General features: G+C 70.0%; 86 protein-coding genes and 3 pseudogenes. 55 read left to right on the forward strand and 34 right to left on the reverse strand.

Going from position 1 to position 107,025, the window contains the following annotated elements; all coding sequences use genetic code 11:
- Nucleotides 1-223: 223 nt before the first annotated feature.
- Nucleotides 224-580, reverse strand: coding sequence for an iron-sulfur cluster insertion protein ErpA (gene erpA, locus AB0N06_RS11885; RefSeq protein ID WP_189540679.1), 357 nt, complete (start codon nt 578-580; stop codon nt 224-226).
- Between the two features lie 304 nt (nt 581-884).
- Between erpA and nadA the strand changes: the two genes are divergently transcribed.
- Nucleotides 885-2,081: a quinolinate synthase NadA gene (gene nadA / locus AB0N06_RS11890; protein ID WP_366134530.1), complete on the forward strand. Its 1,197-nt coding sequence runs from the start codon at nt 885-887 to the stop codon at nt 2,079-2,081.
- A gap of 133 nt (nt 2,082-2,214) precedes the next feature.
- Here nadA and AB0N06_RS11895 read toward each other — a convergent pair whose 3' ends face one another.
- The 5 genes from AB0N06_RS11895 to AB0N06_RS11915 form a co-directional block, all read right to left on the reverse strand.
- Nucleotides 2,215-5,370 (reverse strand): efflux RND transporter permease subunit, encoded by a 3,156-nt coding sequence (locus AB0N06_RS11895; RefSeq protein ID WP_366134531.1) that lies wholly within the window; start codon nt 5,368-5,370, stop codon nt 2,215-2,217.
- Nucleotides 5,371-5,533: 163 nt separating this feature from the next.
- Entirely contained in the window at nt 5,534-6,232 is a 699-nt protein-coding gene (locus AB0N06_RS11900) for a response regulator transcription factor (protein ID WP_366134532.1), read from the reverse strand.
- Nucleotides 6,229-7,491 carry a histidine kinase gene (locus AB0N06_RS11905; RefSeq protein ID WP_366134534.1) on the reverse strand — a complete coding sequence of 421 codons (1,263 nt, stop codon included), beginning with the start codon at nt 7,489-7,491 and terminating at the stop codon, nt 6,229-6,231. Before AB0N06_RS11905 ends, AB0N06_RS11900 begins: the two co-directional genes overlap by 4 nt.
- Nucleotides 7,492-7,640: 149 nt before the next feature.
- Nucleotides 7,641-7,919, reverse strand: coding sequence for a hypothetical protein (locus AB0N06_RS11910; protein WP_366134535.1), 279 nt, complete (start codon nt 7,917-7,919; stop codon nt 7,641-7,643).
- A 10-nt stretch (nt 7,920-7,929) separates the two neighbouring features.
- On the reverse strand, nt 7,930-8,712 hold the full coding sequence (locus AB0N06_RS11915; protein WP_366134536.1) for a PspA/IM30 family protein: 783 nt from the start codon (nt 8,710-8,712) through the stop codon (nt 7,930-7,932).
- 294 nt (nt 8,713-9,006) lie between these two features.
- On the opposite strand from AB0N06_RS11915, the gene AB0N06_RS11920 reads away from it, so the two are divergent.
- The 3 genes from AB0N06_RS11920 (at nt 9,007) to AB0N06_RS11930 (ending at nt 11,769) form a co-directional block, all read left to right on the forward strand.
- Nucleotides 9,007-9,606 (forward strand): DUF3043 domain-containing protein, encoded by a 600-nt coding sequence (locus AB0N06_RS11920; protein ID WP_366134537.1) that lies wholly within the window; start codon nt 9,007-9,009, stop codon nt 9,604-9,606.
- A gap of 116 nt (nt 9,607-9,722) precedes the next feature.
- Nucleotides 9,723-10,457: a methyltransferase domain-containing protein gene (locus AB0N06_RS11925; RefSeq protein ID WP_366134606.1), complete on the forward strand. Its 735-nt coding sequence runs from the start codon at nt 9,723-9,725 to the stop codon at nt 10,455-10,457.
- Nucleotides 10,458-10,695: 238 nt separating this feature from the next.
- The gene (locus AB0N06_RS11930) at nt 10,696-11,769 is read left to right on the forward strand and encodes a trypsin-like peptidase domain-containing protein (RefSeq protein ID WP_366134538.1); all 1,074 of its coding nucleotides are present in this window, start codon (nt 10,696-10,698) and stop codon (nt 11,767-11,769) included.
- 68 nt (nt 11,770-11,837) lie between these two features.
- On the opposite strand, the gene AB0N06_RS11935 is transcribed toward AB0N06_RS11930, so the two are convergent.
- Nucleotides 11,838-12,047: a hypothetical protein gene (locus AB0N06_RS11935; protein ID WP_358858432.1), complete on the reverse strand. Its 210-nt coding sequence runs from the start codon at nt 12,045-12,047 to the stop codon at nt 11,838-11,840.
- Between the two features lie 111 nt (nt 12,048-12,158).
- On the opposite strand from AB0N06_RS11935, the gene AB0N06_RS11940 reads away from it, so the two are divergent.
- The 5 genes from AB0N06_RS11940 (at nt 12,159) to AB0N06_RS11960 (ending at nt 18,216) form a co-directional block, all read left to right on the forward strand.
- Entirely contained in the window at nt 12,159-13,361 is a 1,203-nt protein-coding gene (locus tag AB0N06_RS11940) for a bifunctional adenosylcobinamide kinase/adenosylcobinamide-phosphate guanylyltransferase (protein WP_366134539.1), read from the forward strand.
- A 40-nt stretch (nt 13,362-13,401) separates the two neighbouring features.
- Nucleotides 13,402-14,229 carry a class I SAM-dependent methyltransferase gene (locus AB0N06_RS11945; RefSeq protein ID WP_366134540.1) on the forward strand — a complete coding sequence of 276 codons (828 nt, stop codon included), beginning with the start codon at nt 13,402-13,404 and terminating at the stop codon, nt 14,227-14,229.
- A 281-nt stretch (nt 14,230-14,510) separates the two neighbouring features.
- Nucleotides 14,511-15,593, forward strand: coding sequence for a nicotinate-nucleotide--dimethylbenzimidazole phosphoribosyltransferase (gene cobT / locus AB0N06_RS11950; protein WP_366134541.1), 1,083 nt, complete (start codon nt 14,511-14,513; stop codon nt 15,591-15,593).
- An 89-nt stretch (nt 15,594-15,682) separates the two neighbouring features.
- Nucleotides 15,683-17,482 carry a phosphatidylglycerol lysyltransferase domain-containing protein gene (locus tag AB0N06_RS11955; protein ID WP_366134542.1) on the forward strand — a complete coding sequence of 600 codons (1,800 nt, stop codon included), beginning with the start codon at nt 15,683-15,685 and terminating at the stop codon, nt 17,480-17,482.
- Nucleotides 17,479-18,216 (forward strand): hypothetical protein, encoded by a 738-nt coding sequence (locus AB0N06_RS11960; RefSeq protein ID WP_366134543.1) that lies wholly within the window; start codon nt 17,479-17,481, stop codon nt 18,214-18,216. The genes AB0N06_RS11955 and AB0N06_RS11960 overlap by 4 nt, the downstream gene beginning before the upstream one ends.
- On the opposite strand, the gene AB0N06_RS11965 is transcribed toward AB0N06_RS11960, so the two are convergent.
- Complete coding sequence (locus AB0N06_RS11965; RefSeq protein ID WP_366134544.1) at nt 18,159-18,920, reverse strand: hypothetical protein; 762 nt, start codon at nt 18,918-18,920, stop codon at nt 18,159-18,161. The genes AB0N06_RS11960 and AB0N06_RS11965 overlap by 58 nt on opposite strands.
- An 87-nt stretch (nt 18,921-19,007) precedes the next feature.
- On the opposite strand from AB0N06_RS11965, the gene AB0N06_RS11970 reads away from it, so the two are divergent.
- A complete protein-coding gene (locus AB0N06_RS11970) occupies nt 19,008-19,787 on the forward strand; it encodes an adenosylcobinamide-GDP ribazoletransferase (RefSeq protein WP_366134545.1) in 780 nt (259 codons plus the stop codon).
- Nucleotides 19,788-20,046: 259 nt separating this feature from the next.
- Here AB0N06_RS11970 and AB0N06_RS11975 read toward each other — a convergent pair whose 3' ends face one another.
- Nucleotides 20,047-20,883, reverse strand: a complete 837-nt coding sequence (locus tag AB0N06_RS11975) for an endo alpha-1,4 polygalactosaminidase (protein WP_366134546.1) — start codon at nt 20,881-20,883, stop codon at nt 20,047-20,049.
- A 260-nt stretch (nt 20,884-21,143) separates the two neighbouring features.
- Here AB0N06_RS11975 and AB0N06_RS11980 point away from each other — a divergent pair, with 260 nt between their 5' ends.
- The 7 genes from AB0N06_RS11980 (at nt 21,144) to AB0N06_RS12010 (ending at nt 31,863) form a co-directional block, all read left to right on the forward strand.
- Nucleotides 21,144-22,688 (forward strand): leucyl aminopeptidase, encoded by a 1,545-nt coding sequence (locus AB0N06_RS11980; protein WP_366134547.1) that lies wholly within the window; start codon nt 21,144-21,146, stop codon nt 22,686-22,688.
- A 385-nt stretch (nt 22,689-23,073) separates the two neighbouring features.
- Nucleotides 23,074-24,462 (forward strand): dihydrolipoyl dehydrogenase, encoded by a 1,389-nt coding sequence (gene lpdA / locus AB0N06_RS11985; RefSeq protein ID WP_358858442.1) that lies wholly within the window; start codon nt 23,074-23,076, stop codon nt 24,460-24,462.
- Nucleotides 24,463-24,522: 60 nt separating this feature from the next.
- On the forward strand, nt 24,523-26,289 hold the full coding sequence (gene sucB, locus AB0N06_RS11990) for a 2-oxoglutarate dehydrogenase, E2 component, dihydrolipoamide succinyltransferase (RefSeq protein WP_366134548.1): 1,767 nt from the start codon (nt 24,523-24,525) through the stop codon (nt 26,287-26,289).
- A 311-nt stretch (nt 26,290-26,600) separates the two neighbouring features.
- Entirely contained in the window at nt 26,601-27,224 is a 624-nt protein-coding gene (locus AB0N06_RS11995) for a GntR family transcriptional regulator (protein WP_358858444.1), read from the forward strand.
- 252 nt (nt 27,225-27,476) lie between these two features.
- On the forward strand, nt 27,477-30,146 hold the full coding sequence (gene aceE, locus AB0N06_RS12000) for a pyruvate dehydrogenase (acetyl-transferring), homodimeric type (protein ID WP_366134549.1): 2,670 nt from the start codon (nt 27,477-27,479) through the stop codon (nt 30,144-30,146).
- 162 nt (nt 30,147-30,308) lie between these two features.
- On the forward strand, nt 30,309-31,280 hold the full coding sequence (locus AB0N06_RS12005; RefSeq protein ID WP_366134550.1) for a WYL domain-containing protein: 972 nt from the start codon (nt 30,309-30,311) through the stop codon (nt 31,278-31,280).
- 61 nt (nt 31,281-31,341) lie between these two features.
- A complete protein-coding gene (locus tag AB0N06_RS12010) occupies nt 31,342-31,863 on the forward strand; it encodes a DUF4240 domain-containing protein (protein WP_358858534.1) in 522 nt (173 codons plus the stop codon).
- 31 nt (nt 31,864-31,894) lie between these two features.
- Here the strand turns inward: AB0N06_RS12010 and AB0N06_RS12015 are convergent, their stop codons facing one another.
- On the reverse strand, nt 31,895-32,665 hold the full coding sequence (locus AB0N06_RS12015) for an SDR family oxidoreductase (protein WP_366134551.1): 771 nt from the start codon (nt 32,663-32,665) through the stop codon (nt 31,895-31,897).
- 142 nt (nt 32,666-32,807) lie between these two features.
- Here AB0N06_RS12015 and AB0N06_RS12020 point away from each other — a divergent pair, with 142 nt between their 5' ends.
- Nucleotides 32,808-33,437 (forward strand): TetR family transcriptional regulator, encoded by a 630-nt coding sequence (locus AB0N06_RS12020; RefSeq protein WP_366134552.1) that lies wholly within the window; start codon nt 32,808-32,810, stop codon nt 33,435-33,437.
- Between the two features lie 200 nt (nt 33,438-33,637).
- Here the strand turns inward: AB0N06_RS12020 and AB0N06_RS12025 are convergent, their stop codons facing one another.
- On the reverse strand, nt 33,638-34,156 hold the full coding sequence (locus AB0N06_RS12025) for a GNAT family N-acetyltransferase (RefSeq protein WP_366134553.1): 519 nt from the start codon (nt 34,154-34,156) through the stop codon (nt 33,638-33,640).
- 224 nt (nt 34,157-34,380) lie between these two features.
- Here AB0N06_RS12025 and AB0N06_RS12030 point away from each other — a divergent pair, with 224 nt between their 5' ends.
- The 4 genes from AB0N06_RS12030 to AB0N06_RS12045 all read left to right on the forward strand — a co-directional run bounded on the left by AB0N06_RS12030 (nt 34,381) and on the right by AB0N06_RS12045 (nt 39,825).
- Nucleotides 34,381-35,280: a TIGR01777 family oxidoreductase gene (locus AB0N06_RS12030; RefSeq protein WP_366134554.1), complete on the forward strand. Its 900-nt coding sequence runs from the start codon at nt 34,381-34,383 to the stop codon at nt 35,278-35,280.
- 170 nt (nt 35,281-35,450) lie between these two features.
- The gene (locus AB0N06_RS12035; protein WP_366134555.1) at nt 35,451-36,764 is read left to right on the forward strand and encodes an NAD(P)/FAD-dependent oxidoreductase; all 1,314 of its coding nucleotides are present in this window, start codon (nt 35,451-35,453) and stop codon (nt 36,762-36,764) included.
- A 411-nt stretch (nt 36,765-37,175) separates the two neighbouring features.
- Entirely contained in the window at nt 37,176-37,352 is a 177-nt protein-coding gene (locus tag AB0N06_RS12040; RefSeq protein ID WP_366134556.1) for a hypothetical protein, read from the forward strand.
- A gap of 220 nt (nt 37,353-37,572) precedes the next feature.
- A complete protein-coding gene (locus AB0N06_RS12045) occupies nt 37,573-39,825 on the forward strand; it encodes an alpha-L-fucosidase (RefSeq protein ID WP_366134557.1) in 2,253 nt (750 codons plus the stop codon).
- 117 nt (nt 39,826-39,942) lie between these two features.
- On the opposite strand, the gene AB0N06_RS12050 is transcribed toward AB0N06_RS12045, so the two are convergent.
- The gene (locus AB0N06_RS12050) at nt 39,943-41,598 is read right to left on the reverse strand and encodes a regulator (protein ID WP_366134558.1); all 1,656 of its coding nucleotides are present in this window, start codon (nt 41,596-41,598) and stop codon (nt 39,943-39,945) included.
- A gap of 264 nt (nt 41,599-41,862) precedes the next feature.
- On the opposite strand from AB0N06_RS12050, the gene lipB reads away from it, so the two are divergent.
- From lipB to AB0N06_RS12070, 4 genes are all read left to right on the forward strand, one after another.
- Nucleotides 41,863-42,660: a lipoyl(octanoyl) transferase LipB gene (gene lipB / locus AB0N06_RS12055; protein WP_366134559.1), complete on the forward strand. Its 798-nt coding sequence runs from the start codon at nt 41,863-41,865 to the stop codon at nt 42,658-42,660.
- A 126-nt stretch (nt 42,661-42,786) separates the two neighbouring features.
- Complete coding sequence (gene lipA, locus AB0N06_RS12060) at nt 42,787-43,752, forward strand: lipoyl synthase (protein ID WP_358858457.1); 966 nt, start codon at nt 42,787-42,789, stop codon at nt 43,750-43,752.
- A 304-nt stretch (nt 43,753-44,056) separates the two neighbouring features.
- Nucleotides 44,057-44,257 (forward strand): hypothetical protein, encoded by a 201-nt coding sequence (locus tag AB0N06_RS12065; RefSeq protein ID WP_366134560.1) that lies wholly within the window; start codon nt 44,057-44,059, stop codon nt 44,255-44,257.
- 19 nt (nt 44,258-44,276) lie between these two features.
- Nucleotides 44,277-44,984 carry a DUF4191 domain-containing protein gene (locus tag AB0N06_RS12070; protein ID WP_366134561.1) on the forward strand — a complete coding sequence of 236 codons (708 nt, stop codon included), beginning with the start codon at nt 44,277-44,279 and terminating at the stop codon, nt 44,982-44,984.
- An 89-nt stretch (nt 44,985-45,073) separates the two neighbouring features.
- On the opposite strand, the gene AB0N06_RS12075 is transcribed toward AB0N06_RS12070, so the two are convergent.
- Nucleotides 45,074-45,541, reverse strand: coding sequence for an RDD family protein (locus AB0N06_RS12075; protein ID WP_366134562.1), 468 nt, complete (start codon nt 45,539-45,541; stop codon nt 45,074-45,076).
- 253 nt (nt 45,542-45,794) lie between these two features.
- Between AB0N06_RS12075 and glnA (AB0N06_RS12080) the strand changes: the two genes are divergently transcribed.
- Nucleotides 45,795-47,204: a type I glutamate--ammonia ligase gene (gene glnA, locus AB0N06_RS12080; RefSeq protein WP_366134563.1), complete on the forward strand. Its 1,410-nt coding sequence runs from the start codon at nt 45,795-45,797 to the stop codon at nt 47,202-47,204.
- A gap of 278 nt (nt 47,205-47,482) precedes the next feature.
- Here glnA (AB0N06_RS12080) and AB0N06_RS12085 read toward each other — a convergent pair whose 3' ends face one another.
- The gene (locus tag AB0N06_RS12085; RefSeq protein ID WP_366134564.1) at nt 47,483-48,199 is read right to left on the reverse strand and encodes a hypothetical protein; all 717 of its coding nucleotides are present in this window, start codon (nt 48,197-48,199) and stop codon (nt 47,483-47,485) included.
- A gap of 202 nt (nt 48,200-48,401) precedes the next feature.
- On the opposite strand from AB0N06_RS12085, the gene AB0N06_RS12090 reads away from it, so the two are divergent.
- The gene (locus tag AB0N06_RS12090; RefSeq protein WP_366134565.1) at nt 48,402-49,304 is read left to right on the forward strand and encodes a helix-turn-helix transcriptional regulator; all 903 of its coding nucleotides are present in this window, start codon (nt 48,402-48,404) and stop codon (nt 49,302-49,304) included.
- A 78-nt stretch (nt 49,305-49,382) separates the two neighbouring features.
- On the opposite strand, the gene AB0N06_RS12095 is transcribed toward AB0N06_RS12090, so the two are convergent.
- Both AB0N06_RS12095 and AB0N06_RS12100 read right to left on the reverse strand, forming a co-directional pair.
- Nucleotides 49,383-49,865 carry a hypothetical protein gene (locus AB0N06_RS12095; RefSeq protein WP_366134566.1) on the reverse strand — a complete coding sequence of 161 codons (483 nt, stop codon included), beginning with the start codon at nt 49,863-49,865 and terminating at the stop codon, nt 49,383-49,385.
- 143 nt (nt 49,866-50,008) lie between these two features.
- Nucleotides 50,009-50,278 carry a hypothetical protein gene (locus AB0N06_RS12100; protein ID WP_358858468.1) on the reverse strand — a complete coding sequence of 90 codons (270 nt, stop codon included), beginning with the start codon at nt 50,276-50,278 and terminating at the stop codon, nt 50,009-50,011.
- Nucleotides 50,279-50,398: 120 nt separating this feature from the next.
- Between AB0N06_RS12100 and AB0N06_RS12105 the strand changes: the two genes are divergently transcribed.
- Nucleotides 50,399-50,758 (forward strand): arsenate reductase family protein, encoded by a 360-nt coding sequence (locus tag AB0N06_RS12105; protein WP_030926242.1) that lies wholly within the window; start codon nt 50,399-50,401, stop codon nt 50,756-50,758.
- 12 nt (nt 50,759-50,770) lie between these two features.
- On the opposite strand, the gene AB0N06_RS12110 is transcribed toward AB0N06_RS12105, so the two are convergent.
- Nucleotides 50,771-51,655: an alpha/beta hydrolase gene (locus tag AB0N06_RS12110; RefSeq protein WP_366134567.1), complete on the reverse strand. Its 885-nt coding sequence runs from the start codon at nt 51,653-51,655 to the stop codon at nt 50,771-50,773.
- 72 nt (nt 51,656-51,727) lie between these two features.
- Between AB0N06_RS12110 and AB0N06_RS12115 the strand changes: the two genes are divergently transcribed.
- Nucleotides 51,728-52,177 carry a MarR family transcriptional regulator gene (locus AB0N06_RS12115; RefSeq protein ID WP_366134607.1) on the forward strand — a complete coding sequence of 150 codons (450 nt, stop codon included), beginning with the start codon at nt 51,728-51,730 and terminating at the stop codon, nt 52,175-52,177.
- A gap of 162 nt (nt 52,178-52,339) precedes the next feature.
- Here the strand turns inward: AB0N06_RS12115 and AB0N06_RS12120 are convergent, their stop codons facing one another.
- Nucleotides 52,340-53,266 carry a Gfo/Idh/MocA family oxidoreductase gene (locus AB0N06_RS12120; RefSeq protein WP_366134568.1) on the reverse strand — a complete coding sequence of 309 codons (927 nt, stop codon included), beginning with the start codon at nt 53,264-53,266 and terminating at the stop codon, nt 52,340-52,342.
- Between the two features lie 178 nt (nt 53,267-53,444).
- Between AB0N06_RS12120 and glnII the strand changes: the two genes are divergently transcribed.
- Nucleotides 53,445-54,479 carry a glutamine synthetase gene (gene glnII, locus AB0N06_RS12125; RefSeq protein ID WP_366134569.1) on the forward strand — a complete coding sequence of 345 codons (1,035 nt, stop codon included), beginning with the start codon at nt 53,445-53,447 and terminating at the stop codon, nt 54,477-54,479.
- A 72-nt stretch (nt 54,480-54,551) separates the two neighbouring features.
- A pseudogene (locus tag AB0N06_RS12130) lies at nt 54,552-55,019 on the forward strand (winged helix-turn-helix domain-containing protein); the annotation flags it as partial.
- Between the two features lie 72 nt (nt 55,020-55,091).
- On the opposite strand, the gene AB0N06_RS12135 reads toward AB0N06_RS12130, so the two are convergent.
- A complete protein-coding gene (locus tag AB0N06_RS12135) occupies nt 55,092-57,239 on the reverse strand; it encodes an MMPL family transporter (RefSeq protein ID WP_366134608.1) in 2,148 nt (715 codons plus the stop codon).
- A 241-nt stretch (nt 57,240-57,480) separates the two neighbouring features.
- Here AB0N06_RS12135 and AB0N06_RS12140 point away from each other — a divergent pair, with 241 nt between their 5' ends.
- On the forward strand, nt 57,481-58,749 hold the full coding sequence (locus tag AB0N06_RS12140; protein ID WP_366134570.1) for a sensor domain-containing protein: 1,269 nt from the start codon (nt 57,481-57,483) through the stop codon (nt 58,747-58,749).
- The gene (locus AB0N06_RS12145; RefSeq protein WP_366134571.1) at nt 58,734-59,381 is read left to right on the forward strand and encodes a response regulator transcription factor; all 648 of its coding nucleotides are present in this window, start codon (nt 58,734-58,736) and stop codon (nt 59,379-59,381) included. Before AB0N06_RS12140 ends, AB0N06_RS12145 begins: the two co-directional genes overlap by 16 nt.
- Before the next feature lie 106 nt (nt 59,382-59,487).
- Here AB0N06_RS12145 and AB0N06_RS12150 read toward each other — a convergent pair whose 3' ends face one another.
- Entirely contained in the window at nt 59,488-59,991 is a 504-nt protein-coding gene (locus tag AB0N06_RS12150; protein WP_366134572.1) for a MarR family transcriptional regulator, read from the reverse strand.
- 70 nt (nt 59,992-60,061) lie between these two features.
- On the opposite strand from AB0N06_RS12150, the gene AB0N06_RS12155 reads away from it, so the two are divergent.
- From AB0N06_RS12155 to AB0N06_RS12180, 6 genes and pseudogenes are all read left to right on the forward strand, one after another.
- Nucleotides 60,062-60,625 carry a carboxymuconolactone decarboxylase family protein gene (locus AB0N06_RS12155; RefSeq protein ID WP_366134573.1) on the forward strand — a complete coding sequence of 188 codons (564 nt, stop codon included), beginning with the start codon at nt 60,062-60,064 and terminating at the stop codon, nt 60,623-60,625.
- 259 nt (nt 60,626-60,884) lie between these two features.
- Nucleotides 60,885-62,840, forward strand: coding sequence for a hypothetical protein (locus AB0N06_RS12160; RefSeq protein ID WP_366134574.1), 1,956 nt, complete (start codon nt 60,885-60,887; stop codon nt 62,838-62,840).
- A 381-nt stretch (nt 62,841-63,221) separates the two neighbouring features.
- Nucleotides 63,222-63,674: a hypothetical protein gene (locus AB0N06_RS12165; protein WP_366134575.1), complete on the forward strand. Its 453-nt coding sequence runs from the start codon at nt 63,222-63,224 to the stop codon at nt 63,672-63,674.
- Nucleotides 63,675-63,793: 119 nt separating this feature from the next.
- Nucleotides 63,794-64,183: pseudogene (locus AB0N06_RS12170) on the forward strand (metal-dependent hydrolase); the annotation flags it as partial.
- Between the two features lie 10 nt (nt 64,184-64,193).
- Nucleotides 64,194-64,589, forward strand: a pseudogene (locus AB0N06_RS12175) (2Fe-2S iron-sulfur cluster-binding protein); the annotation flags it as partial.
- A 32-nt stretch (nt 64,590-64,621) separates the two neighbouring features.
- Complete coding sequence (locus AB0N06_RS12180) at nt 64,622-65,344, forward strand: TetR/AcrR family transcriptional regulator (RefSeq protein ID WP_366134576.1); 723 nt, start codon at nt 64,622-64,624, stop codon at nt 65,342-65,344.
- A 472-nt stretch (nt 65,345-65,816) separates the two neighbouring features.
- On the opposite strand, the gene pulA is transcribed toward AB0N06_RS12180, so the two are convergent.
- The 6 genes from pulA to AB0N06_RS12210 form a co-directional block, all read right to left on the reverse strand.
- Entirely contained in the window at nt 65,817-71,129 is a 5,313-nt protein-coding gene (gene pulA, locus AB0N06_RS12185) for a pullulanase-type alpha-1,6-glucosidase (protein WP_366134577.1), read from the reverse strand.
- Between the two features lie 793 nt (nt 71,130-71,922).
- Entirely contained in the window at nt 71,923-72,969 is a 1,047-nt protein-coding gene (locus tag AB0N06_RS12190) for a LacI family DNA-binding transcriptional regulator (protein ID WP_366134609.1), read from the reverse strand.
- A gap of 59 nt (nt 72,970-73,028) precedes the next feature.
- A complete protein-coding gene (locus AB0N06_RS12195; RefSeq protein ID WP_366134578.1) occupies nt 73,029-74,756 on the reverse strand; it encodes a glycoside hydrolase family 13 protein in 1,728 nt (575 codons plus the stop codon).
- Between the two features lie 106 nt (nt 74,757-74,862).
- Nucleotides 74,863-75,747 (reverse strand): carbohydrate ABC transporter permease, encoded by an 885-nt coding sequence (locus tag AB0N06_RS12200; protein WP_366134579.1) that lies wholly within the window; start codon nt 75,745-75,747, stop codon nt 74,863-74,865.
- The gene (locus tag AB0N06_RS12205; RefSeq protein ID WP_366134580.1) at nt 75,744-76,760 is read right to left on the reverse strand and encodes a sugar ABC transporter permease; all 1,017 of its coding nucleotides are present in this window, start codon (nt 76,758-76,760) and stop codon (nt 75,744-75,746) included. Before AB0N06_RS12205 ends, AB0N06_RS12200 begins: the two co-directional genes overlap by 4 nt.
- A gap of 21 nt (nt 76,761-76,781) precedes the next feature.
- Nucleotides 76,782-78,056 (reverse strand): extracellular solute-binding protein, encoded by a 1,275-nt coding sequence (locus AB0N06_RS12210; protein ID WP_366134581.1) that lies wholly within the window; start codon nt 78,054-78,056, stop codon nt 76,782-76,784.
- A 407-nt stretch (nt 78,057-78,463) separates the two neighbouring features.
- Here AB0N06_RS12210 and AB0N06_RS12215 point away from each other — a divergent pair, with 407 nt between their 5' ends.
- The gene (locus tag AB0N06_RS12215) at nt 78,464-79,531 is read left to right on the forward strand and encodes a LacI family DNA-binding transcriptional regulator (RefSeq protein ID WP_366134583.1); all 1,068 of its coding nucleotides are present in this window, start codon (nt 78,464-78,466) and stop codon (nt 79,529-79,531) included.
- A gap of 74 nt (nt 79,532-79,605) precedes the next feature.
- A complete protein-coding gene (locus AB0N06_RS12220; protein WP_366134584.1) occupies nt 79,606-80,541 on the forward strand; it encodes a phosphatase PAP2 family protein in 936 nt (311 codons plus the stop codon).
- Nucleotides 80,542-80,624: 83 nt separating this feature from the next.
- On the opposite strand, the gene AB0N06_RS12225 is transcribed toward AB0N06_RS12220, so the two are convergent.
- Entirely contained in the window at nt 80,625-83,615 is a 2,991-nt protein-coding gene (locus tag AB0N06_RS12225; RefSeq protein ID WP_366134585.1) for a bifunctional [glutamine synthetase] adenylyltransferase/[glutamine synthetase]-adenylyl-L-tyrosine phosphorylase, read from the reverse strand.
- A gap of 302 nt (nt 83,616-83,917) precedes the next feature.
- Between AB0N06_RS12225 and AB0N06_RS12230 the strand changes: the two genes are divergently transcribed.
- Together AB0N06_RS12230 and AB0N06_RS12235 are read left to right on the forward strand one after the other, a co-directional pair.
- Entirely contained in the window at nt 83,918-84,433 is a 516-nt protein-coding gene (locus tag AB0N06_RS12230; protein WP_366134586.1) for a pyridoxamine 5'-phosphate oxidase family protein, read from the forward strand.
- 78 nt (nt 84,434-84,511) lie between these two features.
- Nucleotides 84,512-84,883: a DUF6191 domain-containing protein gene (locus AB0N06_RS12235; protein ID WP_366134587.1), complete on the forward strand. Its 372-nt coding sequence runs from the start codon at nt 84,512-84,514 to the stop codon at nt 84,881-84,883.
- A 30-nt stretch (nt 84,884-84,913) separates the two neighbouring features.
- Here AB0N06_RS12235 and AB0N06_RS12240 read toward each other — a convergent pair whose 3' ends face one another.
- Nucleotides 84,914-85,726 carry a putative protein N(5)-glutamine methyltransferase gene (locus tag AB0N06_RS12240; RefSeq protein ID WP_366134588.1) on the reverse strand — a complete coding sequence of 271 codons (813 nt, stop codon included), beginning with the start codon at nt 85,724-85,726 and terminating at the stop codon, nt 84,914-84,916.
- A gap of 441 nt (nt 85,727-86,167) precedes the next feature.
- On the opposite strand from AB0N06_RS12240, the gene AB0N06_RS12245 reads away from it, so the two are divergent.
- Nucleotides 86,168-86,689 carry a hypothetical protein gene (locus AB0N06_RS12245; RefSeq protein WP_366134589.1) on the forward strand — a complete coding sequence of 174 codons (522 nt, stop codon included), beginning with the start codon at nt 86,168-86,170 and terminating at the stop codon, nt 86,687-86,689.
- Between the two features lie 93 nt (nt 86,690-86,782).
- Here AB0N06_RS12245 and glnA (AB0N06_RS12250) read toward each other — a convergent pair whose 3' ends face one another.
- Entirely contained in the window at nt 86,783-88,144 is a 1,362-nt protein-coding gene (gene glnA, locus AB0N06_RS12250) for a type I glutamate--ammonia ligase (protein ID WP_358858499.1), read from the reverse strand.
- A 272-nt stretch (nt 88,145-88,416) separates the two neighbouring features.
- On the opposite strand from glnA (AB0N06_RS12250), the gene AB0N06_RS12255 reads away from it, so the two are divergent.
- The 6 genes from AB0N06_RS12255 to AB0N06_RS12280 all read left to right on the forward strand — a co-directional run bounded on the left by AB0N06_RS12255 (nt 88,417) and on the right by AB0N06_RS12280 (nt 94,445).
- A complete protein-coding gene (locus tag AB0N06_RS12255) occupies nt 88,417-89,094 on the forward strand; it encodes a DUF3105 domain-containing protein (protein ID WP_366134590.1) in 678 nt (225 codons plus the stop codon).
- A gap of 59 nt (nt 89,095-89,153) precedes the next feature.
- Nucleotides 89,154-89,825 carry a DUF305 domain-containing protein gene (locus tag AB0N06_RS12260; protein ID WP_366134610.1) on the forward strand — a complete coding sequence of 224 codons (672 nt, stop codon included), beginning with the start codon at nt 89,154-89,156 and terminating at the stop codon, nt 89,823-89,825.
- A gap of 135 nt (nt 89,826-89,960) precedes the next feature.
- On the forward strand, nt 89,961-90,386 hold the full coding sequence (locus AB0N06_RS12265; RefSeq protein ID WP_366134591.1) for a CBS domain-containing protein: 426 nt from the start codon (nt 89,961-89,963) through the stop codon (nt 90,384-90,386).
- Between the two features lie 100 nt (nt 90,387-90,486).
- Nucleotides 90,487-90,912 (forward strand): hypothetical protein, encoded by a 426-nt coding sequence (locus tag AB0N06_RS12270; RefSeq protein WP_366134592.1) that lies wholly within the window; start codon nt 90,487-90,489, stop codon nt 90,910-90,912.
- Between the two features lie 62 nt (nt 90,913-90,974).
- Entirely contained in the window at nt 90,975-92,603 is a 1,629-nt protein-coding gene (locus AB0N06_RS12275; protein WP_366134593.1) for a multicopper oxidase family protein, read from the forward strand.
- Between the two features lie 87 nt (nt 92,604-92,690).
- Nucleotides 92,691-94,445 (forward strand): NAD+ synthase, encoded by a 1,755-nt coding sequence (locus tag AB0N06_RS12280; RefSeq protein WP_366134594.1) that lies wholly within the window; start codon nt 92,691-92,693, stop codon nt 94,443-94,445.
- 21 nt (nt 94,446-94,466) lie between these two features.
- On the opposite strand, the gene AB0N06_RS12285 is transcribed toward AB0N06_RS12280, so the two are convergent.
- The 4 genes from AB0N06_RS12285 to AB0N06_RS12300 form a co-directional block, all read right to left on the reverse strand.
- The gene (locus tag AB0N06_RS12285; RefSeq protein ID WP_366134595.1) at nt 94,467-95,663 is read right to left on the reverse strand and encodes a globin domain-containing protein; all 1,197 of its coding nucleotides are present in this window, start codon (nt 95,661-95,663) and stop codon (nt 94,467-94,469) included.
- Nucleotides 95,664-95,740: 77 nt separating this feature from the next.
- Nucleotides 95,741-96,763, reverse strand: a complete 1,023-nt coding sequence (locus AB0N06_RS12290; RefSeq protein ID WP_366134596.1) for an endonuclease/exonuclease/phosphatase family protein — start codon at nt 96,761-96,763, stop codon at nt 95,741-95,743.
- Nucleotides 96,764-96,953: 190 nt separating this feature from the next.
- Nucleotides 96,954-97,646, reverse strand: coding sequence for a TetR/AcrR family transcriptional regulator (locus AB0N06_RS12295; RefSeq protein ID WP_366134597.1), 693 nt, complete (start codon nt 97,644-97,646; stop codon nt 96,954-96,956).
- A gap of 161 nt (nt 97,647-97,807) precedes the next feature.
- Nucleotides 97,808-99,418, reverse strand: coding sequence for an MFS transporter (locus AB0N06_RS12300; protein WP_366134598.1), 1,611 nt, complete (start codon nt 99,416-99,418; stop codon nt 97,808-97,810).
- 156 nt (nt 99,419-99,574) lie between these two features.
- On the opposite strand from AB0N06_RS12300, the gene panB reads away from it, so the two are divergent.
- From panB to AB0N06_RS12315, 3 genes are all read left to right on the forward strand, one after another.
- Nucleotides 99,575-100,459, forward strand: coding sequence for a 3-methyl-2-oxobutanoate hydroxymethyltransferase (gene panB, locus AB0N06_RS12305; protein ID WP_366134599.1), 885 nt, complete (start codon nt 99,575-99,577; stop codon nt 100,457-100,459).
- 188 nt (nt 100,460-100,647) lie between these two features.
- Nucleotides 100,648-101,673, forward strand: coding sequence for an ATP-binding cassette domain-containing protein (locus tag AB0N06_RS12310; protein WP_366134600.1), 1,026 nt, complete (start codon nt 100,648-100,650; stop codon nt 101,671-101,673).
- Nucleotides 101,670-102,521 (forward strand): ABC transporter permease, encoded by an 852-nt coding sequence (locus tag AB0N06_RS12315; RefSeq protein ID WP_366134601.1) that lies wholly within the window; start codon nt 101,670-101,672, stop codon nt 102,519-102,521. Before AB0N06_RS12310 ends, AB0N06_RS12315 begins: the two co-directional genes overlap by 4 nt.
- Before the next feature lie 14 nt (nt 102,522-102,535).
- On the opposite strand, the gene AB0N06_RS12320 is transcribed toward AB0N06_RS12315, so the two are convergent.
- A complete protein-coding gene (locus AB0N06_RS12320) occupies nt 102,536-105,913 on the reverse strand; it encodes a BTAD domain-containing putative transcriptional regulator (RefSeq protein WP_366134602.1) in 3,378 nt (1,125 codons plus the stop codon).
- Between the two features lie 209 nt (nt 105,914-106,122).
- Between AB0N06_RS12320 and AB0N06_RS12325 the strand changes: the two genes are divergently transcribed.
- Complete coding sequence (locus AB0N06_RS12325; RefSeq protein WP_366134603.1) at nt 106,123-106,923, forward strand: site-2 protease family protein; 801 nt, start codon at nt 106,123-106,125, stop codon at nt 106,921-106,923.
- The last annotated feature ends 102 nt before the right edge of the window (nt 106,924-107,025 follow it).

The raw sequence follows: 107,025 nt of genomic DNA on the forward strand, positions 1-107,025 counted from the left end.
CCGCACACCCGCACCCCGCCACAACGTCGGAAAGACCGTCAAACGCGACCTCGCCATGACCGAACACCAAGATCGCAGAGGTTAAAGAACAAGCTAGGTGTACTTGGTCATGACGTCGGTGACAGTCGGCTGATCGATCCTGGCACGACTGAAGGCGGTGGCCCCCGGAATCCGGGGGCCACCGCCTTCGTCAGGCACTGCTGCCCGATACCGCCTTCGCGACTTAGCTGAAGGAGTCGCCGCAGGCGCAGGAGCCCGTGGCGTTCGGGTTGTCGATCGTGAAGCCTTGCTTCTCGATGGTGTCGACGAAGTCGATCGAGGCACCACCCAGGTACGGAGCGCTCATCCGATCGGTGACGACCTTGACGCCGTCGAAGTCCTTCACGACATCGCCGTCGAGCGAACGCTCGTCGAAGAAGAGCTGGTAGCGCAGGCCCGAGCAGCCGCCGGGCTGGACGGCGACGCGCAGCGCCAGGTCGTCACGGCCTTCCTGCTCCAGCAGGCTCTTGACCTTGGCTGCGGCGGCGTCGGACAGGAGGATGCCGTCGCTCACGGTGGTGGTCTCGTCCGATACGGACATCTGCTTCTCTCCCGGGTTGGGCGGACTGCTTGCCGACGTTGCAACCGTCGGGACCGCGGATTCATTCCGGGCCGAGCGCTTGCCTGTTCCTTTCATGCTCGCACACCACTCCGGGAAGAGGTGCCGGGCGGGGCGAAGGGATGCCGGGCGGAGCAAGGGGACCTCTCGCGACCCCGGGACGGCCTCCGACCACCTCCAGGGCGAATTCGTCACATGGACGCTATCGACATCGTCAAAGTGACGTAAACCCGATATGATAGATAGCGTCAATTAGACGAAAAGGCTTATCTGCAAAGAAGAAAGGGTGCGTGACGTGACCACGGCCCACCCCGTCCAGGACCTCGATGTCCAGCCGACGCCCCTCGCCCTGTTGCTGCTCGGCCGCGAGGCCGACCCGAAGAGTGAGCGCGGGGTCGAGTGCCCCGGCGATCTGCCCTCCCCGTCCGACCCGGACCTGGTGGAGCGCGCCCGCGCGGCCAAGGCGAAGCTCGGGGACAAGGTCTTCGTTCTCGGCCACCACTACCAGCGCGACGAGGTCATCCAGTTCGCGGACGTCACCGGCGACTCGTTCAAGCTCGCCCGTGACGCGGCCGCCCGGCCGGAAGCCGAGTACATCGTCTTCTGCGGTGTGCATTTCATGGCGGAGTCCGCGGACATCCTGACCTCCGACGACCAGAAGGTCGTGCTGCCAGACCTGGCCGCGGGCTGCTCGATGGCCGACATGGCCACCGCCGAGCAGGTCGCCGAATGCTGGGACGTACTGACCGAGGCCGGGGTCGCCGAGCAGGTCGTACCCGTCTCGTACATGAACTCCTCCGCCGACATCAAGGCCTTCACCGGCAGGCACGGCGGCACGATCTGCACCTCGTCCAATGCGAAGCGCGCCCTGGAGTGGGCCTTCGAGCAGGGCGAGAAGGTCCTCTTCCTCCCCGACCAGCACCTGGGCCGGAACACCGCGGTCCGCGACTTGGGGATGACGCTGGAGGACTGCGTCCTCTACAACCCGCACAAGCCGAACGGCGGCCTCACCGCCGAGGAGTTGCGGAACGCGAAGATGATCCTGTGGCGCGGGCACTGCTCGGTGCACGGGCGCTTCTCGGTGGACTCTGTCAACGATGTGCGCGAGCGCATCCCGGGCGTCAATGTGCTGGTGCACCCCGAGTGCAAGCACGAGGTCGTGGCCGCGGCGGACTACGTCGGCTCGACGGAATACATCATCAAGGCCCTGGAGGCGGCCCCGGCCGGCTCGAAGTGGGCGATCGGCACCGAGCTGAACCTGGTGCGTCGCCTGGCCAACCGGTTCGCCGCGGAGGACAAGGAGGTCGTCTTCCTCGACAAGACGGTCTGCTTCTGTTCGACGATGAACCGGATCGACCTGCCGCACCTGGTGTGGGCGCTGGAGTCGCTGGCCGAGGGGAACCTGGTCAACCGGATCGAGGTCGACCCCGAGACGGAGAAGTACGCGAAGCTGGCGCTGGAGCGGATGCTGGCGATCCGGTAGGGGCAGCAGGGTCTCCCCGGGCCTCCGCCCCCGTCTGAGGGCCGGGGTGGCCCGTACGGACCCGGCCCCCAGGCGGGCGCACGAAGACCCCGGCACCGTTCACCGGTGCCGGGGTCTTCGTGTGTGCCGGACGTCAGGCCTTCGCAGGCTCCGGCTCCTCGGAGGTGGTCTCCTCCAACGGGGCCGGACCCGGAACGCCCGCCTTCTTCGCGCGCTTGATGGCCTTCTTCGTCGCGCGCCGCTCCTTGCGGAGCTCCACCATCGCGTAGAGCGTCGGCACCAGCAGCAGCGTCAGCAGCGTCGACGTGACCAGGCCGCCGATCACCACGACCGCGAGGGGCTGCGAGATGAAGCCGCCCTCGCCGGTGACGCCGAGCGCCATCGGGAGCAGGGCGAAGATCGTCGCGAGTGCCGTCATCAGGATCGGGCGGAGGCGGTGGCGGCCGCCCTCGATGACTGCTTCGACGACGCCCATGCCCTGCGCCCGGTACTGGTTGATCAGGTCGATCAGCACGATCGCGTTGGTCACCACGATGCCGATCAGCATCAGCATGCCGATCATCGCCGCGACGCCCATCGGGGTGCCGGTGACGACGAGGAGGCCGATGGCGCCGGTCGCCGCGAACGGAATGGAGACCAGCAGGATCAGCGGCTGGACCAGGGACCGGAAGGTCGCGACCAGCAGCATGAAGACAATCGCAATGGCCGCGAGCATGGCCAGGCCGAGCTTCATGAACGCGTCGTTCTGGTCCTGGGAGACCCCGCCGATGGTTGCGGTGGCGCCGTCCGGCAGGTCCAGGGCGTTGATCTTCGACTGGAGCGAGGCGCTCACCGCGCCAGTGTTGTCACCGGTGGGCCTGGCAGTGATCGTGGCGGCGCGCTGGCCGTCGATCCTCGTCATGGAGACCGGTCCGGGGACCAGTTTCACATCGGCGATCCGGCCAAGCTCGACCGGGCCGAGGGAAAGCTTCTTCAGTTCCTCCATCGTGGTGGCCGGGTGGGCGGACTTGATGACGACATCGCGCTCGGTGTCGTCCATGATCGCCTTGCCGGCCGGGGTGCCGCGCACCGCTCCGGCGACGGCCGCGCCGAGGGTGGCCTGGTTGAATCCGGCGGCAGCGGCCTTGGAGTTGGCCGTGACCGAGATGCGCGGAATGCTCTGCGCCAGGTCGCTCTGGACGTCGGTGACGTCCTTGAGCTCGGCGACCTTCGCCCGTACCTCCTCGGAGGCCTTCTTCAGGGTCGCGGCGTCCGCGGACTTGACCACGACGCTGAGGTCCTGGCTGCCGAAACCGTCGCCCGCGGCGATGGTGGTGTCACCGATGCCGTCGAGCTTGCCGAGGCCCTCGTCGATGCGCTTCTGGGTGGCGTCGAAGTCGGCCGAGTCCTTCAGGGTGACCTGGTAGGAGGCCTGGTTGGCGCCCGTACCGCCGCCGAAGGCCGCCATGAAGCCGGAGGAGCCGACGGTGACCTGGTAGTCCTTGACGCCCTTGTCCTCGTCGAGGAGCTTCTCGACCTTCTTGGCCGCCTCGTCGGCGGCCGCCAGGCTGGTGCCGGGGGCCAGCTCCTGCTTGATGGAGAGGACTTCCTGCTCGCCCTGGTCGAAGAAGTTGGTCTTGAGCAGCGGCGCCATGCCGAAGGTGCCGACGAACACGGCAACGGCGATGGCGATGCTGGTGATGCGGCGCCGGGTCGCGAAGCGCAGCACCGGGACGTACAGCCGCTGGAGCCTGCTGCGGGCTTCCTTCTCCTCGGCCTTGCGACGAGCCTCTTCCGGGTTCTCCGTGCTGCCCTTGGGGGCGCGCAGGAACCAGTAGGACAGGACGGGGACCACGGTCAGCGAGACCAGCAGGGAGGCGAGCAGGGCCGCGGTCACGGTCAGGGAGAACGAGCCGAACAGCTCGCCGACCATGCCACCGACCAGACCGATCGGGAGGAAGACCGCGACCGTGGTGAGGGTCGAGGACGTGACCGCGCCGGCCACCTCCTTGACCGCGGTGATGATCGCGGACTGGCGCTCCTCGCCGTAGCCGAGGTGACGCTTGATGTTCTCCAGGACCACGATCGAGTCGTCGACGACGCGGCCGATCGCGATGGTCAGCGCGCCGAGCGTGAGCATGTTGAGCGACAGATCGCGGGTCCAGAGCACGATCAGCGCGAGAACCACGGAGAGCGGGATGGAGACCGCCGTGACCAGCGTCGAGCGGAGCGACGCGAGGAAGACCAGGATCACGATGACCGCGAAGAGCAGGCCGAGCGCGCCCTCGGTGGTCAGACCGGAGATCGCCTTGGAGACGGCGGGGCCCTGGTCGGAGACGACGGTCAGTTCGGCGCCGGCGCCGAGGTCCTTGCGGAGGTCCGGGAGTTTGTCCTTGACGGCGTCCGAGATGGCGACGGCGCTGCCGTCCTTGTCCATCGTGGCCATCACGGCGAGGCTCGGCTTGCTGTTGGTACGGGTGATGGAGACCGCGGTGGACGGCTCCTGCTTCACCGTGGCGATGTCACCGATGCGGGCCGGCTCGCCGAGCTTGCCGGTGCCCGGGTCCTGACCGACCACCCGCAGGTCCTCGATCTGCTTCAGGGAGGTGAAGGCTCCGCCGACCTGGACGGTGCGGCTCTTGCCCTGTTCCGAGAACGATCCGGCCGGGACCGTGGCGCCGCCTGCCTGAAGGGCCTGGGCAAGGGATCCGGCGTTCAGACCGGCGGCCGCGAGCTTCTTGTCGTCGGGCGTGATGGAGACCTGGAGGTCCTGGACACCGTCGACGGTGACCTGGCCGACACCGTCGATGTCCTCCAGAGCGGGGACCACGGTGCGGTCCAGCTGGTCGGCGAGGGCCTGCTGGTCCTTGTCGGAGGTGACGGCGAGGACGACGGTCGGGATGTCGTCCGTCGAACCGGCGATGACCTGCGGGTCGACGTCGTCGGGCAGCTGGACGCGGGCGCGGTTGACCGCCTGCTGGATGTCGGCGACCAACTGCTTGGTGCCTTCGTCGCCGAAGTCGAAGGTCGCCATGATGACGGCGTTGCCCTCGCTGGCGGTCGAGGTGACGCCGGTGACGCCGTCGACGGCCTTGATGGACTTCTCGAGCGGTTCGACGACCTGCTTCTCGACCACATCGGGGGACGCACCCTGGTAGGGGGCGAGCACCGAGACCATCGGGAGTTCGATGGTGGGCAGCAACTGCTGCTTGAGCTGCGGGATCGCGATCGCTCCGAAGACGAGCGCGATGATCGAGATCAGCCCGATCAGGGCCCTTTGCGCGAGGCTGAATCTGGACAGCCAGGACATGGGTGGGTCTCTCTTCTGTGGCGTACGCGGCAGGTGGGCGGGTGACTCGGGGACAGACCCGGCCCAGCTACACCATCGCTCATCCACAGGGTCAAAATCGTCGACCCCAGGGTCACATTCTTATGTGGCGCATACCGCAGGTGGAGTACTTCCCTTCCACACGTCATTCCACCCGCGGGCGCACCAGGCCCGATTCGTAAGCGAATACCACCAATTGAGCCCGGTCACGGGCGCCCAGTTTCGCCATGGCCCGGTTCACATGGGTCTTGACGGTGAGTGGGCTGACGGTGAGGCGCTCGGCGATCTCGTCGTTGGAGTGCCCGCCCGCGACGAGGACCAGTACCTCTCGTTCGCGGCCGGTGAGTGCGTCGAGCCGCTCGGAGTACTCCGCGGCGCTCGGCCCCTCACCGCCGGAACTGCCACCCTGCGCAAGGAAGGTGGCGATCAGTCCCTTGGTGGCGGCCGGCGAGAGGAGCGCCTCGCCACCCGCGGCGACACGGATGGCATTGAGCAGTTCGTCCGGCTCGGCGCCCTTGCCGAGGAAGCCTGAGGCACCGGCCCTCAGCGACTGCACCACATATTCGTCCACCTCGAAGGTGGTGAGCATGACGACCCGTACGTCCGCCAGCTCCGGGTCGGCGCTGATCATCCGGGTCGCGGCCAGTCCGTCCGTACCGGGCATCCGAATGTCCATCAACACCACATCGGGGCGCGCCGATCGGGTCAGCGCCACGGCCTCCGCGCCGTCGGCCGCCTCGCCGACGACCTGCATGCCGGGCTCCGAGTCGACCAGCACCCGGAACGCGCTGCGCAGCAGCGCCTGGTCGTCGACGAGCAGGACCCTGATGGGTGATGGTGTCATGCGCCTTCCCCCGTCCGGCCCGCCGTGCCCGGCGTCCCCGGCGCTCCCGTGCGGGCCTTGACCGGCAGGATCGCATGAACCCTGAATCCGCCGCCGTAGCGGGGTCCGGCCGTGAGGATGCCCCCCAGGGCGGTGACACGCTCGCGCATACCGAGCAGACCATGGCCGCCGCCGTCGTCCCCGGCGCCCTCGGGGCTGCCCGTGCCGTTGTCGAGGACCGTGACCTCGGCCGTCGCCCCGACCTGCACGACACTGACCTCTGCCTTCGCCCCGGGGCCCGCGTGCTTGCGCACATTGGTCAGCGCTTCCTGGATCACCCGGTACGCGGCCAGGTCGACGGCCGCGGGCAGCGGGGGCCTGCGGTCGACGCAGGCCACCTGGACCGGGAGCCCGGCGCGCCGGACCGTCTCCACGAGTTCGTCGAGGACCGCGAGACCGGGTGCCGGTTCGGTCGGCGCCTCCGGGTCGCCGGACTGACGCAGCAGCCCGACCGTGGCGCGGAGTTCGTTGAGTGCGCAGCGGCTGGCCTCCCGGACGTGGGCGAGCGCCTCTTTCGCCTGGTCGGGGCGCTTGTCCATGACGTGGGCGGCGACCCCGGCCTGCACATTGACCAGGGCGATGTGGTGGGCGACGACATCGTGGAGATCGCGGGCGATCCGCAGCCGTTCCTCGGCGACCCGCCGCCGGGCCTCCTCCTCGCGGGTGCGTTCGGCCCGTTCGGCGCGTTCCCTGATCGCGTCGACGAACGCCCGCCGGGAGCGGACGGCGTCCCCGGCGGCGCCGGCCATGCCGGTCCAGGCGAAGACCCCGAGGTTCTGCTGGCTGTACCAGGGGGACGCTCCGAAGACCATCGCGGACGCCGTCAGCACGGCCATGGTCAGCAGGCCGACCCGCCAGGTGGTGGGCCGATCGGTGGACGCGGCGACCGTGTAGAGCGCGACGACCGCGCTCATGACCACCGGGGCGGGCGGGTCCACCAGCACGAACTCGACGATGGACAGCCCACCGGTCGCGGCCAGCACCGCCATCGGGTTGCGACGCCGCAGGGCGAGCACGGCGGCGGCGAGCACCATCAGGACCACGCTGCCCGCCCCGGGCGTGCGGGTGCCGAAGCTGGGCCCGTTCGGCGCGTTCGGGTCGGTGAACGATCCGGCGATCATCGCAGCGAGTACGGCCACGGCGAGCGCCCCGTCGAACGCGAGGGGATGGTCGCGCAGCCAGCGCCGGACGCGCAGCAACCCGGTTCCGAGGGTGGTCACGTCAAGCTACGGTACGGCGTGTCGCGCACAAATAAGACCGACCGCGGCCTGGACCGCACGCAGAACGCGAAAGTCCCGGCAGAACCGTGCCCCGCGGCCGGCGGACCGGACACGGGGCACAGTGCGTGCGGGTGCTGGAGCGACCGGCGTCAGCCGGGGATCAGGCCGCCGTCGCGGAGCATGTCGCGCACCTCTTCGAGGGTGGCGTCGGGAGACGGCAGGATCAGTTCGGACGGCTCCAGGGAGTCGTCCGGCAGAGGCGTGCCGAGCTCGCGCACCCTGGCGAGGAGCGCCTGGAGCGTGGCGCGGAAGCCGGGGCCGTCGCCGCTCTCCATCTCGGCGAGCAGCTCGTCGTCGAGCTTGTTGAGCTCAGCGAAGTGGCTGTCGGCCAGGGCTACCTGGCCCTCCCCCATGATCCGAACGATCATGACGTCCGCCTTACTGCTTGTCGAACCTGTGCGGGGACTGCGAGGACTGCTGCTGGGCGGCGTCCTGCGGGCCGCCCTCGATGGCCTGTGGCGGGGTCGAGCCGCCGGCCAGTTCGGCCTTCATGCGCTGCAGCTCCAGCTCCACATCCGTACCACCGGAGATCCGGTCCAGCTCAGCGGCGATGTCGTCCTTCGCCGTCCCGGTCGGGTCGTCCAGAGCGCCGGAGGCGAGCAGCTCGTCGATCGCACCGGCGCGTGCCTGCAGCTGCTGGGTCTTGTCCTCGGCCCGCTGGATCGCCAGGCCGACGTCGCCCATCTCCTCGGAGATCCCGGAGAACGCCTCGCCGATCCGGGTCTGCGCCTGGGCGGCGGTGTAGGTGGCCTTGATGGTCTCCTTCTTCGTACGGAAGGCGTCGACCTTGGCCTGCAGCCGCTGGGCCGCGAGAGTGAGCTTCTCCTCCTCACCCTGCAGCGTCGTGTGCTGCGTCTCCAGGTCGGTGACCTGTTGCTGGAGGGCGGCGCGCCGGGACAGCGCCTCGCGGGCCAGGTCCTCGCGCCCGAGCGCGAGCGCCTTGCGGCCCTGGTCCTCCAGCTTGGACGTCTGGCCCTGCAGCTGGTTCAGCTGCAGCTCCAGGCGCTTGCGCGAGGTCGCCACATCGGCGACACCGCGGCGCACCTTCTGAAGCAGCTCCAGCTGCTTCTGGTACGAGTAATCGAGGGTCTCGCGCGGATCCTCGGCCCGGTCAAGGGCCTTGTTTGCCTTCGCGCGGAAGATCATCCCCATACGCTTCATGACACCGCTCATGGGCTTCGCGCGCCCCCTTCTGACGGACTGGGCTCCAGCACTCCAACAGAACCCACAGTACGGGCCCTGTCTCTATTACCGCACTGTTCGAGCACGGATGTGGTCCTCCCCAAGGACGACTGCCCCCGGATACCGCTCCGGCCCAGGGAGTAGGGGCCGTCGGGGAAACCGGTGACAACGCCCGTTCTGCCCCTCTCGGGACACCTGGGGGACGCAGGCCGTTGCCGGATCGTTCCCGACCGGGCTGGGGTCGTCGCGACCGACCCCGTACCCTTGTGTGTTGTGTTCCGTAGCCGTTCGAAGGATGAGAAGGCCCCCGCCACCAAGGTGACGGCGGACCTCTCCACGCAGCCCCGCGACCCGCAGGCCCCCAAAGGTCGCCCCACCCCCAAGCGCAGCGATGCCCAGTCGCAGCGCCGTCGTGCCGCCAGTGGCGCGCCGCTCGACCGCAAGGAGGCGATGAAGCGCCAGCGCGAAGCGCGCCGGGTGGACCTGGCCAAGCAGCGCGAGGCGCTCGCCAGTGGCGACGAGCGCTACCTGCCGGCCCGTGACAAGGGTCCGGTGCGGCGCTTCGTCCGCGATTTCGTGGACTCGCGTTTCTGCATCGCGGAGTTCTTCCTGCCGCTCGCGGTGATCATCCTGATCCTCAGCGTGATCCAGGTGCGGAACATCCAGACCATCTCGCTGCTGCTCTGGCTCGCCGTGATCGTGCTGATCGTCATCGACTCGATCGGTCTCGCGTTCCGGCTGAAGAAGCAGCTGAACGCGCGCTTCCCCGATACGCCGAAGCGCGGTGCGGTCGCCTACGGCCTGATGCGTACGCTTCAGATGCGTCGGCTGCGTCTGCCGAAGCCGCAGGTCAAGCGCGGAGAGCGACCCTGAGTACGGAGCTTTCCGGCTCGGTCGGCGGTCCGTCCGCAGGCCTGCCGGACGGTGCCCCCTCCAGGGACTGCGGGTTCACCGGGGCCTCTTCGGCGTGGCTCGGAGGGCTCGGCGGGCTGCGCAACACCGTCCGCCAGGAGCTCGTCGCCCGGCAGCTCGACGAGCAGATAGCCGCGCGCTTCCCGGTCGGCCAGCGGCTGCGGGTCCTCGATGTCGGCATGGGCCAGGGCACGCAGGCGCTGCGGCTGGCCCGGGCCGGCCACACGGTGACCGGCCTGGAGTCCGACGCCGAGATGCTGAGGGCCGCCCGCGGGGCGCTCGGGAACGAGCCCGCGGGCATCCGGGAGCGGGTCCGGCTGATCGAGGGCGACGGCCTGGACACGGGCGTGCACTTCCTGCCGGGCAGCTTCGATGTGGTGCTCTGTCACGGCGTACTGATGTACGCCCGGGAACCGGACGCGCTGCTGGCGGGGCTGGCCCGGATGCTGGCGCCCGGCGGGCTGCTCTCGCTGCTCGTACGGAACGGCGACGCGCTCGCGATGCGGCCCGGCATAGCCGGGGACTGGGACACGGCACTGGCCGCGTTCGATACGGATACGTACACCAACCGGCTGGGCCTGACGGTCCGCGCCGACCGGCTGGACGCCCTCACGGCCACGCTCGCCGGAATCGCCGCGCCGTTGCAGGCCTGGTACGGGGTGCGGATCTTCACGGACCAGGTGAGCGACGACGTCGAGCTGCCGGCCGCCGCGGAACTCGACCGGCTGCTGGCCGCGGAGGACCGGGCCGGACGGACGGACCCGTACCGCCGGGTTGCCGCGCTGCTGCATCTGTGCGGGGTGCGCGGCTAGAGAGCGTCCGGACAGTTCACGACGCCCGGTCCGGTGCACCGAAAGGCGCCGGAGCGTCCAGACGGCGAACCGTTCCGGCCCACCGGCAGCGCCGCGAGGTGCTGTGCCGGGCGCCGCGACCAGGGCATGATCCACTGGAGATCCCTGGGGATGACTGAGGGACGGACGAGGAGCGGGCGTCACTCGATCGGCCGAACCCAACAGGCCGCCAATAGGGTTAAAAGCTGATGATTCAGACATGGATGCTTCCCACTCGCGCCGCCGTCTGTACCGGCTACTGCTGCCTCTGACTGCAGGTGTCTGCGCCATGGCCCTGGTGTCCGGCTGTTCCGACTCGGACTCGGCCGGCGCCACTGCCACGCAGTCGGCCTCGCCTCATGCGAATTCGGCCGCAAGTGACCTGCAGGCCGAGTACGAGACCGTCATCAGGAATGTGCTGCCCTCCGTGGTACAGATCGAAGCCGCCAACAGCCTCGGATCCGGCGTCGTCTACGACGGCAAGGGCCATATCGTCACCAATGCCCATGTGGTCGGCCCGGAGAAGAGATTCAAGGTCACCGTCGCCACCGGCGAGAAGGTGCTGGGCGCCTCGCTGGTCGCCACCTATCCGGAGCAGGACCTGGCCGTCATCAAGCTCGACAACGTACCGAGCGGGCTGAAGCCGGCGAAGTTCGGCGACTCGAACAAGGTCGAGGTCGGCCAGATAGTGCTGGCGATGGGTTCGCCGCTCGGACTGTCCAGCAGCGTCACGCAGGGCATCGTGTCGGCGGTCGGCCGGACCGTCAGCGAGAGCCGGACGGAGGGTGGCACCGGGGCGACCATAGCGAACATGGTCCAGACCTCGGCGGCGATCAACCCGGGCAACAGCGGCGGTGCGCTGGTGAACCTGAACAGCGAGGTGATCGGCATTCCGACGCTGGCGGCGACGGATCCGCAGATGAACGGCGCGGCACCGGGCATAGGGTTCGCGATCCCCGTCTCGATGGTGAAGACGGTGGCCGACCAGATCATCAAGAGCGGCAAGGTCACCGACTCGGGCCGGGCGGCGCTGAACATCACCGGCCGCACGGTCGTCGACGACACCTACCAGCCGTTCGGAATCGCGGTGGTCACCGTCACGGCGGGCGGCGGCGCGGACAAGGCCGGACTGCGGGCCGGCGACATCATCACGAAGATCGGCGACACGCGGGTCACGACGATGACGGAGCTGGCCGAGACTCTGGCCAACGACAAGCCGGGCCAGAAGGTCAAGGTGACATATCTGCGCGACGGTGTGGAAAGGACTGCGGTCGTCACGCTGGGCGAGATCTGACCGCTGTCGTGCGAGAGCCCCGGATGCCGAGGAACGGCGCCCGGGGCCCTCGTGCGCCGTATCGGCGGTCAGCCCTGGTCGGCCTGGAGACTCATCGGGCCGTAGATCTTCGTCGCGTCCTCGAAGAGGGTCACCTGGTCCGCCCCGCCGTCCAGGAGTTCCTTCCAGAACTCACCGATCCATGTCTCCGCATCGCCCTGGGTCGTGAATTCCTCCGGCTGCAGGGCCGGTTCCGTCTCCGTACCGTCGGACTTCTCGAACCGCCACGTCCACGCCATGTCCGCCTCCTGGGTCGCGTTGCTGCCCGCAGCCTAGTGCCTGGGGTCTTTCGGACCGAGATCCATGGGGTTGGTCGCGCAGTCGGTGCGGGGACGCGGGAGGATCGGAGCGTGGAACTGACACTGCTCGGCACCGGAGCCCCAGACGGGCTGCCGCGCCCCGACTGTCCGTGCGCCGCCTGCGCCACCGCCCGCGGGGTGTGGGCGCGCGCCGCGACCGCACTGCTGGTCGACGACGCGCTGCTGCTCGATCTCACCCCGGGGGCCGTGTTCGCCGCCGCACGCGCGGGTCATTCACTGACCGGCGTACGGCAGGTGCTGCTCACCCATCCGCACGACGGGCCCGCCGTGGAGCTGCCCGCCGGGCTGCCCCCGGCCGGACGGGTGCCGGACGGGCAGGTGCTGACGCTGATCAGCGGGCACCGGATCCGGGCGGTGCCGATGGACTCGCCGGGGACCGGGTACGAGGTGACGTCCCCGGAGGGCGTGCGGCTGCTGTACATGCCGCCGGGGGCGGCCCCCGCCGGTCTCACGGACCGGGTGGCGGAGCCGTACGACATGGTGGTCGGTGATGTGACCGGACGCCCGGACGCCATGGCCAGGCTGCGGGCCGTCGAAGCGATCGGGCCGGCCACCGAGGTCATCGCCGTTCATCTGGACCATGACGCGCCCACCGGCCCCGAGCTGGACCGGCGACTCGCGGCGGCCGGCGCCCGGACCGTGCCGGACGGGACGACACTGGTGGTCGGCCAGTACCACGCCATATCGGATATCCCGCGGCGGACGCTGGTGACGGGCGGTGCGCGGTCCGGTAAGTCGGTGGAGGCCGAGCGGCGGCTGGAGACCTTCCCCGAGGTGGTGTACGTGGCGACCGGCGGCGGCCGCGAAGGCGACGCGGACTGGATGGCCCGGGTCGGGCTGCACCGGGAGCGCAGGCCGGCCGCCTGGCGCACCGAGGAGACCTGTGAGCTGGTGGACCTGCTGGAGTCGGACGGGCCGCCGCTGCTGATCGACTGCCTGTCGCTGTGGCTGACGGATGCGATGGACCGGGTGAACGCCTGGGACGACGTGGCGTGGGCGGAGGGCGGTGAGCGTGCGCTGCGGGAGCGGATCACCGAACTGGTCGGCGCGGTGCGCGGAACGCGGCGCACCGTTGTCGCCGTGACCAATGAGGTCGGCTCGGGCGTGGTGCCCGCGACAGCCGCCGGCCGGCGGTTCCGGGACGAGCTGGGGCGGCTCAACGCCGCGTTCGCCGACGAGTGCGAGCACGTGCTGCTGCTCGTGGCCGGTCAGGCGCTGACGCTGCGCGGCTGACCCGCATCGCACCAGGATCAGCGGCAGGAAGGGAGCGGACATGGCGCGAGTGAGGCCGATGCTGGAAGGCGTTCCGGAGACCCTGCTCTGGATGCTCTACAACCGGGCGTACGAGGCGGGGCAGCTCTATCCCGTCATCGACGATCCGATGGCGCTGCAGCTCATGGCGGACCTCGACTACCCCTTCGAGGAGCGCTTCGGGCGGCCGAACGCCTTCCACTCGCAGGCGCAGGCGCTGCGCTCACGCTGCTTCGACCTGACGGTGCAGGGCTATCTGCGCGGACATCCGGAGGCCACCGTCGTCGCGCTCGGCGACGGTCTGGAGACCGGCTTCTGGCGGGTCGACAACGGGCGGCTCACCTGGCTGAGCGTGGAGTTGCCCCAGGTGGCAGCGTTGCGCCGCGCGCTGCTGCCCTCCTCGGACCGGCTGCGGGCGATCTCCCGGTCGGCGACCGATCTCTCCTGGCTGGACGAGATCGAGGACCCTGCGGGCCGGGGCGTGATCGTCACGACGCAGGGGCTGCTGATGTATCTGCAGCCCTGGGAGGTCCGGAAGATCCTGGCGACCTGCGCCGAACGGCTGCCGGGCGGGGTGCTCGTGCTGGACTCCATGGCGCGTCGGCCGGCGAAGGGGACGGTGGCCGGGAAGTCGAAGGTCGGCTCCATGACCGTCCCGCCGATGCACTGGGCGATGAATCCGGGCGAGCGGAAGAAGCTGCGCAGTGCGCATCCGAACATCACCGAGGTGCGCGCGCTGGGGCTGCCGCGGGGGCGGGGCGCGATGGGAGAACTGATCCGGCTCCAGCATCTGACGCCGGGGCTGCGGACGCTGACCCCCGCGATGACGCTGCTGCGCTTCGGGGCCTGAGGGGCCGGCCGCCACACTGAAGAGGCGTCAGAATCATGGCAGGTACTGTTCCGCAATGAGCCCGCCGCCGGGCTCAGAGCCTGTCGGGTGACCTTCGATCGGAGAGCGGACGCGGCACGGTGCGTGCGATTCCAAGGCGCCGGGATGGCCTTGTAGCGGAGCTACCAGGGCATTTCGGCAACGCCGGAAGCGTGCGTGCCAGGGCGTGGCCGCCCGATCAGAGATCACCCGACAGGCTCTCACCGGCCCATACCACGTAACGACCCGCGAGGCAGACTCCCGTGAATCTGGACGACTTCTCCGACCTGATCGAACGCCCCGACGGCGGCGTACGGCGCGACGCCGAGGAACGCCGGGAGCGGCAGATCGTGCCGCCGGGCGCCCTCGGCCGGCTCGACGAGCTGGGCGAGTGGCTCTCGGCCGCCCAGCAGGCCGTGCCGGTCAGACCGATCCAGCAGCCGCGCGTGGTGCTCTTCGCCGGTGATCACGGGGTGGCCGAGCTCGGCGTCTCCGGCCGCGCGGCCGGGACCGCCCACGAGCTGGTCCGGGCCACACTGGAGGGCGCGACACCACTGGCCGTGCTGGCCCGCCAGTTCTCCGTACCGGTGCGGATCGTCGACGCCGGCCTGGACTGCGAGCCGGAGCTGCTGCCCGAGTCGGTCGTGCGTCACCGGGTGCGGCGCGGCAGCGGCCGGATCGACATCGAGGACGCGCTGACGGCCGAGGAGGCCGAGCAGGCAGTACGTCTGGGCATCGCGATCGCCGACGAGGAGGCCGACTCGGGCACCGATCTGGTGGTGCTCGGCGATCTGAGCGTCGGTGGCACCACGGCGGCCGCCACCCTGATCGCGGCCCTGTGCGGCACGGACGCCTCGGTGGTCACCGGGCGCGGCGGCGCAGGAATCGACGATCTCGCCTGGATGCGCAAGTGCGCGGCGATCCGGGACTCGTTGCGGCGGGCCCGGCCGGTCCTCGGCGACCAGCTGGAGCTGCTGGCCACGGTCGGCGGCGCGGACCTGGCGGCGATGACAGGGTTCCTGCTGCAGTGCGCGGTGCGCAAGTTGCCGGTGATCCTGGACGGCGTGGTCTCGTCGGCGTGCGCGCTGGTCGCTCAGCGGGCCGCCTTCCGGGCGCCGGACTGGTGGCTGGCCGGTCAGGTGAGCGGCGAGCCGGCACAGACGAAGGCGCTGGACCGGATGGCGCTCAATCCGCTGCTGGACCATGGCGTCATCGTGGGTGAGGGGAGCGGGGCGCTGCTGGCGCTTCCGCTCGTGCAGGCTGCCGCGGCGCTGGCGGCGGAGCTGCCCGAGCGTGCGCCGGCCGACGAGGACGACGCCTCGAAGACCGACGCGGACGACGACTGAGGACCCTGCTGCGCTGCGGCCGCCGACCACCGGACACCGGCCGCAGCAGGCCTCCCCATGGAGCGAATTCCCTCATATGATCGCTTTTTATGGGAGATGTCCGATTTGCTGGCCAGGGTACCCGGCGGAGCACCGTCGGCTCACGACGCAGTGCGGCATTCACCATCTGGTATCTGCGCATCGTGTCGTTCATCAATTTCCTGAGCGCCGTCTGGGTCACGCTCGGTCAGGACCTGCGTCGGCACAACACCGAGAACTACTTCACGCCCTATCTGCTCACCGCAGGCTTCTCCTCCGGAGTGGTCGCCCTCTTCCTCGCGATCACCATGCGACGGCGCAAGCGCGCCGCCTGGATCGTCAACATGGTGCTGAGCGGCCTCCTGCTCCTGCTCTTCGCCTTCGTGATCGGCTTTCCCGAGATCCGGCAGTACCCGCAGAACTGGATCTCCCTGGCGCTGACAGCCGCGTTCGTCGTGGCGCTGATCCTGGGCCGGCGGGAGTTCTACGCGAAGGGCGACCGGTCCAACGCGAAGCTGGCGGCCGCGGTCGCCCTCGGCGGGCTGCTGGTCACCTCGCTGATCGCCACCCTGCTGGTCACCGTCACGAACACGGCGCACGACGAGTACCGGTCGGCCTTCCTCGACCGCTGGCGCTACGGCGCGCTGCGGCTGGTCTCGGTCGCGACCGACGAAGCCCGCTTCCCCGGCATCACCGTGCCCGGCTGGGTCAATGTCGTCATCAACATCCTCTCCACCCTGCTGCTGATCGCTGTCGTGTACGTGGCGTTCCGCTCACGCCGGGCCGTCGACCCGATCACCCCGCAGGACGAGGACCGGCTCCGCGCCCTCCTCGAAAAGCACGGCGAACGCGACTCGCTCGGCTATTTCGCACTGCGCCGGGAGAAGAGCGTCATCTGGTCGCCGACCGGGAAGGCGGCCGTCACCTACCGGGTGGTCGGCGGGGTCTCGCTCGCCTCCGGTGATCCGATCGGCGACTTGGAGGCCTGGCCCGGCGCGATCGAACCATGGCTGGCCGAGGCCCGCGAACACGGCTGGATCCCAGCGGTGATGGGGGTGAGCGAGGAGGGCGGCACGGTCTACGCCCGGCACGGGCTCGACGCGCTGGAGCTCGGCGACGAGGCAATCGTGGAGACCGCCGAGTTCACCCTCGAAGGGCGGGCGATGCGGACCGTCCGCCAGGCGTACAACCGGATCAGGCGCGCCGGGTACGAGGTGACCATCCGGCGCCACTGCGACATCCCCGACGAGGAGATGGCCGAACTGGTGCGGCGCGCCGACGACTGGCGCGACGGCGAGACCGAGCGTGGCTTCTCGATGGCGCTGGGGCGGCTCGGCGATCCGGGGGACGGCCAGTGCGTGATGCTCGAATGCCGTGACGCGGCGGAGAAGGAGCAAGGCGAAGGAGCGGGCGGCCCCGGCGAATTGCGCGCCGTACTGAGCTTCGTGCCCTGGGGCCCGAACGGTCTCTCGCTGGACCTGATGCGCCGCGACCGGAACGCCGAGAACGGTCTGATGGAGTTCATGGTCATCGAACTCCTCCAGCGCGCCAAGGAGATCGGGATCACGCAGGTGTCGCTCAACTTCGCGATGTTCCGGTCGGTCTTCGAGAGGGGATCGCGGCTGGGCGCGGGACCGGTGCTGAGGCTGTGGCGCTCGTTGCTCAGCTTCTTCTCGCGCTGGTGGCAGATCGAGTCGCTCTACCGCGCCAACGCCAAGTACCGACCGATCTGGGAGCCGCGTTTCATGCTCTTCGAGAAGAGCTCCGACCTGCTGCGCATCGGCATCGCCGCGGGCCGCGCCGAAGGGTTCCTGGAGGCGCCCGGGCTGCCCAAGTGGCTGCACCGCTCGCACCTGGAGACCCGTAGATGAGACCGATGGCGGCGCTGCCCGAGGCCGCCCGCCGCGAATGGGGGCCGCTGTTCTCGACCGTACACGGGGGGCTCACCCGTTCCCGGCTGCGCGCGGTCCCGATGACGCTGGCCTCGATCGGCCTGACGGCGCTGCTCCATGTGGTGCAGAACCAGCCGTGGGGATTACGTCCGGTGCGGGTCCTCGGCTCGGTGCGGGCCGAGGACCCGCTGTGGACCGCCCTGCTGCGTACCCCGCTGTCGCTGTTCGTGCCCGCGCTCGACCTGCCGGTGTGGGGTGCGCTGGCGCAGGTGCTCGTGGTATTCGGGGCCTCCGAGATCTGTCTCGGACGACGGCGGACCCTGCTCATCGCGTACGTCGCCACGCTGGCCGGGACGCTGTACGCACGGACCGGCGTCGCGGTCGGCCCCGACGGGCTGTTCGGACTGCCCGCATCCGACGCGCAGGTCGTCGACACCGGACCGTCGGCGGCGGTGGTCGGGGTCGCGGTCTATGTGTGCCACGCCTACCGGGCGTGGCGCACCGGGGCGGTGGTGATCGCGGTGATGGTCATCGAAGTGATCTTCAAGAACAACCTGGCGGGCAAGGAACACCTGGCGGCGATCGCCGCGGTGCTGATCCTGTGCGGTCTCACCGCCTGGCACGACAGGCGTCGGCGTCTGCCCGCCCGCAGCGATCAGGACTTGGGCGCGGGAAGCCGGTCCCGGTCCGGCGCTCCGCCGATGAGGTCCTGAAACCTGCGGCTCGGCCCCACCCAGCGCCGGTCGTGGTGGTACGCGCGCAGCACCGCCCTGGCACGGGCACGGTGCCGGTTGCGGTAGAGCCTCTTCGCCCACATCGACGTCGGCCGGGCCAGCCGGATCGCCCCGAACAGGGCGACGAACGGCACCAGGGTGCCGATCACCGCCATCCGCGCCTTGCCCTTGAACAGGGCGATCAGCACGAAGCAGAAGTTGATCAGCAGGGTCAGGATGATACCGAGCCGGCCCTGCTGCTGATCGCTGGTCAGTTCCTTCACCCCGAGCGGTGAGAAGCCGCCGAGGAGGAGCAGGACGAGCGCCGTGGTGAGGACGACGACCTCGACGCTCTGGCGGCCCTGTTCGGACCAGTACACGTCGTCGAGATGGAGGATCAGGGCGAACTCGTCCAGCACCAGTCCGGCGCCCATCCCGAAGATCACCGCGCAGATGCCCGCCCCGACGCCGTACCGTCCGCTGGAGACCGCGCCGAAGCCGCCGACCACCGTCAGCAGCACACCGGGCACCACATGGTGGACGTGCAACCCGCCGGGCGTGATGTTGCGGAACGGCCCCTTCCCGGCCCTGATCATCCGGGTGATGAGACGAGTGATGGCGAAGGTCAGCACAAAGGCGGCCAGGGAGAGGAGCAGGGGCAGCTTCCCCGGCTCGACGAAGTTCTGATCGAACCAGTGACCCATGCCACCACTCCCGTTGGTCCGCCTTTGCGGCGCTTTGCGGTGTTTCGGCCAATCTAGCGGCCCGGCCGAGGGATTAGCCTGCGCGCCGTGACCTCCCTGAACAGCCACGGCATACGGTTCGCCTTCGGCACCCTGACCGTGCTCCCCGTCCGCGTCACCCGCTGGGACCGCAGGGCCGCCCGTGCCGGGATGCTGAGCGCCCCGCTCGCCGGTCTGGTGGTGGGGCTGCTCGCGGCGGTCCCCGGCACACTGTTGCTGCTGCTCGGGTCCGGGCCGCTGCTCGCGGCGGTCGCCTCCGCCGCGGTGCCCGCGGTCCTCACTCGGGGGCTGCACCTCGACGGGCTCGCCGACACGGCGGACGGGCTCGGCAGCGGCAAGCCCGCGGCGGACGCGTTGCGCATCATGAAGCAGTCGGACATTGGGCCATTCGGTGTCATCACCCTGCTGTTCGTCCTCCTGGCCCAGGTCGCGGTCCTCCATCAGCTGTACGGGGAGGGCTGGGCGCACGGCGCGGTGGCCGCGGTCGTCGCGGGGGTCACCGCCCGCCTCGCGCTCACACTGGCGTCCCGTCAGGGCGTGCCTCCGGCCCGGCCGGAGGGGCTGGGGGCGGCGGTGGCGGGAACGGTACCGGCGGGGGCGGCGGCGGCCGTGACGGTCGCGGTGGTGGCCGCGGGGTCGGCGGCGGGGGCGGTGTTCGGCGGGTACGGCGCGCTGCACCACGGCCTTGCCGTAGTGGCCGGGCTGATGGCCGCCCAGCTGCTGCTGCGGCACTGTGTGCGGCGGTTCGGGGGCGTGACCGGGGATGTCTTCGGGGCGGTCGCGGAGACGGCGGCGACGGCTGCGCTGGTGGCGTTGGCCCTGGGCTAAGGGCTGTCCCGTCATCCCTCGCGGGCGCACGAGGACAGCTGCGGCACCTCGCTGCGTTGCCGGAACGCCCGAATACACCCAGTAGGAGAACGCCCCTCCGTCTTGCGATGCACCACATCTGACGCCGCGCGCTGATCCACCAGGGATGACGGGACAGCCCTGAGGGCGTGTTTCGCCAGGCGTTCCGGGCCCACGAAGATCGGCGGGACAGGACCTGGGCGGACAGGGGGTACGCGGCGGCCCGGTCTCCGTCTTCTCCTCAATCCGCGGACGGGCTCGCCCCGCAGCTCCGGCGCCAGGTGCCCAGGTCGTACTTCTTGCGGAGCGAGCTCAGGCGCAGCCTCGTCGACTCCGGGCAGAACCGTGCCACCGGCACCTCGTACTCCACATGGAACACCGCCTTGTCCGCCTCGATGAACGGGGTGAGGTCGGCGCACTCGTCGTACTGGGCGCACTGTTCGTTGACCGCGAAGTCGAAGTCCGGTTCCAGCCGCGGGATCTGGTCCAGGTCGTTCTTGAGTCCGACCGCGAGTCCGTGGCGGTGGGCGATGCGGGCGACGAGGCGGTTGTAGCGCAGCTGATCGGCGCCGGTCAGGGGGAAGCCCGTGCGGTTGCGGTAGCCGTCCATGTTGTCGGGCTCGACCGCGTCGAAGCCCTTCTTCGCGCACATCTCGATCCGGGACTCCATCAGCGGCGCGAGCAGATCCGTGCGGCGGATGTCGAGCCAGCGCTCCCCCGGCCAGCCGTTGCCCTTCCCGAGGACCGAGGCGGGGAACTTCCCGGCGTCCGGGCGGAAGTCCTCCCAGGCGCCCGTGGACACGTAACAGATGACCTTGCGGCCGCGGCGGTGCAGATCGGCGACCGCCTGCGCATCGTGCTCGAAGCCGTCGATGTCGTACACCGGAACGTCCACGGTGGGGTCGAGGCGGCCGGAGAGCTGCCACTGCCAGTCGGTACCCGGCTTCGGCTGCCAGCGCACCGCGGAGGTGGTCCGAGGTGCCGAAGTACAGCCGGCCAGCACCGCCGACAGGATCAGTACGATGATCGGCGCCGCCGACTTCGGTCTCGTCCCGCGTACAGCCCGCTGGGCGCGCATCGCTCTCCCCCGCTCGCTCCGGCACCTCCGAACAACCCTACTTCCGGGGCCGGTTGCTCCGTCGCGGCCCCCGGCCGGGCCGGCCGGGGCCGGAGCCCTGCCGCCGGAACGGGCCGCAGACGGCCCGCCGCCGTGTTTCCGCAGCAAAGGCGCGCGTAGGCTCATTCCCGGCACATTGCGGCGGCGTCTACGATGCGCCGGGCACGGTCGGCCCACCCCTCGACCGACAACGAACTCAACGGAAGCGAGATTTCACCACCGTGACTGCTCTCACTCTCAGCACTGCCGGTGCGGCGACGCTGCGCGCCGACGCACTTGTCGTCGGCATCGCCAAGGGAGCCAAGGGCCCGGTCGTCGCACCGGGCGCCGAGGCCGTGGACAAGGCGTTCGGCGGAAAGCTCGCCACCGTCCTGGAGACCCTGGGCGCCTCCGGTGCCGAGGGCGAAGTGACCAAGCTCCCCGCACCGGACGGCCTCAAGGTCCCGGTCGTCATCGCGGTCGGACTCGGTCCGGTCCCGGAGAAGGACACGGCGTTCGACGGCGAGGCACTGCGCCGGGCCGCCGGTTCCGCCGCGCGTGCGCTGACCGGTTCCAAGAAGGCCGGCTTCGCGCTGCCGATCATGTCCGTCGAGGACGCCGAGGCCGTCGCCGAGGGCGCACTGCTCGGCGCGTACGCCTTCACCGCGTACCAGGGCGGCGAGAACAAGCTCGCGCCGAAGGACAAGAAGAACGGCAACGGCGCCAAGCTGCCGCTCGCCGAGGTCGCCCTGCTCGGCACCAAGCCGCGCGACAAGGCGTTCAAGGCGGCCGCAGAGCGTGCCACCGCGGTCGTCGAGGAGATCAACCGCGCCCGCGACCTGATCAACACCCCGCCGAACGACCTGTACCCCGAGTCCTTCGCCGCCGTGGCCACGGCCGCCGGCAAGGAGCACGGCATCAAGGTGCAGGTCTTCGACGAGAAGGCGCTCGTCAAGGGCGGCTTCGGCGGTCTGCTGGGCGTCGGCCAGGGCTCGACCTACGGCCCCCGCCTGGTGAAGCTCGCCTACACGCACCCGAAGGCGGAGAAGACCCTGGCCCTGGTCGGCAAGGGCATCACCTACGACTCGGGCGGCATCTCGCTGAAGCCGGCGGGTCACAACGAGACGATGAAGTGTGACATGAGCGGCGCCGCCGCCGTGTTCGCGGCCGTCGTCGCGGCCGCCCGTCTCGGCCTCCAGGTCAACGTCACCGGCTGGCTGGCGCTCGCCGAGAACATGCCGTCCGGCAACGCCACACGCCCGGGTGACGTGCTGCGCATGTACAGCGGCAAGACCGTCGAGGTGCTGAACACGGACGCCGAGGGCCGGCTCGTCCTCGCCGACGCGCTGACCCGCGCCTCCGAGGAGAACCCGGACGCGATCGTCGACGTGGCGACCCTGACCGGAGCAATGGTCCTGGCCCTGGGCCACCGCACCTTCGGCATCATGGCGAACGACGACGCCTTCCGTACGTCCATCCACGAGATCGCCGAGGAGGTCGGCGAGGCCTCCTGGCCGATGCCGCTCCCCGCCGACCTGCGCAAGGGCATGGACTCCCCGACCGCCGACATCGCCAACATGGGTGAGCGGATGGGCGGCGGCCTGGTGGCCGGTCTGTTCCTGCAGGAGTTCGTGGGCGAGGGCATCACCTGGGCGCACCTGGACATCGCGGGTCCGGCCTTCCACGAGGGCGCGCCGTACGGCTACACGCCGAAGGGCGGCACCGGTTCCGCGGTCCGCACGCTGGTGAAGCTGGCGGAGCGCACCGCCGCCGGGGACCTCGGCTAGAGGATGCTCCGTGCGTACGGCCCCGGGCATACGTCCGGGGCCGTACGCGTTCACCTGTCGGCATCGACAGCACGGTACGCACCGGTTTCGCTCTCAACGAAATCCGCACTCCCACCCGTCTCCCACCCTCACCCTTCCACCGTGGTGCTTCGCGCCGCTCCTACCAATCTCTACACAGCAGTAACCATCCGGAACGGGTGATCATCCGTCCCGGACCCGGGCCCCGCGTCCCGCCCACCGTCAACAAGTGCGAAGATGGGTTCTCGGCAGGACAGGGCCCCCACCACAGGGCCGAATAACAAAAGCGGCCGAACACCAGCCGACCGGCCGGTCATCCCCCAGCGACGGGGCCCGGCGTACGGCGCACATGCATGGAGGACGTGACGTGGCGAACGACGCCAGCACCGTTTTCGACCTAGTGATCCTCGGCGGTGGTAGCGGCGGTTACGCCGCGGCCCTGCGCGGAGCGCAGCTGGGCCTGGACGTCGCTCTGATCGAGAAGGGCAAGGTCGGCGGCACCTGCCTGCACAACGGCTGCATCCCCACGAAGGCGCTGCTGCACGCCGGCGAGGTCGCCGACCAGGCACGCGAGGCCGACCAGTTCGGCGTCAAGGCCACCTTCGAGGGCATCGACATCGAGGCCGTCCACAAGTACAAGGACGACGTGATCTCGGGCCTGTACAAGGGTCTGCAGGGTCTCATCGCCTCGCGCAAGGTCACCTACATCGAGGGTGAGGGTCGGCTCTCCTCCCCCACCTCGGTGGACGTGAACGGCCAGCGCATCCAGGGCCGCCACGTGCTCCTGGCGACCGGCTCCGTGCCGAAGTCGCTGCCGGGCCTGGAGATCGACGGCAACCGGATCATCTCCTCGGACCACGCGCTGAAGCTGGACCGCGTCCCGAAGTCCGCGATCGTCCTGGGCGGCGGCGTCATCGGCGTCGAGTTCGCCTCGGCGTGGACGTCCTTCGGTACCGACGTCACGATCATCGAGGGCCTGAAGCACCTCGTTCCGGTCGAGGACGAGAACAGCTCGAAGCTCCTTGAGCGCGCTTTCCGCAAGCGCGGCATCAAGTTCAACCTCGGTACGTTCTTCCAGAGCGCCGAGTACACGCAGGACGGTGTCCGCGTGACCCTCGCCGACGGCAAGACGTTCGAGGCGGAGGTGCTGCTGGTCGCGATCGGCCGCGGCCCGGTCTCGCAGGGTCTGGGCTACGAGGAGGCCGGCGTCGCGATGGACCGCGGCTACGTCCTCGTCGACGAGTACATGCAGACCAACGTTCCGACCATCTCGGCCGTGGGCGACCTGGCCCCGACGCTGCAGCTCGCTCACGTCGGCTTCGCCGAGGGCATCCTGGTGGCGGAGCGGCTGGCCGGTCTGAAGACCGTCCCGATCGACTACGACGGTGTCCCCCGGGTGACGTACTGCCACCCCGAGGTCGCTTCCGTGGGCATCACCGAGGCCAAGGCCAAGGAGCTCTACGGCGCGGACAAGGTCGTCGCTCTGAAGTACAACCTTGCCGGCAACGGCAAGAGCAAGATCCTCAAGACCGCGGGCGAGATCAAGCTCGTCCAGGTCAAGGACGGTGCCGTGGTCGGCGTCCACATGGTCGGTGACCGTATGGGCGAGCAGGTCGGCGAAGCCCAGCTGATCTACAACTGGGAGGCGCTGCCGGCCGAGGTCGCGCAGCTCATCCACGCCCACCCGACGCAGAGTGAAGCGCTCGGCGAGGCCCACCTGGCCCTGGCCGGCAAGCCCCTCCACTCCCACGACTGATCCAGTCCCGGGCGCGACGACCGACCTACTTCCGCACTTTCGTAAGGAGCAACTGAAACCATGTCGGTTTCCGTAACCCTTCCGGCGCTCGGTGAGAGCGTCACCGAGGGCACTGTCACCCGCTGGCTGAAGGCCGAGGGCGAGCGCGTCGAGGCCGACGAGCCGCTGCTCGAGGTCTCGACCGACAAGGTCGACACCGAGATCCCGGCGCCCGCCGCCGGCATCCTCGCGTCCATCAAGGTCGCCGAGGACGAGACCGTCGAGGTCGGCGCCGAGCTGGCCGTCATCGACGACGGCACGGGTGCGGCCGTCCCGGCCGCGGCTCCGGCCGCCGAGCCCGTGGCTGCTCCGGTGGCCGCTCCGGCGCCGGTCGCGGCGGCCCCCGCCGCCCCGGCCCCCGTGGCCGCGGCTCCGGCCGCTGCCCCGGCTGGTGCCGCGACCGGTACGGACGTCACCCTCCCGGCGCTCGGCGAGAGCGTCACCGAGGGCACCGTCACCCGCTGGCTGAAGGAGGTCGGCGAGGAGGTCACGGAGGACGAGCCCCTGCTCGAGGTCTCCACGGACAAGGTCGACACCGAGATCCCCGCCCCGGTTTCCGGTGTGCTGCTGGAGATCGTGGTCGCCGAGGACGAGACCGCCGAGGTCGGCGCGAAGCTCGCCGTCATCGGTGCCGCGGGTGCCGCCCCGGCGGCTGCCCCGGCTCCGGCCGCTCCGGCCCCCGTGGCTGCCCCGGCTCCGGCTCCGGCTGCTCCGGCTCCGGTCGCCGCAGCCCCCGCCCCGGTGGCCGCTCCGGCCCCGGCGGCGCCCGCCGCCCCGGCGCCCGTGCCCGCCCCGGCCCCGGCTCCGGTCGCTGCTCCGGCTCCGGTCACCCCGGTGGCTCCGGCCGCGGCCGCCGACGAAGGCGCGTACGTCACGCCGCTGGTCCGCAAGCTCGCCTCCGAGAGCGGTGTCGACCTCGGTGCGGTCAAGGGCACCGGCGTCGGCGGCCGTATCCGCAAGCAGGACGTCGTCGCCGCCGCGGAGGCCGCCAAGGCCGCCGCTGCCGCTCCGGCCCCCGTCGCGGCCGCCCCGGCAGCCGCGAAGGCGCCGAAGCTGGAGGCGTCCCCGCTGCGTGGTCAGACGGTCAAGATGACCCGCATGCGCAAGGTCATCGGCGACAACATGATGAAGGCGCTGCACTCGCAGGCCCAGCTGACCTCGGTCGTCGAGGTCGACATCACGAAGCTGATGAAGCTGCGCAACCAGGCGAAGGACGCCTTTGCCGCCCGTGAGGGCGTCAAGCTGTCCCCGATGCCGTTCTTCGTGAAGGCGGCGGCCCAGGCGCTGAAGGCCCACCCGGTCATCAACGCCCGGATCAACGAGGACGAGGGCACCATCACGTACTTCGACTCGGAGAACATCGGCATCGCCGTGGACGCCGAGAAGGGGCTGATGACGCCGGTCATCAAGGGTGCGGGCGACCTGAACATCGCCGGTATCTCGAAGAAGACCGCCGAGCTGGCCGGCAAGGCCCGCGGCGGCGGCCTGACCCCGGACGACATGTCCGGTGCCACCTTCACCATCAGCAACACCGGCTCGCGCGGTGCGCTGTTCGACACCGTGATCGTGCCGCCGAACCAGGCCGCCATCCTGGGCATCGGTGCCACCGTCAAGCGTCCGGCGGTCATCGAGACCGCCGAGGGCACCGTCATCGGTGTCCGCGACATGACGTACCTCTCGCTCTCCTACGACCACCGTCTGGTGGACGGTGCGGACGCCGCCCGTTACCTGACTGCGGTCAAGGCGATCCTGGAGGCCGGCGAGTTCGAGGTCGAGCTCGGCCTCTGAGCACCACGGTTGTAACCAGCCTCACCAGCGGCGCCCCCGTCCGGAACCCTTCCGGGCGGGGGCGCCGCCGTATTGTCTAAGGGTTGTCCCGTCATCCCTGGTGGATCAGCGCACGGCGTCGGATACGGTGCATCGCAAGGCGGAGGAGAGCGCCCTCATACTGGGCGTATTCGGGTGTTCCGACAACGCGGTGAGGTGCCGTAGCTGTCGCCGTGCGCCCGCCAGGGATGACGGAACAGCCTTGAGACACCACCGGTTGCCTCACCCGCACCGGTCGGATCGGCAGCACCGGTTTCCCCGAAGGAGCCCTCATGACCCCGCCCGTCGTCCACTCGCTGCGCGAACAGATCCGCGAGCACATCGTGGACGGGATCGTCAGCGGGCGCTGGAAGCCGGGCGAGCGGATCGTGGAGCGCCGGATCGCCACTGAGCTGGAGGTCAGCCAGACGCCCGTACGCGAGGCGCTGCGGGAGCTGGAGACCCTCCGGCTGATCGAGTCGGCGCCCAACAAGGGCGTACGGGTCCGGAATCTGACCGCTGCCGACCTGGAGGAGTCCTACCCGGTACGGGCCGGTCTGGAGCAGATCGCGGCGGAGTTGGCGGCTCCGGCGCTCGGCGAGGACTGTTCGCGGCTGTCGCCGCATGTGGCGGCGCTGTACGAGGCCGACCGGCTGGCCGACGGCGAGGCGCAGGTGCGGCACACGGTGGCGTTCCACCGGGAGTTGGTGCGGGCCGCCGGGAACGCCGTACTGCTGCACACCTGGGAGGGTCTGGGCATCGAGGTGTTCACGGCGCTCTCGATCCGGTGGCTGGGGACGGTGCAGAAGTCGTACGCGGAGGAGCACGAGGCGCTCATCGACGCGTTCCTGCGCAAGGACCCGGACATCGGTGCGCTGGTGAAGGCGCATGTCCTGGGGTGCGCCCCGCGCGCCTGACGCAGCTGCGTGGTCCGGGCGCTCAGCCGTACAGATGAGCGCCCGGATTCTTCATATTTCTGGCGTCACTCCGTGCCGCGAAACAGGGCACCGGATGCCAATTTCTTCATATCGAGAAGTTTTGCCCTTCATCCTTTGATCGATCATCGATCAGCGTTCTACAGTTCACTCCGCGGGCCCACCGGCCCCATCGCCCTGTCCTGCCAGTCAGGGCCCTTTCTCCACCCCCCTCCTCTCCGGAAGGCGGCGATCATGACCGACCCCGTAGGAAAGCTTCCGAGCGAGCTCGACCAGCTCCCGGACCGTGACCCGGAGGAGACCGCCGAATGGGCGGCCTCCCTCGATGCCGTCACCAAGGCCGCCGGCCCGCACCGCGCCGCGTACCTGATGCGCCGCTCGCTGCAGCACGCCGAGGACGCCGGTCTCGCGCTGCCCAAGCTCCTGGAGACCGATTACGTCAACTCCATCCCGACCGCCGCCGAGCCCGCGTTCGACGGCGACCTGGAGATGGAGTCCAGGATCACCGCGTGGAACCGCTGGAACGCGGCCGCGATGGTCACCCGCGGCTCCCGGTTCGGCGTCGGTGGTCACATCGCCACCTTCGCCTCGGCAGCCTGGCTGTACGAGACGGGCTTCAACCACTTCTTCCGCGGCAAGGAGGGGGACGGCTCCGGCGACCAGCTCTACATCCAGGGCCACGCCTCCCCCGGCATCTACGCCCGCGCCTTCCTCGACGGCCGGCTCAGCGAGCAGCAGCTCGACAACTTCCGCCAGGAGTCGGGCGGCGACGGTCTGCCGTCCTACCCGCACCCGCGGCGGCTGCCCTGGCTGTGGGAGTTCCCCACCGTGTCGATGGGCCTCGGCCCGCTCTCGGCCATCTACCAGGCGCGCTTCAACCGCTATCTGGCCAACCGCAACATCAAGGACACGTCGAACTCGCACGTCTGGGCCTTCCTGGGCGACGGCGAGATGGACGAGCCCGAGTCGACCGCCGCCCTCGCCCTCGCGGCGCGTGAGCGGCTCGACAACCTGACCTTCGTCATCAACTGCAACCTGCAGCGACTCGACGGTCCGGTCCGCGCCAACTTCCGCGTGGTCCAGGAGCTCGAGGGCGCGTTCCGCGGAGCCGGCTGGAACGTCGTCAAGACGCTCTGGGGCAACGCCTGGGACGAGCTGTTCCAGCTGGACACCACCGGTGCGCTGGTCCGCCGGCTCCGGGAGGTCCCGGACGCCCAGTTCCAGACGTACGCCACCCGCGACGTCGCGTACATCCGCGAGCACTTCTTCGGCGCCGAGCCGGCGCTCGCCGAGCTGGCGAAGCTGCTCACCGACGCGAAGATCGCCGAGTGCTTCTACACCTCCCGCGGCGGCCACGAGGCCCGCAAGGTGTACGCGGCGTACAAGGCGGCCATCGAGCACAAGGGCGCGCCGACCGTGATCCTCGCCCAGACGGTGAAGGGCCACACGCTCGGCAAGGGCTTCGAGTCCAAGAACGCCAACCACCAGATGAAGAAGCTGTCGATCGACGAGTTCAAGGGCATGCGCGAGCTGCTCGGACTCCCGATCCCGGACAGCGCCTTCGACGACGGCCTGGTGCCCTACGGCCACCCGGGCGCCGACTCCCCCGAGGTGCGCTACCTCCAGGAGCGCCGCGCCGCCCTCGGCGGCCCCGCCCCGGCCCGCCGGGTGCACGCGGTGGCGCTGCCCGAGCCGGAGGAGCGGGCGTTCGCCGCGCTGAAGAAGGGGTCCGGCAAGCAGGAGATGGCCACCACGATGGCCTTCGTGCGCCTGGCCAAGGATCTGATGCGGGACAAGGAGACCGGCAGGCGCTGGGTACCGATCGTCCCGGACGAGGCCCGCACCTTCGGCATGGAGTCGCTGTTCCCGTCGGCCGGTATCTACTCGCCGCTGGGCCAGACGTACGAGCCGGTCGACCGCGACCAGCTGATGTACTACAAGGAGGCCAAGGACGGCCAGATCCTCAACGAGGGGATCACCGAGGCCGGGGCCATGGCCGACTTCATCGCCGCCGCCACGTCGTACGCGACGCACGGCGAGACGATGATCCCCTTCTACATCTTCTACTCGATGTTCGGCTGGCAGCGGACCGGCGACCAGATGTGGCAGCTCGCCGACCAGCTCGGCAAGGGCTTCATCGTCGGCGCCACGGCCGGCCGGACGACGCTGACCGGCGAGGGCCTCCAGCACGCGGACGGCCATTCGCACCTGATCGCGTCCACGAACCCCGCGTCGCTCAACTACGACCCGGCGTTCGCGTACGAGATCGCGGTGATCGTCAAGGACGGTCTGCGCCGGATGTACGGCCCCGAGGCCGAGAACGTCTTCTACTACCTGACGGTCTACAACGAGCCGAAGCCGCAGCCCGCGATGCCGGAAGGCGTCGAGGAGGGCATCGTCAAGGGCCTCTACCGCTTCAAGGAGGGCACGCCCGCCACCGCGGACGCGCCGCGCCTGCAGTTGCTCGCCTCCGGCACGGCGATCCACTGGGTCCTGGAGGCCCAGGAGCTGCTGGCCGCGGACTGGGGTGTCACGGCCGACGTCTGGTCCGCCACGTCCTGGGGCGAGCTGCGCCGCGAGGCGCTGGAATGCGACGAGGCACTGCTCCACGGCGAGCAGCGGGTGCCGTACGTGACCCAGGCGCTGGAAGGCGCACCGGGCCCGGTCCTCGCGGTCAGCGACTGGATGCGACAGGTGCCGGACCAGATCAGCCAGTGGGTGGAGCAGGACTGGTCCTCGCTCGGCACGGACGGCTTCGGTCTGTCCGACACGCGTGACGCGGCCCGCCGCCACTTCGGGGTCGACGCGCAGTCGATCACGGTCGCGGCGCTGGCCCAGCTGGCGCGGCGCGGCGAGGTGACCGCGTCCGCGGTCAAGGAGGCCCGGGAGAAGTACGGGCTGTGAGGTCAGGGCAGCCGGGTACGCCCGGCTGCCGTGCCGCCCTCCGTGTCGGGGCGGGCTCGGTCTTCGAGCCCGCCCGGACACGGAGGGCGTTTTGCTACGGGACAGCCCTTGGGGGAGGCCGTCGGCCCGCCCGGCGATGGAGGGCACGGCAGACTTGCCCCCATGCGTGCTGCCCGGCTCATCAAGATGGTGCTGCTCCTCCAGTCCCGGTCCGCCATGACCGCCGCCGAGCTCGCCCGGGAGCTGGAGGTGTCCGAACGGACCGTCACCCGCGACGCCCAGGCGCTCTCCGAGGCAGGGGTTCCCGTGTACGCGGACCGGGGCCGGGCCGGCGGGTACCGGCTCGTCGGCGGGTACCGGACCGGGCTCACCGGGCTGGCCCGTAGCGAGGCCGAGGCGCTCTTCCTCTCCGGGCTGCCGTCCGCGCTGCGCGAGATGGGGCTCCAGGACGCCGCGACCGCGGCCCGACTCAAGGTGTCCGCCGCGCTGCTGCCCTCGCTGCGGGACGCCTCCGACACCGCCGCCCGGCGCTTCCATCTGGACGCACCCGGCTGGTATCAGGAGCCCGTCACGCCCGAGTTGCTGCCCGCCGTCGCGGAGGCCGTCTGGGACGACCGGATGGTCAGTGCCCGCTACCGGCGCGGCGGTGCGGGTGGTGAGGTCGAGCGGGAGCTGGCGCCGTACGGACTCGTTCTCAAGGCCGGGGTCTGGTATGTGTGCGCCCGCGCCGGGACGGATTTCCGGGTGTACCGGATCGACCGCTTCACCGCCGTGGCCGTGTCGGACGAACGGTTCGTACGCGACGACGACTTCGATCTGCCGGGCTTCTGGGACGAGCAGGCTGCGCGGTTCGCCCGCTCGATCCTGCGGACCGAGGTGACGGTACGGGTGTCGGAGGCGGGGGTGGGCCGACTGCTGCGCAGCATGGACCGTTCGGCGGTCCAGGACGCACTGGACGCGGCCGGGCCGCCCGGCACCGACGGGTGGCGCACCGTCACCCTGCCCGTGGAGTCCCTGGAGGTCGCGTACGACCAGCTGCTGTCCCTGGGACCGGAGTTGGAGGTCCTCAAACCGCCCGCGTTGCGGAACCGCTTCGCCGCTGCCGCCGAACGGCTGAGCGGCCTCTATCGCTGAAGGCTTCTTTTCGGTGTCTCCGCGTGCATCGCCTGCCACCAAGGCCGATGCTTGACCCGTGATGGACGAGACGGAGTTCTGGGAGATCATCGACAGCACCCGCGAGGCCGCCGAGGGCGACCCCGAGGACCAAGCCGACCTGCTCGTCGACCGGCTGGTGCAGCTCGACCCGGAGTCCGTGCTGGACTTCGCCCGGCACTTCGAGGCCCGCTACAACCGCGCGTACCACTGGGACCTGTGGGGCGCCGCCGCCGTGCTGCTCGGCGGCGCGAGCGACGACGCCTTCGACTTCTTCCGGTGCTGGCTGATCGGCCAGGGGCGGGAGGTCTTCGAGGGGGCGGTGCACGATCCGGACAGCCTCGCCGAACTGCTCGACGATTTCGACGAGGAGATCGACGGGGACGCCGAGGATCTCGGCTATGCGGCCGACGAGGCGTACGAACAGCTCACCGGCGTCGTCACGCCCGACCTCGGTCTTCCGCCGCAGGCCGCCGAGCCGCAGGGCGCCCCCGTCCGCTTCGAGGACGACGCGGCGCTGGCCGAACGCTTTCCCCTGCTCTGGGAGCGGTTCGGCTCCGGCTGAGCCGCCCCGCTCCCGCTGTGGGCACCCGGGTTCAGAAGTGGGTGCCGCCGTCGACGCGGATCTCCGTACCCGTGATGAACGCACCGTCCTCGGAGCCCAGCATCGCGACGACGCCCGCCACCGTGTCGGGGCTGGCGAAGCCCTCACCCAGCGCCGGGGACAGCTTCGCGAAGAGCGACATGTCCGCGTCGGCCGGCAGCCCCGGGCCGTTGCCGCTGGTCATGTCGGAGGAGATCGAACCGGGGGCGACGGCGACGACGCGCAGACCCTGCTTGCTGTACTCGCTCGCCAGCGCGTGGGTCATCGACTGGATGCCGCCCTTGCTCGCCGCGTACGCCGACATATAGGGGTGCGCGAAGCTCGCCGAGGTCGACGAGAAGTTCACGATGACCGGCTTGTCGCCCGCCAGCAGCGCTGGTATCGCCTCACGGATCATCAGGAACGTGCCAGTGAGGTTGACCGCGAGGATCGTGTTGAAGAACTCCAGCGACGTCCTGTGCGTGTGCTCCGAGCGCAGGATGCCCGCCGCGTTGACCAGTACGTCGAGGCCGCCGAGCGCGGCCACGGCGTCGGCGACACCGGCCCGGACCGCGGCCTCGTCCGAGATGTCGAGGACCGCGGTGGTGAGCCTCTCCGCGGCGCCGCCCGCCACAGCGGTGTCGTACGTGGCCTTCAGCCCGGCCTCGTTGACATCGGCGGCGACGACCAGGCCGCCCTCGGCGAGTACACGGTGGACGGTGGCCTGCCCGATTCCGGAGCCGGCGCCGGTGATGAGTACGCGGCGGCCTGTGTAGCGGTTCATGTGTTCACTCCTGGTTCCGAGTCCCCCGACGACTCTCTTGATTCGCATCCACCGTACGCCTAGGTGGCACGTTTTGCCAGAATGGCATTCTGCGCACTCCGCTCTCGTACGAAGGAGTCCCGGCCCGGGTAATCTGCGGGGAATGAACCACCAGCAGCCGTCCCTCACCGAGCGCCGCAAGGCCGCGACCCAGCTGGACATCGCGCGCGCGGCCGCCGCGCTCTTCGCCGAGCGCGGGCCGGACGGCACCACGGCGGAGGACATCGCCCACCGGGCGGGCGTCGCACTGCGCACCTTCTACCGCTACTTCCGCTCCAAGCAGGACGCGGTGGGGCCACTGCTCTCCGGCGGCGCCGAACGGTGGCGCGCCCTGCTCGGCGCGGCCGGTCCGGGGGTCCCGCTGGCCGAGGCGCTGGAGGGTGCGATCACGGACGCGCTCATCCCGCGCGACGAGCACGCCGCGGAGCAGCTCGGCTGGACGCGCGGCCTGCTGCGGGCCGCACAGGACGATCCGGCGCTGCGCGCCGTCTGGTACCGGGTCAATCAGGATTCGGAGGAGCGGCTGCTGCCGGTGCTGGCACGGCTGGCCGGTGAGGACGCGGACCCGCTGGAGGTCCGACTGGCCGCTGCGGCCGCCACGGACGCGGTACGGGTGGCACTGGAGGCCTGGGCGGTCACGGACGCGCCGACAGCCGGGGCCGGCTCCCCCGCCGCCCTCGCGGTGCGCTGCCTGCATGAACTCATGGGCGGCATGCGGCTGTTCAAGGGGTAACGGCCTGCCCCACGATAGGGAGTGGAGCAGCGAGCGGCGTCGTGCGGCTTCGATGGCAAGGCGGAGGAGGGAGTCGACGCGAAGGGGGCCCCTCCCATGCCCTTGAGGCCATGGGGGAGTCGGTGACTGACGACAACGCCGCAAGCGGAGTCGCAGGGCGTCGGAAGCCCACTCCCTGTCGTGGGGCAGGCCGTAAGCCGTCACAGGGCGAGCGAGCGGCCCATCATCACGTCGTCGATGTAGCGCCCACCCAGGAAGAACTCGCCAGGCAGCACCCCCTCGACGACGAACCCCTCCGACTTGTACAGCGCCCGGGCGGGCGCGTTGTGCCCGAGCACCCGCAGCGTCATCCGGTTCGCCCCCTCCCTGCGGGCCAGCGCGAACGCGGCCCGCAGCAGCCCTCTGGCGACACCGCTGCCGCGCGCCCATTCGGCCACGGCGAGGCCCTGTATCTGGCGCACATGCGCGTTGCAGGCGAGCGGGGTCGGCGCGACGACCCGGATGTAGCCGGCGATGCGCATGTCGCCCGCCGGGTCCTCCGCCTCGGCCACGAGCAGGTGCTCGGGCCGGTGCCGGTCGTCGAAGAACGGTTCGTACGGCGGCTGCGGACGCGGCTGTACGGCATGGAGGGTCGACCAGGTGGCCCGGTCGAGCTCGCCGAGAGCGGTGTCGTCGGAGAGAACGGCGGGGCGCACGAGGGGGGTGCGGAGTTCAGGCATGGGCGCCACTGTGCCACGGCCCGCCCGGTCACGTCATCGCATATCTGACGGGCGCTCGGCGGAGCCGAACGGGAAGCGGCGGCGGAAGTCGTCGGCCGCGTCCTCCAGGGTGCGGCATGTGCGCCACTGCCGGGATGTCGCCCTGCAACTGCTGTTCGAGTGATTCGGGCGTGACGAGTGATGAGGGCGCGGCACCCTGTACGCCGCTGCGGCAGGATGGTGCCATGGTGTACTCCCGAATCGCTGTCACCGGATCCACCGGACTCATCGGAGCCGCGCTGGTGCGCTCACTGCGGGCCGACGGACACGAGGTCGTGCGCCTCGTCCGGCATCCGGCGCGCGCCGGGGACGAGGTCGAGTGGGACCCGAAGCGGGGTTACGTCGACGGGGCGGGCCTGGTCGGCTGCGACGCTGTCGTCCATCTCGCCGGGGCCGGGGTCGGCGACCATCGCTGGACGGAGGAGTACAAGCGGGAGATCCGGGACAGCCGGGTGCTGGGCACGGCGGCGATCGCCGAGACGGTGGCCTCCCTCGGCGTACCGCCGAAGGTGCTGCTCTGCGGGTCGGCCATCGGCTACTACGGCGACACCGGGGACCGCGCGGTCGACGAGAGCGCGCCGCACGGCACGGGCTTCCTGCCGTCCGTCTGCGTGGACTGGGAGGCCGCCGCGGCTCCGGCGGAGGCGGCAGGCATCCGAACGGTGTACGCGCGCACGGGCCTGGTCGTCGCCCGGGAGGGCGGGGCCTGGGGACGGCTGTTCCCGCTGTTCCGGGCGGGGCTCGGCGGGCGGCTCGGCAGCGGGCACCAGTACTGGAGCTTCATCGCGCTGCACGACCACATCGCGGCCCTGCGGTACCTCCTCGACACGGAGTCGCTGTCCGGACCGGTGAACCTGACCGGCCCCGGCCCCGTGACCAACGCCGAGGTGACAGCGGCGATGGGGCGCGTGTTGCACCGTCCGACACTGCTCTCCGTCCCGGCGCCCGCACTCCGGATCGTCCTCGGGGACTTCGCGGAGGACGTGCTGGGCAGCCAACGGGTACTGCCCGCACGGCTGCTGGACTCGGGGTTCACCTTCGCCTTCCCCGGCATCGACGGCGCCATTCGCGCGGCGCTGCACTGACCGCGCACGGTCGAATCACACGGATGTGCGACCCCGTGCAACGGTGCCCCGGGCCGCGCGCGACTGCGCCCGCACGGGACCCCTCCTAGCCTCGTGGCGAACTCGGGCATTCCGGGGGCCTGTTGGGGGCAAGAGCCTCCCACCAATTGCGCCGACTCGGGGAGGGGCACGTGCTCAGCACGGCACACCACGCGGACGTCGTCATCATCGGTGCCGGAATCGCCGGCCTGTCAGCAGCCCATCAATTGACCAGTGCAGGGGTCAGCGTCAGCGTCCTGGAGGCCGGCCCACGCGTCGGCGGCCGGATGACCACCGAGGAGGTGGACGGGTTCCGGCTCGACCACATCGGCCCGCTCCTCAGCACCTCATATCCGGAACTGCGCGCCGCGCCCGGCCTCGAAGGGATCCTGCTGCGGAACTTCGCTCCGGGGGTCCTCGTCCACAGCGAGGGCCGCCAGTACCGGACCGGCGATGCGCGCCAGGTACGGAGCGCACGGGGCGCATTCAAAGCGGCGCGCGCCCTGGCGAGCGCCCCCCGCCCGCCGATGGGCGGGCCGATCGACCAGGCCAGGCTCGGCGCGGCCCTCGCCCGGCTCGCGACCACCCCGGCCACCCGCATCCTGGCCCGGCCGGAGCGGACCGCGCTCGCCGCCCTGTCCACCCGCGGTCTGCCCTCGCGTACGGTCAACGGCTTCCTGCGCCCGCTGCTCGCCGCGCTGCTCAGTGACCCCGGGCTCACCACATCGAGCCGGTGCGCCGATCTCGCCCTGCGCAGCTACGCGCGCGGTCGGCTGTGCGTGCCGTCCGGCGGCTCGGCCACGCTGCCCGAGCTGCTGGCGGCGGCCCTGCCGCCCGGCACCGTGCGGACCGGCGTCCATGTCACCGCCGCCGACACCACCTCCGTACGCACCAAGGAACACGGTGAACTGGGCTGCCGTGCCCTGCTGCTGGCCACCGGTGCGAGCGCCGCCGCCGAGCTGCTGCCCGGTCTCCGGGTGCCGCCCTTCCATCCGGTGACGGTCCTGCACCACACCGCCCCCGCTCCCCCGCCGACGGGCGCCTCACTGCTGCTGGACGCCGACCGCTCGGGCCCGGTGGCCCACACCTGCGTGATGAGCGAGGTCGACCCCTCGCGCGCCCCGCACGGCCGGACCCTGATCACGTCGACGGTGCTCGGCACGCCGCCGCCCGATCTCGACCGCTCGGTCCGCACCCATCTCGCCGCGTTGTACGGCATCCCAACGGACGACTGGGAACTGCTGGCCGCCCACCACGACCCGGAGGCGGTCCCCGCCATGCCACCCCCGCACGATCTGCGCCGCCCGGTCAGGCTGCTCGCCGGGCTGTACGTGTGCGGCGACCACCGGGACACGAGCACGGTGCAGGGCGCCCTGTTCTCGGGCCGCCGCGCAGCGCACGCCATCCTCGGCGATCTGGGCGTCCGGCCCGGCCACCTGGAGGCGGAGCTGCGCGAAGCGGCCTGAGTCCGCCCGAACACATCCTGCCCCGGTCCAGCCGATCCCAACCCCGAACACCGTTTACAGATCGGATCTCTCGCCCCACCTCCCGTTTTCGGGAGTGGTCCACACCACTCCCGCAAACACCCTTGTCGTGCGTCACATCTACCGCTACGGTCCTGGCGAAACCGGACTTCAGGAGACCGTAGTGCGCCGAGCCATGCCCGTTCTACCGCTCCCTACAGCTCTAGTCATCGGATCTATCACTCCCGTCGCGGTGGCGAACGAGCTCCCGGACAAACCCGCATCGAGCACCAGCGACACAACGGCCGCCCCAGGGCCGCCCGTTGTTCCCAGGCCGACCCAGTGGACCGAAGCGGGCGGCCACAACAGCTGTCGGCGGGTACCCGCATCCTGGTGGACCCCCGGTCCCGCTCCATGACCGCACCCCCCTCCGGGCAGGCCGAACTCCCGGGCCCCGCACGGCAGTCCGCGCAAGACCTGGCCAAGCAGCTGCGTACGGAGGTGGCCCAGGTCAGTGGGGTCGCTCCGGCCGTCAGCAGCGAGGTCCGGCACGCGCGGGCCGATGACATCGCGCTGACGCTCACCGAGTGACCTGAGTCACTGAGCCGGGCCGCACCACCCTCTATGCGAACGGCGAGCGCGTCGGCACGGTCGGCGCGTCCATTCCGCTCCCGCTGCGCTCGATCGGCACCGAGAAGGCCGGGCTGCGCGGAGATCTCGACGAAGTGTCCACCTGGGACGAGGCGTTGAGCCCCGAACAGGTCCGGGCCGACTACGCGCACGACGACCGCTGACCCGAAGGGAACCCGCAGTGACCCGCACCCATGCCCATGCCCGTACCCGTACCAGACTCGTCGGAGCGACGGCACTGGCAGCCCTCGCCGGCCTCCTGACCACCCCGGCCTCCGCCGCGCCCGAACCCCCGTCGAAGGACTACGAGCCGACGGTGGAGTCCCTCAACAGCCACCCCACGCCGACGTGGTTCAACGACGACAAGTTCGGCATCTTCATCCACTGGGGCGCCTATTCGGTGCCCGCCTGGGGCCCGCGCGGCAGCTACGCCGAGTGGTACTGGGCCTACATGAACAGCAAGGGCAGCGCCACCAACACCCACCAGAAGGACACCTACGGCACGACCGCGAACTACGACGACTTCATCAGCCAGTGGAAGGCCGAGAAGTACGACCCGGACGCCTGGGTGAAGCTGTTCAAGGACGCCGGTGCCAAATACTTCGTGCTGACCTCCAAGCACCATGAAGGCGTCGCACTGTTCGACAGCAAGGTCAGCGGCCGCGACACCGTGGACCTCGGACCGAAGCGCGACCTGGCGGGCGACCTGTTCAAGGCGGCGCGCAAGGACACCGAGGGCGGCCAGCTGAAGGCGGGCTTCTACTACTCGCTGTACGAGTGGTACAACCCGTCGTACACCGGCAGCCCGGTCCGCAACCCGTACACCGGCGCCGAAGTCCCGTACACCGGCGCCCCGTCGGTCAAGGACTACGTCGGCGACTACATGGTCCCGCAAATGAACGAGCTGATGGATCAGTACGATCCCGACATCATCTGGTGCGACGGGCAGTGGGACAAACCCGCGTCCTACTGGAAGACCGCGCCCGTCATCGCCGACTACTACAACCGTGCGAAGAACCGGGCGCACCCGAAGGAAGTCGCGGTCGCCAACCGCTGCAAGATCGAGACCGGTGCGCTGGACAGCAAGGAACTCGACTTCCAGACACCCGAGTACACGGTCAAGCCGGACATCGACCCGAACAAGTGGGAGGCGAGCCGGGGCATCGCGCACTCCTACGGCTACAACCAGAACGAGCCCGAGGAGGACCACCTCACCTCCGACCAGCTGATCGACTCGCTCACCGACATCGTCAGCAAGAACGGCAATCTGCTGCTCGACATCGGCCCGCGCGCCGACGGCACCATCCCCGAGATCCAGCAGCAGCGGCTGCTCGACATCGGCGCCTGGCTGAAGATCAACGGCGAGGCGATCTACGGGACCACCTACTGGCACCATGCCGAGGAGCCGACCGGAGACGACAAGGTCCGCTACACGGTGAAGGACGGCACGCTGTACGCGACTGCGCTGGAGTGGCCCGGCACCGAACTCACCCTCGGCGCCGACACGCCCGTCACCGCCGACTCCCGTATCACGCTGCTCGGTTCGGACGGCGGCGCACTGCCCTGGCACAAGGACTCCGCAGGCCGCGTGATCGTCGAGACACCGAAGGGCGGGGCGTCGGCCACCAGGAGCACGAGCGCGTACGTCTTCAAGGTCACCACTCCGGGCGTGAACACCCTCGTCCGCACGAGGACCGAACTGCCGCATGAGCTCAACCCCGGACGCGCCGCCGACGGCACCCTGACCCTCACCAACACCGCCCGCACGCGCGCACCCGGGACCGGGATCGGGCTGTCCGGACCCGAGGGCTGGACCGTCACCCCGGCGGCCACCCGCGTGCACCCGCTGGCGCCCGGCGCCGATGCGAAGGTCCCGTTCACCGTGACGCCGCCCGCGTCCGCGGCCCCCGGTACGTACACACTGAACATCACCCTGCGCCACGGCCCTCTCACCACCACCACGACGGTCAAGGTCAGGGTGGCCCTGGAGAACCTCGCCCGGAACAAGCCGGCCACCCAGAAGAGCACCGCGTGGGACGCCCCTGCCTCCCGCGCCGTCGACGGGAACACCGACGGCTCCTTCGGGTCGGGCTCGGTGACCCACACCGCGGAGCCCTCGTCGCAGGCGTGGTGGCAGGTCGACCTGGGCACGTCGAAGTCACTGTCCGCAGTCGACATCTGGAACCGCACCGACTGCTGCTCCGACCGGCTGAAGGACTTCTGGGTCATGACCTCGGACACCCCGATCACGGCCGACGGACTCGATGAGGCACGGACCGCACCCGGTGTGACGGCGGTTCATGTCACCGGTCAGGCCGGACGGCCGTCCGCCGTGCAGCTCCCGGCGGGCACCTCCGGCGGGTACGTCCGCGTGCAACTGACCTCCGGCACCAACCCGCTGTCGCTGGCGGAGGTCGAGGTGCGCGGGCACTGAAAGAGCCCTGCCGAAACGGGTGGTGGCCCGGACCGATCGCTCCCGGTCCGGGCCACCACCCGTTCCGTCGCGCGCAGGAGTCACGCGGAAGAGTCATCCGTGATCCCGCGGGAGGGATCACCCGAGGGCCGCGACCCGGTCCCGGTATCCGCGTACCGCAGCCGCGTCCCGGTACGGCTCAAGGCGACGCTCGAAGTCCCGTACGTACTCCGTCGCCCGGACCGACCGCATCTCCGCCGCCTGCTGCGCCGCCTCGGCGCCGAGCAGACACGCCTGGTCGAGCTCGCCGAGCCCGAGCCGGGCGGACGCCAGCACCACCCGGCAGAACAACCTGCTCCGGGCGTACCCCGGGGCGCGCAGCTGCAGTGAACGCTCCGCGTGCTGGGCGGCTGCCCGGTACTGCTGCAGGTCGCGGTGGCAGTGCCCCAACTCGTCGGCGAGCTGCGCCTCGTCGAAGGAGCGCGCCCAGTACGGTACGTCGTCCCCTGGCCGGGCGGTCTCCAGCGCGCGTTCCGCCCGCGCCAGCGAGGCCGCGCAGGTCCTGGCCTCGCCGAGCACGCCGTGCCCGCGCGCCTCGACGGCGTGCAGCAGGGCCATCACGACGGGCGGCGCCGACGAGCCGATGCCCTGCTGGGCGACGCGCGCCAGCTGGACGGCTTCCCTGCCGTGCCCGAGATAGACCGCCTGCCGGCTCATGGTGATCAGCACATAACTGCCGTACGCCCGGTCCCCTGCCGCCTGCGCGAGCCGGAGCGCCTGGACGAAGTAGCGCTGGGCGAGACCGTGCGCCGCGATGTCGTACGAGGTCCAGCCCGCCAGCCGGGTCAGATCGGCGGCGGCCGAGAAGAGCCGCCGCCCGGTGGTCTCCCCGTACGTCCCGCGGAGCATCGGCTCGGCCTCGTGCTCCAGGTAACGGACGAGGGCCTGGCGGGCGTGGCCGCCGCCGTAGGCGTTGTCGAGGGCGCGGAAGAGCTCGCCGACGGAACGCAGGGCGGCGACATCGCCGCTGCTGACCTTCTGGCCGGATCCGCGGTCGGTCTGCCGCTGCCGGGGGACGCCGGGGGCGCCGGTTGCCGGCGGCACAAGGTGCACCACAGGCCCGGCAGAGGCGGAGGGCGACGCGGCGGCCCCGGAGAGCCGGGCGGGCGCGGGCCCCCGGGCGCCGTATCGGCCCCCGGGCCCGCTCGCCCCGTGCAGTCCATGCGCTCCGGCGTGCGAACCACGTGACCCGTTGGCCCCCACCGGCCCGCGCTGCGCACCGAGCACCGGCGCCGCCCCGGTCCCGCTGCCCCCGCCGCCGGGGGCAGCCGTCTCGCTTCCCCGCCCCACCCACTCGTCGGCCCGTCCGATCAGCCAGTCGCGGCTGGGCACCACGAGCCCGGCCGGGGTGAAGGCGATCTTGCGCAGCTCCGCTTGGCTGCCCGAGTCCTTCCGCCACAGGCCGCTGACGATGTCCACCGCCTCGGCCGGAGTGGCGGCGAACTCCAGGCCGGCGTAGACGGGCGCACACGCGTCGAGGCCCAGGTCCTGCGCGGAGAGCCGGCGCCCGAGCCGCCGGGTGAAGACCTCGGCGATCAGTGCGGGGGTGGTGCCGCGGGGCTGCTGGCCGCGCAGCCAGCGAGTCACGGAGGTCTTGTCGTAGCGCAGATCCAGGCCGTGTTCGAGGCCGAGCTGGTCCACCCGGCGGGCGAGACCGGCGTTCGAGAATCCGGCTTCGGTGATGAGCGAGGCGAGCTGGCGGTTGGGGGTGCGCTGCGGAGGTCGTTCCGACATCAGCTGTACGGTCTCCTGCTTTGGGGGCCGGGCGGGCAGCCCTTATGGAACGGCGCGAATTTAGCGGGCCCCACGGCGGCCGCACTCTCCTTCGCTTCACATTCATCCGATCGTGTGAGGATTGGGGGGGCACTGACGGGAACAACCTGTCGGGCCACCACTCCCGGGGCGGTCGTACAGTGGCCCGGGGCGCGAATCAGTGCATGGTGACGTGGTTCCGGGGCACCCCCCTGCTCCCGGTACCGCAAGTAGGGAGGCATCTCCGTGAGTGAGCTTCGGTTCGTCCGGCTGGGATTCGGTGAGGAAGCCGTCGACTACCAGGAGGCCTGGCAGAAGCAGCGCGAGGTGCACGCGGCCCGGTTCGAGGACACGGTCCCCGACACCTGTCTGCTGCTGGAACACCCGCCGGTCTACACGGCGGGACGGCGTACGACCGAGAGTGAGCGCCCCCTGGACGGCACTCCGGTCGTCGATGTGGACCGCGGCGGAAAGATCACCTGGCACGGCCCCGGGCAGCTCGTCGGCTACCCGATCCAGAAGCTGCCGCGCCCGGTGGATGTCGTGGCGCATGTCCGCAGGCTGGAGGACGCGCTGATCCGTACGGCTGCCGAGTTCGGTCTGGAGACCAGCCGGGTCGAGGGCCGCAGCGGAGTCTGGGTGCTCGGTGACCCGGTCGAGGAGCGTCCGTCGCTCGGCGGTCTCTCCCTCGACTTCGACCCGCGGCTGCACGACGAGGAGTTCGACCCGCGGCTGAACGGCCCCGAGTACGCCCCGTCCAACGCCGGCCAGCGCCGCGAGGACCGCAAGCTGGCGGCGATCGGCATCCGGGTCGCCAAGGGTGTGACCATGCACGGCTTCGCGCTGAACGTGAACCCGGACAACACCTCGTTCGACCGGATCGTGCCGTGCGGCATCCGCGATGCGGGCGTCACCTCGCTCGCGTACGAGCTGGGCCGCGACGTCACCGTCGCGGAGGTGCTCCCGGTGGTCGAGAAGCACCTGAAGGACGTCCTGGAGGACGCGGAGCTCGCCCCGCGGGAGATCGACCGGGCCTCGGCCTGACCCGGAGCCCCGGGAATGGCCCGGCCCTCCTCCTGGTTGCCCAGGGGCAAGGGCCACACCCCAACCGTACAAATAGCGGGCGTACCCTGGTGTTCGCCGAAGAATCGAAGTCGTAGGGAGCCGGACGTGTCCGCTGTCGCACCCGACGGGCGCAAGATGTTGCGCCTGGAGGTCCGGAACAGCCAGACCCCCATCGAGCGCAAGCCCGAGTGGATCAAAACCCGGGCGAAGATGGGCCCCGAGTACAACCAGCTGCAGAAGCTCGTGAAGAGCGAGGGTCTGCACACGGTGTGCCAGGAGGCCGGCTGTCCGAACATCTTCGAGTGCTGGGAGGACCGTGAGGCCACGTTCCTCATCGGTGGTGACCAGTGCACCCGGCGCTGTGACTTCTGTCAGATCGACACGGGCAAGCCGCAGGCGCTGGACCGGGACGAGCCCCGCCGCGTCGGCGAGTCGGTCGTCACGATGGACCTGAACTACGCCACGATCACCGGCGTCGCCCGCGACGACCTGGAGGACGGCGGAGCCTGGCTGTACGCGGAGACCGTGCGCCAGATCCACGCGCTGACGGCGGAGCGCGAGGCCGGTGCCACCAAGGTCGAGCTGCTGATCCCCGACTTCAACGCGGAGCCCGAGCAGCTGGCCGAGGTCTTCTCCTCGCGCCCCGAGGTACTCGCGCACAACGTCGAGACGGTGCCGCGGATCTTCAAGCGCATCCGTCCCGGTTTCCGTTACGAGCGTTCCCTGGAGGTCATCACGCGGGCCCGCGAGGCCGGGCTGGTGACCAAGTCGAACCTCATCCTCGGTATGGGCGAGACCCGCGAGGAAGTGAGCGAGGCGCTCCAGGACCTGTACGACGCCGGGTGCGAGCTCATCACGATCACGCAGTACCTGCGGCCCTCCGTGCGCCACCACCCGGTCGAGCGCTGGGTGAAGCCGCACGAGTTCGTGGAGCTGAAGGAGGAGGCCGACGAGATCGGCTACTCCGGTGTGATGTCCGGGCCGCTGGTCCGTTCCTCGTACCGGGCCGGCCGGCTCTTCCAGCAGGCGATCGAGCGGCGCGGCGCGGTCACGACCGCACCCACTGCCTGACGAGGACTGTGTGAATCTGAGCACAAGAAGCTACTGAACGGTACGGGCTAAATCGGCGCGGCCCATACGCTCCCCGCAGGTCGGGGACGCGTATGGGCCGCGTCGGCGTGCGCCGCGCTCATATCAAGGTTTCATTGGTGTTTGACCGAAAGGTCATGCGCTGGTAACACCGAGCAGTGACTCTGGATGCACGCAGCGCAGTGGTTCTCACGGCTGCCGCCGCCACTGCTCACCGTCTCCAGCCCGCGCAAGCAACTCCTGTAACCCACTCACTCCGCGCATCCGTTCCGAGGGGACTTCCACGATGCAGGCCGTGCCGGTACGCGCCACCGCCATTCCGTCCGTCACCGATGCTCTCCGCGCCGTCGAGTCGCTGCTGCTGAGCCGCGGCCAGCGCACCGCCCGCCGCAACGCCTGGACAGCCGTCCTCGAGGACCGCCGCCGGGCCAAGGACCGGGTCGAGACCGAGTACGTACTGGAGGCCGTGGCCGACCACCGTTCCTAGGCCACGTAAACTTCAGTACATGGCGAGGAAGGCAAACACTGACGGCGCGGACAGCGTCGAGAACGCGGGGCGACTCAAGCAGATCGCCCTGACCTACAAGATGACCCGGCGGACCGACCCCAAGATCGGTCTTGTCGTCGCGGGTGTGGGAATCGTCACCTTCGGTGTCCTCCTCGCCGTCGGCTTCTTGATCGACCACCCGATCTACCTGGGCATCCTGGGCTTCGTGCTGGCCCTCCTCGCGATGGCGATCGTCTTCGGGCGGCGTGCCGAGCGGGCGGCCTTCGGGCAGATGGAGGGACAGCCGGGCGCTGCGGCGGCGGTGCTGGACCGCGTGGGCCGCGGCTGGACCACGACGCCGGCGGTCGCGATGAACCGCAGCCAGGACGTCGTCCACCGGGCCGTCGGCAAGGCGGGCATCGTGCTGGTGGGCGAGGGCAACCCGAACCGGGTCAAGGTCCTGCTGGCGGCCGAGAAGAAGAAGATGGCCCGCATCCTCGTGGACGTACCCGTGCACGACATCATCGTCGGCAACGACGAGGGCCAGGTGCCGCTGAAGAAGGTCCGCACCAAGATGCTGAAGATGCCGCGGGTCCTGACCGGCCCGCAGGTGACGGCGGCCAACGACCGGCTGCGGGCGATGGGCGACCTGATGAGCAACATGCCGCTGCCGAAGGGCCCGATGCCGAAGGGTATGCGGATGCCGCGCGGCGGCAAGATGCGCTGACGCCGCACACTCGACGCACAAGAGGGCGGGCTGCGAACCTCAGTGGTTCGCAGCCCGCCCTCTTCACGTCTCTGCTCGTCGGACCGCTCTCAGATCCGCACCTGCACGGCGCGCGCGAGCCGGTCGTGCAGCCCGCGGCCGTCGCGGTCCCAGACCAGAGCCGGAATCGCCAGGCACAGCAGCACGCTCCGGATGATCACTCGCCCGAAACCGAGCCGGCCGCCGCCCTCGCCGACGACACGAATGCCCAGGATGCGCTTGCCCGGCGTACAGCCGACGGTCCCGACGGTGAGCACACTCAGCACGACAAAGATCCCGAGGGCCCAGTTCCCAGCCGCCTGCTGGTCACCGCGAGCGAACAGCCCGTAGGCGATCAGCAGGCAGAGCGCCCAGTCGACGAAAAGGGCGCCGAAGCGCCGGCCGAGCGGCGCGATCGCCCCCGGCCCTCCTTCGGGCAGACCGAGCCGCTTGCCCCGGTAGCCGAAATCGGCGCCCATGTCCTCGGCGGCCGCACGCGGCCCGGAGAGCCACGATCCGATTGCTTGCCTGTTGTCCACCCGTCCACGGTACTGCGCCCGCCTTCCCGCCTTACCGGGTGGGGCCCTCCGGACGCACGGACGCGGCCCCCGCCGCCGCCCGGGCACACCTCCGAGGTACCGCCGACACCCGCCTCGGTTAACTTCTGCGAAACAAATGGGTCATGCTTGAGAAATCCGGTCTGCCTATGGTCGGGTCCAGCGTGTGCCACCGCACTGGCCGCACAACGAGCTACAACCCCGTCCCTCCCGGGCCGGGAGTAGGAGGAGTTGGATGTTCCAGAACGCCGACGACGCGAAGAAGTTCATCGCCGACGAAGATGTCAAGTTCATCGATGTCCGGTTCTGTGACCTGCCCGGTGTGATGCAGCACTTCACCATCCCGGCAGCGGCATTCGACCCGACCGAGGAACTGGCCTTCGACGGCTCGTCGATCCGCGGCTTCCAGGCCATCCATGAGTCCGACATGGCGCTCCGCGCGGACCTGTCGACCGCCCGTGTCGACCCGTTCCGCCGCGACAAGACCGTCAACATCAACTTCTTCATCCACGACCCGATCACCGGCGAGCAGTACAGCCGTGACCCGCGCAACGTGGCCAAGAAGGCTGAGGCATACCTCACCTCCACCGGCATCGCCGACACCGCGTATTTCGGCCCCGAGGCCGAGTTCTACGTCTTCGACAACGTCCGCTTCCAGACGTCGGCGAACGAGAGCTTCTACCACATCGACTCCGAGGCCGGCGCCTGGAACACCGGCTCGGAAGAGAACAACCGGGGTTACAAGGTCCGCTACAAGGGCGGCTACTTCCCGGTCCCGCCGGTCGACCACTTCGCCGACCTGCGCGCCGAGATCTCCCTTGAGCTGGACAAGAACGGCCTCCAGGTCGAGCGCCAGCACCACGAGGTCGGCACCGCCGGCCAGGCCGAGATCAACTACAAGTTCAACACGCTGCTCGCCGCGGCCGACGACCTGATGCTCTTCAAGTACATCGTGAAGAACGTCGCCTGGCGCAACGGCAAGACCGCGACCTTCATGCCGAAGCCGATCTTCGGCGACAACGGTTCGGGCATGCACGTCCACCAGTCCCTGTGGGCCGGCGGCAACCCGCTGTTCTACGACGAGCAGGGCTATGCGGGTCTCTCGGACATCGCCCGCTACTACATCGGCGGCATCCTCAAGCACGCACCGTCGCTGCTGGCCTTCACGAACCCGACTGTGAACTCGTACCACCGCCTGGTCCCCGGCTTCGAGGCCCCGGTCAACATGGTCTACTCGCAGCGCAACCGCTCCGCCGCGATGCGTATCCCGATCACGGGCTCGAACCCGAAGGCCAAGCGCGTCGAGTTCCGCGCCCCGGACCCGTCGTCCAACCCGTACCTGGCCTTCTCGGCGCTGCTGATGGCCGGCCTCGACGGTGTGAAGAACAAGATCGAGCCGGCCGAGCCGATCGACAAGGACCTGTACGAGCTGGCTCCCGAGGAGCACGCCAACGTCCAGCAGGTCCCGACCTCGCTCCCCGCCGTCCTGGACGCCCTGGAGGCGGACCACGAGTACCTCCTCGCGGGCGGCGTCTTCACGTCCGACCTGATCGAGACGTGGATCGACTACAAGCGCACCAACGAGATCGCCCCGATCCAGCTGCGCCCGCACCCGCACGAGTTCGAACTCTACTTCGACATCTAAAGAGCGAGGTCGACCGATCCCCCTCTCTGTCCACTCGTGGACAGAGAGGGCCGCTCACTGATCTCCCAAAACAGCTACTGGCTAGGGCCGCTACCCCACACCACCGGGGTAGCGGCCCTAGCTAGTCGGCATTGACGCAGAAATTCCGGGAGAGTCGCCCGCTGCCCCGAGAACAAAGCTGAGTGGGGCCGAACGCGCAGCCCGCATGTCCCACGGGCTACGCGTCCCCGGCGGCATGGTGACCGCCGCACAGGCCGGCTAGGTGGCGAGTAGCTGGGCTACATCGCCTGCGGCTGGGCCTGCGCCTGCGTCTGCGCCTGCGTCTGGGCCTGCGCCTGCGTCTGGGCCTGCGTCTGGGCCTGCGCCTGCGCCTGCGCCTGCGTCTGGGCCTGCGTCTGGGCCTGCGCCTGCGTCTGGGCCTGCGTCTGCGCCTGCGCCTGCGTCTGCGCCTGCGCCTGCGCCTGCGTCTGCGCCTGGGCCGGCGTCTGGGCCGGCGTCTGCTGGTTGAGGTTCTGGTTCTGGTTCAGGTTCTGGTTCAGGTTCTGGTTCAGGTTCTCGTTGACGTTCCGGTTGAGGTTCTCGTTGGCGTTCCGGTTGAGGTTCTCGTTGACGTTCCGGTTGAGGTTCTCGTTGACGTTTCGGTTCAGGTTCTCGTTGACGTTCCGGTTCAGGTTCTGGTTGATGTTTCGGTTGACGTTCTCGTTGACGTTTCGGTTCAGGTTCTGGTTGACGTTTCGGTTGACGTTCTGGTTGACGTTACGGTTGAGGTTGGCGTTTCGGTTCAGGTTCTGCGACACGTTCCCAGTCCTGCACGCCACCAACCCGGCGTTGAAGCTGAACGGATCGATAACCTGCGAGGGTGCTTTCGAGGGCGCCGCTGCCGTCGGATCGGCTGCGGGTGAGGCGCCGAACGCGTTCCCGGCGAAACCCGCAGGCAACGCCAGAGAGGCGATCAGCACCGGGCTGAGCCGGAAAAGGTATCGCTTGCCACGCATGATTTTCTCCTTCGATCGCCGGAACGAAAGATGGGTGTCCGTTCCAGAACGGTGCTGCTTCCTCAGCACCTCGCACGGCCGAAGGCCGCTTCCTGCATCAGGATCACATCTGGCCGAGCGCACATCCAGAAACCGACTATCCTAGGAGTAGAGGTCCCAGGTACTAGCCATCCGAAACGTCGCCCAGCAAAGGGAACGATGGATGAATTACGACCAACGGCGAGCTCAGCTCGCGGACTTCCTCAGAACACGACGGCTGGCCATTCAGCCGGAAGAGGTGGGTCTTCCACCCCGGACGTCAAGGCGAACCCCTGGCCTGCGCCGGGAAGACGTGGCCGACCTCGCGGGCATCAGCACCTGCTGGTACTCACGCCTTGAACAGGCCCGGAACATCCGGGTGTCCGACCACGTCCTCGACTCGCTGGCCGATGCCCTTCGCCTCAGTACCGAAGAGCACGACTACCTCTTGGCCCTGGCGCGCGAGGACGCCCGTTCCAGCGCAAGCATTGCCCCGGACGGAGTGCCTCCGGCTCTCCAGCGCATCCTGGACAGCCAGCATCCACATCCGGCAATCGCCCTCGGCCCCCGTTTCAACATTCTGGCCTGGAACCAGGCCAGAACCGATGTCTACGGCGATCTGACCAAAATCCCCTCTGAGCACCGCCACATGCTCTGGCTCTTCTTCGGCGGATATCTGCGCGAGCTCATTCAGAACTGGGAGCAGAGCGCCCGCTCCGTGCTGGCTGAATTCCGCGCAGCCACCGGACTTTACGTCCATGAACCGTGGTTCACCAAACTGGTCCGAGAGCTGAGCCAGAACAGCAAGGAATTCCGCGGATGGTGGCAGCAGCACGAAATCGAAAGTCACCACGTCACCACCCGGGAAGTGTGGCATCCCGCTGTCGGCCGCATGGTGCTGGAGGAAAGCGCTCTCGTTGTCGACGACCGCTCAGGTCGACGGATCATTCTCGAGATCCCGCAACCCGGCACCGGAACCGAGAACAAGCTGACGGCGCTTTCCCGGCGACCCCACCAAGTACAGGTTCCGCCGCGGCACGTGCATCGAAAGCCGACTTCAGGAAAGCAACGGCACAACCACTTCTGAAACTGATTGGACCAGCGGTGGCCGCTGCACCGGGTGGTGAGCCGTTCTTCGGACCGGATGGTGGCAGTGGTGGTGCGATCAGTGCCGCAGAGCCGTCCCCACGTCGACCTTGACGACACCCGACAGCTTGCGATTGCTGCGGGCGATGGCCTCCTTGGAGGCCCTCGGCCCGACGTCGTCGACCGTCACCACCACCGTGTCGAGCAGGTTGCCGCTCGCGTCACGGAAGGTGACCTGCACGGCGTAGGACTTCGGCGAGTCGGCGCCATTCGTCACGGTGATCTTCGAGGTGGCGCGTCCGTCGTGGTCGGTGCTCACCGCGCCCAGCTTGACGTCGCCCTTGGCGTTCACGCCGTTCTTGAAGCCTCTCAGTTTCTCGCCCGCGGCAGCAGTCGCCGAGGCCACTACGTCGGAACCCCTGGATGCCACCGACGCTGCGGCGGAGGCCGCCCCGGACGCCGTGGTGGAGGTGCCGCCGCCGTGCGAACAGGCACCGGCGGTCGACATCACGGCCGTCGTCAGCAGCACGGCCCACAGGCCTCGCGCGGCTTTCCTCGTCATCGTGCCTCCCAGCACTCGCCCGTCGCCCCAGTCAAAGGGTCGGCAGGCCGCACCGCATGCCCGGTACGCCGGACGGGTGAGGGGCCGGGGTGTGTGCGATGTACCTGTGCCCCCGGTCTCCGGGGGCACAGGTATCCGGTCCGTCAGCGGCCGTAGCGGATCAGGGCGCGGACCATGCGGCAGGTGGTGTCGGACGGCGGGTGGATGCCGATGCGCTCGGCGGTCGTGCGTATCGTGTCGTTGTCAGCGCTCGACGGGTAGTAGACGCCCGTGTCGAGCAGGGCGATCGCCAGGCGCATGGCCTTCAGGCGGCGGTTGTGGGAGACGTACCACTCGCGGGGCCGGCCCGCGGGGAGCGGCTTCTTCTGCAGGGGCTTGTGGAGCGGCTTGGTCGTGACTGCGGCAACGGCCATGGGCATCCTCCTGGCACGGTCGTGAAACCCTCACGAACTACCTCCATTTTACGGCCCACCACTGACAATCACCCCTGGCCAGCGGGGCTTTCACGGTGTCCGTCGCGTACCGTTGACCCCATGGAGATCTGGATCAATCCCGCATGTTCCAAGTGCCGCAGCGCAGTGCAGTTGCTCGACGCCGAGGGCGCCGAATACACCGTTCGCCGCTATCTGGAGGATGTGCCGTCGCCGGACGAGATCCGGGCCGTGCTCGACCGGCTGGGGCTGGAGCCGTGGGACATCACGCGAACGCAGGAAGCGGACGCGAAGGAGCTCGGGCTCAAGGAGTGGCCGCGCGAGGCCGGTTCGCGGGAGCGGTGGATCACGGCGCTCGCCGAACATCCGAAGCTGATCCAGCGGCCGATCATCACGGCGGAGGACGGGACGGCTGTCGTGGCGCGTACGGAGGAAGCCGTGCGGGACGCCTTGGGGCGTTGAGCGCGGCCGGAATCACTCGGTCAGCAGGAAGTCCTCGATTCTGCGGTTGAGTTCGGCGGTGTCCGGGGCGTGCAGCGGCAGCGTGTGGTGCGTGGCGCCGGGGATCGTCGCCGTCCGTGCGCGCGGGAGCAGCCGGGTCGCGGTGGCGGCGACCCGTGCGGAGTTGTGGGCCCGGCTGTTCTCGGCCGTAAGGATCAGGGTCGGTACGTTCAGCGTCCTCAGGGCCTCGGGCGTGGGGCGATGGCCCGTGACCGGCCTGACGGTCGGGAAGCCTGCGGCCTCGTCGCGCAGGTGCAGCCATGCCGGGTCGAGCGTGGCGCCGGCCGTCTCCCAGTTCATGAAGGTGCGCGTGCGTTTCGCGTTGGGGCAAAGCAGCATCGGCAGTGCGTGCAGCAGATAGCCGGGGCGGAAACCGGCGAAGCACTGGGTCGGGTCCACGAGGATCAGCCTCCGGACGCGGTCGGGTGCGTGCAGGGTGTAGTGGAGCGCGATCCAGGCGCCGTAGGAATGGCCGCAGAGTGCTGTCGATGCGGTGTTCAGGGCGTCCAGCACGGCGTCCAGCCAGGCCGTCAGGTCCGGCACCGTACGGACCGGGCGCTCCCCCGCCACACTTCGGCCCGGATCGCCGATGAGGTCGACGGCGTGGACGCGGTGGGTGCGGCCCAGGTGGGCGGCCTGGGCGAACCAGACGGTGGAGGTTTCGCTGCCCCCCGCCAGGAGCACCAGGGGCGGGGCGCCCTCGGGGCCGTAACTGTTGATACGGGTGGTGCCGAACGGGGTGGGGACGTCGGAGTGAGTCGTTCCGACGGGCCACTTGGCCGCCAGGACCTCGTCGTACGCCGAGAGGAACGACTCGGAGACGGCCGTTGCGGATGATCCGGATGACGTGGTTGCCACGGAGTGGCCTCCCGAAGGTGGGTACCCTTGGACATTATCTCGCTCAGCGAGATAATAGAGGAAGGAGATCTGATGGGCGAGCAGAGTTCCGAGATGGAGATCGTTCATCTGCTGCGCAAGGTGACTGTCGAATTCGGGCTGCGGCAGGCCGAGTTCGCGAGCCGCAACGGCATGCACCCCACCGACGTACGCGCCCTGATCTGCCTGCTCGACACCGAACGCGCGGGCGCCGACGCGACGGCTGGGTGGCTCGGTGCGCAGCTCGGGCTCAACTCCGCGGGCACCACCGCCGTCGTCGACCGGCTGGAACGGCTCGGCCACCTCACCCGCACCCGCGACCCGCGCGACCGGCGACGGGTGCTGCTGGCGGTGGACCCGCGGGCGGTGGAGCTGGGGTGGGCCTTCTTCGGGCCGCTGATCGAAAACACGGTGACAGTGCTGCGCGACTTCGACGAGAGTGAGACGGCTGCCGTGCGGGGCTTCCTGTCCGCCGCGCTCCAGGCGGTCACCGCCATTCCCTGACCGGCAGGGCGATCGGGGGGACCCTTTCGTGATCCGGCTCCATGGCGGCTTCGTCACCGGCATCGCCCGCAACCCCGCCAGATCCGCCGCGCCCGCGTCGAGCGCGTGGGCTGACCGGCACGGCCGGTGCCCGCACAGTGCCCGACGGGCTCTCCCCACCGTTCAGGACCGTGCGGGCACCGGCCCCGCCTTGGCCTCCGCCTCGGCCAGCAGCTCGGTCAGCCGCAGCCCGAACCGTACGTCGCAGGCGTGCGGAGCCCCCGTACGTACCGCTTCGAGCAGCGCATCGACCGCCGCCCGGAACGACCCCACCACATCCCCCCACCTGGGCAGCGTCGCAATGCCCGGCTCCCCTCGGAGCTCGATCTCCGTACCCACCGCTCCCTGCGGCGCGGCCAGCGCGAGCGTCACTGTGCTGGACGCGCCGGAGGTGTGGCGGAGGATCAGGTGAGTGGTGTCGGCGGGACCTCGGGCCGCGGTCAGTTCCGTCGCATCGCCGAGCACCGGGAGCAGCACCGACAGCGCATGCGGACCGACGTCCCACAGGCCGCCCTTGTCACGGCGCCACGGAGACGCTGCGTACTCACTGTCCGCACCGGGGGCGTACAGCGCGCCGATCCATTGGGCGCGGGCGGTGAACCAGCCGTGCCGACCGGCCTGTTCGGCGATCCAGTCGGACGTGTCCCGCGCGAACCGCAGCGTGCAGAACACGACAGACGCGACCCCCGCCCGGTCGGCGGCCTCGGCGACCTCCCGGGCCCCGGCCAGGGTCGTCGCGATCGGCTTGTCCATCAGCAGGTGACACCCGGCGGCCGCGGCGCGGGCGGCCAGCGGGGCCTGGACGTCCGGCGGCAGCGCGAACGCGACGGCGTCGCTCACGGCGAGAAGTTCGTCGACGCCCCCGTCACCGGAGTACGCCGTGGTGCCATGGGTGGTCGCGAGCGCGTCCGCCGCCTCGGGGCGGCGACCCCACACGCCGCTGAACACGACGCCGGGATGGGTGGCGAGGGCGGGTGCCTGGGTGTTCCGGGCCCAGGGGCCCGTACCGAGAAGGCCGATACGCATGGGAGCGGCGGGCGGTGTCGTCATGGGGGCCAGTCTGCCCGGTCCGCACGCGGAACCGGGGCGGTCGGCAGCTGGTACGCCGGATCCTCGGTAACACGGGGTTCACATTCGGGCAACGGACGGGAAATCCCGTCTTGCGAAGCTGCGCTGCAGAGACCGACCGCAGACCGCAGCACCGCACCACCCCCGAAGGATGGCTTCCGTGACGTTCAAGGCTGAGTACATCTGGATCGACGGCACCGAGCCGACCGCCAAGCTTCGTTCCAAGACGAAGATCATGGCAGGCGAGCCCTCGGAAGACGTCGCGGAGCTGCCCATCTGGGGCTTCGACGGATCCAGCACCAACCAGGCCCAGGGTCACGCCTCCGACCTTGTGCTCAAGCCGGTCTTCTCCTGCCCGGACCCCATCCGTGGCGGCAACGACGTCCTCGTCCTGTGCGAGGTCTTCAACATCGACATGACGCCGCACGAGTCCAACACCCGCGCCGCCCTGCGCCCGATCGCCGAGCAGTTCGCCGGCCAGGAGCCGATCTTCGGCATCGAGCAGGAGTACACCTTCTTCGACGGCCACCGCCCGCTCGGCTTCCCCGTGGGCGGCTTCCCGGCCGCGCAGGGCGGCTACTACTGCGGTGTCGGCTCCGACGAGATCTTCGGCCGCGAGATCGTCGAGAAGCACCTCGACAACTGCCTGCAGGCGGGTCTGGGCATCTCCGGCATCAACGCCGAGGTCATGCCGGGCCAGTGGGAGTTCCAGGTGGGACCGCTCGCCCCGCTGGAGGTCTCCGACCAGCTGTGGATCGCGCGCTGGCTCCTCTACCGCACCGCCGAAGACTTCGACGTCTCCGCGACGCTGGACCCGAAGCCGGTCAAGGGCGACTGGAACGGCGCGGGTGCGCACACCAACTTCTCCACCAAGGCGATGCGCGAGGGTTACGACGCGATCATCACCGCGTGCGAGTCGATGGGCGAGGGCTCGAAGCCGATGGACCACGTCAAGAACTACGGCGCGGGCATCGACGACCGTCTCACCGGCCTGCACGAGACCGCCCCGTGGAACGAGTACAGCTACGGCGTCTCCGACCGCGGCGCCTCGGTCCGTATCCCGTGGCAGGTCGAGCGGGACCAGAAGGGCTACATCGAGGACCGTCGCCCGAACGCCAACGTCGACCCGTACGTCGTCACGCGGCTGATCGTCGACACCTGCTGCACGGCGGTGGAGAAGGCCGACCAGGTCTGATCCTCCAGCGGCTCCGTACGAAGGGGCGCCCGCCGAAACGGGGGCGCCCCTTCGGCTGGCGACGTCCAGCCGGCCGATGTGGCCTGCTTCCTGCCGCCGGGCGCGACCTGGCTTCCGGCACCCCCGCACACCCTTCCGGCGCTGCCGGGCCGTCCGCCGATGATCGGCTACCTGGTCCTCGTACCGGCCGACCAGCAGCCCGCCGTCGCGGCCGCCGCGGCGCAGCGCATCGTTCCGGAGCCGCTGGTGACGCCGGGGGCGGGGCCGGTGCGCATCGACAGTGTGCAGCGCACCGCGACGGTGGACGGGAGCACGCTCGACCTCACATTCCTCGAGTTCGAACTGCTCGCCCATCTGGTGGCGCATCCGCATCGGGTGCACACCCGCGACCAGTTGGTGACAACGGTCTGGGGCTACGGGCACGTGGGTGACGGGCGCACCGTCGACGTCCACATCGCCCGGCTGCGCCGCAAGCTGGGCGCCGAGCACCGGCGGTCGATCCAGACGGTGCGACGCGTCGGCTACAAGTACGCCCCCTGACGGGGTGCCGCGCACAACAGCCCTGGCCGACCGGTTACGCACCCGGTGGGCCAGGGCTTCTGCGTACCGGCATCAGCCACGGAGCCCCGAACCGGTCGGAACCGGACCGGCCACCACATCCGCCGTCCCCGCCTCGTCGTGGTCCGGGGCCGGCAGCCAGGACAGTCCGCGCGGCGTCCGCCAGTTCCGCTCGCCGAGCAGCGCCATGGCCGAAGGCAGCAGGACCATCCGTACGAGCGTGGCGTCCAGCAGCACCGCAACGGCGAGGCCGACGCCCATCTGCTGCATGTCCTGCATGGACAGCGTCCCGAAGACCGCGAACACCGCCACCATGATCACGGCCGCGCCGGTCACCGCGCCCGCCGTCCGCCGGATGCCCGCGTCGATGGCCGCCCGGGTGTCCAGCCCGGTCTGCCGGGCCTCGCGGATCCGGGAGACCACGAACACGTGGTAGTCCATCGAGAGACCGAAGAGCACCACCAGGACGAACAGCGGCATCCATGCCTCGATCGCCCCGACCCCCTCCGAGCCGATCAGCGAGGCGCCCCAGCCGTGCTGGAAGACGGCGACCATCACACCGTAGGCGGCGCCCACGGAGAGCAGGTTGAGAAGGATCGACGTCACCGCGATGACATACGAGCGGAAGCAGAACAGCATCAGCAGGAAGGTCACTGCCGTGATGAACGCGAAGACGGGGACGATGCCGCGCTTCAGCTGATCGTTGAAGTCGACGGACCCGGCCAGCTCTCCGGTGACGTACGCCTGCGCGCCCGTCCCGTCGAAGGCGGCGGGGATCCGCTTGTCACGCAGCTCGGTCAGGCCGGCCTTGCCGTCCGGCAGCGAAACCTCGATCTCCGCGATGTTCTGCGCCCGGTGCACGGTCACCTTGTCGGGGCCGAACTCCGCCAGTGCCTCGCGCAGTTCGGGCGAGTCGATGTCGTCCGCCTCGACCACGAGCAGGGCGGGGGCGGGGCCGCCCGGGAACGTCTCCGCGATGCTCCGGTACGCGACGGAGAGCTCCGAGTCCGAGCCGAACTGCTTCTCCAGGCCGAGTGACTCGGTCTTCATGCCGAGGGCGGGCGCGGCCAGGGCGAGCAGGAAGACGACCGAGGCGACGGCAAAGACCTTGGGCCGGGCCAGGACGGGCCTGAGAACGGTGCCGGCGAGGGCTCCGCTGGCCCGCACTCGCTGCCCGGCGCGCCGGTTCAGCAGCGGCACCCGCCCCGCGTCGATCCGGTCCCCGAGCCAGGAGAGCAGCGCGGGCAGCACCGTCACCGAGCCGAGCACGGCGATGAGGACGACGGTGATCGTGGCCAGGGCGAAGCCCTTGAACAGCATCAGTCCGGACAGGAACATGCCGGCCATCGCGACCGTCACGGTGAGGCCGGAGACCAGCACGGCCCGGCCGCTGGTCGCCGCCGCGATCCGCAGCGCCGTCTCTGCGTCGTGCCCCGCGGCCCGCTCGTCGCGCTCGCGCCGCAGGTAGAAGAGGCAGTAGTCGACGCCGACGGCGAAGCCCATCAGGAACATCACGGAGTACGTGGTCTGGAACAGGTGCAGTTGGTGGCTGGCCAGCGACAGCAGACCGAAGGCGGCCATGCACGCGGTCAGTGCGAGCCCGACCGGCAGCAGGGCCGCGACCACGGCGCCGAAGGCGACCAGCAGGATGCCCAGAGCCAGGGGTACGGCGGTGAACTCGGCCTTCCTGAAGTCCTCGGAGAGCAGGTCGCCGAGCCACTTCCCGGCACTGGCCTCGCCGAACTGCTGGATGGTGACGTCCGGTCGCTTCTCGCGGACCCCGGACACGGCGTCGAGCACCGGCTGCACCCGGTCGGCGGCCGTCGCCGCGTCGCCCTTCATGTCGAAGGTGATCAGGGCGTCCTTGCCGTCCTTGGACGGGACGGGCGCCGCGAGGTGATGGACCTCGCCGGTCCGCTCGACGGCCGCGGAGACCTCACGGGCCGCGTCCTGCCAGTCGCCCGCCTTCGCGGCGGACACCATGACCAGCTCACCCGCAGGTTGGGCGAGACCGGCGTCGTCGAGGATCTGCTCGGCCCGCGCCGAGTCGCCGGTGGCGTTCTCGGCGTCCGTCATCTCGACCATGCCGGATGCTCCGCCGATGCCCGTGGCGAGCACGACGAAGAGCAGCCAGCCGAGGATGGCCGTCTTGCGATGGTGTGCGCTCCACACACCGATGCGTGCCGCGAGGTTGCGCCTCATGGCGTTTCGCCCCCAGAAGTTGACGTCGAATGAGTCGCTCATGAACCTAGGAGCGGGGCGTTCGCCGCCCCAGCCGTCGAAACCCCCTCTCCCCGAGGCGTAGGGCGAGGTTTCGACGGTGGTGCTGGGTACACCCCTCCCGGGTGGTGAAACGGCTGACGTCGCGCCCGACCGCCGGGAGAGACTGTCCTGGGACCGCGGCCTGCCGTGACGGGCCCGGCGAGGGGAGAGGGACCACATCATGAACGCGATGCAGAGCCGGGTACGGCCCGCGCTGCTGGCCGCCGGGCGCGGGATCGTGCTCTCGATCGCCTGTCTCGCCGGGTCGATCACCCTGTTCGTCCTGGCGGTGCTGTCGATCGCCTCCATTGCGCTGGGTCTGGGGCTGTTCACCACCCCGCAGGTGCTGGACGCGGTCCGCAGTCACGCCAACCAGCGCCGACTGCTGGCGGCGACCTGGTCGGACGTTCGCATCCCGGTCCCGTACCGGCCCTTTCCGAAGGATGTGCGCGGCGGGTTCACGGGGCAGGTGGAGCGGACGACGCTGATGCTGAAGGATCCGGCGACCTGGCGGGATCTGTGCTGGATGCTGGTCGACATGACGGCCGGCTACGTGGTGCTGGCCCTGGCCGTCGGGCTGATGCTCTATCCGGTGGAGGGGGTCGTCCTGGCGGCGGGCCTGTGGCGGGTCTTCACCGACGACGCCTACTGGTACGGATTCGTGCCGGTCGACAGCCAGGCGACGGCACTGGCCGCCGCGGCGCTCGGTGGGGTGCTCTTCCTCATCGGTCTCAGAGCAAGCGAACCGCTGTTGCGGCTGCACTTCGTGATCGCCCGCTCGCTGCTGGCGCCCACCCATGAGCAGGAGCTGGCCCGGCGGATCGACCGGCTCACCGAGACCCGGCACGAGGCCGTGGACACCGCCGCCTCCGAACTGCGCCGTATCGAGCGGGACCTGCACGACGGCGCGCAGGCCCGGCTGGTCGCCATGGGCATGCATCTGGGCACGATCGAGGCGCTGATCGAGAAGGATCCGGCGCAGGCCAAGAAGCTTCTTGCGACGGCCCGCGAGTCCTCCGCGGCAGCCCTCACCGAACTGCGTGATCTCGTCCGGGGCATCCACCCGCCGGTCCTCGCGGAGCGTGGGCTCGGGGACGCGGTGAGGGCGTTGGCGCTGCGGCTGCCCATCGAGGCGGAGGTCGAGGTGGAGCTGGCCGGCCGCGCCGAGGCGCCGGTGGAGTCGGCTGCGTACTTCGCGGTCAGCGAGGCCCTGACAAACGCCGCCAAGCACTCGGGGGCGGACCGTCTCCAGGTGGACATCCATCACGCCGACTCGATGCTGCGGATCTCCGTCACGGACAACGGCAGGGGCGGCGCGACCGTCGGAGCGGGCTCGGGGCTGAGCGGAATCGAACGCCGACTCGGTACATTCGACGGCATCATGGCCGTCAGCAGTCCAGCGGGCGGCCCCACCATGGTGACCATGGAGATCCCTTGCGAGTTGTCCTAGCCGAAGATCTCTTCCTGCTGCGCGACGGTCTGGTCCGGATGCTGGAGGCGTACGACTTCGAGATCGCGGCTGCCGTCGAAACCGGCCCCGAACTGACCCGTGCGCTCGCCGAGTTGGATCCGGACGTCGCCGTTGTCGACGTCCGGCTTCCGCCGTCCCACACGGACGAAGGACTGCAGTGCGCCCTTGCGGCCCGCAAGGGCCGGCCGGGGCTGCCGGTGCTCGTCCTCTCCCAGCATGTGGAGCAGTTGTACGCCCGTGAGCTGCTGGCGGACGGCAACGGGGGCATCGGGTACCTGCTCAAGGACCGGGTCTTCGACGCCGACCAGTTCATCGACGCGGTACGCAGGGTCGCGGCGGGCGGCACCGCGATGGACCCGCAGGTGATCTCACAGCTGCTGTCCCGGCGCGCACAGGACAAGCCGATGGGCGGTCTGACCCCGCGCGAGCTGGAGGTCATGGCACTGATGGCGCAGGGCCGTTCGAACACGGCGATCGCCTCACAGATGGTGATCACGGAGCGGGCGGTGGCCAAGCACACCTCGAACATCTTCGGGAAGCTCGGCCTGCCGCCGTCCGACGACGACAACCGCCGCGTTCTGGCCGTCCTGGCCTACCTGGACCAGGGGTAACCCCGCGCCCCGGCCGACGGGTCATCCGGTCGAACCCAGGTGCAGCGTGGTCGCCCCCGGGTGGGGTGCGGCCCGGGACTGCAGGGCCTGTTGACCCGGCGGCATCTCAGCCGTTGAACCATGCCGCCGCGTCGAGCCGGAACGCACCGGCGGGCGCCATCGCGCGCAGGTCGGACTCCAGGGCGCGCAGCCGATCGGCCCCGAGCGCCCTGGACCACGCGGCGTGCAGCCGGTCGAACCCCTCGGCGGACCGGACCAATACGTCGACACCGCGCGGGGTGACCCGGACCAGCTTGCGGCGCCCGTCCTGCGGATCGTCGACGCGTTCGACGTAACCGAGACCCTCCAGCCTGTCGACGGTCTTCCCGGCGGCCTGCTTGGAGACACCGAGCCGTCGGCCGATCTCACTTGCGGTCGCGCCGTCACGGCCGATGGCCTGGAGCGCGAAGCCGTACGCGGGCCGCACGTCGGGGTGACCGCTCTCGGCCAGCTCCCGGTGCAGCTCATCGATGATCGTCCGGAACCCGGCGAAGAGGAGCAGGGGCAGCTCGAAGCCCGCACCATCCCCGGCGGTCGCCGCCTCCTCAGCTCGCCCCGCCGGCTCAGCCATTGCGAAACTCGACAACTTGGTTTACGTTTTCGTCAATCACGTTGTCGAGTTTACCGCGAGAGGTCACGCCATGCCCGCATCCGCGTTCCCCGACCACACCCTCGAATCCGCCCCCGCCGCCGCCCGTCGCACCATGAAGGCGGTAGCGGACAAGCAGGGATATCTGCCCGCTGCCGTCGGCCGGCTGGCCACGTCCCCGCAGCTGCTCGACGGCTTTCTGAAGATCAGCGCGATCTTCGAGTCGACCGCCCTGGACCCGCTCTCCCGCGAGGTCCTGATCATGACGATCGCCACCCGCAACAGGTGCCACATCTGCGTGGCGATGCACACCGCGAAGCTCACCGCCCTCGGCGCGGACGCCGACCTCATCGCCGCACTGCGTGAGGAGAAGCCACAGCCGCTCCCGGACGAACGACTGGAATCGGTGCGGCAGTTCACCCTGGCCGTCATCGCCTCGGCGGGCGCGGTCGACGACGACACGCTGCAGGCCTTCCTCGCGCACGGCTACACCCACCGGAACGCCCTGGACGTGGTCCTGGGCATCGGCGCGTACACGATGTCGACGCTCGCCAACCGGATGACCGGCGCACCCGTCGACCCCCAGCTCGCCGCGTTCGCCCCCGCCCCCATGTGACCCGTAGGCCGCCGGTCGCCGTGGGCGGGACGTGCGGCTTGTCGTCGCCGCCCGCACCACCGCCGCACGCCGTCAGAAGAGCCAGTCGTGCAAGGACGACCGCCGCGGCCCTGACCCCGGAACGACGCCTCGTCGCATCCTGCGTCACCATCCGGCCATCGTGCCCCTGCGCGCTCCGTCGCGCGGCCGAACGGCCGGATCCCAGGGAACCGGCCGTGGGCCGGGGTGACCATCGCACGATTCGCTCGTTCAGCTGAATGTGCGCCCACTGCCAGAAGTACCGTCCGTCACCGCCCCGGTCGATGTGGAGCAGGCCCAGGCGGCGCTCGTCGAGCACTATCCGCGGCTGGTCCGGCTCGGCTACCTCGTCCTGCCGCCCTCCCTCGGCCGCAACCGCCGTGTTCTGACGGCGCATTCCCTCGCCCAGCGGTCCCTGCCACTGGGGCGCCGGACGGCGTTCACGGCCGACGACGGAGTCCCTCTCCCCCGCCGTCCCGCCGGCGGTACGGCGGTCGACCCGGGCTATGCGCACGTCCGGCAGCGGGTGGTGAACACCGCCCTGGAGGCGGGCCGCCCCTTGCGCCGCCTGGCCTGGCCGCACCGGTCCCAGCTGCCGCCGCTCCTTCCCCTGGTGTGGGGTCTGCGCCTGTTCCCGCACTCCGGAGGTGCGGACGAACTCGCCCTGGACCAGGCACTGTCCGCGCTCTCCGGGCCGGCGCGCGCGGCGCACGTCCTGCGCGGCCTGGAGGGCCTCGCGGACGGGGAGGTACGGCAGGTGCTCGCCGCCGCAGGAGTGGCGGACCCGCACGCGGCGCTGACGGAGGCGGACGCGGTGGCGGCGCCGTACGCGCTCCTGGACTCCCCGGAGTTCGACCCCTGTTCCCTGCAGGCCCGCCCGCCTGATCTGCTGCGCCGCCGCCGGCGTGCAAGGGCGGCGCTCGCGGCGGTCGCCGCACTCCTGGTCTGCGGGGCGCTGCTGGGGCTTCCGGGCAACGGCTGGGGCCGGGACCCGGCGTCCGCGCCGCTGTACACCCGTAACCCAGCGGCCGAACAGGCCCTGGAACCGGCCGCCTTGCTCAGGGTGTCCCCGGCGTACTGGCAGCGCTCGCCCCGGACCGACTTCACCGCCTGGCCCACCCGCGGCGACCGCACCGACGACACCCGGCTGCTGCGGCGGGCCCTCGTCGTCTGGGCGCGTCCAGGCCCCGCCGTCCGGTCGTCCACGACGCCCGGGACGCCGGTCGGGCCGCCGATGGGGCCCCCGCAGCTGCTGTACGCGGGCGAGGTGGGCGCGGCCGCGGTGGTGTTGTTCTACGACGGGCTGCGCATCGTGCGGTACGCGGAGGCCCGGGACGCCGATCCGGCACAGGGCGCGGCACTCGACTTCGCCCGTGTCGACAGTGCGGACGCGTCCTCCGCCGATGCTCTGATCGTGAGCCGTGGCGGCGGAACGGTCCGCTATCTGACAGCGCCCTGGGTGCGACAGGTGTCCGTACGGGATCTGCTCGCCCCCGGCCGGGCCGCGCGGCCGCTGCACCGCGACCGGAACGGCGTGACCGGTGTGCTGGCGAGCCCGCAGACGGCCGGGGACTGCCGGTCCTGGTCCGCCGTCGACATGCATGACGCCACGGCGACACGTCTGCTGACGGACCTCGGTGAACTCGCCCCGGCCCGGCTGACCTCAGGGTCGCCGTCGACGCCGCATGACGTGTCCGGGCGGGCGGAGCGGGAGAGCTGGGCACGGACCGCCTGTCTGCTGACCGCGGTGCGATCGCGCGGCGTGCGCTCGGTGAACTCCTGGCCGTACGCGCGGCAGTGGCTGCCTGAGGGCAACGGCTTCGCGCAGTGGCTGTGCACCCGGGCGGAGACCTGGCGCGGCTCCGGAAGCAGGGTCTTCGCCCAGTTCCAGGCCCCGTCGGCGCAGTCCGCCGCCGGGGGTGCGGTGCCGCCCGGGACGGTGGCGGCGCGTGCGGAGGACTCGTCGGCCTGCGGGGAGCGGGACCCACGGGTGCTGGCGGGCGTGCTGTGGAAGTCGCACGGCGGCCGCTGGTACGTACTGGCGGCGGGCAGCACGGAGTTCGCCTCTCTGACCACATCGGGCGGGGTGGAGGGCCGGGCGCAGGGGCATCTGCTCGCGGTGCGGGCGCGAGCGGGTGACCGGGCGGAGCTGAACGGTGTGCTGATGAACGGCGCCCGGGTGGGCGCCCTGCGCTGACCATGCCGCCGTGCCGTTTCCCGTGGTGCACGCCGTCATCCTCCACTCGGCCGAGTCATGATGGCCGGCGGCGGACCCTCCGGCGTGCCCGCGGAATCAGGATGCGCAGTCGCTCCCGGACGTGCGCGTCCCCGATACCTCGGCGGGGACCCGCAGGTGGGACGGGGCGCCGAGGGCGGATGGCGACGGCCGCGGAAGGGGTCGGGGGGACGGATGGGGGTTCACGGATTGCCTACAGGACTAAGTTTCACGAGCGGCGGCATTGCAACAGATCGGGTGTCTTGGAGCGCGTGGCGCGGTCGTCGACGGTCGTCGGGGGGCGACGGTTGTGGTGTCCAATCCGAGCAGGCGCTTCGGCGCCTGCTGCGACAGGAGATTTCTATGCATGTTTCCCGCTTCGCTGCCTCAGTCTGTGTGGCCGCCGTCGTCATGCTGGGCGGCGCCGGCGCAGCTCAGGCCGCCGCCCCCGGCGCCGCCGACGGTGCCCACTCCCTGCAGGCCAATGACGGTCGGCACGGGGATGGCGACCGCCGGGACGACAGGATCTGGGGCCAGGACCGCCTGGACGACTGGCGCTGGGGCCACGACTGGCGCTGGGGCCACGACCACCGCGACGACCGGCGCTGCCGCCACGACCGCCACGACGACCGGCGCTGGGGCCACGACCGCCACGACCACAAGCGCTGCGACGACAAGCGCTGGGGCCACGACCGCCGCGACGACCGGCGCTGGGGCCACGACCGCCGCGACGACCGGCGCTGGGGCCACGACCGCCGCGACGACCGGCGCTGGGGCCACGACCAGGACCGGTACCGGGAGTACCGTTCCCGCTGATCCGATCCGAACCGCAGTATGAACTGGGCCCGTGGCGCCCTCCATCGAGGAGGAACGCCACGGGCCCGAATTGCTGCACGACCCTGTTCCCCCCGTGTACCCGTCAGTACATTGACAACATGTCTAACACTCAGCCAGCGGCGGTCGCGTCGGAGCGAACCGAGCTGAAGGCCCGCAACGTCTCGTTCGCCTGGGAGAAGACCCCCCTCCACTGGGTGCCGGACGATCCCTTCAGCACGCACACGATGAATGTGCTCCACCTGCTGCTCCCGGCCGGGGAGCGCTGGTTCATCCATGTGTACCGGCAGGTGCTGCCGTACATCCATGACGAGCAGCTGCGGCAGGACGTGATCGGGTTCATCGGCCAGGAAGCCGTGCATTCCCAGGCCCACGACGACGTCCTCCCCCATCTGAAGGAGCTCGGGCTCGACCCGACCCCGTACACCGCGCAGGTCGACTGGTTCTTCGAGAAGCTGCTCGGCGACCGGACGCTGCCGCCGGGACGCGCCCGCACCTGGTGACCTCGCGCCCGGCACCGCGGTCTACTGCTGCGGCCCGGAACCCCTGATGAACGCGGTCACCGCCGCGCTCCCGGCGGACTGCACCCTGCACCTGGAACGCTTCACCGCCGCGGCCCCGGCGGACGGCGACTGCGGTGCCTTCGAGGTGGAGCTGCATCGCACCGGGCGTACGGTCCAGGTCGCGGCGGGCCAGTCGATCCTGGCCGCGGTCCGCGAGGAGCTTCCGCATGTCTCGTACTCCTGCGAGCAGGGCTTCTGCGGGACGTGCCAACAGCGCGTGCTGGAGGGCGAGATCGACCACCGCGACAAACTCCTGACGGATGCGGAGCGCGACGAATCCATGCTGATCTGTGTGTCGCGGTGCCGGGGGGAACGGCTGGTGCTGGACCTTTAGACCGACCGCCGCGGCCCGGTTAGGCTGTTGGTATGACGACCGGGGTGCGGCGCAGGATGGGCGTCCATGAGCGCAAACAGCAGCTGATAGGCGTCGCGCTGGAGTTGTTCAGCCGCCGCGCCCCCGACGAGGTCTCCATCGATGAGATCGCAGCCGCGGCCGGGATCTCCCGGCCGCTCGTCTACCACTACTTCCCGGGGAAACAGAGCCTGTACGAGGCGGCGCTGCGGCGGGCGGCCGACGAGCTGGCGGGACGGTTCGTGGAGCCGCGTGAAGGGCCTCTGGGGGCACGGCTGTTGCGGGTCATGGGGCGGTTCTTCGACTTCGTGGACGAGCACGGGCCCGGGTTCTCCGCGCTGATGCGGGGCGGGCCCGCAGCCGGGTCGTCGACGACGAACGCGATGATCGACGGGGTGCGGCAGGCTGCGTACGAGCAGATCCTCGCCCACCTGGGGGTGGAGAAGCCCCCGGCACGGCTGGAGCTGGTCGTACGGTCGTGGGTGTCGCTGGCCGAGTCGACGGCGTTGATCTGGCTGGACGGTCGGCGGATTCCGCGCGCCGAGCTGGAGATGCAGCTGGTGCACGACTTCGCGGCGCTGGCCGCGGTCAGTGCGGCGTACGACGCGGAGATGGCCGGCATCGTGCTGCGGGTCCTCGCCGAGGAGCCGGTCGACGGGCCGTTCGGAGAACTGCTGGAGCGACTCTCCGCCTTCTCGCCCACCGTACCGGCTGTGCCCTCGCTGCGGTTGCCATAAGACCGACCGGCGCATGGGAGGCGGCACGGTCAGTGCTCGCGGTGGGACGGGTCCAGAGGCGCGGGCCCACGGGCGTTCCGTCGCGGGCCGCAGCCCTGGCGCACTGCTCGCCGAGGCGCCGGGCGGCCGGGTAGTCGCCCTGCACCGTCACCGTGACGTGACGCCGGGGTTCGCGGCGCGGGCCCGGTCCTTGATGAGGTGGTGGGAGGGACGCGCCGGGGAATGGGCGATGCGGCTCACTCCCCGGCGGCTGCCCTCAACGTAGTCCGGTAACGGCCTGCCCCACGACAGGGAGTGGAGCAGCGAGCGGCGTCGTGCGGCTTCGATGGCAAGGCGGAGGAGGGAGTCGACGCGAAGGGGGCCCCTCCCATGCCCTTGAGGCCATGGGGGAGTCAGTGACTGACGACAACGCCGCAAGCGGAGTCGCAGGGCGTCGGGAGCCCACTCCCTGTCGTGGGGCAGGCCGTAAGGGTCACCGCAGGGAGAACACGGCTACCGTGCGGCCCGGGACGATGAAGCTTCCCGAACTCCTCTCGTACGAGGACTTCTTGACAGTAGAGTCCGCCCCCGCAGCCTGGACGGGGTGCAGGGCGTAGTTCTTCCCGGCCAGATCGGCGATCCGCTGGTGCTCGGTGCCGGGGGTCGCGTTGAGGACGATCACCAGCTTTCCGAGGCGCATGGTGATGACCCCGGGCGTCTCGTCCTTCCCGGAGAGCGGGAACGACAGGGCGGACTGCACCTGCTCGGTGGTGGAGAGGTCGAAATCCTGCTCCGTCGTGCGGATGGTGAGCAGGTCCTGGTAAGCGGCGGACGCGCCGTCGATCTGCGCGCAGCCGGGGCTGAGCGCGGTGGCGGTCAGCAGCGGCCTGGCGTAGGACCACTTGGCCTTGTTGTCGGCCGCGAGCGGCAGTCCGCGGCCGAAGCCGTTGCCGTCCCGGCAGTCCCAGTGCAGTGCGTTGAACCAGTCGCCGCTGTCGTACGAGTTGCGGTCCAGCGACTTGGAGCGCAGCAGGTCCGTGCCCGCCTGGGAGAGCGACGGGCCCTGCGAGAGGGTGGCGGTCGCCATCGCCAGGACCTGCATCCTGGCCCGGTCGGCGGCCGAGGTGCCCACCGGGAGCTTGAAGGCGAGGGCGTCGTACAGCGTCTCGTTGTCGTGGGCGTCGGCGTAGGCGAGGGCGTCGCCGGGGACCGCGGCGTATCCGGCGGGGGTCCCGTTGTAGTCGACGCCGGAGCCCTTGACCGTGCGGCCCGAGGAATCGGTGAAGGTGTAGTCGGCGAGGTTGCCGGTCAGGCCGACCTTGATCAGATCCTGGTAGTGGAGCAGCCGGGCCTTCTGTTCGGCCGGAGTGCCGTTGGCGGTCGAGGTGTTGGGGTCGGTGTAGAGGCCGCTGGCGAAGCCCTGGACACCGGGGTCCTCGTCGAACGGGCTGCCGCCTCGCACGGCGTCCCGGGCCCGGTCGGAGAAGGTGGCGATGCCGGTGCCGGCCATGTTCTTCTGGGTGGCCTGGACGAAGCGGGCGTCGTCGGCGATCTCACCGAAGTTCCAGCCCTCCCCGTACAGGATGATCTTCTTCCCGTCGACGCCGTCCTTGGCCACGGTCAGCGCGTCGAGCGCCTTGCGGACGGCAAGGATGTTGGCCTTCGGGTGGTGGCCCATCAGGTCGAAGCGGAAGCCGTCGACCTTGTACTCCTTGGCCCACGTGACGATCGAGTCGACGACGAGCTTGCCCATCATGGTGTTCTCGGGCGCGGTGTTGGCGCAGCAGGTGGACGTGGCGACGGTGCCGTCGTCCATGAGGCGCTGGTAGTAGCCGGGCACGATCCGGTCGAGGACGGACTTGTCGTCCTGGCCGGAGGCGACGGTGTGGTTGTAGACGACGTCCATGACGGTCCGCAGTCCGGCGCCGTTCAGCCCCTGGACCATCTGACGGAACTCGACGGTGCGCTTGGTGCCGTTCGGGTCGGAGGCGTACGAGCCCTCGGGGACGGTGTAGTGCAGCGGGTCGTAGCCCCAGTTGAACCCGTCGTTCGCGGCGGCCTTCGCCACGCAGGCCTGCTGCTCCTCGGAGTCGGGGGCGTACACGGACAGGTCGCAGGCGGGCTTCTGCCAGTCCGACTTCTTCTCCGGGATGGTGCCGATATCGAAGGCGGGCAGCAGATGGACGTAGCTCGTGCCGGAGCCGGCGAGCTCCTTGAGGTGCTTCATCCCGTCGGAGCGGGTGTCGGTGAAGGCGAGGTATTCGCCGGGGTGCCGGGACGTGGGGTCCGCGATCGAGAAGTCGCGGATCTGCAGCTCCTGGATCTGGGCGTCGCGCAGCGGGACGGCGGCGGGCTTCCTCAGCCCGGCCCAGCCCTTCGGTGCGAGGCCCGGGGCGTCGAGGTCGACGACGAGGCTGCGGGCGGAGTCGATGGTCAGGGCGGTGGAGTACGGGTCGGTGACCTTGTTGGTGACGATCTTCTGGACGGTGGGCGCCCACACCTTCACCACGAAGCGGTACGGCTTGCCGGTCCACTTCGCGGTGCCGGTGACCGACCAGACTCCGGTGCGGTCGTCGCGCCGCATCGGGACGCTCCTGCCGTCGAGTTCCAGGGCGACGGTCTGCGCGGTGGGGGCCCAGACGGAGAGCGTGGGCCGGTCGTGGTCGAAGACCGGGCCGAGCACGGCGGTGCTCGCGTTCTTCCCGTACAGGTCGTCGAGCACACCCGCGCTCTGTACGCCGGTGGCGGCGAGCAGGGCGCCGTTGGCTGCACGCTGGGTGGCGATCAGCTGGCCGCGCAGCGCCTCGCGGACCCGGTCCCGGTCACGCGGGTCGACGGTGAAGGCCGGGTAGTCCTTGAGGTGTGGGTACGTCGACTTCTGCGCGTCGGTCAGTGCGGACGGGCTGAGCCGCAGCCACTGCCCCTCATCGGTGAGGGCGCCGTCGACGACGGAGATCCCGCCGTCCTTCGCGTAGACGAGCTGCTGACTGGTGGCGTCGGTGGCCTTCACCTTCCAGACCACGGTGTCGGAGTCGATCCACTGCGCCTCGGCCTTGGTGAGGTCGATGGTGGGCGTACCGCCGGTCTGCGGCAGCAGGTAGCCGGGCCGTCCGGCGACCATCCACACCTCGTGGTCGTACGTGGCGAGGTCGAGGGACTGGTCGCTGGGGAGGTCCTTCTCGTCGCCCTTGTGGAGGATGTAGCTGAGTGAGGTGGCCCCGTCGGTGAGCGGAACCTCGAAGGTGACGCCGTAGGCGTCCTTCTTCACCGGCTGGAGCGGCTTCGCCCAGTCGGTGGGGTCCTTCGCGCCGGTCCAGGCGTGCAGTCCCCAGCCGTCGTAGTCGCCGTCGGCGCGGTGGTAGTGCAGGACGGCCTTCGTCCTGTCCTGCGCCGGGTAGGCGCCCTCGGGGGCCGTGTCCGACTGGCCGTCCTTGCCCTGCTCGATCCAGACCTGCCCGGTCTTCGCGAGCTCGACGGTGCGCTGCGGGCCGTCGGCCGTGCCGTCCTTCTCGACCGTGTACGGGACAGAGGAGGTGCCCTCGTCCAGCTGGATCCAGGCAAAGGCGCCGTAGGCGTCGCGCCCGGTGAAATCGGCGGACTTGTCGCCGGACTCGATCGTCCAGCCGTCGTAGTCGCCGTCCGCGCGCTGGTAGTGGACGACGGCGTAGTCGCGCTCGACGGCGACGGGCTTCTCGGCCGCCGGTGCCTGGCCCGCGGTCGTCGAGGCGAGAGCGCTCGCGGTGCGTCCGGCCCGGTCGACCACAACGGCCTTGTAGCGCAGCAGTGTTCCCGCCGCCACGGTGGCGTCCAGGTGCTGGGTGATCTTGTACGGGGCATGGTCGGCGGAGCCAAGAGTGACCCACGCGCCCTTGCCGGTCTGGGCGGCGAAGACGACCCGGTTCAGCGATCCTCCGTCGGTGTCGGCGGAGATCTCGACGGTGCCGGTGGCTCCGGCGGCGGGCGCCTTCAGCGTGATCGAGGGCTTGGCGGCCGGGGCGCCCAGGGGCTTCTCGGCGCGCAGCACGACGCTGGAGAGGGCGGGCACGGTGACGGCTATCTTCTTGTCGGCGCCGCTGCGGACCGTACCGGAACCGCCGTACAACGTACGGAAGTTCATGGCGGCCGACCCGGTGGACAGCTCGACGGTCTTCGCCTCGGTGCCATTGTTGGTGGCGACGACGTACTCGTTGGTGCGCTTGGGGTCCGTACGGGAGAACGCGTAGACGGAGCCTTCCGCGTACCGCTCGGTCTGGACGCCGTCACGCAGGGCCGGGTTCCGCTTGGTCAGCTCGGAAAGTGCGGCGATGTTCCGGTACAGCGGGTGGCCGGTGTCGTACGCGTCGGAGGCGTGCGTACGGTCGGTGCCCAGTTCGTCGTCGTCGAGGTAGTCGGCGGTCTTCGAGGCGAACATGGTCTGGCGGGCGTCCTTGTCGCCGCCCGCGCCGGTGAAGCCCTGCTCGTCACCGTAGTAGATGACGGGGTTGCCGCGGCTGAGGAACATCAGCTCGTTGGCGAGGCGGGCCCGGTCGACGAGCTCGGCGTCGTCGGCCTTCAGGTTGTCCTGCTTCAGGAACGCGCCGATGCGGCCCATGTCGTGGTTGCCGAGGAAGGTCACCTGCTCATAGGCATTGGCCTTGTCGGTGGTGTACCGGTAGTCGTCGCCGAAGACAGCGGCGAGCTTCGAGGCCGGAGCGCCCTGCGAGGCGTACTGCCGGGCCGCTTCCTGGAACGGGAAGTCGAGCGTCGCGTCGAGCCTGCCCCGGGTGACGTACGGGGAGGTGATGGCGGTGTCGGCGGAGTAGACCTCGCCGAACATGAAGAAGTCGTGACGTCCGCGCCGGTCCGCGTAGGCGTCGAGGGCGGTCGCCCACTGGGTCCAGAAGTCCAGGTCGACGTGTTTGACCGTGTCGATCCGGAAGCCGTCGATATCGAAGTCACGGACCCACTTCTGGTAGATCTTCTCCATGCCGGAGACGACCTCGGGCCGCTCGGTCCACAGGTCGTCGAGCCCGGAGAAGTCGCCGTACGTGGTGGACTCGCCGGCGTACGTCGAGTCGCCGCGGTTGTGGTACATCGTCGGGTCGTTGAGCCACGACGGGACCTTCGTGCCGGTGCTCTTCGGGGTGTACGGGAACGAGTCGGCGTCGACCTTCGCCAGGCCCTTGGTGTCGTCGAAGGGGCGGCCGTCCCTGTCGAGGTACGGGTAGGCGCCCTTCGGCTTGTAGCCGTACTTCTTCTCGGCGTAGTCGACGGTGTCCGCAGTGTGGTTGGTGATGACGTCGAAGAAGACCTTCATGCCCTTGGCGTGGGCCCTGTCGATCAGCTTCGACAGTTCGGCGTTGGTGCCGAAGTGCGGGTCGACCTGGGTGAAGTCGGTGATCCAGTAGCCGTGATAGCCGGCCGAGGCATCCTTGCCGGCGCCCTGGACCGGGCGGTTCTTGAAGATCGGGGCGAGCCAGATGGCGGTGGTGCCGAGGCCCTTGATGTAGTCGAGCCGGCTGGTCAGGCCCTTGAGGTCACCGCCCTGGTAGAACCCCTTGTCCGTGGGGTCGTAACCGGTCTCCAGGCGTGAGCCGGTGAGTCCGCCACGGTCGTTGGAGGTGTCTCCATTGGCGAACCGGTCGGGCATGACGAAGTAGAACTGCTCGCGCGTCAGGTCGTGCCGGGCGGGCTCGGCGGCGAGCCGGGCGTCCGACGGGGGGTCCGGGGGTCTCGGCGCGGCGGAGGTGGCTGCCGCCGGGACGACAGGGAGGAGCGCGGCGCACAGTGCGGCTACGGCTCCCCGTCGGAGGAGGGTACGGGACACGGGGCAGGGTCTCCTTGGTTGCGGGGGGCGAAGAGGACTGCGGTGACGTCCTTGTCACCCGGCGTGGACGCCTGGGCGGTCATGGTGGAGGCCACGAGAGCGGCGGCGCCTGCTGTCAGGGGCGAGCGCTGCAGACAGGTGTCTGCCTGCCATGCCTTTCCTCCTGCTGTGGGGGGAAATGCCGATGACCATGCACCCTCACACGGCAACGCAGCCTCACATGGCAACGCGCCCTGCCCTCAAGGTTCCTGAAGGTTCTTGCTGCAAGAATGCAAACCTCGCCGCGGGGAGACCGTACGAGCCCGTCAGGTTCCGGTCAACCCTTTGAACACCACCCGCTTACATCCGCGAAATACTGCAGTTTTCTTTCTGCAAGGCCTTACGCAAATCATTGCAGCACTGTTACGTTTCTCCCGACTCCGGTCCGGTCGGCCGGGGGGTCCCGGTCACCTGGGCCGCACGTCCCCGGCCGCGTCCGCCCCGTACCCGGATGACCGCGGGCCCCCCGTGGAAACCATCCACCGACACCAACCCCCCACGCCCCCGGCCGCGTCCGCCCCGTACCCGGATGACCGCGGGCCCCCCGTGGAAACCATCCACCGACACCAACCCCCCACGCCCCCGGCCACGTCCGCCCCGTACCCGGATGACCGCGGGCCCCCCGTGGAAACCATCCACCGACACCAACCCCCCACGCCCCCGGCCGCGTCCGCCCCGTACCGGGATGACCGCGGGCCCGTCAGGGCCGACTCCCGGGTGCCTCTCCTGTGCGCCCGGACTCCGTGGCCGGGCCTCAGAGGCCGCGGACCGCGGCGGTGGAGCCCCGTACCACCAGCTCCGGCTGGAAGACGTACTCCGTACGCTGCACCGGGCTGCCGCCGATCTCCTCCAGCAGGGCGCTCACCGCGGCGGCCGCCATCGCCTGCACGGGCTGCCGCACCGTCGTCAGCGGCGGGTCGGTGAACGCGATCAGCTGTGAGTCGTCGAAGCCCACCACCGACACGTCGCGCGGCACGTCGAGTCCGCGCCCCCGGGCCGCGCGCACCACGCCGAGCGCCATCTGGTCGCTGCCGCAGACGATGCCCGTGCACCCCTGGTCGAGCAGCGCACCAGCTGCGACCTGGCCGCCCTCGACGCCGAACAGCGCTGAGCAGACCAGGAGTTCGGCCTCGGTCCGGCCCAGACCGAGGAGGTTCACGGCGGCGTCGAGGAAACTCTCGCGTTTGCGGCGGGACGGCACATAGCGCTGCGGCCCGATGGCCAGGCCGACCCTGCGGTGGCCGAGTTCGGCGAGGTGGCCGACGGCCATCCGTACGGCGGCGGAGTCGTCGGGCGAGACGAACGGGGCGGTGATCCGTTCGTTGTAGCCGTTGATCAGGACGAAGGGCACACCGCGCTCGGTGAGTGCCGCGTACCGGGCCGGGTCGGCCGACAGGTCGGCGTGCAGCCCGGAGAGGAAGACGATCCCGCCGACGCCCCGTTCGACGAGCTGCTCGACGAGTTCGTCCTCGGTGGCGCCGCCGGGTGTCTGGGTGCAGAGCACCGGGGTGTAGCCGTGCCCGGCCAGGGCCTGTTCGACGGACTGCGCGAACGCCGGGAAGATCGGGTTGGTGAGCTCGGGCGTCACCAGTCCGATCAGCCCGGCGCTGCGCTGCCGCAGCCGTACGGGGCGTTCGTAGCCCAGGATGTCCAGCGCCGCGAGCACCCGCTGACGCGTGGTGTCCGCGACGCCCGGTTTTCCGTTGAGCACCCGGCTGACGGTCGCCTCGCTGACCGCTGCCTGGCCGGCGATGTCCGAGAGCCTCGGCGCACCACCGGTCCCAGGGCCTCCCTTCCGGATCTTGCCGGGCTCGCGGGGGCCGGCCTGATCCGGAAGAGAGGCCCTGGGCAGGGGAACCGTCACACCGTCCACCACACCGTGGTGTCCGCGGGGAGCTCGATCTCGGCGCCGTCGGTGACGACCGGCGTGCTGGACAGCAGGACGGTGCCGCGCACGGGAATGCGTACCGGACGGCCCGTCGTGTTGACGGTGCAGACGAAGCCGGGGCGGGCGAAGGCCAGCAGACCCTCGGGGGCGTCCAGCCACTCCACGGCGGACCCGGCGCCGAGCCCCGGATGCACCCGGCGGGCAGCGATCGCGGTCCGGTACAGCTCCAGCGTGGAATCGGCGTCGCCGGTCTGCGCCTCGACGCTCAGCTCGGCCCAGCTGTCGGGCTGCGGCAGCCAGCTGCCACCGCTGCCGAAGCCGTACGAGGAGCCGGCCCGCGTCCACGGGATCGGCACCCGGCAGCCGTCGCGGAAGCCGTCCTGGCCCTCGGCGCGGAAGAACGACGGGTCCTGGCGAACCTCGTCGGGCAGGTCGGTGACGTCGGGCAGGCCGAGCTCCTCGCCCTGGTAGACGTACGCGGAGCCGGGCAGCGCCAGCATCAGCAGGGTGGCGGCGCGAGCCCGGCGCAGGCCGAGCTCACGGTCGCCGGCGGTGCGGATCTGGGTGCCGAGGCCGGGCGGGTTGGCGAACCGGGTGGCGTGCCGCGTGACGTCGTGGTTGGAGAGAACCCAGGTGGTGGGGGCGCCGACCGGGCGCATCGCGTCCAGCGAGGTGTCGATGACCTTGCGGAGCTCGGCGGCGTCCCAGGCGGTGGAGAGGTACTGGAAGTTGAACGCCTGGTGCATCTCGTCGGGGCGCACGTAGTTGGCGGTGCGCTCGACGGTGGGGGTCCAGGCCTCGGCGACGAGGATCCGCCCGCCCGTCGCCCACCACCGCCCTTCCGACGAAGGCCCTTCGGGCCCCTTCTTCCCGGGGTACTCGTCGAGGATGGTGCGCCAGGAGCGGTAGATCTCGTGCACCCCGTCCTGGTCGAAGAACGGCATGACGTCGTTGCCGAGCAGCTTGAGCTGGTCGTGGGTGCCGAGGTCGGGCAGGCCCTCCGCCTTGACGAGGCCATGGGCGACGTCGACGCGGAAGCCGTCCACGCCCATGTCGAGCCAGAACCGCAGGATGGAGCGGAACTCGTCGGCGACGGCCGGGTGTTCCCAGTTGAAGTCGGGCTGCTCGGGCGCGAAGAGGTGGAGGTACCAGTCGCCCGGAGTGCCGTCCGGGTCGGCGGTCCGGGTCCAGGCGGGGCCGCCGAAGATGGACTCCCAGTCGTTGGGCGGGAGTTCACCGTCCGCACCCTTACCGGGGCGGAAGTGGTAGCGCTCGCGCAGTGCGGAGCCGGGGCCCTCGGCGAGGGCGCGCTTGAACCACTCGTGCTGGTCGGAGGAGTGATTGGGCACCAGGTCGACGATGATCCGCAGGCCCAGGTCGTGGGCGTCCCGGATCAGCCCGTCGGCATCCAGCAGCGTGCCGAACATCGGGTCGATGGCGCGGTAGTCGGAGACGTCGTACCCCGCATCCGCCTGCGGCGACGCGTAGAACGGGCTGAGCCAGACCGCGTCGACGCCGAGGTCCTTGAGGTACGGGAGTCTGCCGCGTACGCCTGCGAGATCGCCCATGCCGTCGCCGTTGCCGTCGGCGAAGCTCCGCGGATAGACCTGGTAGATCACCGCGTCCTGCCACCAGCCGGTGCGGTGGCCCGGAGCGTCGTCGGACGTGCCGGTGGAGGGGGCAGCGAGGTGCTGGGTCATGTCGTCCCTGGGGTGTCTGGGTGGGGAGCGGCGCCGGGGCCGGGTCGGGGATCCGGCGTCGCCGTGACTTGGTGCGTGCGGTCGTACGGTCGTGCTGCTGCGTACGTCAGCCCTTGACGGCTCCGGCGGACATGCCGGTCACCAGGTGGCGCTGGGCGAAGAGGAAGACCAGGGCCGCGGGTATCGCGATGAGCACGGACGCGGCGGTCATCGGCCCCCACTGGGCTCCGTACTGGTTGACGAACTTCTGCAGTCCGCCGGCGAGCGTGAGGTTCTCGTCGCCGACCATGAAGGCGGAGGCGTACGCCACCTCGCCCCAGGCGGTGATGAAGGAGTAGAACGCGGTGACGGCGAGGCCGGGCTTGGCGAGCGGCAGGATCAGCCGCCAGAACGTGCCGAACGGGGTGAGACCGTCGACCTGCCCCGACTCGTCGATCTCGCGCGGGATGGTGTCGAAGAAGCCCTTCATCATCCAGGCGCAGAACGGCACCGCGATGGTGAGGTACGTGATGACGAGGCCGACGGGCTGGTTGAGCAGTCCCAGGCCCGACATGATGTTGTAGATCGGCACGATGAGGACGGCGACCGGGAACATCTGGGTGATCAGCAGCGTCCACATCAGCCCGCGCTTGCCGGGGAACCGGAAGCGGCTGACGGCGTAGCCGGTGGTGGCGGAGACGAAGACGCCGAGGACGGTCGTGAGCCCGGCGATGAGCAGGGAGTTGCCGAACCAGGTCAGGAACTCGGTGTCCTTGATCAGGTTCGTGTAGTTCTCGAACGTGGTCTCTTTGAAGAAGTCCGTCGTCGTCGCGTACGCGGCGGGCTTCAGCGAGGTCAGCAGGACCCACAGCACGGGGAACACGGCGATGACGGACGCCGTGATCAGCGTGAGGTGCAGTCCGACGGAGGCGAGCGGCGAGCGTTCGCCGCGGAGCCGGACCGTGGCTTTGCGCGCCGAGTGGCGCGCGGTGGGTGCGGGGGCGGTGGTCACCAGTTATCTCCCTGTGTGCGGAGGACTCGCCGGTAGACCGCGGCGAAGAGCATCAGGAGGACGAGGATCAGCACGCCCCACGTGGAGGACTGCGCGAAGTCGCGCGGGCTGATCTCGAAGGAGAACTTGTACGCCTGGGTGACCAGGATCTGGGTGGCCTCGCCGGGTCCGCCGCGGGTCAGCAGGAAGATCACCGGGAACATGTTGAAGGTCCAGATGGTCGACAGCAGGATCACCGTGGTGGAGACCGGCCGCAGCCCGGGCAGCGTGATGTGGCGGAACCGCTGCCAGGCAGTGGCGCCGTCCATCTCGGCGGCCTCGTACTGCTCGCTGGGGATGGACTGCAGACCGCCGAGCAGGGCGACCATCATGAACGGCACGCCGAGCCAGACGTTGACGGCGATGACGGAGAACTTCGCCCAGGTCGGGTCGTTCAGCCACGGGATGCCGTCGATACCGGCACCGGAGAGGATCTTGTTGAGCAGCCCGCGGTCCTCGTTGTAGAGGAAGCGCCAGGCGAAGACGGAGACGAAACCGGGAATGGCCCAGGGCAGGATCAGCGCCATCCGGTACGCGGAGCGGCCGGCGATCCGGCGGTTGAGGATGTTGGCGAGGGCCATGCCGAGGGCGAAGGTGATGCTCACACAGGAGACCGTCCACACCAGAGTCCACCCGAGCGTGCCGAGGAACTGGTCGCCCGTGAGCGCGTCGGTGTAGTTGTCCAGACCGACGAACTTGTACGTCGCGGGCATGTGGTTGACGCCGATGGACCGTTCGACATTGCGCTCGTTGGCATCGGTCAGCGACAGGTAGATGCCCCGGACCAGGGGGTAGCCGATGATCACTCCGATGACGACGACGACCGGGGCGACCATGGTCCAGGCGTACCAGTGGGTCGACAGCGCCCGCCGCAGACGGCTCGGTGGAGGAGGGGTACCAGTACCGCGGCTGCGGCCGCGGGCGACGTCGTCGCCCGCGGCCTTCGCCACCGACTGGCTGGTGTGGACAGCCATCAGTCGGCCTGCCTTCCTGAGTTACTTCCAGCCCTTGAGGAGCTTGCGGTAGGAGTCACCGGTGGACTTGGCGCCCTTCTCCGGAGTGGTCTGGCCGGTCAGGACCTTGGTGTACTCGGTGACGAGCGGGGCGAAGAGGCTGCCGGTCTCCGGGATCCAGGGACGCTCGACGGCGGTGTCGACGACCGGCTTGAAGAAGTTGACGATCTCGTTGTCGACGACCTCTTCCCTCGTGTAGGCGGAGGTACGGGTCGGCAGGAGGTTCAGCTCCTTGGCGACCTTGGCCTGGGTCTCCGCGGACGTCATGTAGTCGACGAAGGCGTAGGAGGCGTCGAGGTTCTTGGAGCCCGCGTAGACGGCCAGATTGTGACCACCCTGCGGGGCACCCTGCCCGACGGAGCCGGCGGGGACCGGGGCGACGCCCAGGTTGGCCTTGTCCTTGAACTCCTTGCCGGCGTAGGTGTCGGCGACGGCCCACGGGCCGTTGATCATCATGGCGACCTTGCCGTCCTTGAAGGACGACTGCATGTTCTCCCAGCCGTCCGTCGCGTCGGTCTTGGCCGCACCGGAGTCGACGAGGTCCTTGACGACCTTCATCGCCTTGACGCCATCGGCGTTGTCGACGGTAACGGACTTGGTGGACGCGTCGACGAGGTCGCCGCCCTCGCCGTACAGGAAGGACAGGAACCAGTACGCGTCGTCGCCGCGCAGGTACATGCCGGTCTTGCCGGTCTTGTCCTTGATCTTCTTGGAGACGGTCTTCAGCTCGGCGATGGTCGTGGGGACCTCGACGCCGGCCTCCTTGAAGATCTTCTTGTTGTAGAAGATGCCCATGGAGTCGATGACCTGCGGCGCTGCGTACGTCTTGCCCTTGTACTTGGTGGAGGCCGCGGCCTGCTTCAGGAAGTCGTCCGCCTTCTGCAGGGCGGGCGTGCCGTCCAGCGGGGCGAGGTAGCCGAGGTCCGCGAACTCAGGGGTCCAGGCGACCTCGGAGCGGATCACGTCGGGGGCGCCGGAGCCGGACTGGGCAGCGTTCTTGAACTTGTTCTGCGCCTCACCGAAGGGCACGTTGACGTACTTGACGTCCACCTTCGGGTGCTTCTTCTCGAAGTCCTCGGCGATCTTCTTGAAGACCTTGTCCTCGCTGCCCACCGTGGAGGTGTCCCACCAAGTCACGGTCCCGGAGAGCTCGCCCGAGCCCTTGCTGGTGCCGTCGGACTTGTCGTCACTGCCGCAGGCGGTCGCCGCGAGCGCCAGGGCCGCGACCAGGGCGGTGGCCGTTATGCCACGTCGCATCTGTGAACTCCTTCAACTGCCGTACCGCTCCGTCGCGGCGCCGGGTCGACGTGAACGTAACAAGGATGCAAGAAGGCCGAAAGACCTTGCGGAAGATTTCTGCAAGCTTCGGCGATCGTTACATTTGCGTGTCCTCAAGGTTGCCGTCAAGCCTCTTGACGAGACCGCTCCACCCCTGACAGGAGAAGGCGCAGGCAACCGATTCCGCGGTGCGACGATCCGACTGCGGGCAGCATGGCACCTTCGCAAGCCCTTGCAAGATGTTGCGACAGCCGTGTCTGCGGCGATGCTCCGGGACGAGGCCGCTCACCGGCGCACGCGGTTGCCACGCGTGGCCGTACGGGTCCGGTCGCCCGATTCCTGCGCATGGTGGGCAATCCGACATACGCCCGGTACAGTCCACTTCCATGACCGCACGGCTTGCCGATATCGCAACTCAGGCGGGGGTCAGCGAAGCTACGGTCAGCCGTGTACTGAACGGCAAGCCCGGTGTTGCTGCGGCCACCCGCGAATCCGTACTCGCCGCACTCGACGTCCTCGGCTACGAACGGCCGGTACGGCTGCGCAGGCGCAGCGCGGGGCTGGTCGGGCTGATCACGCCCGAGCTGGAGAACCCCATCTTCCCGGCGCTCGCCCAGGTGATCGGCCAGGCGCTGACCCGGCAGGGCTACACCCCGGTGCTGGCCACCCAGACGCCCGGCGGTTCCACCGAGGACGAGCTCACCGAGATGCTCGTCGACCGTGGTGTCTCCGGCATCATCTTCGTCTCGGGGCTGCACGCCGACACCTCGGCCGATATGCAGCGGTACGAGCAACTGCGCGCCCAGGGCGTCCCTTTCGTCCTGGTCAACGGATTCTCGCCGAAAGTCCAGGCACCCTTCATCTCGCCCGACGACCGGGCGGCGATGCGGCTCGCGGTGACGCATCTGGTGTCACTCGGCCATCAGCGGATCGGTCTTGCGGTCGGACCCAAGCGTTTCGTTCCCGTACTCCGGAAGATCGAGGGCTTCCGCGCCACCGTGCAGGAGCAGCTGAACCTCACCTCGGACGAGGTGGAGGAACTGATTCAGCACTCGCTGTACACGCTGGAGGGTGGCCAGGCGGCCGCCTCCGCACTGATCGAGCGCGGGTGCACGGCGGTGGTGTGCGCGAGCGACATGATGGCGCTGGGCGCGATCCGGGCCGCGCGCAGGCTGTCGATGGAGGTGCCGCGCGACCTGTCGGTCGTCGGCTACGACGATTCGCCGCTCATAGCGTTCACCGATCCGCCGCTGACGACGATTCGGCAGCCGGTCACGGCGATGGGTCAGGCCGCGGTCCGCACCCTGCTCGAGGAAATCGGTGGCACACCGGCTCCGCACAGCGAGTTCGTCTTCATGCCGGAACTGGTCGTACGCGGTTCCACTGCCGCGGGCCCGGGTCCGGATCCGTCGTCCGCTTCCGGAATGGGCCCAGGGTCGCACACCCGCCCATAGGGTGCATCGTGTGCAGCCGGAAGCCGACGGGAGGATGATCGGAGAGAGGAACACATCCGGCAGAATCGATGCCTATGGGTGAATTCAGCGTGAAGTCACAGGAAGGCCGAACGACGGCCCCTCCGTCACCCATCGCGGACGAGGCGGCCCTCGAGGCGAAGCGGAACGACAGGCTGGCGAGACCGCGCTCGCTGCGGTCCCCCCGTAGGCCGCGCATCTGGTTCGAAGTCCTGCTGATCGCGGCCAGTTACTGGCTCTACTCGCTGGTGCGCAACGCCGTCCCCGAGCAGAAGGCCGCGGCCCTGGAAAATGCCGGCCGGCTCTGGTCGGTGGAGAGGTTCCTGGGCATCGCCGTCGAACAGACGGTCAACCACGCGGTGAATTCCGTGACATGGCTGGTCGTCTCGATGAACTACTACTACGCGACACTGCACTTCATCGTCACCATCGGTGTGCTGGTGTGGCTGTTCCGTTTCCATCCCGGCCGTTACGCGGCAGCGCGTCTGGCGCTGTTCGCAACGACGGGTGTCGCACTGCTCGGTTACTACCTGTATCCGCTCGCACCGCCCCGTCTGATGAACGGCGGGCACTTCACCGACACCGTGCTGGCGCACCACACCTGGGGTTCGATGGCCTCGGGCAACTTCAATAACATGTCGAACCAGTACGCGGCGATGCCGTCCATGCACATCGGCTGGTCGCTGTGGTGCGGGCTGACCGTCTTCGCGCTGGCGTCTGCGCCCTGGGCGCGGATCCTGGGCCTGCTCTACCCGGCGGTCACCCTGGTCGTGATCGTGTCGACGGCCAACCATTTCTGGCTCGACGCGATGGGCGGTACAGCCTGCCTGACGTTCGGTTTCGCGGTGTCGTACGCCTGGTACGGGGCGCTGCCGCACCACCTCGCGAAGCGGGTGCAGCTGCCGCGGGGGCGGGCGCGCCTGGCAGGGCTGAGCGCGGGAATACCGATCCGGGCGGGCCACCCCGCGGCGGACGTGGCGGCGCACCGCTGAGGGTTTCGCCGCGGGCCATCCGTGACTCGTCGGCCGACGCTTGAGAACGCCCGCCGGCCGACGCTTGAGGATCGAGCTCCGCCTCACGCCCCGTAGAACTGCTCCTCCACCACCGCGCGCGCCCGCCGCGTGATCCGCCGGTAGTCGTCCAGCATGTCCCCCACGTGCCCCGGCTCGTACCCCAGGTACCGCCCCACCGCCGTCAGCTCCCGCGGCCCCGAAGGGAACGTGTCCGCCGGGCGTCCGCGCACCAGCATCACCGCGTTGCGGACCCGAGTCGCCAGGACCCATGCCTCGTCCAGCGTCTGTGCGTCCTCGCCGGAGATCAGTTCCGCCGCGCACGCCGCGGCCAGCGCCTCGCGTGTGCGGGTCGTGCGCAGCCCCGGTTCCGCCCAGCCATGCTGCATCTGCAACAGCTGGACCGTCCACTCGACGTCGCTGAGCCCGCCCCTCCCCAGCTTCGTGTGGAGCGTCGGGTCGGCGCCGCGCGGCATCCGCTCGGACTCCATCCGGGCCTTGAGGCGGCGGATCTCGCGGACCGCGTCCTCCCCCAGCCCCTCCATCGGGTAGCGCAGGGGATCGATCAGGTCGATGAAGTCGCGGCCGAGCTCCGCGTCACCCGCCATGGGTTCGGCGCGCAGCAGGGCCTGGCTCTCCCAGATCAGCGACCAGCGCCGGTAGTACGCGTCGTACGACTTCAATGTGCGCACCAGCGGTCCGCTCTTGCCCTCCGGCCGCAGATCCGCGTCGACGAGCAGTGGCGGGTCGGCGGTGGGCAGCTGCAGCAGTCTGCGCATTTCGGCAACGACGGTGTTGGCGGCCCGGGACGCCTCCTGCTCGTCGACGCCCTCCCGCGGTGTGTGCACGAACAGGACATCGGCGTCGGAGCCGTAACCGAGTTCATGACCACCGAAGCGGCCCATGCCGATGACGGCGAACCGGGTGGGAAGGGTGTCGCCCCACTGTTCGCGTACGGCGGCGCGCAGCGCGCCCGCGATGGTGACCGCATTCAGGTCCGTGACCGCGTTACCGACCCGGTCGACGAGTGCGCCGTGGTCGAGTTCCGCGGGGTTCTCCTCCGTGCCGTACGAGCCGATGAGGTCGGCCGCCGTCGTACGGAACAGTTCGCGCCGTCGCACACCGCGGACCACCGCGACCGCCGACTCGGCGTCCTCGGACCGCCCCACCGCGGCCAGCACCTCCTGCTCCAGGTGATTCCGGCTGCGCGGCTTCAGCCCCTGCGGGTCGCCGAGGATCGCCACCGCCTCGGGCGCCCGCAGCAGCAGGTCGGGGGCGAGCCGGCCGGCCGACAGAACGCGGGCGAGGTTCTCCGCCGCCGCGCCCTCGTCGCGCAGCAGCCGCAGGTACCAGGGGGTCTTGCCGAGCGCGTCGGACACCTTGCGGAAGCCGAGGAGCCCGGCGTCCGGGTCGGCGGAGTCCGCGAACCAGCCGAGCAGCACCGGCAGCAGGGTCCGCTGGATCGCCGCCTTGCGGGACACCCCGGACGACAGCGCCTCCAGGTGCCGGAGCGCGGCGGCCGGATCGGCGTAGCCGAGGGCTTCGAGCCGGACGCCGGCTGCCTTCGCGCTGAGCCGGGTCTCGCCGGGTGCCAGCTGGGCCACGGCGTCCAGCAGCGGCCGGTAGAACAGTTTCTCGTGCAGCCGTCGCACCACGGACGTGTGCCGCTTCCACGCCTGGTTGATCTCGGCGATGGGGTCCATGCGCATCCCGAGGGAGCGCCCGAGCCGCCGCAGATCCGACTCGTCCTCGGGCACGAGGTGGGTGCGGCGCAGCCGGTAGAGCTGGATGCGGTGCTCCATGGCGCGCAGGAAGCGGTACGCGTCGTCGAACTGCGCGGCGTCCACCCGGCCGACGTAACCGCCCGCGGCGAGCGCCCGCAAGGCGTCCAGGGTCGAGCCGCTGTGCAGGGACGCGTCGCTGCGGCCGTGCACGAGCTGCAGCAGCTGTACGGCGAACTCGACGTCCCGCAGCCCGCCGGGCCCGAGCTTGATCTCGCGGTCGACGCGGTCCGCGGGGATGTTGTCGACGACGCGGCGGCGCATCTTCTGTACGTCGCCGACGAAATTCTCCCGGTCAGCTGCCTGCCAGACCATCGGCGAGACGGCTTCGACGTACTCCGCACCCAGTTCGGGGTCTCCGGCCACCGGCCGGGCCTTGAGCAGTGCCTGGAACTCCCAGGTCTTGGCCCAGCGCTGGTAGTACGCGAGATGTGAGGAGAGCGTCCGTACCAGCGGTCCGTTGCGGCCCTCGGGCCGGAGGTTGGCGTCGACCGGCCAGATGGTGCCCTCGACGGTCGTCTCGGAGCAGATTCGCATCATGTGCGCGGCCAGCCGGGTGGCGGCCTGGAGGGCCTTGCTCTCCCCCGAGCTGTCGACCGGTTCCGCCACGAAGATGACGTCGACGTCGGAGACGTAGTTCAGTTCGTGCCCGCCGCACTTGCCCATCGCGATGACCGCCAGCCGGCACAGGGCGGCGTCGGCGGGTGCGGCCGTCCGGGCGATGGCGAGCGCGGCCCGCAGGGTGGCGGTCGCCAGGTCGGCGAGTTCGGCGGCGGTCTCGGCGACGTCCGTCGTACCGCACACATCCCGGGCCGCTATGGCCAGCAGGCACCGGCGGTAGGCGATGCGCAGCGTGTCCGGGTCGTGGGCGTCCCCGAGCTCGTGCTCGAATTCGGCGACCCCGGGGTGCAGGTCCGTCGCCTCGTACATGACGAGCGCCTGCCAGTGGCGGGGGTGCCGGGCCAGATGGTCGCCGAGCGCCTCGGACGCCCCGAGCACCCCGAGCAGCCGGTCCCGCAGCGGCTTGGCGGACACGAGCGTGTCCAGCAGCATCTGCCGCTCGCCGGCATCCTCCGCCTCCACCAGCCGGACGAGTCCGCGCAGCGCCAGATCGGGGTCGGCGGTCGCCCCGAGCGCGTCGAGCAGCACCGGATCGGTGCGTACGGACGCCAGGGCGGGCTGGTCGAGCAGCCGCTCGGCGGCGGCGGGGTCGGTGAAACCGTGCCGCAGCAGTCGGGTGAACGTACTGCTTCTGCGCCCCGGCACCGTCGTCATTCCGTGCTCTCCTGCTCGCCGCTCGTTCCCGTCCCAGCATTCCGAGCCTAAGGGCTGTCCCGCAATCCCTGGCGGGCGCCCGACGACAGCTACGGCACCTCGCCGCGTTGTCGGAGCGCCCGAATACATCCAGTATGCGGACATTCCTCCGCCTTGCGATGCACCGCATCTGACGCCGCACGCTGATCCGCCAGGGATTGCGGGACAGCCCTTAGCCCGGTGCCGATGAATTCGTAGCGGGTGCGCCGTCCGTACTTCGCAGGCACGATCGCTTGCAGGACCTGTATCAGGAGGGCGCGACCATGTCCGGATCCGAACCCGTCTCCGAGCTGCAGCACGAGTACAGCGACAAGGGAGCCACCGCCCGCCCGTGGTCGGAAGCCGTGGGTGTGCTGACGCGGGCGGGGGTGTTCTGGCTGTCCACGGTCCGCCCGGACGGTCGCCCGCACGTCACTCCGCTGATCGGGCTGTGGACGAACGGCACGCTGCACTTCTGCACGGGCCCGACGGAGCGCAAGGCGCGGAACCTGGCGGAGAACCCGGAGGTCGTGCTGACGACCGGCACCAACACGCTGTCCCGGGGCTTCGACGTGGTGGTCGAGGGCCGGGCGGTCCCGGTGACGGACGAGACCCGGCTGACCCGGCTGGCGGAGCTCTGGGAGGAGAAGTACGGCGCGGACTGGCACTTCGAGGTCCACGCGGGCGCGTTCGCGAACGGTGCGGGCGGACGTGCCGACGTGTTCGGCGTGACCCCGCGCAAGGCATTCGGCTTCGGCAAGGGAGAGCCGTACAGCCAGACGCGCTGGCTCTTCGGCTGAGCGCCGAGGGCTGAGCGCCGACGCCTGGCGCAGGCCCGCGCAGCGGAACCGCGCGGGCCGCCAGGGCGTTGGCGGGACATGGTGATGATGTCGAGCCTGCTGTTCATGGCCGTACTGGTCCTGGTGCCGTTCCTGTTGGCATCGGCCCGTTACGTGGTCGTACGCACCGGCCGCCCCGACTGGTTACGCCGCGTCCTCGCGGCCCGCACCCCGCGTCACGGGCTGGGCGTGGGGGCCTCGGTCGCCGACGAACTGCACGCGTTCCTGAATTCGGCCAAGCGTGTGCAGATCGAGCACCGGGTGGAGGAGCAGGTCCTCAAGGACGACGCTCCGGACGGCGCACCGCCCCGGATGGGGGTGGATCTGGACGCGGGGACGGCCGTGTTCCACGCCGGTCCCGTACCACCGCCGTCCCTGTGCAAGCGCGCCGACGGATCACGCGGCGCCTGAGCGAGAACCGCTCAGGCGCCCCGGGACCGGCTACCTGCCGTTGCCGGCAACGGGCTTCGTACCGATGACGACGGTCGCGTACAGCTCGTCGGAGGTGACCACCCGCGCAGTCAGCCCGCTCCGGGCGACGGTCTCCTCGGCCCGCGCCGCCTGCCGTTCACTCGTCTCGACCAGCAGATGCCCGCCCGGCGCCAGCCACCGAGGCGCTTCGGCAGTCACTCTGCGCAGCACGTCGAGCCCGTCGCCCCCACCGTCGAGCGCCACCCTCGGTTCATGGACCCGGGCCTCCGCGGGCAGGAGTTCGACGTCCTCGCTGGGTACGTACGGCACATTGGCGAGCAGAATCCCGACGCGGCCGCGCAGCGAGGCGGGAAGCGGTTCGAAGAGGTCGCCCTCGTACACCTCCCCCACGCCGGCGACATTGCGGCGCGCGCACCGCACCGCGGCGGGTTCGACATCGCTGGAGTGCAGCTCGACCGGGTCCAGGGCGGCAGCGAGCGCGGCGCCCAGCGCACCGGAACCGCAGCACAGATCGACGACGACGGCGGGTCCGTCCGAGGGGCGCACGAGACCGACAGCCTGGTCGACGAGGAATTCGGTACGGCGCCGGGGGACGAAGACACCGGGGTCCACGCTGATCCGCAGACCGCGGAACTCGGCCCAGCCGAGGACGTGTTCGAGGGGGAGCCCGGCTGTCCGCCGGTCGACCATGGCCGCGAGTTCGGCCGGGTCCACTGCCGTGGAGAGGATCAACTCCGCCTCGTCCTCGGCGAATACACAGCCGGCGGCGCGAAGCCTGGTGACGATGACGGAGTAAGGGAGCGGTGTCGAGGAAAGCGACATGGAGCGGAGCCTTTCGGAATGCCGATGGGTGCTCCGCGGTCCGCCTATACCGGTCCGACCACGCAATCGTGAGAGATGAGCACCCAGCCTGATACAGCGGTAATGGGTCTCACCTCCTCGGTCCGTCCCCGTGCTGGGGTCGGTAACACTACCTGAATCGAGCCGGTGTGTCGGCGTCCAGGGTTCCGGAGATCCGGGCCGAAGTTGCGCGGCTCTCCACAGCCTTGCCCGATCCTCGTGGCACCAGTGCCGGCCGGAGGCAAAAGGGGCCGCCAGTGGTCGTCGTTGCTCTCCGTTACGGCCCCGGTTGATCACCCAGGCGGCTCAACTGGTCCAGCGTGATCCTGACTGTTGCTTGCGTCGGCGTGCATCCGCTCCGGCCCCGGAGCCAGCCGCAGCGGTGCAATGGCAAGATCCGGCCTCTCTTGCGACCCTGAACAGGTGGCACACCGCACCTCTCGGGATGAACCGAACGCCCGTCAACCGCCCGATGCGGTCCGGACTGACTACACGGGCGCGATCTACGGCTCGCTCCTGGCTGCATCGGTGGTGGCCGGGGCCAGCGCGCTCGGCCACTATCCACGCTTCGAGCTCGTGGTGCTTCTGCTGTGCACCGGTGGGGTGTTCTGGGCCGCGCACGTCTACGTCGATTTCGTCGGAGACCGATTGAGGCACCAGGCCATGACGTGGCGGGAGATCCGCCACGTCTGCGCTCGCGAGTGGCCGATCGTGCAGTCGGCCTTCCTGCCGGCCGCCGCTGTCGCGATCAGTCCGCTCCTGGGTCTGGGACTCGAAGGGTCGGCATGGCTCGCGCTGGGCGTCGCCGTGGCCCAGCAAGTCAGCTGGGCCAGTGCCGCTGTCATCCGGGCCGGCGCCTCTCGCGGTGCGGTGGCGTCCGTCGCTGTCGTCAACCTGGTGCTTGGGCTGATCATCGTGGCCGCCAAGGCCGCGCTCCAGCACTGAGTTCGTGAAAGCCGCCGAAACGACTTCGGGCCGACGGCACGGAACCGTCGGCCCGAAGCCGCGTACGTTCGCTCGGACAGCGCCGGCCTGTGGTTACAGCACCGGCAGCAGTGCCTTCAGCTCGAAGGCCGTGACCTCGGAGCGGTACTCCTCCCACTCCTGCTTCTTGTTGCGCAGGAAGAAGTCGAAGACATGCTCGCCGAGCGTCTCGGCGACCAGTTCGCTCTTCTCCATCAGCGAGATCGCCTCGCCGAGGTTCTGCGGCAGCGGCTCGATGCCCATCGCGCGGCGCTCGGCGTCGGACAGCGCCCACACGTCGTCGTCGGCGCCTGCCGGGAGTTCGTACCCCTCCTGGATGCCCTTGAGGCCCGCGGCGAGCAGCACCGCGTACGTCAGATAGGGGTTGGCGCCGGAGTCGATGGAACGGACCTCGACACGGGCCGAACCGGTCTTGCCGGGCTTGTACATCGGGACGCGGATCAGCGCGGAACGGTTGTTGTGGCCCCAGCAGATGTACGAGGGCGCTTCGCCGCCGGCGCCCGCGGCGCGCGAGGATCCTCCCCAGATGCGCTTGTACGAGTTGACCCACTGGTTCGTCACGGCGGAGATCTCCGCGGCGTGCTTCAACAGGCCCGCGATGAAGGAGCGACCGACCTTGGAGAGCTGGTACTCGGCGCCCGACTCGTAGAACGCGTTGCGGTCGCCCTCGAAGAGGGAGAGGTGGGTGTGCATGCCGGAGCCGGGGTGCTCCGAGAAGGGCTTCGGCATGAACGTCGCCTGCACGCCCTGCTCCAGCGCCACCTGCTTCATGACGAGACGGAAGGTCATGATGTTGTCGGCGGTCGAGAGCGCGTCCGCGTACCGCAGGTCGATCTCCTGCTGGCCGGGGGCGCCCTCGTGGTGGCTGAACTCGACGGAGATGCCCATGGACTCGAGCATGGTGATCGCCTGGCGACGGAAGTCCATGCCGACGTTCTGCGGGGTGTGGTCGAAGTAGCCGGAGCTGTCGGCGGGGGTCGGGCGGCTGCCGTCGACCGGCTTGTTCTTCAGCAGGAAGAACTCGATCTCCGGGTGGGTGTAGAAGGTGAAACCCAGGTCGGAGGTCTTGGCAAGGATGCGCTTGAGCACATAGCGCGGGTCGGCGAAGGACGGCGAACCGTCGGGCATCAGGATGTCGCAGAACATGCGCGCGGTGCCGGGGGCCTCCGCACGCCAGGGCAGGATCTGGAAGGTGCCCGGATCCGGCTTGGCGATCATGTCGGACTCGTACACCCGGGCGAAGCCCTCGATGGCCGACCCGTCGAAGCCGATTCCCTCGTCAAACGCCTGTTCCAGTTCGGCAGGGGCCACGGCAACGGACTTGAGATACCCGAGCACATCGGTGAACCACAGGCGCACAAAGCGGATGTCGCGCTCCTCAAGTGTCCTGAGGACGAATTCCTGCTGCTTGTCCATAGCCACATCCTTGCAGTTCAGACGGTCTGTGCACCACCGCCCGGGATAGGGAGAAGCTCCAGTATCACGACCCGGGATTTCACCCAGATTACGCACTCGACGTGAGATGGAGCACTCGGCCACCCACTACGATCGGCGGCCATGGTGTGCGGGCCTTCGAAGGAGAGGCCCCAGGGGTGGAGCGGCGTCTCAGCTGCCCCGCGCGCGCCGGATTCCCGATCCGTTCCTGTCCCTCCCCGCCCATTCGCAGAAGGACCGAAGGACCAGACGACATGAGCTTCGACCGCAGGACCCGCATAGAGCAGATGCGCACCACCGACGGTGCACGCGACCGTCGCAACCGCGCCCTCGCCATAGGGCTGAGCGCCCTTGTCGTCGCTGGTCTGGTCGCTTTCGGTTCCTACGCGCTGCTGGACAGGTCCGAGGCTGCGGACAAGACGAACGCCGCCGCGACCGATGAAGCGACGCCGTCCGCGGCGGAGAAGAAGGTGCTGGCCGCCGAGCCGATCGAAGGGCTCAAGACGTGGGACGCGAAGAAGCTGACCCGCAACCACGTCACCAAGGCGGTCACGTACCCGATGAAGCCTCCGGTCGGCGGTGACCACAGCCCCGTCTGGATGAATTGCGACGGCGAGGTATACAAGAAGGCGATCCCCGACATGAACGCCGTGCACTCGCTGGAGCACGGGTCGGTGTGGGTGACGTACACGGACAAGGCGTCGGCCGCCGACGTGGCCGAGCTCGCGGCCCTGGTCGGGAAGACGCCGTACTCGCTGATGAGCCCGTACCAGGACCAGGCCGGCACGATCATGCTGAGTGCCTGGGGCAAGCAGGTCACCGTGGACAGCGCCGATGACCCGCGGGTCGGCCGGTTCTTCGCCAAGTTCGTGCAGGGGGAACAGACCCCGGAGCCGGGTGCGGCGTGTACGGGCGGGCTGGGGTCCCAGTGACCGGTACGAAACAGTGGGTGGCCGGTTCCGCCGTCGCCCTCGCGCTGTTCCTCGCGGGGATGGCGACGGTCGCCTCGGCGCGGGACGACACGGCGGACGCGAAGCAGCCCGGAGCGGCCGCCGCGGCCGTCCGGGTGCCCGGCCCGGACTCGGCCGACGCAGGGTTCGCCCGCGACATGGCGGTCCACCATCAGCAGGCCGTGGAGATGTCCTTCATCGTGCGTGACCGTACGCAGGACGAGGAGGTACGCCGTTTCGCGTACGACATCGCCAATACCCAGGCCAATCAGCGGGGCATGCTGCTCGGCTGGCTGGATCTGTGGGAGTTGCCGAAGGTGGCCGCCGGGCAGGAGCCGATGGGGTGGATGACGCCCCACGGTGGACACGGCGCGCACGGTGATCACGGCATGGACGGCATGGACGGCATGGGGGACGCGGGCGGGTCGGACGGCGCCTTCACCGCGCATGACGGCGCCCTCATGCCCGGCATGGCCACCCGGACCGAACTCGACCGGCTCAGGAAGGCGAGCGGCAAGCAGGCCGAGATCCTGTTCCTGCAACTGATGACCGACCACCACAAGGGTGGCGTCGCCATGGCGCGCGGCTGCGCCGAGCTCTGCACGGTGAAGGCGGAGAAGCGGCTCGCCCGGGGCATGGTCGAGGCTCAGCAGTCCGAGCTGGACGCGATGGCGCAGATGCTGGCGGCGCGCGGGGCGAAGCCCAGGTCCTGAGGCATTCCGCCGGTCGCGAAGCGGCATGGATGCACCCGAATGGGTGATAGCGGTCGCGCGCCCCGAACGGGCCCATGACGATGGGTTCGCTCGGGGTCGGACCGTAGTGCCCATCGGCACCAGGAGGAATTCCTCATGACCACCGCCAAGGACATCATGCACACCGGGGCCCACTGGATCCCCGCGCACGAGACGCTCGACCGCGCCGCCCAGATGATGCGCGAACACAACGTCGGTGCACTGCCGATCTCGGCCAGCGGCGAGAAGGACCGGATGGTCGGCATCCTCACGGACCGCGACATCGTGGTCGGCTGTGTGGCGATGGGCCACGATCCGTCGAAGGTGACCGCGGGCGAACTCGCCCAGGGAACGCCGCGCTGGATCGATGCGAACGCAGAGGTGAACGAGGTTCTGGAGGAGATGCAGAGCCACCGGATCCGCCGGCTCCCGGTGGTCGAGAACAAGGTGCTGATCGGCATGATCAGCGAGGCCGACCTCGCCCGGCACCTTTCCGAGGACCAGATCGCCGCCTGGGCGGAGAAGGTCTACGCCCGCGGCTGACCGGCGTTCGGCAGCGCGCCACTGCGGGCCCGGCACCCCTGACAACGGGGGGTGCCGGGCCCGCGTGCGAGGTATACCCAGCGGGGGTAGGGTCCGTGACATGGGCCCGAAACAGAGTGCGACGTACGGACAGCTGTTGCTGTTTGCCGCGCTGCTGTTCGGGATCTTCACCATGCACACCGTCGGGCATCCGGCGGAACACAGCGGCCATGAGGCTGTGGTGACGACAGGCCACGTGCGGGACCAGGGAGCTCAGGGGATACACCCGGCGAGCGCCATGACGGAGCCCTCGGTGGAGCACTCCTCCGCCCCGCCCCTGCCGAGGGGCGACAGCACGGACCCGATGGCAGTCTGTCTCGCCGTGCTGGGCGCCTGGGGTCTCGCCCTGCTCGCCGGCCGGCTGATGGCGCTCCGGACCGCGGAGCATCTCCTCGTGGCCGCCGGGGCGCTGTTGTCGCGTGCGCTGCGGTCCGGCCCCTCGCCCGCGACGAGGGTTCCCGCCCGGTTGTCGGTGCTTCGGATATAGGGAGCGGGTCGCTCCGCATCCCTCCTTCAGCCCACGCCGACAGCATCAGAGGTGTTCCAGCCATGCCCACTCAACCCACTCGACGCGCCGTGCTCGGCGCCGGAATCGCCATGGCCGGCACGGGAGTTCTGGCCGCCTGTTCCAGTGGTACGGACCCGCAACGGCACGCCGCGAACCCTGGCCCCACACATCACGACGCCATGAACCACAGCCCGTCGCCCGCGTCGGGGAGCCGCGGAGAGTACATCTCTCCCGGCGATGCGGAGGTCGCGGCGGTCGAGGCGAAGCGAGGCTCCGGCCCCGTACGGAAGATCAACCTCACCGCCACCCCAGGCCGCCTCGATCTGGGCGGCGGGCTCACCGTGAACTCCTGGTCCTTCGGGGACCGGCTGCCCGGCAAGGAAGTCCGGATCACCGCGGGCGACACCCTGGCAGTCACCCTCGCGAACCACCTGCCGACGTCGACCACCGTGCACTGGCACGGCCTCCATGTGCGCAACGACATGGACGGTGTTCCCGAGCTGACCCAGTCGGCCGTCAAACGGAGCGCGGAGTTCACGTACCGATTCGCGGTGTCGCAGTCGGGGACGTACTGGTTCCATCCGCACCAGGGTGTCCAGCAGGACCGCGGTCTGTACGCACCACTGATCATCGATGATCCGAAGGAGCCCCTGTCGTACGACAAGGAGTGGGTCGTCGTGCTCGACGACTGGGTCGACGGAGTGGAGGGTTCCACTCCGGAGGAAGTGCTGGCCGAGCTCAGCCACGGCATGGGTGGCATGGAACACGGCTCTTCTGGGGCCGATGACAAGCCCCGCTCCGGGTCCGGGCCCTCGCGGGTGCTGAGGAGCGCCCCGAGCGAACTGCTCGGCGGTGACGCGGGCGATGTCGACTACCCGTACTACCTGATCAACGGCCGCGTCCCGAAGGACCCGACCACGTTCACCGCGAAGCCCGGCGACCGGATCCGGGTGCGCATCATCAACGCGGGCGGCGACACCCCGTTCCGCGTCGCGCTCGGCGGCCACCGGATGACCATCACCCACGCGGACGGCTTCCCGGTCCGACACACCACCACGGACGCACTGCTGCTGGGCATGGGCGAGCGGTACGACGTGCTGGTCACCGCCCGGGACGGGGTGTTCCCGCTGACGGCGGTCGCCGAGGGCAAGAGGGCGTCGGCGCTGGCCCTGCTCCGTACCGGCGGCGGCGCGGCGCCGGCCGCCTCCGTGCTGCCCGAGGAGCTGACCGGGCAGCTGGTGTCGGCCTTCGAGCTGAAAGCGGACGAGTCGGTGGCGCTGGCCACCCGCAAGCCCGACCGGACGATCCGGATCAAGATGACCGGCGGCATGAGGGCGTTCGACTGGGGCTTCGACCACCAGAAGTACGACCCCGCCCGGCGCCATGGGGTCAGGCCGGGAGAGCGGGTCCGGCTGGAGTTCTACAACATCACGGAGATGTGGCACCCGATCCATCTGCACGGGCACACGTTCGGCCTCGCGGGACGTGCGGGACCGCGCTCGGTACTGGGCAGGGCTCCCGGGGCGCGCAAGGACACCGCGATCGTTCTGCCCAACAGGTCGGTGGCCGTGGAGTTCGACGCGAACAACCCGGGGCTGTGGATGCTCCACTGCCACAACGTCTACCACTCGAACATGAACATGATGACGGTCCTCGGCTACCGCCGCTGACCCGGTCCTGGCGGGCCGCGTCGGCCGCGGCAGCGAAAGTGCGGCCCGCCAGGATATCGCGTCAGAAAGACGATTACACTGAGGCGCGTGCCTCAACTACGCCTCGCTCTGAATCAGATCGACTCGACCGTCGGTGACCTCGTCGGCAACGCCGAGGCGATCGTCCACTGGACCCGGCACTCCGCCGAACAGGGCGCCCATCTGGTGGCGTTTCCCGAGATGGTGCTGACCGGTTACCCCGTCGAGGACCTGGCCCTGCGGTCGTCCTTCGTCGAGGCGTCGCGGAACGCGCTGGTTGCGCTCGCCGCCCGCCTCGACGCGGAGGGCTTCGGGGAGCTGCCGGTCGTCGTCGGCTACCTCAACCGTTCCGAGAAGGCCCAGCCGCGCTACGGCCAGCCTGCCGGCTCTCCGCAGAACGCCGCCGCGGTGCTGCACCGTGGGCGGGTCGCGCTGTCCTTCGCCAAGCACCACCTGCCCAACTACGGGGTCTTCGACGAGTACCGGTACTTCGTGCCGGGCGATTCGATGCCCGTCGTACGGGTCCACGGGGTCGATGTGGCGCTCGCGATCTGCGAGGACCTCTGGCAGGACGGCGGCCGGGTGCCTGCCGCGCGCGCCGCCGGGGCCGGGCTGCTGCTGTCGATCAATGCCTCGCCGTACGAGCGGGACAAGGACGACACCCGGCTGGAACTGGTCCGCAAGCGGGCACAGGAGGCCGGCTGCACCACCGCCTATCTGGCGATGATCGGCGGGCAGGACGAGCTGGTCTTCGACGGCGACTCGATCGTCGTCGACAAGGACGGCGACGTGATCGCCCGTGCCCCGCAGTTCGCCGAGGGCTGCGTCGTCCTCGACCTGGAGCTGCCCGCCGCGGCGCCCGAGGCGCCGTCAGGGGTGGTGAACGACGGACTGCGGATCGACCACGTGGTCCTCTCCGACGAGCTCCTCCCCGCCTACGAGGCGGAGCTGACCGGCGGCTACGCCGAGCGGCTCGACGACGACGAGGAGCTGTACTCCGCGCTGGTCGTGGGCCTGCGTGCGTACGCCGCCAAGAACGGCTTCAGCAGTGCACTGATCGGGCTGTCCGGCGGGATCGACTCGGCGCTCGTCGCGGCCATCGCGTGCGATGCGCTGGGCGCGCAGAACGTGTACGGCATCTCGATGCCCTCGAAGTACTCCTCGGACCACTCCAAGGGCGACGCGGCGGAGCTGGCGCGCCGTACCGGGCTGAACTTCCGCACCGTATCGATCGAGCCGATGTTCGACGCGTACATGAAGTCGCTGGGGCTCACCGGTCTCGCCGAGGAGAACCTCCAGTCGCGACTGCGCGGCACGATGCTGATGGCCGTCTCCAACCAGGAGGGCCAGATCGTCCTCGCCCCGGGCAACAAGTCGGAGCTGGCGGTCGGCTACTCGACGCTGTACGGGGACTCCGTCGGCGCGTACGGGCCGATCAAGGACGTCTACAAGACGTCGATCTTCCGGCTGACGAAGTGGCGCAACCGGGCCGCGGAGGAACGCGGCCAGACCCCGCCGATCCCGGAGGCGTCCATCACCAAGCCGCCCAGCGCCGAGCTGCGGCCCGACCAGGTCGACACGGACTCGCTGCCCGACTACGACGTGCTGGACCGGATCCTGGAGCTGTACGTCGACCAGGACCTGGGGCTGGAGTCGATCGTGGCGGCCGGGTTCGACGAGACGCTGGTGACGAGGACGCTGCGGATGGTGGACACCGCGGAGTACAAGCGGCGGCAGTACCCGCCGGGCACGAAGATCTCCCCGAAGGGCTTCGGCAAGGACCGGCGGCTGCCGATCACCAATCGGTGGCGCGAGTCGGGGTGAGCGGCGACATCCCTCACGTGTCTACCGGGAGTGAATCCATGGGATGTCGCGCTTGCTCAGGAACCACTCCGCCGGGGACGTGGGCTCGTCGGTGCCGTGCTGGTGGATGTAGGCGTCGCGGCGTATGTGGTCAGGACCGAGGCCGAGCGCCCCGAGCTGCTTCTCGACAGCGCGCACCATGCCCGAGGGTCCGCTGACGTAGACCTGGCGGCTGGGTCGGTTACGGGCGTACTCACCGACCTGTCGCAGCAGTTCGGCGTCGGCGTCCTCCGGTTCCCCGCCCTCCGGTGGCAGCGCCGCTGTGACGTCCAGCCAGTCGTACGTCTTGGCCAGCCGCTCCAGGCCGTCGAGGTCGTAGACATCGCGCTCGCTGCGGGCGCCGAGGATGAGCCTCACTTCGCCCGGCCGGGGCAGGGCCCCGGCCGCCTTGATGATCGCCTTCACCGGCGCCCAGCCGGTACCCCCGGCCACGCACAGCAGACCGTGACCGGAATCGAGCGGCAGGGTCATGCTGCCGGTCGCGGGGCCGAGACGGACGCTGCCTCCGGAGCGGACCCGGTCCACCAGTGCGGTGCTCAGTCGGCCGCGCTCGATGCGGCGCACATGGAATTCCAGGGTGCCGTCGATGCGCGGAGCATTGGCGATCGAGTACGGGCGCCAGACCTGGGGCACCTCGGGCACGGTCAGCGCGGCGTGCTGACCGGCCTCGAAGGGATAGGGAAGGTGCGGGCGCACCGTGAGAACCGCGATGTCATCGGTGCGCAGCTCGTGGTGGACGACCTCCGCGTCCCACCAGCGGGGCGTCGACTCGGGGACCTCTTCGGCCGCAGCGATCATCACTTGCGAGATGAGGCCGTAGGCCGCGACCCACGCCTCCTCGACCTCCTGCGTCCAGGCGTCGCCGGCAAACACCTTCAGCGCCGCGATGAGGCTGGCGCCCACGGCCGGGTAGTGCTCGGGACGGGTATCGAACGTGCGGTGGTCGAAGCCGAGGGGGCGCAGGTACGCCACGAGGGCTTCGGGGTCGGCGGTGTTCATGGCTGCCGCAGTGAGCGCGGCGAAGAGCCGGTCCTGCTGCTCGTCCATCTGCTCCGGGAACATGTGGCGGACGCCAGGGTTGTGGTGAAACAGGTGAGCGTAGAAGTACTTGCTCAGCTGATTCGCAGGCCGTTCGACGACAGAGAAGCTCCACTCGATGAGCGCAGCATTTATGGACATGAGGGGCAGTAATATCCGCGATCTCCAGGCCCCTTCACACTATGTGTGCCCCGCACAAGCCCCCGACCGGGCAGATCTCAGAGTTCGACGCGGGCGGCGATCGGGAGGTGGTCGCTGTCCGTCGCCGGGAGCGTCCACGACGACTTCGGCTCGACGCCCTTCACCATGATCTGGTCGATCCGGGCCATCGGGGACGACGCCGGCCAACTGAAGCCGAAACCGTCGCCGGCCGCGCCCTGGGTGGACCTCATCTGCGAGGTGACCTCATTGAGCGAGCGGTCGTTCATCGTGCCGTTGAGGTCACCGAGCAGGATCACCTTGCCGAGGCGTTCGTCGGCGATGGCCTCGCCCAGGGCGTCCGCGCTGTCGTCGCGCTGGTTGGCGGTGAATCCGGCGTGCAGCTTGACCCGTACGGACGGCATATGGGCCACATAGACGGCGACCTCACCCTTGGGCGTCGTCACCGTGGAACGCATCGCCCGGGTCCAGCCCATCTTGATGTCGACCGGCCGGGTGTTGCTCATCGGGTACTTGCTCCACAGGCCGACGGTCCCCTGCACCGAGTGGTACGGGAAGCGGTCGGCGAGCGCCGCCTCGTACGTGGACACCTGGCCGCTCGGCAGCTCCTGCAGGGCGATGATGTCGGCACCGGAGCCCGCGACCTTCCGGGCGGTGCCCGTGGGGTCGGGGTTGTCGGCGTTGACGTTGTGGGTGGCCACGGTGAGGTCGCCGCCGCTGCCCGACTTGTCGGTGAGCAGCCCGCCGAAGAGGTTGAGCCAGACCATGACCGGCAGCAGCAGGGCGATCAGCGCGGTCGCCGAGCGACGCACCAGGCCCAGGATCAGCAGCAGCGGGACGAACACGCCGAACCACGGCAGGAACGTCTCGCTGAGGCTGCCGAGGTTGCCGATGGTGTTCGGGATCTCCGCATGGAACGCCATCACGAGGGTGAGGAGCACCGCGCAGGCGGCAAGGACGATGCCGCGCCGCCACATCCCCTTGCCACTCGTCCATCTGTCGCGCAGGTGCCGGAAGCGGGACTCGGTGCGCTGCGGTCCCGCGCTGCCGTTCCCGGTGTCCGCCCTGTACTCCTGCACCATTGCGCCGTCCTCACTGCTTCGCCGTACCCATCGCCGCGCTCCCCGACCCTAGGCGATGAGCAACGCCTTTCCTGCCGCCCACGACGGCCGTACTGTCACGAGGACGAAGGACGCGGTCCGGCGAGTTCCGGCCTGAGCGATCTTGTGAGCGTTGTGACACAACGCTGACACTCGGGCAGAGCCGGGCGTGTCATGCCTGGCCTGCGCTTTTGCCGGACAGAAGGGTGGCGGGGGCGGTTGCCCGGGCGGGGACCGGGGTGGTGTCGGGAGCCGGGCGCGGCGCCAGGCCCTCGACCAGCGTCCGGATGATCCGGTCGGCGAGGTCCTCCGGGAGTGGCGCGTCGGGCCGGTGAACGGTCCGTACGAGCATGGGACCGACGAACAGGTCGTCCATCAGCTCCACGTCCAGGTCCGCCCGGAGTTCGCCCGCTTCGACCGCCCGCCGCACGGCCGCCACCATCGCGACCCGCCGCGGTGCTATCACCGTGCACTGGTACTCGGCCCACAGCTTGGGGTGGCTCTTCATCTGCGCGAAGACGTTGTGGAGGAGGGCCGAGGAGCGCTGGGCGAGTCCGCGCCTGCGCAGCGACTCCAGCATCACGCGGAGGTCGCTGAGCCCGGCGGTGCCGGAGATCTTCGGTTCCGGGGGTTCGATGGCGCGCAGCACATCGACGAAGAGCTCTTCCTTGCCGCTCCAGCGCCGGTAGATGGTGGCCTTGCCGACGCCTGCGGTCCGGGCGATGCGCTCGATGGACAGCCCGGCGAGCGGTTCGCCGGCCTCCAGGAGCTCGACGACGGCGTCCAGGATCGCCCGCTCCGCCGCCGCACTGCGCGGTCGGCCGCGCCGCGGTTCCCGGTCCTCGTCCTGCGCCTGCACCTGCACCTGGCTCCACCTCTTCGCCGCGCCCGTCCGGGTTCCTGTCCCGATTCTCACCGACCGGGGCGGTGTCCTGCTCCCTGCCCCGGCCGGCCCGGTCTGTCCGGGGTGACCGGGGTGACCGGGGCGGGGCTTTTCAGCCGTCCGGACCCGTGGCCGTCATGGCGTCATCGGCGCGCGCCCACAGGCACGGCCCGGTCGTCGTCGCCCTGTCCGGACCGCTGCCCGGCGGGCGGCTTGCCCGGCAGGAAGATTCCGACCACGAGCGCACCGATCAGGGCGACGCACGCGGAGCCGAGGGCGGTGACGTGCATGGCGCTGACAAACGCGTCGTTGGCCGCGCCGACCAGCGGAGCGCCCGCCGGACCGAGCTTCTCCGCGATGCCGAGGGTCGCCTCGATCGACTCCCCCGCCGCGTCCCTGGCCGCGGCCGGGAGCGTACCGAGGTGGCCCTCGATGTCACCGCGGTAGACGGTGGACAGCACCGAGCCCAGGACGGCGATCCCGAGCGCTCCGCCGACCTGCCGGAACGTGTTGTTGATGGCCGATCCGGAACCGGCCTTCTCGCGCGGCAGCGCCTGCATCACGGCGACGGTGACGGGCGGCATGACATGAGCCATGCCGGTGCCCTGAACGAAGAAGACCAGACACATCACCCAGATGGGTGTGGTGGCGTCGAAGAGTGCGAACGCCGACAGTCCGACCGCGACCAGCAGCATGCCGGCCGTGCACACCGCACGGGAGCCGAACCGCTCGACGACCAGCCGGGCGCGCGGCGCGAAGATCATCTGCGCGGCGGCCAGCGGCACGATCAGGAGTCCGGACTGCAGGGCGCTGTAGCCGCGCACGCTCTGCAGGTAGAAGGCGGAGAAGAAGGTCACGCCCATCAGCGCGAAGAAGACCAGCGCCACAGCGGCGACGGCGGCGGAGAACGCGCCGTTCTTGAAGTACGTGATGTCGATGGCCGGGTGGCTGCTGCGCTTCTCGTGCCAGACGAATCCGGCCAGGACGACGAGACCGCCGAAGATCGAGAGGAGCACGACGGCGTCGCCGAAGTCGGCGAGTTCGCCGCCGCGGATGATGCCGAACACCAGCAGGACCAGACCGACGATGGAGAGGAGGACCCCGAGCGGGTCGATCCGGCCCGGCTTCGGGTCCCGGGAGTCCGGCACCAGCACCGCCATCGCGATCAGCGCGATGACGACGACGGGCACGTTGACCAGGAAGATCGAGCCCCACCAGAAGTGTTCGAGCAGCAGTCCGCCGGTGATCGGGCCGATGGCGATGCCCAGGCCGACGCTGGCGGCCCAGATGCCGATCGCCTTGGGCTGCTCGTCGCGCTCGAAGACGTTCATCAGGATCGCGAGTGTGGCGGGCATCACGAACGCGGCGCCGAAGCCCATCACGGCGCGCCAGGTGATGAGTTCGCCGGGCGAACCGGACATCGCGGCGAGCGCCGAGCCGATGCCGAACAGCAGGATGCCGAAGAGCAGGACCTTCTTGCGGCCGATGCGGTCGCCGAGCAGACCGGCGGTGAAGAGGAGTCCGGCGAAGACCAGCGTGTACGAGTTGATCGCCCACTCCAGCTCGCTCTGGGTGGCTCCGAGCCCGGTGGGCGACGGGCTCGCGATGGTCTTGACCGCGACGTTCAGGATCGAGTTGTCCAGCACCACGATGAGCAGACTGAACATCAGAACGGTGAGGATCACCCAGCGGCGGCGATGGATCGTCTCGGGAACACGGGGCACGGCGGCCGGAGGGCCGGAGGGTATCGACATGGCGGCGAGCGTATCCCATTTCGATACGAGACCGTCTCGTATTGGAAAGTCTTTGCCCGGTCGTGCCCACTTCCCGTGGACGGCGCGGGATGCCACCATGGACGGGATCCGGGGACGCCGTCAGGGCGCCTCGAGATGACGAAGGAGCCGTTGGCAATGACGCTTCAGGCTGCGCAGAACCAGCCCGCAACCCCCGCGGGGGCCCCCACCGACAGCAGCAAGGCGCTGTACGGAGGCAAGAGCGCTCGCCGCATCACCGTCCACGACATCGCCGCCGCCACCGAGCGCGGCGAGAAGTGGCCCATGCTCACCGCCTACGACGCGATGACCGCGTCCGTCTTCGACGAGGCCGGCATCCCGGTCATGCTCGTCGGCGACTCCATGGGCAACTGTCACCTCGGCTACGAGACCACCGTGCCCGTCACGATGGACGAGATCGCCATCCTCTCCGCCGCCGTCGTACGGGGCACCAAGCGCGCCCTCATTGTCGGCGACCTGCCCTTCGGGGCGTACCAGGAAGGGCCCGTCCAGGCCCTGCGCAACGCCACCCGGCTGGTCAAGGAGTCCGGCGTCGGGGCGGTCAAGCTGGAGGGCGGCGAGCGGTCGCTCCCCCAGACCGAGCTGCTCGTCTCGGCCGGCATCCCGGTCATGTCGCACCTCGGTCTGACCCCTCAGTCCGTGAACACCATGGGCTACCGGGTGCAGGGCCGCAGCGACGAGGCCGCCCACCGGCTGATCAGGGACGCCAAGGCGGCGCAGGACGCGGGGGCGTTCGCCGTCGTCCTGGAGCTCGTACCGGCCGAGGTCGCCGCCGAGATCACCCGCAGTCTGCACATCCCGACCGTCGGCATCGGCGCCGGTCCCGACACCGACGCCCAGGTGTTGGTCTACACCGACATGGTGGGGCTGACCGGCGGCAAGGTCCCGCGCTTCACCAAGCAGTACGCGAACATGCGCAAGGTGCTCGGTGACGCGGCGAAGGAGTTTGCAAACGAGGTCGTCGGCGGCACGTTCCCGCAGCCGGAGCACACCTTCCACTAGGTCCTTCCGGACGAGAGGTCCCCGGACATGACCGGTCCCCTCCGGGGGATCACTGGCCACTGCCCGCGCAACGACAGCCCGCCGACTTCCCCCATCGGCGGGCTGTCGGCGTGCGCCGGCCGCTGCAGGCGTTCTGTAGGCGGCCCTGTCGGCAGGATGTCGGTGGGCTGTCGGTGGCGGCTGGTCCCATGGTGGACATGACGCGAATCGACAAGAACCCCAGGAGCGGCGGCAACGCCGTCGAGGTGCGGGGGCTGGTCAAGCACTACGGCTCGACCAAGGCGCTGGACGGCGTGGACCTCGATGTGCGCGAGGGCACCGTCCTCGGTGTGCTCGGCCCCAACGGCGCCGGCAAGACCACCCTCGTACGCTGCCTGTCCACGCTGATCGTTCCCGATGCCGGACACGCCACCGTGGCCGGCTACGACGTGGTGAAGCAGCCGCGACAGCTGCGCCGCGTCATCGGCCTGACCGGCCAGTACGCCTCGGTCGACGAGAAGCTCTCCGGCTGGGAGAACCTCTACATGATCGGGCGCCTCCTCGACCTGCCCCGCTCGTCCGCGCGGGCCCGCGCCGACGAGCTGCTGGAGCGGTTCTCTCTCACCGAAGCCGCCAAGCGGCCCGCGATGAACTACTCCGGTGGCATGCGGCGCCGGCTCGACCTGGCCGCCTCGATGATCGGCAGCCCGGCCGTGCTGTATCTGGACGAGCCGACGACGGGGCTCGACCCCCGGACCCGTAACGAGGTCTGGGACGAGGTGCGGCGGATGGTCGCGGAAGGGGCGACCGTGCTGCTCACCACCCAGTACATGGAAGAGGCCGAGCAGCTCGCCAACGAGCTCACCGTCATCGACAAGGGCAGGATCATCGCCAGCGGCGGGGTCGACGAGCTCAAGGCGAAGGTCGGCGGCCGCACCCTGCAGGTCCGGCCCACGGACCCGGGCCGGCTGCCCGCCATGGCCCGGGCGCTCGCCGAGGCCGGCCTCGACGGGGTGGCTGGTTCACAGGCCGTCCCGGACGAGGGCATGTTGTACGTACCGATCCTCAGCGACGACCAACTGACCGCCGTCATCGGCCTGTTCGCCGACCGCGGTCTCTCCATCGCGCACATCGCCACCGTGCTGCCCAGCCTGGACGAGGTATTCCTCGCCATCACCGGCGAGAAGACCACGCCGTCCGTGACCGAGACGATTCCCGAGGAGGTCGCGGCATGAGCACGGCGACTCTGACACCCGACGCCCCGACCGGCTCCGCACCGGCGAAGGTCCTCCCCGACGAGGGCCGGATCGGACTGCGCGGCAATCTGCGGCACATCGGGGCGCTGGTGCGGCGCAATCTGCTCCAGATCAAGCAGGACCCGGAGTCGATGTTCGACGCGCTCCTGATGCCGGTCATCTTCACGCTGCTGTTCGTGTACGTCTTCGGCGGCTCGGTCGGCGGGAGCCTGGGCGGCGGCCGGCAGGAGTACATCAACTATCTGATCCCCGGTCTGATGGCGATGATGGGCATGAACATCGCCTCAGCGGTCGGCACCGGTGTCAATGACGACTTCCGCAAGGGCGTCATGGACCGGTTCCGGACCATGCCGATCGCCCGTTCCTCGGTGCTGATCGCAAAGATCGTGGTCGAGCTCGGCCGGATGATGGTCGCCACGGTGATCCTGCTGGCCATGGGCTTCGCTCTCGGCCTGGAGATCAAGACCTCGGTGGTCGGTCTGCTGGAGGCGGTCGCACTGTCGGCGGTGTTCGGCGCCGCCATCATGTGGATCTTCATCCTGCTCGGGCTGTCCCTCAAGACGTCCCAGTCGGTTCAGGCCATGGGGTTCCTCGTGCTGATGCCACTGCAGTTCGGTTCATCGATCTTCGCCCCGCCGGCCACGATGCCCGGCTGGCTCCAGGCCTTCACCGACTACAACCCGCTGTCCAATCTCGCGGACGCGGCGCGCGGGCTGATGCTCGGCGGTCCGGTGGCGCACTCGGTGTGGCTGACGCTCGGCTGGGCCGCGGCCATCACCCTGGTGACGGCGCCGCTCGCGGTCGCCAAGTTCCGCAAGAGGACCTGACGCGCCCCTCCGGTTCACTCCCGGTACGCGTCGACCAGGGCGACGGCCTCCTCCAGGGCGAGGCCGTCGCCCTCGGCGTACGCGGAGTCGTACGCGGCCTCGCCGAGGACCGCCGAGGCCAGGGCTTTTGCCCGCGCCAGGTTGTCCCGCTCCATCGACGTCGGCACATGTCCGGCCGGCAGCAGTCGCGAGCCCGCGCCCAGCAGCCGTGCGGCGAGCCCGGCCGCCGGTTCGTCGCCGAGTCCGGCCAGGGCCCTGGCCACGGTGACGAGATGGATGACGGTCAGCTGCGGCGCGACCATCTGCGAGAGCGGGTCCCCGGACCGGGCCAGCGCCGTCCTGCCGCGGGCCAGCGCGTCGGCGTACAGCCCCTCCTGATTGTCCAGCCAGGCCATGGCTCCCAGCACGAAGCCTTCGAAGATGGCCATGGTCTCCGAGCGGAAGTGGTCAAGCAGAGCGAGCATCTGCTCGCGGGCCTCGGCCGTCCGGCCGGAGCGGCCCAGCCACATGGCGAGAAAGAGCCGGGCTGTGGGCATCGCCTCGTGGCCCGCCTGTGGTCCCTGGGAGAGCACGTCCCGCAGGATCCGCTCGCCCTCCGCGCCGCGGTCGAGCTCGGCGAGGACCGAGGCGTAGCGGGTACGGAGCACCGCCACCTGGGACTGCGCGCCGAGCTTCTCGGCATAGCCGATCGCGGCCAGGAAGTCCTCGGCGGCGCAGGCGTATTCGCCGCACCGCTCGTTCGCCTCGCCCCGCGAGGAAAGTGCTTCGGCGGCGCCCCAGTCGTCGCCGAGCCGGCTGAAGATCTCCAGGCTCTCGTCGGCGTCGATGCGCGCCTCGTCCGACCAACTGGGGCGGTTGGCCAGCACATTGGCACGCATCTGGAGCGCGGCGGCCAGTTCCCAGTCGTAGCCCAGCTCGCGGCAGGAGCGGACCGTCTCGTCCAGCAGCTCGCGCAGCTCGCCCATGTCCCCGGTGAGCATGACCGCGAAGAACCAGAGTGATGCCGGAGCGCGGCAGGTCTGCGGCTGGCCCGGGTGATACGTGTCGGCGATGACACGGAGCCGCGCCATGCTCGCCTCGTCGGTCCATTCGTCCAGGGCGTGGTCCATGCTGACCAACTGGACCAGCGCCACCCCGCGCCTGGCCTCCTGGAGCAGGTCCGGCGACATGGGCGGCGGCGCATCGGTGCAGCGTTCGTGCATCGACGGTGCGGGAGCGGCGGGTGAGGTGAAGGGGTCGGGGCCCAGCGCGGCGGCGGCGTCCGCCCACTGCAGGGCGTCCGCCCGCAGGCCGCGCATCTGCCAGTACCAGGAGAGCGAGAGCACCATGCAAAGCGCCTCCTGCTCGTCGCGGGTGGCGACGGCGTGGCGCAGCGCGGTGCGCAGATTCTCGTACTCGCGCTGCAGGAGGTCGATGGCGGCCCGCTGTCCGGCGCCCCGGAGTTCGGGGTCGGTGGTACGGGCCAGTTCCCGGAAGTGCACCAGGTGGTGCCGCTCGACGGTGGCCCGCTCCCCGGCCTCGTCGAGCCGCTCGGCGGCGTACTCGCCGACGGTCTCCAGCAACCGGTAGCGCATTTCGCCGTCGTCGGCGGGTGCGGCGACGACGAGGGACTTGTCGACGAGTGAGCCGAGCAGTCCGGCGACCTCGCGCGCGTCCTGCGGCCCGTCCGCGCAGACCGCTTCGGCCGCGGCGAGCGTGCAGCCGCCTGCGAAGACCGACAGCCTGCGCAGGACGGCGCGTTCGGACGGGTCGAGAAGATCCCAGGACCAGTCGACGACGGCACGCAGCGTCTGCTGGCGCGGCAGCACGGTACGGGCCCCGCTGGTCAGCAGGCGGAACCGGTCGTCGAGCCGGTCGGCGATCTGGCGCGGGCTGAGCATGCGCAGCCGGGCGGCGGCGAGTTCGATGGCGAGCGGCAGTCCGTCGAGCCGGCGGCAGATCTCCGCGGCGGCCGCCGCGGTCTCCTCGTCCGCGTCGGTCCGGAACCCCGGCTTCGCGGCGGCGCCTCGGTCGGCGAGCAGGCGCAGCGCCACCGGGTCGGGCAGCGGGCCGACGGGACGGACGAACTCGCCGGGTACGCCGAGGGGTTCGCGGCTGGTCGCCAGGACGGTGAGGTCCGGACAGTGGGCGAGCAGATGGTCGGCGAGCGCGGCGGCGGCCTCGACGACGTGCTCGCAGTTGTCGAGAAGGAGGAGCATGCGGCGCCGAGAGCAGTGCTCGGTGAGCCGGACGAGCGGGTCGCCCGCGCCGCGCTCGGCGGCCCGGAGCTCTTCGGCGCCGGCGCCGCGCAGCACGGTCTCGCGGGCACCCAGCGCGGTCAGTACGGCTTCGGGCACGGTTTCCGGGTCGTCGACGGGGGCGAGCTCGGCCAGCCAGACACCGTCCGGCCAGGCGGGCGCGACAGATTCGGCCGCCTCCTGGGAGAGCCGGGTCTTGCCCGCGCCGCCGGGCCCGAGAAGGGTAACGAGCCGGGCCTGCGCGAGGTCGTCACGGATGGCGTCGATGTCGTCCTCGCGCCCGACGAAACTGGTGAGCCTGGCGCGCAGGTTGCCGTGGGCGTGGCGGGTGTGGGTGCGGGCCGGTTCCGCACGCGCCCGGCCCGGGGCAGGCGTCCGGTCCGTGGCGCGGGCCGGCTCCTGTCCCGGCGTCCGGTTCGGCCGTCTGCGCACCGGCTCTTGATGGAGCAACTCCGCGTGCAATGCGCGCAGTTCGGGGCCCGGGTCGGCGCCGAGGCGGTCGGCGAGCACGGTGCGCACCTCCTCGTACGCCGCCAGTGCCTGCGCCGTGCGTCCGGCGTCCCGCAGCGCCCGCAGCCGCAGCGCCTGAAGGAGTTCGTCCATCGGGTGGTCCGCGCAGAGCGCGACCAGCTCCGGCAGGACCTCATCGGCCCGGCCCAGCGCCAGCGCTGCGGTCAGTCTGGCGCGGCGGGCGTCCAGGCGGCGGGCCGTCCAGCGGGCGGCGACGGCGCCCCGGTCCGGCAGATCGGCGAGAACCGGTCCGCGCCAGAGTGCGAGGGCGTCGTCGAGGACCGTCACGGCCTTCGCCGGATCGCCCTCCTCCAGTGCGCGCGTCCCGTCCCCGGCAAGCCGCCCGAAGCGGTGCAGGTCGACAGCGTCCGGGTCGGCGGCGAGCCGGTAGCCGCTCTCCGCCGAAGTGATCGCCTCATGGCCGAGGACGCGGCGGAGCCGGCCGACGAGCGCCTGCAGGGCACCGACCGCGTCGGCGGGCGGATCGCCGTCCCACACCTCGTCGACGAGCACGGTGGCCCGGACGGCACGGCCGGGGCGCAGCGCGAGAACGGTCAGCAGGGCGCGCAGCCGCGCCCCACCGATGACAACGGCCGTGCCGTCGTCACGGAGTGCCTGTGTGGTGCCGAGGATGCTGTAGCGCACGCGCCTATTCTCCTTGACTGCTCCCTGTCCGAAGAGAGATCTCGCTCCGCGGTGCGCGCAGTCCAGGTGGGGCGCGCCCTGCTCGCCGTGTCCCCACCCCGTCCGGAACCACGGCGTCGGCGCGAGACGTTCCCTCCGTGCCACCGGTACGGTCAGGGCTCGCGCCTGCCCCGACGCACTCCCCGCACCCAGCCACCTGGAGTCCGCTGATGACCACTGCAGCAGCCCGGAGCGACCGGCGGATCAGCCCGGTCTTTCTCGGGATCGTCGCCGTCATGGCGGTATCGGGCTGGGCGGTGTGGACGGACTCCGGGTATCCCCCGGGGCTCGCGGTCTTCCTCTTCGTCACGGCGGCGTGGGTCGTCTCGCTCTGTCTGCACGAGTACGCGCACGCCCGCACCGCGCTGCACAGCGGGGACATCTCGATCGGGGAGAAGGGCTATCTCACGCTCAACCCGCTCGCCTACACGCACGCGCTGCTGAGCATCGTGCTGCCGGTACTGTTCGTGATCATGGGTGGATTCGGTCTGCCCGGTGGCGCGGTCTTCATCGAGCGGGGCCGGATCAGCGGCCGCGGGAAGCACAGCCTGATTTCGGCGGCGGGCCCGCTGATGAACGTACTGTTCGCGCTCGTCTGCACGGCGCCGTTCTGGCTGCACGCCCTGGACGGGGTCCCGAGGGAGTTCCGGTACGCGCTGGCGTTCCTGGCACTGCTTCAGGTCACCGCGGCGATCCTGAACTTCCTGCCGGTCCCCGGCCTGGACGGGTACGGGGTGATCGAGCCCTGGTTGTCGTACCGGATCCGCCGCCAGGTCGAGCCGTTCGCACAGTTCGGACTGATCGCGGTCTTCGGCGTGCTGTGGATCCCGGAGATCAACCACGTGTTCTTCGACGCGATCCACAGCCTGCTGCAGTCACTGGGCGTGAGTGAATTCAGGACGTACTGCGGACGCGACGCCTACCAGTTCTGGAGCACGGCGAATCCGGCCTGCGCCGTCGACAGGCCTTAGCTTGGCTTTAAACCCCACCAAGATCATTTCTTGGTGGGGTTTGTCGTTCGCCTGACAGCTGAGCGGCCTCTGCTTGATCATGTGTTTCCGCCAAGAGACACG

Origin of the sequence: Streptomyces sp. NPDC051020 (assembly GCF_040683105.1) — a bacterium.
Lineage (GTDB): Bacteria > Actinomycetota > Actinomycetes > Streptomycetales > Streptomycetaceae > Streptomyces.

Excerpts from the sequence above, each read along its gene's own strand:
- erpA (WP_189540679.1), bottom strand. The coding sequence starts at position 580 with ATGTCCGTATCGGACGAGACCACCACCGTGAGCGACGGCATCCTCCTG.
- AB0N06_RS11895 (WP_366134531.1), bottom strand. The coding sequence starts at position 5,370 with ATGTCCTGGCTGTCCAGATTCAGCCTCGCGCAAAGGGCCCTGATCGGG.
- AB0N06_RS11900 (WP_366134532.1), bottom strand. The coding sequence starts at position 6,232 with ATGACACCATCACCCATCAGGGTCCTGCTCGTCGACGACCAGGCGCTG.
- AB0N06_RS11910 (WP_366134535.1), bottom strand. The coding sequence starts at position 7,919 with ATGATCGTTCGGATCATGGGGGAGGGCCAGGTAGCCCTGGCCGACAGC.
- AB0N06_RS11915 (WP_366134536.1), bottom strand. The coding sequence starts at position 8,712 with ATGAAGCGTATGGGGATGATCTTCCGCGCGAAGGCAAACAAGGCCCTT.
- AB0N06_RS11930 (WP_366134538.1), top strand. The coding sequence starts at position 10,696 with ATGGATGCTTCCCACTCGCGCCGCCGTCTGTACCGGCTACTGCTGCCT.
- AB0N06_RS11935 (WP_358858432.1), bottom strand. The coding sequence starts at position 12,047 with ATGGCGTGGACGTGGCGGTTCGAGAAGTCCGACGGTACGGAGACGGAA.
- AB0N06_RS11945 (WP_366134540.1), top strand. The coding sequence starts at position 13,402 with ATGGCGCGAGTGAGGCCGATGCTGGAAGGCGTTCCGGAGACCCTGCTC.
- AB0N06_RS11955 (WP_366134542.1), top strand. The coding sequence starts at position 15,683 with ATGGGAGATGTCCGATTTGCTGGCCAGGGTACCCGGCGGAGCACCGTC.
- AB0N06_RS11960 (WP_366134543.1), top strand. The coding sequence starts at position 17,479 with ATGAGACCGATGGCGGCGCTGCCCGAGGCCGCCCGCCGCGAATGGGGG.
- AB0N06_RS11965 (WP_366134544.1), bottom strand. The coding sequence starts at position 18,920 with ATGGGTCACTGGTTCGATCAGAACTTCGTCGAGCCGGGGAAGCTGCCC.
- AB0N06_RS11975 (WP_366134546.1), bottom strand. The coding sequence starts at position 20,883 with ATGCGCGCCCAGCGGGCTGTACGCGGGACGAGACCGAAGTCGGCGGCG.
- sucB (WP_366134548.1), top strand. The coding sequence starts at position 24,523 with ATGTCGGTTTCCGTAACCCTTCCGGCGCTCGGTGAGAGCGTCACCGAG.
- AB0N06_RS11995 (WP_358858444.1), top strand. The coding sequence starts at position 26,601 with ATGACCCCGCCCGTCGTCCACTCGCTGCGCGAACAGATCCGCGAGCAC.
- aceE (WP_366134549.1), top strand. The coding sequence starts at position 27,477 with ATGACCGACCCCGTAGGAAAGCTTCCGAGCGAGCTCGACCAGCTCCCG.
- AB0N06_RS12005 (WP_366134550.1), top strand. The coding sequence starts at position 30,309 with ATGCGTGCTGCCCGGCTCATCAAGATGGTGCTGCTCCTCCAGTCCCGG.
- AB0N06_RS12010 (WP_358858534.1), top strand. The coding sequence starts at position 31,342 with ATGGACGAGACGGAGTTCTGGGAGATCATCGACAGCACCCGCGAGGCC.
- AB0N06_RS12015 (WP_366134551.1), bottom strand. The coding sequence starts at position 32,665 with ATGAACCGCTACACAGGCCGCCGCGTACTCATCACCGGCGCCGGCTCC.
- AB0N06_RS12020 (WP_366134552.1), top strand. The coding sequence starts at position 32,808 with ATGAACCACCAGCAGCCGTCCCTCACCGAGCGCCGCAAGGCCGCGACC.
- AB0N06_RS12025 (WP_366134553.1), bottom strand. The coding sequence starts at position 34,156 with ATGCCTGAACTCCGCACCCCCCTCGTGCGCCCCGCCGTTCTCTCCGAC.
- AB0N06_RS12030 (WP_366134554.1), top strand. The coding sequence starts at position 34,381 with ATGGTGTACTCCCGAATCGCTGTCACCGGATCCACCGGACTCATCGGA.
- AB0N06_RS12040 (WP_366134556.1), top strand. The coding sequence starts at position 37,176 with ATGACCGCACCCCCCTCCGGGCAGGCCGAACTCCCGGGCCCCGCACGG.
- AB0N06_RS12050 (WP_366134558.1), bottom strand. The coding sequence starts at position 41,598 with ATGTCGGAACGACCTCCGCAGCGCACCCCCAACCGCCAGCTCGCCTCG.
- AB0N06_RS12065 (WP_366134560.1), top strand. The coding sequence starts at position 44,057 with ATGCAGGCCGTGCCGGTACGCGCCACCGCCATTCCGTCCGTCACCGAT.
- AB0N06_RS12070 (WP_366134561.1), top strand. The coding sequence starts at position 44,277 with ATGGCGAGGAAGGCAAACACTGACGGCGCGGACAGCGTCGAGAACGCG.
- glnA (WP_366134563.1), top strand. The coding sequence starts at position 45,795 with ATGTTCCAGAACGCCGACGACGCGAAGAAGTTCATCGCCGACGAAGAT.
- AB0N06_RS12085 (WP_366134564.1), bottom strand. The coding sequence starts at position 48,199 with ATGCGTGGCAAGCGATACCTTTTCCGGCTCAGCCCGGTGCTGATCGCC.
- AB0N06_RS12090 (WP_366134565.1), top strand. The coding sequence starts at position 48,402 with ATGAATTACGACCAACGGCGAGCTCAGCTCGCGGACTTCCTCAGAACA.
- AB0N06_RS12095 (WP_366134566.1), bottom strand. The coding sequence starts at position 49,865 with ATGACGAGGAAAGCCGCGCGAGGCCTGTGGGCCGTGCTGCTGACGACG.
- AB0N06_RS12100 (WP_358858468.1), bottom strand. The coding sequence starts at position 50,278 with ATGGCCGTTGCCGCAGTCACGACCAAGCCGCTCCACAAGCCCCTGCAG.
- AB0N06_RS12105 (WP_030926242.1), top strand. The coding sequence starts at position 50,399 with ATGGAGATCTGGATCAATCCCGCATGTTCCAAGTGCCGCAGCGCAGTG.
- AB0N06_RS12115 (WP_366134607.1), top strand. The coding sequence starts at position 51,728 with ATGGGCGAGCAGAGTTCCGAGATGGAGATCGTTCATCTGCTGCGCAAG.
- AB0N06_RS12120 (WP_366134568.1), bottom strand. The coding sequence starts at position 53,266 with ATGACGACACCGCCCGCCGCTCCCATGCGTATCGGCCTTCTCGGTACG.
- AB0N06_RS12135 (WP_366134608.1), bottom strand. The coding sequence starts at position 57,239 with ATGAGGCGCAACCTCGCGGCACGCATCGGTGTGTGGAGCGCACACCAT.
- AB0N06_RS12140 (WP_366134570.1), top strand. The coding sequence starts at position 57,481 with ATGAACGCGATGCAGAGCCGGGTACGGCCCGCGCTGCTGGCCGCCGGG.
- AB0N06_RS12150 (WP_366134572.1), bottom strand. The coding sequence starts at position 59,991 with ATGGCTGAGCCGGCGGGGCGAGCTGAGGAGGCGGCGACCGCCGGGGAT.
- AB0N06_RS12155 (WP_366134573.1), top strand. The coding sequence starts at position 60,062 with ATGCCCGCATCCGCGTTCCCCGACCACACCCTCGAATCCGCCCCCGCC.
- AB0N06_RS12165 (WP_366134575.1), top strand. The coding sequence starts at position 63,222 with ATGCATGTTTCCCGCTTCGCTGCCTCAGTCTGTGTGGCCGCCGTCGTC.
- AB0N06_RS12180 (WP_366134576.1), top strand. The coding sequence starts at position 64,622 with ATGACGACCGGGGTGCGGCGCAGGATGGGCGTCCATGAGCGCAAACAG.
- AB0N06_RS12195 (WP_366134578.1), bottom strand. The coding sequence starts at position 74,756 with ATGACCCAGCACCTCGCTGCCCCCTCCACCGGCACGTCCGACGACGCT.
- AB0N06_RS12205 (WP_366134580.1), bottom strand. The coding sequence starts at position 76,760 with ATGGCTGTCCACACCAGCCAGTCGGTGGCGAAGGCCGCGGGCGACGAC.
- AB0N06_RS12210 (WP_366134581.1), bottom strand. The coding sequence starts at position 78,056 with ATGCGACGTGGCATAACGGCCACCGCCCTGGTCGCGGCCCTGGCGCTC.
- AB0N06_RS12215 (WP_366134583.1), top strand. The coding sequence starts at position 78,464 with ATGACCGCACGGCTTGCCGATATCGCAACTCAGGCGGGGGTCAGCGAA.
- AB0N06_RS12220 (WP_366134584.1), top strand. The coding sequence starts at position 79,606 with ATGGGTGAATTCAGCGTGAAGTCACAGGAAGGCCGAACGACGGCCCCT.
- AB0N06_RS12225 (WP_366134585.1), bottom strand. The coding sequence starts at position 83,615 with ATGACGACGGTGCCGGGGCGCAGAAGCAGTACGTTCACCCGACTGCTG.
- AB0N06_RS12230 (WP_366134586.1), top strand. The coding sequence starts at position 83,918 with ATGTCCGGATCCGAACCCGTCTCCGAGCTGCAGCACGAGTACAGCGAC.
- AB0N06_RS12235 (WP_366134587.1), top strand. The coding sequence starts at position 84,512 with ATGGTGATGATGTCGAGCCTGCTGTTCATGGCCGTACTGGTCCTGGTG.
- AB0N06_RS12240 (WP_366134588.1), bottom strand. The coding sequence starts at position 85,726 with ATGTCGCTTTCCTCGACACCGCTCCCTTACTCCGTCATCGTCACCAGG.
- glnA (WP_358858499.1), bottom strand. The coding sequence starts at position 88,144 with ATGGACAAGCAGCAGGAATTCGTCCTCAGGACACTTGAGGAGCGCGAC.
- AB0N06_RS12255 (WP_366134590.1), top strand. The coding sequence starts at position 88,417 with ATGAGCTTCGACCGCAGGACCCGCATAGAGCAGATGCGCACCACCGAC.
- AB0N06_RS12260 (WP_366134610.1), top strand. The coding sequence starts at position 89,154 with ATGGCGACGGTCGCCTCGGCGCGGGACGACACGGCGGACGCGAAGCAG.
- AB0N06_RS12265 (WP_366134591.1), top strand. The coding sequence starts at position 89,961 with ATGACCACCGCCAAGGACATCATGCACACCGGGGCCCACTGGATCCCC.
- AB0N06_RS12270 (WP_366134592.1), top strand. The coding sequence starts at position 90,487 with ATGGGCCCGAAACAGAGTGCGACGTACGGACAGCTGTTGCTGTTTGCC.
- AB0N06_RS12275 (WP_366134593.1), top strand. The coding sequence starts at position 90,975 with ATGCCCACTCAACCCACTCGACGCGCCGTGCTCGGCGCCGGAATCGCC.
- AB0N06_RS12285 (WP_366134595.1), bottom strand. The coding sequence starts at position 95,663 with ATGTCCATAAATGCTGCGCTCATCGAGTGGAGCTTCTCTGTCGTCGAA.
- AB0N06_RS12290 (WP_366134596.1), bottom strand. The coding sequence starts at position 96,763 with ATGGTGCAGGAGTACAGGGCGGACACCGGGAACGGCAGCGCGGGACCG.
- AB0N06_RS12300 (WP_366134598.1), bottom strand. The coding sequence starts at position 99,418 with ATGTCGATACCCTCCGGCCCTCCGGCCGCCGTGCCCCGTGTTCCCGAG.
- panB (WP_366134599.1), top strand. The coding sequence starts at position 99,575 with ATGACGCTTCAGGCTGCGCAGAACCAGCCCGCAACCCCCGCGGGGGCC.
- AB0N06_RS12310 (WP_366134600.1), top strand. The coding sequence starts at position 100,648 with ATGGTGGACATGACGCGAATCGACAAGAACCCCAGGAGCGGCGGCAAC.
- AB0N06_RS12315 (WP_366134601.1), top strand. The coding sequence starts at position 101,670 with ATGAGCACGGCGACTCTGACACCCGACGCCCCGACCGGCTCCGCACCG.
- AB0N06_RS12325 (WP_366134603.1), top strand. The coding sequence starts at position 106,123 with ATGACCACTGCAGCAGCCCGGAGCGACCGGCGGATCAGCCCGGTCTTT.